101 protein-coding genes, 4 tRNA genes and 2 pseudogenes (1 of these 107 running past the window's edge) are annotated in these 115,343 nt (G+C 48.8%); 63 read left to right on the top strand and 44 right to left on the bottom strand.

Annotated elements, in window-relative coordinates; all coding sequences use genetic code 11:
* Window positions 1-681, top strand: partial view of a GNAT family N-acetyltransferase gene (locus ACXAG2_RS15565; protein ID WP_474868412.1) — the 3' portion only. It extends 399 nt beyond the left edge of the window; the window shows 681 of its 1,080 coding nt (coding positions 400-1,080); the start codon falls outside the window, past its left edge; it ends in the stop codon at window positions 679-681.
* A gap of 11 nt (window positions 682-692) precedes the next feature.
* Here ACXAG2_RS15565 and ACXAG2_RS15560 read toward each other — a convergent pair whose 3' ends face one another.
* From ACXAG2_RS15560 to ACXAG2_RS15520, 9 genes are all read right to left on the bottom strand, one after another.
* Entirely contained in the window at window positions 693-1,811 is a 1,119-nt protein-coding gene (locus ACXAG2_RS15560) for a glycosyltransferase (RefSeq protein ID WP_474868410.1), read from the bottom strand.
* Window positions 1,812-1,814: 3 nt separating this feature from the next.
* Window positions 1,815-2,858 (bottom strand): glycosyltransferase family 4 protein, encoded by a 1,044-nt coding sequence (locus ACXAG2_RS15555; RefSeq protein ID WP_474868408.1) that lies wholly within the window; start codon window positions 2,856-2,858, stop codon window positions 1,815-1,817.
* Between the two features lie 2 nt (window positions 2,859-2,860).
* A complete protein-coding gene (locus ACXAG2_RS15550; protein ID WP_474868406.1) occupies window positions 2,861-3,844 on the bottom strand; it encodes a polysaccharide deacetylase family protein in 984 nt (327 codons plus the stop codon).
* A 1-nt stretch (window position 3,845) separates the two neighbouring features.
* Window positions 3,846-5,021, bottom strand: a complete 1,176-nt coding sequence (locus tag ACXAG2_RS15545) for a hypothetical protein (RefSeq protein WP_474868403.1) — start codon at window positions 5,019-5,021, stop codon at window positions 3,846-3,848.
* On the bottom strand, window positions 5,021-6,196 hold the full coding sequence (locus tag ACXAG2_RS15540) for a glycosyltransferase family 2 protein (protein ID WP_474868400.1): 1,176 nt from the start codon (window positions 6,194-6,196) through the stop codon (window positions 5,021-5,023). The genes ACXAG2_RS15545 and ACXAG2_RS15540 overlap by 1 nt, the downstream gene beginning before the upstream one ends.
* An 11-nt stretch (window positions 6,197-6,207) precedes the next feature.
* Entirely contained in the window at window positions 6,208-6,708 is a 501-nt protein-coding gene (locus tag ACXAG2_RS15535) for a serine O-acetyltransferase (protein ID WP_474868397.1), read from the bottom strand.
* An 82-nt stretch (window positions 6,709-6,790) separates the two neighbouring features.
* Window positions 6,791-9,400, bottom strand: a complete 2,610-nt coding sequence (locus ACXAG2_RS15530) for a tetratricopeptide repeat protein (protein WP_474868395.1) — start codon at window positions 9,398-9,400, stop codon at window positions 6,791-6,793.
* Window positions 9,401-9,551: 151 nt separating this feature from the next.
* Complete coding sequence (gene pepA, locus ACXAG2_RS15525; RefSeq protein ID WP_474868393.1) at window positions 9,552-10,307, bottom strand: flocculation-associated PEP-CTERM protein PepA; 756 nt, start codon at window positions 10,305-10,307, stop codon at window positions 9,552-9,554.
* 154 nt (window positions 10,308-10,461) lie between these two features.
* A complete protein-coding gene (locus ACXAG2_RS15520) occupies window positions 10,462-11,322 on the bottom strand; it encodes a ThiF family adenylyltransferase (protein WP_474868390.1) in 861 nt (286 codons plus the stop codon).
* Between the two features lie 121 nt (window positions 11,323-11,443).
* On the opposite strand from ACXAG2_RS15520, the gene ACXAG2_RS15515 reads away from it, so the two are divergent.
* Complete coding sequence (locus ACXAG2_RS15515) at window positions 11,444-12,229, top strand: S1 family peptidase (protein ID WP_474868388.1); 786 nt, start codon at window positions 11,444-11,446, stop codon at window positions 12,227-12,229.
* A gap of 134 nt (window positions 12,230-12,363) precedes the next feature.
* Window positions 12,364-13,380, top strand: coding sequence for an NAD-dependent epimerase (locus ACXAG2_RS15510; RefSeq protein ID WP_474868385.1), 1,017 nt, complete (start codon window positions 12,364-12,366; stop codon window positions 13,378-13,380).
* A gap of 23 nt (window positions 13,381-13,403) precedes the next feature.
* Here ACXAG2_RS15510 and ACXAG2_RS15505 read toward each other — a convergent pair whose 3' ends face one another.
* The 4 genes from ACXAG2_RS15505 to ACXAG2_RS15490 all read right to left on the bottom strand — a co-directional run bounded on the left by ACXAG2_RS15505 (window position 13,404) and on the right by ACXAG2_RS15490 (window position 19,701).
* The gene (locus ACXAG2_RS15505; RefSeq protein WP_474868383.1) at window positions 13,404-14,270 is read right to left on the bottom strand and encodes a PEP-CTERM/exosortase system-associated acyltransferase; all 867 of its coding nucleotides are present in this window, start codon (window positions 14,268-14,270) and stop codon (window positions 13,404-13,406) included.
* 348 nt (window positions 14,271-14,618) lie between these two features.
* Window positions 14,619-16,793, bottom strand: coding sequence for a malate synthase G (locus tag ACXAG2_RS15500; protein WP_474868380.1), 2,175 nt, complete (start codon window positions 16,791-16,793; stop codon window positions 14,619-14,621).
* A gap of 111 nt (window positions 16,794-16,904) precedes the next feature.
* Window positions 16,905-17,852 (bottom strand): LysR family transcriptional regulator, encoded by a 948-nt coding sequence (locus ACXAG2_RS15495; RefSeq protein WP_474868378.1) that lies wholly within the window; start codon window positions 17,850-17,852, stop codon window positions 16,905-16,907.
* Window positions 17,853-18,105: 253 nt separating this feature from the next.
* Complete coding sequence (locus ACXAG2_RS15490) at window positions 18,106-19,701, bottom strand: isocitrate lyase (protein ID WP_474868375.1); 1,596 nt, start codon at window positions 19,699-19,701, stop codon at window positions 18,106-18,108.
* Window positions 19,702-19,964: 263 nt separating this feature from the next.
* Between ACXAG2_RS15490 and ACXAG2_RS15485 the strand changes: the two genes are divergently transcribed.
* The gene (locus ACXAG2_RS15485; RefSeq protein ID WP_474868373.1) at window positions 19,965-20,924 is read left to right on the top strand and encodes a chemotaxis protein CheV; all 960 of its coding nucleotides are present in this window, start codon (window positions 19,965-19,967) and stop codon (window positions 20,922-20,924) included.
* Window positions 20,925-21,042: 118 nt separating this feature from the next.
* Window positions 21,043-22,386 carry an alkaline phosphatase gene (locus ACXAG2_RS15480; RefSeq protein WP_474868371.1) on the top strand — a complete coding sequence of 448 codons (1,344 nt, stop codon included), beginning with the start codon at window positions 21,043-21,045 and terminating at the stop codon, window positions 22,384-22,386.
* 139 nt (window positions 22,387-22,525) lie between these two features.
* Here ACXAG2_RS15480 and ACXAG2_RS15475 read toward each other — a convergent pair whose 3' ends face one another.
* The 9 genes from ACXAG2_RS15475 to ACXAG2_RS15435 form a co-directional block, all read right to left on the bottom strand.
* Window positions 22,526-23,230, bottom strand: a complete 705-nt coding sequence (locus ACXAG2_RS15475; protein ID WP_119502038.1) for a VC0807 family protein — start codon at window positions 23,228-23,230, stop codon at window positions 22,526-22,528.
* Window positions 23,231-23,277: 47 nt separating this feature from the next.
* Window positions 23,278-23,817: a rhomboid family intramembrane serine protease gene (locus tag ACXAG2_RS15470; protein ID WP_474868370.1), complete on the bottom strand. Its 540-nt coding sequence runs from the start codon at window positions 23,815-23,817 to the stop codon at window positions 23,278-23,280.
* Between the two features lie 4 nt (window positions 23,818-23,821).
* On the bottom strand, window positions 23,822-24,985 hold the full coding sequence (locus ACXAG2_RS15465) for a glutathionylspermidine synthase family protein (protein WP_474868368.1): 1,164 nt from the start codon (window positions 24,983-24,985) through the stop codon (window positions 23,822-23,824).
* Window positions 24,986-24,989: 4 nt separating this feature from the next.
* On the bottom strand, window positions 24,990-25,601 hold the full coding sequence (locus tag ACXAG2_RS15460) for a DUF1190 family protein (RefSeq protein ID WP_474842647.1): 612 nt from the start codon (window positions 25,599-25,601) through the stop codon (window positions 24,990-24,992).
* 13 nt (window positions 25,602-25,614) lie between these two features.
* Window positions 25,615-26,031: a DUF350 domain-containing protein gene (locus tag ACXAG2_RS15455; RefSeq protein WP_474868365.1), complete on the bottom strand. Its 417-nt coding sequence runs from the start codon at window positions 26,029-26,031 to the stop codon at window positions 25,615-25,617.
* Between the two features lie 18 nt (window positions 26,032-26,049).
* Window positions 26,050-26,706: a YjfK family protein gene (locus ACXAG2_RS15450; RefSeq protein WP_474868363.1), complete on the bottom strand. Its 657-nt coding sequence runs from the start codon at window positions 26,704-26,706 to the stop codon at window positions 26,050-26,052.
* 3 nt (window positions 26,707-26,709) lie between these two features.
* Window positions 26,710-27,762, bottom strand: coding sequence for a potassium channel family protein (locus tag ACXAG2_RS15445; RefSeq protein WP_474842642.1), 1,053 nt, complete (start codon window positions 27,760-27,762; stop codon window positions 26,710-26,712).
* 113 nt (window positions 27,763-27,875) lie between these two features.
* Window positions 27,876-28,556 (bottom strand): PspA/IM30 family protein, encoded by a 681-nt coding sequence (locus tag ACXAG2_RS15440; RefSeq protein ID WP_474868361.1) that lies wholly within the window; start codon window positions 28,554-28,556, stop codon window positions 27,876-27,878.
* A gap of 17 nt (window positions 28,557-28,573) precedes the next feature.
* Complete coding sequence (locus tag ACXAG2_RS15435; RefSeq protein ID WP_119502032.1) at window positions 28,574-28,963, bottom strand: DUF2170 family protein; 390 nt, start codon at window positions 28,961-28,963, stop codon at window positions 28,574-28,576.
* A gap of 185 nt (window positions 28,964-29,148) precedes the next feature.
* Between ACXAG2_RS15435 and ACXAG2_RS15430 the strand changes: the two genes are divergently transcribed.
* From ACXAG2_RS15430 to secF, 6 genes are all read left to right on the top strand, one after another.
* Window positions 29,149-29,406 carry a DUF6471 domain-containing protein gene (locus ACXAG2_RS15430; protein ID WP_119502031.1) on the top strand — a complete coding sequence of 86 codons (258 nt, stop codon included), beginning with the start codon at window positions 29,149-29,151 and terminating at the stop codon, window positions 29,404-29,406.
* A gap of 239 nt (window positions 29,407-29,645) precedes the next feature.
* Window positions 29,646-30,695, top strand: coding sequence for a tRNA preQ1(34) S-adenosylmethionine ribosyltransferase-isomerase QueA (gene queA / locus ACXAG2_RS15425; RefSeq protein WP_474842637.1), 1,050 nt, complete (start codon window positions 29,646-29,648; stop codon window positions 30,693-30,695).
* A gap of 139 nt (window positions 30,696-30,834) precedes the next feature.
* A complete protein-coding gene (gene tgt / locus ACXAG2_RS15420) occupies window positions 30,835-31,947 on the top strand; it encodes a tRNA guanosine(34) transglycosylase Tgt (RefSeq protein ID WP_474868358.1) in 1,113 nt (370 codons plus the stop codon).
* A 24-nt stretch (window positions 31,948-31,971) separates the two neighbouring features.
* Complete coding sequence (yajC, locus tag ACXAG2_RS15415) at window positions 31,972-32,310, top strand: preprotein translocase subunit YajC (protein WP_119502028.1); 339 nt, start codon at window positions 31,972-31,974, stop codon at window positions 32,308-32,310.
* Window positions 32,311-32,363: 53 nt separating this feature from the next.
* The gene (gene secD / locus ACXAG2_RS15410; protein ID WP_474868355.1) at window positions 32,364-34,208 is read left to right on the top strand and encodes a protein translocase subunit SecD; all 1,845 of its coding nucleotides are present in this window, start codon (window positions 32,364-32,366) and stop codon (window positions 34,206-34,208) included.
* 12 nt (window positions 34,209-34,220) lie between these two features.
* Window positions 34,221-35,162 carry a protein translocase subunit SecF gene (gene secF / locus ACXAG2_RS15405; RefSeq protein ID WP_119502026.1) on the top strand — a complete coding sequence of 314 codons (942 nt, stop codon included), beginning with the start codon at window positions 34,221-34,223 and terminating at the stop codon, window positions 35,160-35,162.
* A gap of 224 nt (window positions 35,163-35,386) precedes the next feature.
* Here secF and suhB read toward each other — a convergent pair whose 3' ends face one another.
* Window positions 35,387-36,163 (bottom strand): inositol-1-monophosphatase, encoded by a 777-nt coding sequence (suhB, locus tag ACXAG2_RS15400; protein WP_119502025.1) that lies wholly within the window; start codon window positions 36,161-36,163, stop codon window positions 35,387-35,389.
* A 206-nt stretch (window positions 36,164-36,369) separates the two neighbouring features.
* Here suhB and trmJ point away from each other — a divergent pair, with 206 nt between their 5' ends.
* The 12 genes from trmJ (at window position 36,370) to ndk (ending at window position 46,574) form a co-directional block, all read left to right on the top strand.
* On the top strand, window positions 36,370-37,083 hold the full coding sequence (trmJ, locus tag ACXAG2_RS15395) for a tRNA (cytosine(32)/uridine(32)-2'-O)-methyltransferase TrmJ (RefSeq protein WP_474868352.1): 714 nt from the start codon (window positions 36,370-36,372) through the stop codon (window positions 37,081-37,083).
* Between the two features lie 10 nt (window positions 37,084-37,093).
* On the top strand, window positions 37,094-37,915 hold the full coding sequence (gene cysE, locus ACXAG2_RS15390; RefSeq protein WP_474847874.1) for a serine O-acetyltransferase: 822 nt from the start codon (window positions 37,094-37,096) through the stop codon (window positions 37,913-37,915).
* Window positions 37,916-38,017: 102 nt separating this feature from the next.
* Complete coding sequence (iscR, locus tag ACXAG2_RS15385; protein WP_119502022.1) at window positions 38,018-38,506, top strand: Fe-S cluster assembly transcriptional regulator IscR; 489 nt, start codon at window positions 38,018-38,020, stop codon at window positions 38,504-38,506.
* Complete coding sequence (locus tag ACXAG2_RS15380; RefSeq protein WP_474868349.1) at window positions 38,503-39,669, top strand: IscS subfamily cysteine desulfurase; 1,167 nt, start codon at window positions 38,503-38,505, stop codon at window positions 39,667-39,669. Before iscR ends, ACXAG2_RS15380 begins: the two co-directional genes overlap by 4 nt.
* Before the next feature lie 292 nt (window positions 39,670-39,961).
* Window positions 39,962-41,398, top strand: a complete 1,437-nt coding sequence (gene sufB / locus ACXAG2_RS15375; protein WP_303573030.1) for a Fe-S cluster assembly protein SufB — start codon at window positions 39,962-39,964, stop codon at window positions 41,396-41,398.
* A gap of 2 nt (window positions 41,399-41,400) precedes the next feature.
* Complete coding sequence (sufC, locus tag ACXAG2_RS15370; protein WP_070125705.1) at window positions 41,401-42,162, top strand: Fe-S cluster assembly ATPase SufC; 762 nt, start codon at window positions 41,401-41,403, stop codon at window positions 42,160-42,162.
* Window positions 42,159-43,418 (top strand): Fe-S cluster assembly protein SufD, encoded by a 1,260-nt coding sequence (sufD, locus tag ACXAG2_RS15365; RefSeq protein ID WP_474868346.1) that lies wholly within the window; start codon window positions 42,159-42,161, stop codon window positions 43,416-43,418. Before sufC ends, sufD begins: the two co-directional genes overlap by 4 nt.
* Window positions 43,415-44,632 (top strand): aminotransferase class V-fold PLP-dependent enzyme, encoded by a 1,218-nt coding sequence (locus ACXAG2_RS15360; protein WP_474868344.1) that lies wholly within the window; start codon window positions 43,415-43,417, stop codon window positions 44,630-44,632. The genes sufD and ACXAG2_RS15360 overlap by 4 nt, the downstream gene beginning before the upstream one ends.
* Before the next feature lie 12 nt (window positions 44,633-44,644).
* Window positions 44,645-45,001, top strand: a complete 357-nt coding sequence (locus tag ACXAG2_RS15355) for a HesB/IscA family protein (protein ID WP_474868342.1) — start codon at window positions 44,645-44,647, stop codon at window positions 44,999-45,001.
* 24 nt (window positions 45,002-45,025) lie between these two features.
* Window positions 45,026-45,547, top strand: coding sequence for a putative Fe-S cluster assembly protein SufT (gene sufT / locus ACXAG2_RS15350; RefSeq protein WP_474868554.1), 522 nt, complete (start codon window positions 45,026-45,028; stop codon window positions 45,545-45,547).
* Between the two features lie 21 nt (window positions 45,548-45,568).
* Window positions 45,569-45,982 (top strand): SufE family protein, encoded by a 414-nt coding sequence (locus ACXAG2_RS15345; protein WP_474868551.1) that lies wholly within the window; start codon window positions 45,569-45,571, stop codon window positions 45,980-45,982.
* Window positions 45,983-46,142: 160 nt separating this feature from the next.
* On the top strand, window positions 46,143-46,574 hold the full coding sequence (ndk, locus tag ACXAG2_RS15340) for a nucleoside-diphosphate kinase (RefSeq protein WP_070125710.1): 432 nt from the start codon (window positions 46,143-46,145) through the stop codon (window positions 46,572-46,574).
* Between the two features lie 116 nt (window positions 46,575-46,690).
* Here the strand turns inward: ndk and ACXAG2_RS15335 are convergent, their stop codons facing one another.
* Window positions 46,691-48,826: a M3 family metallopeptidase gene (locus ACXAG2_RS15335; RefSeq protein ID WP_474868339.1), complete on the bottom strand. Its 2,136-nt coding sequence runs from the start codon at window positions 48,824-48,826 to the stop codon at window positions 46,691-46,693.
* A 443-nt stretch (window positions 48,827-49,269) separates the two neighbouring features.
* Here ACXAG2_RS15335 and rlmN point away from each other — a divergent pair, with 443 nt between their 5' ends.
* The 8 genes from rlmN to der all read left to right on the top strand — a co-directional run bounded on the left by rlmN (window position 49,270) and on the right by der (window position 58,599).
* A complete protein-coding gene (gene rlmN, locus ACXAG2_RS15330; protein ID WP_474868337.1) occupies window positions 49,270-50,388 on the top strand; it encodes a dual-specificity RNA methyltransferase RlmN in 1,119 nt (372 codons plus the stop codon).
* A 26-nt stretch (window positions 50,389-50,414) separates the two neighbouring features.
* Window positions 50,415-51,509: a type IV pilus biogenesis/stability protein PilW gene (gene pilW, locus ACXAG2_RS15325; protein WP_474868334.1), complete on the top strand. Its 1,095-nt coding sequence runs from the start codon at window positions 50,415-50,417 to the stop codon at window positions 51,507-51,509.
* Between the two features lie 17 nt (window positions 51,510-51,526).
* On the top strand, window positions 51,527-52,528 hold the full coding sequence (locus tag ACXAG2_RS15320; protein WP_474868331.1) for a RodZ domain-containing protein: 1,002 nt from the start codon (window positions 51,527-51,529) through the stop codon (window positions 52,526-52,528).
* A 2-nt stretch (window positions 52,529-52,530) separates the two neighbouring features.
* The gene (gene ispG / locus ACXAG2_RS15315; RefSeq protein WP_474868329.1) at window positions 52,531-53,652 is read left to right on the top strand and encodes a flavodoxin-dependent (E)-4-hydroxy-3-methylbut-2-enyl-diphosphate synthase; all 1,122 of its coding nucleotides are present in this window, start codon (window positions 52,531-52,533) and stop codon (window positions 53,650-53,652) included.
* A gap of 133 nt (window positions 53,653-53,785) precedes the next feature.
* The gene (gene hisS, locus ACXAG2_RS15310) at window positions 53,786-55,057 is read left to right on the top strand and encodes a histidine--tRNA ligase (RefSeq protein WP_474868326.1); all 1,272 of its coding nucleotides are present in this window, start codon (window positions 53,786-53,788) and stop codon (window positions 55,055-55,057) included.
* Window positions 55,058-55,108: 51 nt separating this feature from the next.
* A complete protein-coding gene (locus tag ACXAG2_RS15305) occupies window positions 55,109-55,729 on the top strand; it encodes a YfgM family protein (protein WP_474842604.1) in 621 nt (206 codons plus the stop codon).
* Window positions 55,730-55,749: 20 nt separating this feature from the next.
* The gene (gene bamB, locus ACXAG2_RS15300; protein ID WP_474868323.1) at window positions 55,750-57,006 is read left to right on the top strand and encodes an outer membrane protein assembly factor BamB; all 1,257 of its coding nucleotides are present in this window, start codon (window positions 55,750-55,752) and stop codon (window positions 57,004-57,006) included.
* 147 nt (window positions 57,007-57,153) lie between these two features.
* A complete protein-coding gene (gene der / locus ACXAG2_RS15295) occupies window positions 57,154-58,599 on the top strand; it encodes a ribosome biogenesis GTPase Der (protein WP_474842603.1) in 1,446 nt (481 codons plus the stop codon).
* A 9-nt stretch (window positions 58,600-58,608) separates the two neighbouring features.
* On the opposite strand, the gene ACXAG2_RS15290 is transcribed toward der, so the two are convergent.
* Window positions 58,609-59,715, bottom strand: a complete 1,107-nt coding sequence (locus ACXAG2_RS15290) for a hypothetical protein (protein WP_474868322.1) — start codon at window positions 59,713-59,715, stop codon at window positions 58,609-58,611.
* Window positions 59,716-59,789: 74 nt separating this feature from the next.
* The gene (xseA, locus tag ACXAG2_RS15285; RefSeq protein ID WP_474868319.1) at window positions 59,790-61,145 is read right to left on the bottom strand and encodes an exodeoxyribonuclease VII large subunit; all 1,356 of its coding nucleotides are present in this window, start codon (window positions 61,143-61,145) and stop codon (window positions 59,790-59,792) included.
* Between the two features lie 103 nt (window positions 61,146-61,248).
* On the opposite strand from xseA, the gene guaB reads away from it, so the two are divergent.
* From guaB to ACXAG2_RS15270, 3 genes are all read left to right on the top strand, one after another.
* Window positions 61,249-62,718 (top strand): IMP dehydrogenase, encoded by a 1,470-nt coding sequence (gene guaB / locus ACXAG2_RS15280; protein ID WP_474868316.1) that lies wholly within the window; start codon window positions 61,249-61,251, stop codon window positions 62,716-62,718.
* 72 nt (window positions 62,719-62,790) lie between these two features.
* Entirely contained in the window at window positions 62,791-64,368 is a 1,578-nt protein-coding gene (gene guaA, locus ACXAG2_RS15275; RefSeq protein ID WP_474842595.1) for a glutamine-hydrolyzing GMP synthase, read from the top strand.
* A gap of 236 nt (window positions 64,369-64,604) precedes the next feature.
* The gene (locus ACXAG2_RS15270; RefSeq protein WP_474868314.1) at window positions 64,605-65,330 is read left to right on the top strand and encodes a PEP-CTERM sorting domain-containing protein; all 726 of its coding nucleotides are present in this window, start codon (window positions 64,605-64,607) and stop codon (window positions 65,328-65,330) included.
* Between the two features lie 51 nt (window positions 65,331-65,381).
* On the opposite strand, the gene ACXAG2_RS15265 is transcribed toward ACXAG2_RS15270, so the two are convergent.
* Both ACXAG2_RS15265 and katG read right to left on the bottom strand, forming a co-directional pair.
* Complete coding sequence (locus ACXAG2_RS15265) at window positions 65,382-66,428, bottom strand: NAD(P)-dependent alcohol dehydrogenase (protein WP_474868312.1); 1,047 nt, start codon at window positions 66,426-66,428, stop codon at window positions 65,382-65,384.
* Window positions 66,429-66,655: 227 nt separating this feature from the next.
* On the bottom strand, window positions 66,656-68,896 hold the full coding sequence (gene katG / locus ACXAG2_RS15260) for a catalase/peroxidase HPI (RefSeq protein WP_474868310.1): 2,241 nt from the start codon (window positions 68,894-68,896) through the stop codon (window positions 66,656-66,658).
* Window positions 68,897-69,160: 264 nt separating this feature from the next.
* Here katG and ACXAG2_RS15255 point away from each other — a divergent pair, with 264 nt between their 5' ends.
* The 3 genes from ACXAG2_RS15255 (at window position 69,161) to ACXAG2_RS15245 (ending at window position 72,986) form a co-directional block, all read left to right on the top strand.
* Window positions 69,161-70,183 carry a zinc-binding alcohol dehydrogenase family protein gene (locus ACXAG2_RS15255; protein WP_474868308.1) on the top strand — a complete coding sequence of 341 codons (1,023 nt, stop codon included), beginning with the start codon at window positions 69,161-69,163 and terminating at the stop codon, window positions 70,181-70,183.
* Between the two features lie 253 nt (window positions 70,184-70,436).
* Window positions 70,437-72,014 (top strand): methyl-accepting chemotaxis protein, encoded by a 1,578-nt coding sequence (locus tag ACXAG2_RS15250; RefSeq protein ID WP_474868306.1) that lies wholly within the window; start codon window positions 70,437-70,439, stop codon window positions 72,012-72,014.
* A gap of 60 nt (window positions 72,015-72,074) precedes the next feature.
* On the top strand, window positions 72,075-72,986 hold the full coding sequence (locus ACXAG2_RS15245) for a histone deacetylase family protein (RefSeq protein WP_474868303.1): 912 nt from the start codon (window positions 72,075-72,077) through the stop codon (window positions 72,984-72,986).
* 6 nt (window positions 72,987-72,992) lie between these two features.
* Here the strand turns inward: ACXAG2_RS15245 and ACXAG2_RS15240 are convergent, their stop codons facing one another.
* The 4 genes from ACXAG2_RS15240 to tsaA form a co-directional block, all read right to left on the bottom strand.
* Window positions 72,993-73,916: a phospholipase A gene (locus ACXAG2_RS15240; RefSeq protein WP_474868301.1), complete on the bottom strand. Its 924-nt coding sequence runs from the start codon at window positions 73,914-73,916 to the stop codon at window positions 72,993-72,995.
* A gap of 11 nt (window positions 73,917-73,927) precedes the next feature.
* Window positions 73,928-74,767: an MBL fold metallo-hydrolase gene (locus tag ACXAG2_RS15235; RefSeq protein WP_474868299.1), complete on the bottom strand. Its 840-nt coding sequence runs from the start codon at window positions 74,765-74,767 to the stop codon at window positions 73,928-73,930.
* Window positions 74,768-74,836: 69 nt separating this feature from the next.
* On the bottom strand, window positions 74,837-76,531 hold the full coding sequence (locus tag ACXAG2_RS15230; RefSeq protein WP_474868296.1) for a proline--tRNA ligase: 1,695 nt from the start codon (window positions 76,529-76,531) through the stop codon (window positions 74,837-74,839).
* Between the two features lie 94 nt (window positions 76,532-76,625).
* Entirely contained in the window at window positions 76,626-77,351 is a 726-nt protein-coding gene (gene tsaA, locus ACXAG2_RS15225; protein ID WP_474868294.1) for a tRNA (N6-threonylcarbamoyladenosine(37)-N6)-methyltransferase TrmO, read from the bottom strand.
* A gap of 329 nt (window positions 77,352-77,680) precedes the next feature.
* On the opposite strand from tsaA, the gene ACXAG2_RS15220 reads away from it, so the two are divergent.
* The 4 genes from ACXAG2_RS15220 to ACXAG2_RS15205 are packed head-to-tail and all read left to right on the top strand — an operon-like array spanning window position 77,681 to window position 82,189.
* Window positions 77,681-78,607, top strand: coding sequence for an ABC transporter ATP-binding protein (locus ACXAG2_RS15220; protein ID WP_474868292.1), 927 nt, complete (start codon window positions 77,681-77,683; stop codon window positions 78,605-78,607).
* The gene (locus ACXAG2_RS15215) at window positions 78,607-79,338 is read left to right on the top strand and encodes an ABC transporter permease subunit (protein WP_119501991.1); all 732 of its coding nucleotides are present in this window, start codon (window positions 78,607-78,609) and stop codon (window positions 79,336-79,338) included. Before ACXAG2_RS15220 ends, ACXAG2_RS15215 begins: the two co-directional genes overlap by 1 nt.
* Before the next feature lie 2 nt (window positions 79,339-79,340).
* Window positions 79,341-81,200, top strand: coding sequence for a GldG family protein (locus ACXAG2_RS15210; RefSeq protein ID WP_474868290.1), 1,860 nt, complete (start codon window positions 79,341-79,343; stop codon window positions 81,198-81,200).
* Window positions 81,197-82,189: a DUF4340 domain-containing protein gene (locus ACXAG2_RS15205; RefSeq protein WP_474868287.1), complete on the top strand. Its 993-nt coding sequence runs from the start codon at window positions 81,197-81,199 to the stop codon at window positions 82,187-82,189. Before ACXAG2_RS15210 ends, ACXAG2_RS15205 begins: the two co-directional genes overlap by 4 nt.
* A gap of 13 nt (window positions 82,190-82,202) precedes the next feature.
* Here ACXAG2_RS15205 and ACXAG2_RS15200 read toward each other — a convergent pair whose 3' ends face one another.
* Window positions 82,203-82,757 carry a DUF1415 domain-containing protein gene (locus ACXAG2_RS15200; RefSeq protein ID WP_474868285.1) on the bottom strand — a complete coding sequence of 185 codons (555 nt, stop codon included), beginning with the start codon at window positions 82,755-82,757 and terminating at the stop codon, window positions 82,203-82,205.
* On the bottom strand, window positions 82,754-83,608 hold the full coding sequence (gene folD, locus ACXAG2_RS15195; RefSeq protein ID WP_119501988.1) for a bifunctional methylenetetrahydrofolate dehydrogenase/methenyltetrahydrofolate cyclohydrolase FolD: 855 nt from the start codon (window positions 83,606-83,608) through the stop codon (window positions 82,754-82,756). The genes ACXAG2_RS15200 and folD overlap by 4 nt, the downstream gene beginning before the upstream one ends.
* A 232-nt stretch (window positions 83,609-83,840) precedes the next feature.
* Here folD and ACXAG2_RS15190 point away from each other — a divergent pair.
* From ACXAG2_RS15190 to clpX, 7 genes are all read left to right on the top strand, one after another.
* A tRNA-Pro gene (locus tag ACXAG2_RS15190) sits at window positions 83,841-83,917 on the top strand.
* A gap of 24 nt (window positions 83,918-83,941) precedes the next feature.
* A tRNA-Arg gene (locus tag ACXAG2_RS15185) sits at window positions 83,942-84,018 on the top strand.
* A 78-nt stretch (window positions 84,019-84,096) separates the two neighbouring features.
* A tRNA-His gene (locus tag ACXAG2_RS15180) sits at window positions 84,097-84,172 on the top strand.
* A 92-nt stretch (window positions 84,173-84,264) separates the two neighbouring features.
* Window positions 84,265-84,341, top strand: a tRNA-Pro gene (locus ACXAG2_RS15175).
* A gap of 276 nt (window positions 84,342-84,617) precedes the next feature.
* Entirely contained in the window at window positions 84,618-85,922 is a 1,305-nt protein-coding gene (gene tig, locus ACXAG2_RS15170; protein ID WP_119501987.1) for a trigger factor, read from the top strand.
* A 98-nt stretch (window positions 85,923-86,020) separates the two neighbouring features.
* On the top strand, window positions 86,021-86,647 hold the full coding sequence (gene clpP / locus ACXAG2_RS15165; RefSeq protein ID WP_119501986.1) for an ATP-dependent Clp endopeptidase proteolytic subunit ClpP: 627 nt from the start codon (window positions 86,021-86,023) through the stop codon (window positions 86,645-86,647).
* 74 nt (window positions 86,648-86,721) lie between these two features.
* Window positions 86,722-87,996: an ATP-dependent protease ATP-binding subunit ClpX gene (clpX, locus tag ACXAG2_RS15160; RefSeq protein ID WP_303573064.1), complete on the top strand. Its 1,275-nt coding sequence runs from the start codon at window positions 86,722-86,724 to the stop codon at window positions 87,994-87,996.
* A 106-nt stretch (window positions 87,997-88,102) separates the two neighbouring features.
* Here the strand turns inward: clpX and ACXAG2_RS15155 are convergent, their stop codons facing one another.
* Complete coding sequence (locus ACXAG2_RS15155) at window positions 88,103-88,618, bottom strand: prepilin-type N-terminal cleavage/methylation domain-containing protein (RefSeq protein WP_474868282.1); 516 nt, start codon at window positions 88,616-88,618, stop codon at window positions 88,103-88,105.
* Between the two features lie 302 nt (window positions 88,619-88,920).
* On the opposite strand from ACXAG2_RS15155, the gene lon reads away from it, so the two are divergent.
* From lon to ACXAG2_RS15135, 4 genes are all read left to right on the top strand, one after another.
* The gene (gene lon, locus ACXAG2_RS15150; RefSeq protein WP_474868280.1) at window positions 88,921-91,275 is read left to right on the top strand and encodes an endopeptidase La; all 2,355 of its coding nucleotides are present in this window, start codon (window positions 88,921-88,923) and stop codon (window positions 91,273-91,275) included.
* Window positions 91,276-91,587: 312 nt separating this feature from the next.
* A complete protein-coding gene (hupB, locus tag ACXAG2_RS15145) occupies window positions 91,588-91,860 on the top strand; it encodes a nucleoid-associated protein HU-beta (protein WP_119501982.1) in 273 nt (90 codons plus the stop codon).
* A gap of 235 nt (window positions 91,861-92,095) precedes the next feature.
* The gene (gene ppiD, locus ACXAG2_RS15140; protein WP_474868278.1) at window positions 92,096-93,988 is read left to right on the top strand and encodes a peptidylprolyl isomerase; all 1,893 of its coding nucleotides are present in this window, start codon (window positions 92,096-92,098) and stop codon (window positions 93,986-93,988) included.
* An 81-nt stretch (window positions 93,989-94,069) separates the two neighbouring features.
* The gene (locus ACXAG2_RS15135; RefSeq protein ID WP_474868276.1) at window positions 94,070-95,056 is read left to right on the top strand and encodes a glycosyltransferase family 4 protein; all 987 of its coding nucleotides are present in this window, start codon (window positions 94,070-94,072) and stop codon (window positions 95,054-95,056) included.
* Window positions 95,057-95,130: 74 nt separating this feature from the next.
* Here ACXAG2_RS15135 and ACXAG2_RS15130 read toward each other — a convergent pair whose 3' ends face one another.
* The gene (locus ACXAG2_RS15130) at window positions 95,131-95,307 is read right to left on the bottom strand and encodes a hypothetical protein (protein ID WP_474868275.1); all 177 of its coding nucleotides are present in this window, start codon (window positions 95,305-95,307) and stop codon (window positions 95,131-95,133) included.
* A 219-nt stretch (window positions 95,308-95,526) separates the two neighbouring features.
* On the opposite strand from ACXAG2_RS15130, the gene ACXAG2_RS15125 reads away from it, so the two are divergent.
* From ACXAG2_RS15125 to ACXAG2_RS15110, 4 genes are all read left to right on the top strand, one after another.
* A complete protein-coding gene (locus tag ACXAG2_RS15125; RefSeq protein WP_474868274.1) occupies window positions 95,527-95,841 on the top strand; it encodes a hypothetical protein in 315 nt (104 codons plus the stop codon).
* Between the two features lie 119 nt (window positions 95,842-95,960).
* Window positions 95,961-96,434 (top strand): MarR family winged helix-turn-helix transcriptional regulator, encoded by a 474-nt coding sequence (locus ACXAG2_RS15120; RefSeq protein ID WP_474868271.1) that lies wholly within the window; start codon window positions 95,961-95,963, stop codon window positions 96,432-96,434.
* Between the two features lie 13 nt (window positions 96,435-96,447).
* Window positions 96,448-97,500, top strand: a complete 1,053-nt coding sequence (locus ACXAG2_RS15115) for an HlyD family secretion protein (protein WP_474868269.1) — start codon at window positions 96,448-96,450, stop codon at window positions 97,498-97,500.
* Window positions 97,501-99,021: a DHA2 family efflux MFS transporter permease subunit gene (locus tag ACXAG2_RS15110; protein WP_474868267.1), complete on the top strand. Its 1,521-nt coding sequence runs from the start codon at window positions 97,501-97,503 to the stop codon at window positions 99,019-99,021.
* Window positions 99,022-99,086: 65 nt separating this feature from the next.
* On the opposite strand, the gene ACXAG2_RS15105 is transcribed toward ACXAG2_RS15110, so the two are convergent.
* The 5 genes from ACXAG2_RS15105 to ACXAG2_RS15085 form a co-directional block, all read right to left on the bottom strand.
* Window positions 99,087-100,295 carry a M56 family metallopeptidase gene (locus ACXAG2_RS15105; RefSeq protein ID WP_474868265.1) on the bottom strand — a complete coding sequence of 403 codons (1,209 nt, stop codon included), beginning with the start codon at window positions 100,293-100,295 and terminating at the stop codon, window positions 99,087-99,089.
* The gene (locus ACXAG2_RS15100; protein WP_303573072.1) at window positions 100,288-100,683 is read right to left on the bottom strand and encodes a BlaI/MecI/CopY family transcriptional regulator; all 396 of its coding nucleotides are present in this window, start codon (window positions 100,681-100,683) and stop codon (window positions 100,288-100,290) included. The genes ACXAG2_RS15105 and ACXAG2_RS15100 overlap by 8 nt, the downstream gene beginning before the upstream one ends.
* A gap of 205 nt (window positions 100,684-100,888) precedes the next feature.
* Entirely contained in the window at window positions 100,889-102,607 is a 1,719-nt protein-coding gene (gene olsF, locus ACXAG2_RS15095) for a bifunctional ornithine lipid synthase OlsF (RefSeq protein WP_474842546.1), read from the bottom strand.
* A 127-nt stretch (window positions 102,608-102,734) separates the two neighbouring features.
* On the bottom strand, window positions 102,735-103,535 hold the full coding sequence (locus ACXAG2_RS15090) for a UDP-2,3-diacylglucosamine diphosphatase (protein WP_474868262.1): 801 nt from the start codon (window positions 103,533-103,535) through the stop codon (window positions 102,735-102,737).
* A 168-nt stretch (window positions 103,536-103,703) separates the two neighbouring features.
* Window positions 103,704-103,892 (bottom strand): hypothetical protein, encoded by a 189-nt coding sequence (locus ACXAG2_RS15085; protein WP_474868260.1) that lies wholly within the window; start codon window positions 103,890-103,892, stop codon window positions 103,704-103,706.
* Window positions 103,893-104,275: 383 nt separating this feature from the next.
* On the opposite strand from ACXAG2_RS15085, the gene ACXAG2_RS15080 reads away from it, so the two are divergent.
* On the top strand, window positions 104,276-105,514 hold the full coding sequence (locus ACXAG2_RS15080) for an alpha/beta hydrolase-fold protein (RefSeq protein ID WP_474868257.1): 1,239 nt from the start codon (window positions 104,276-104,278) through the stop codon (window positions 105,512-105,514).
* 81 nt (window positions 105,515-105,595) lie between these two features.
* Here the strand turns inward: ACXAG2_RS15080 and rpsT are convergent, their stop codons facing one another.
* On the bottom strand, window positions 105,596-105,856 hold the full coding sequence (gene rpsT / locus ACXAG2_RS15075; protein WP_119501969.1) for a 30S ribosomal protein S20: 261 nt from the start codon (window positions 105,854-105,856) through the stop codon (window positions 105,596-105,598).
* Between the two features lie 309 nt (window positions 105,857-106,165).
* On the opposite strand from rpsT, the gene murJ reads away from it, so the two are divergent.
* The 6 genes from murJ (at window position 106,166) to ispH (ending at window position 113,554) form a co-directional block, all read left to right on the top strand.
* Window positions 106,166-107,725 carry a murein biosynthesis integral membrane protein MurJ gene (murJ, locus tag ACXAG2_RS15070; protein WP_474868255.1) on the top strand — a complete coding sequence of 520 codons (1,560 nt, stop codon included), beginning with the start codon at window positions 106,166-106,168 and terminating at the stop codon, window positions 107,723-107,725.
* A 90-nt stretch (window positions 107,726-107,815) separates the two neighbouring features.
* Window positions 107,816-108,748: a bifunctional riboflavin kinase/FAD synthetase gene (gene ribF / locus ACXAG2_RS15065; RefSeq protein ID WP_474868252.1), complete on the top strand. Its 933-nt coding sequence runs from the start codon at window positions 107,816-107,818 to the stop codon at window positions 108,746-108,748.
* Between the two features lie 54 nt (window positions 108,749-108,802).
* Window positions 108,803-111,622 carry an isoleucine--tRNA ligase gene (gene ileS, locus ACXAG2_RS15060; protein WP_474868249.1) on the top strand — a complete coding sequence of 940 codons (2,820 nt, stop codon included), beginning with the start codon at window positions 108,803-108,805 and terminating at the stop codon, window positions 111,620-111,622.
* Window positions 111,615-112,133: a signal peptidase II gene (lspA, locus tag ACXAG2_RS15055; protein WP_474868246.1), complete on the top strand. Its 519-nt coding sequence runs from the start codon at window positions 111,615-111,617 to the stop codon at window positions 112,131-112,133. The genes ileS and lspA overlap by 8 nt, the downstream gene beginning before the upstream one ends.
* A 14-nt stretch (window positions 112,134-112,147) precedes the next feature.
* Window positions 112,148-112,594, top strand: a complete 447-nt coding sequence (gene fkpB, locus ACXAG2_RS15050) for an FKBP-type peptidyl-prolyl cis-trans isomerase (protein ID WP_349587971.1) — start codon at window positions 112,148-112,150, stop codon at window positions 112,592-112,594.
* A gap of 18 nt (window positions 112,595-112,612) precedes the next feature.
* Window positions 112,613-113,554 carry a 4-hydroxy-3-methylbut-2-enyl diphosphate reductase gene (ispH, locus tag ACXAG2_RS15045; protein WP_474868243.1) on the top strand — a complete coding sequence of 314 codons (942 nt, stop codon included), beginning with the start codon at window positions 112,613-112,615 and terminating at the stop codon, window positions 113,552-113,554.
* Window positions 113,555-113,871: 317 nt separating this feature from the next.
* Here the strand turns inward: ispH and ACXAG2_RS15040 are convergent.
* Window positions 113,872-114,918: pseudogene (locus ACXAG2_RS15040) on the bottom strand (IS110 family RNA-guided transposase).
* A 202-nt stretch (window positions 114,919-115,120) separates the two neighbouring features.
* A pseudogene (locus tag ACXAG2_RS15035) lies at window positions 115,121-115,343 on the bottom strand (IS110 family transposase); the annotation flags it as partial.

The following is a 115,343-nucleotide window of genomic DNA, read 5'->3' as shown; positions in this document are numbered from 1 at the left end:
GCTTTGTTGTTGCGGTTAGCCGACGAAGCTTATCCGCCGTCCCTGGTTGATAATACAGTGGCCCAGAAACGTTACTTCATGAACCTTGAAGATGACGGTTTAGCGGGAACAAAGCTCAGAAAGAAGGCAAAGCGCTACTATAACCTGTTTACCCGCTTAGGTGGTCAGCTGCATATATGCAGCGATCCGGCGTCGCTGGATGCGTTCTATTCTGTGCTCACAGATTTACACCGGTTGCGCTGGGAAGGGGAGCAGCAAAACACCATTTTTGATGAAGTGTATTTCAACCGCTTTCATCAGTCTCTGGCCGGCCAATTGTTGAAGCAGGGTACTTTACTGCTGGCTTATGCCGAAGTCGGCGGAAAGCCTGTGAGTGCATTTTACGGCATGAAGTCCGGTGATTCTGTTTACTTTTATCAGGGCGGTATTGATAGCGGATTCAGCCCGAATATATCTCCCGGCACCCTTATTCATTATTTAATGGCAGAATATGCCGCAGGGCAGGGGATGAAGGGATATGACTTTCTTAGCAGCGGTGTGAAACAAAGCTATAAACAGTCGCTGACAGAGTTTTCTGAACCCGTTTACAGTATGACTGCTTATGCATCAGGATGGCAGAAGCTGGTAATAAAGGCTTTGGCATTCGCCTCCGGCGTTGCCCGTAAAGCCGGATTGCGTTAACGCAATCCAACTCACCGTATTGAAAGCGCGCTGAGGAAGCCCTGCGCGCAATTTTCCCATGTGTACTCTGACACAGAATGACGCAAGGCAGCGTTATCCCAGTCTTTCTCCAGCGCTTTTTGCATAGCATCAGCCAGCGTTGAAGCATTGAGCTCCTGCACCAGGATGCCGTTTTCTCCGTCACGGACAATTTCAGGGATCCCGCCTACTGCGGTGGCAACAGGTGGCACGCCTGCCGCCAGGGATTCCATGATGACATTAGGCACCCCTTCACGGTAACTTGGCAATACAAGGGCTCTCGCGTTCGCCAGAAGAGCCGGAATATCGTCGTGCAGAACAGCACCATGAAAAGTAACAATATCATCAAGGTTATTGCTGCTGATTTGTGCTTTAAGCTTATCGCTCTCGGGCCCTTTACCCACAATATCAAGGGTAAAATCAAGACCTCTGGCTTTCAGGAGAGCTGCGGCACCGGCCAGTTCATACACCCCTTTTGTCGTCAGCAGGTTGCCTATAAACAGGAACGACTTACTGTGGGTTGAGGCATCACTCAAGGTGAATTTATCGAAGCTGACGCCGTTGTAAACCACGTTGCAGCGGGTAGACGCCGTAGCCAGAGGAACGATTTTCCCGGCAAGATCGCGACTGACCGTTATCACTTCATCTGCACGGTCAAATGCACGCAGCATCTGTTTTTGTCTGGCAGAGTGCCGGAAGTGATAATTGATATCTGTGCCCACGCAATGAATGGCGACTTTGCGATTTCCCCATTTTTTGAACAGGCTGGCAATCACGCCTTCAGGATATGCCCAACTGGCAACAATGTGTTTTGCCTTTAAGAGTTTTACGAGGGGAAATACACATAAGAGCATCGACAGGAATAAGGTCAATGCATAGGTACGGCGGCCAAAGCCAGGCAGAAAGAAAAAGGGAAACAAAGTGGCCTCTGAATTTTTCAGATTTCTTTTCAGAAGCTGTCTGAACCACACCGGAGCTGGTACCGGCGTGAGTACATCCACATCGCAGTGCTTTCTTAACGCTGATACGATTTGCTTATTGTAAGCGGCCCGCGCCGGCTCCCAGGGAAGAGGGTACAGGTTGGTAAAATAAACAATGTGTTCTTTCTGCATGGATTAACTGACTGCGTTCAAATAAGTTCGGGATACCTGCTCAATCGAATAGGATTCTTCCACGAGTTGTTTTCCGTTTCTGGCGAGCATTTGCCATTGTTCAGGACTGGAGGCCATGGTTTTCATGACTTCGCTGAGAGCGGCGGTGTCGTCTTTACTGAAAAGGCAAAAATGATAGCGTTTGTCGAGGTTCGGTATTTCACCTACCGGCGTTGAAATGGCAGGCTTTCCTCTTGCCAGCGCTTCAATAAGGGCCATCGGAAGCCCTTCAGTGGTTGAATTGATCACCAGACAATCCACATGCCGGTATATCTCATCTTCATCAAGAACATTTCCATGCAGCACAACACGATGTTGTAAATTGTGTTTTGCCACAGCAGCTTCCACCGCCGGCCTTTCCGGTCCGTCACCAAATAAATGTAATTCAGATTGCGGTATATCAGCCTGTGCAAATGCGTTGACCACTTTATCAATTTGCTTCAGGGGAACCATCCGGGCAACGCAAGCAAACTTAAACGGTGTAGCAGGTGCGGTAATGTCGCCCTTGCTTAACAACACGCCATTAGGAATAACGTCTGTTCTGGCCGGTTCCCAGTTGTAGCGCTGTTTAACACTTTGTTTAACCTTTTCTGAAACAGCAAAGTCTCTGTTTATATAAAGTGCCCCCAGCCAGTGACTGAGGCGCATGCCCTTTTGATCGGGGGAGTCTTCACCGTGATGCGTGTACAGAACTTTTTTACCCATAAGAAAAGGGAAAATTGGCATAAAAGCGCGGATTACTGCTGGCGAGTGAATGTGTATCACATCGAAGCCTTTTAAGATACGAATCGATCTGACCAGTCTGCGAATGAGGCCTTCAGTATTATTAATTACGCGGATGCCACGGCTCTCGAGTACTGACTGAAAAGGTTCTTCAGGTTTACCGAAGCTTAAAGCCGCCACTTTATAACCATTAGCGTGTTGACACGTTAATAAGTTAACGGCGCATTTTTCCGCACCGCCAACCTGAAGGCTGCTCACGCAATGAAGGATTCTGGGGTTTGTCATGGCTATATCCGCTTTGCGTAGGTCAGCATTTTCTTAAGTGCTTCGTCATCCATCATATATTCGATGGGGAAACGACAGAGGTCATAGCGGTTTTTTGCCAGATTTACATTGACGCCGGGATGAAAGTTGAAGGCAATTTCATACCCGTTATCTTTTAGCGCCTCAATTACGCAATCGTTGTAGGTGTTCTTGCTGCCAACGGGATAACTGAATGCCTTTACCGGTTTTCCCAGTTTCTCTTCCAGAATTGCTTTGGAGTGGCTGAGCTCAAACAGCATCTGATCGTCACTGAGTTTGGCGAGTATGTCATGACTGTGAGAATGGGCTCCGATATCCATACCATTATTACTTAACGTAATGACATCGTCCCAGGACATAAACTCTGCATCCGGATAGGGGGACGGCATACCGACAAAATCTTCCAGCTCTTTAATTTGTTCGCCAATAGGGGCAGCGCAGCGCTTAATCTGATTCAGAATTAACCGGATAAAGATTTGAGGATTAGTTTTGAATTCAACCGTCTCTTCCCAGCCGGGTAGTTTGATTTTCTGAATATGTGAGCGCTGAATAAGATACGCGACTTTATCCCACCAGGGGAGTTCGTTATTTTCAATGAGTCCGGTGGCAATAAAGAATACGGCAGGAATATTCAGCGACTTCAGAATAGGGTAAGCCAGCACAAAATTATCTTTGTAGCCGTCGTCGAATGTAACCAGTAAGTAACGTTTGTCCGGTTTCGGACTGGTTGATATTAACTGGTTTAATTCCGCCAGGCTGATGATTGTGAAACACTCCTGCAAAAAACTCAGGTGTTTATGCAGGTTCTCAGCGGAGCAGGAGTATACATTCGGATCGAGTTTGCTGGTCGTCATATCGCCGATACGGTGTAAGTTAAGTACATATACACCGTCCGGCAGGTGTTTCCAGCGAAAAGCTGAAACACCTATCATAGACTCAAGCTTGGATTGTATCCGTTTCGCGAGCACGTTAAATCCTTTTAAATGCAGGCTTCTTCAATATAAAGTCACGGTAGTCGTTCGGGTCGCCTTTCTTCCCGGCTTCCGCCGCTTTAGCAATATTATACATTTCACGGGCGCTGACATAGTGCAGCTTATATTTTTCACCGTCATTATACTTTTCATTCAGGTGACGGTGCATTATTTCAACCGGTTCGCCCAGCAGGGCGCCCATGTCTGTGTCCTGGGCTCCGTGGGTATGGATCTTAATGAAAATCCATTCAGGACGGCCTTCAACGTGGATATGCTTATCCACCCAGTTATCTACTCTGCCAGGAGTCGGACGACAGTTGTCCCTGATATCCGCACGTTCAATTTTAGGTAAAATACCGAACTTGAAGGCTTCTTTGTTAAAGCCCATCGGGCCTTGCATGATAAGCAGATCGCCCCAGGCCTCACCACCGGTCTTCATCAGCTTTCCGGAATTATAAGACTTAGGCTTAGCCGGATCGTCCTTCGCGTAGTGGAAGCAGTTGGTCAGTGCGGGCTGTGTAGCGTCCGGCGACGGGAAAGTCATATCCACATAACAGCCGGTTTCTTTCAGTACAATGAGTTCATCATTCACACCACACCAGTGACCATGGGGATGAGAGTTATCCAGCGCCCAGTTGCCATGAATAAATGCATAGACAGGTTTGCCGGTTACCGGATCGGTTGCCAGTGCGCCATGTTTCTCATGCAGCGTTTGCGCGAAGTTTGATAACACGGTGCGCAGGTTGTCACTGGTATCATCTTCATGGTGAAGGTGAATTTCGATTTCACCAAATCCGCGGGCACATAAGTCTGAAAGCTTGTTCAGATGCTCTTCCCGGTATTCTTCTTCCGGAAAGAAGAAAGAGTGTTTAGGGTGATAACCATCGGCGTCGGTAAATTTGGACGCCATAACAGGGTAGTCCTGCATCCAGCGGTCAACCCTGGCACGCTCCAGCTCTATGTTATCTTTATTCAGCCATTGCGGTTCGTAATGGTCTACGAAACAAAACATCACGTGGGTTGTGCCTTTGACCTCCGGCTTAGAAGAGAAGAATGCATTTTTCCAGTATCCCAGAATCCAGGTCTGCATATCTTTTTGATAAATCAGCGCGGTACCTAAACCGGCAGCAATTAATATCAGAACAATGAGAGCGAGAACAATATAGGTGATCATTAGCGTGCCGTACTTTTCCAGGTTGCAGACTGTTTAGAAGTTAAAAATCGGATGAAACCCTGGCCGAGGGAAATATTCATAGAAACAAAAAAGGTGACCAGTTTAATTATGCTGGCTAACTTGCCTTTCTTATCATCATTTAATGTCAGGCCATAATAATAAGTAAAATAAAAAAGTACCTGGCCGGCAAACAGCGCACCGTACAGAGGACTTGTGAATGCCAGCAGCGCACCGCTTACCAATGCGACGAGCATAAAATGCGGCACAAACCAGCGTAAGATTTTGTGACTGATATAACTGAAGCACCGGCTGCCGGCTAACGGGCTCAGTGCCCAGGTCAGGCGCATCATCGCCTGGTAATTGCCTGCGCCTATTCTGATGCGACGTCCGGCCTCTTCTTCGAGGTTAGGCGCAATCTCTTCCGTGGCCCGTGCTTCAGGGTTATAGGTCAGTTTATAGCCTTGTCTGGCGATACCCATAAACACGCAGAAATCATCAATGATAGTATTTTCCGGTAACGGCTCATACAGTGCTGTACGGATAGCATAAATAGCGCCATTCGCTCCCAGCATGGCATTAATACGGGACTCATGAAACTTCAGTACCTGCTCGTATTGCCAGTATAAACTGTCTTTATTTTTTCCGGAAAAGGCATCTACAAGTTCCAGTTCTCCGCATACACCGCCAACTTGCTCCTCACGGAAGTCCGCGACCAGCTTTCTGACAGCATCGGACTGAAAAAACGTATTCGCATCAGAGAAAACTGTGACAGGTGTCGATACCCGTGTCATCAAATCGTTCAGCACATTGATTTTTCCACGGTTCTGCTCAAATACTACGGTTTCCAGACAGGGAGCAGAGAATGATGTCAGAATATCATTGGTGCCGTCTGTGCTGCCGTCCGAACCTATGAGGATCTGTAGCTTGTCCGTCGGGTAATCCAGTTCCAGAAGGTTCTCAATACGCGCCTTTATGCACTTCTCTTCGTTAAATGCAGCGATGACGATAGTGACGTCAGGTAGATCGGCTTCACGCTTTCTGCGGCCCTGTTTACTAAGCACAAAGCGGGTGTCTTTAATTGCCTGATGAAAACTGCTGACAGCAAGTAATATCACAGGATAAATCAGGTAGGTGTAAAGAATGGCGACTACACTTAGCCAGAAAATGAATTCCATGGTTGTACTCATCAACGGGGCTTCGCAGGAATGCCCAGCGCAGTGCAGCCGGAAGGGATGTCTTTAACCACCACAGCATTAGCGCCAATTTTCACATTATCGCCGATGGTTACCCCACCGATAATTTTTGCGCCGGTACCGATGAATACGTCGTTGCCGATAACCGGTGACTGACCTTTTTCATCGCCAATCACTACGCCACTTTCGATAACAACACGGTCACCGGTTTTGACCTTGCTGTTAATGACTACACCCACGGGGTGCATGATGACAAGGCCACGGCCAAACTCAGCTTTCACGCCAATGACACAGCCGTTGATCCACTTATTCAACATTTGAAGCAACAGACCTGCAGGACTTAAAATACCGAGGCGACAGCGGTGAGACATTCTGAACAGCAGTGTTGCACTGGTACCGTCGGTTAACAGTAACCGGGGCAATGATAAATGCGCACCGTCATCAGCAAACACTGCCTGTTTGTATCGCAGATCACTTTTTACTTTCTCAAACACTAACTTTAAAACCTTTACTGTAACAACAGAAATAACGTTCGCCGGCACGAAGCTTACCCGCCGGCGCATTTAATACAATGATTTACTTCGATTTGATCGCTTCTTCGATACGTTTTTTTGTATCCAGAAGTGATTTATTACTGGGCCGTAAGTTCAGTGCCTTCATTATCCATTGATAGGCATCGCTATATCGCTTCTCTTCATAGAGTAACCAGGCGATATTGTTCATGGCCTGCCAGTTCTTAGGTTGGGCACTGACAAGTTGCTCATAGAAGCTGATTGCTGCCTGCTTATCTGTTTTAGCCAGCTCACTGACGTACAATAAGTCTGATTCGTCATAATCCGATGAGAACTCAGAAGCTTTCTTCAGCACTTCAAGGGCTTCTTTTTCTTGCCCATTACTCTTAAGCGCTTTGTACAATGACTGCGCAGACTTTGGTGTTTTAAGCTTATTAAATGCTTCCTGTAAGGCTGGAATGGCGGCAGAAAAGTCTTCATTGCCTGCTTGTGCCTGGCCCATGATCTCCATCGCTCTGGCGCTGTTAGCAAACTCCGGCGGTAATCCTGCAATAATAGCCATGGCTTCGTCATAACGCTTCTCATTCACCAGAATATGGCTTTTCAGTAACTGTAACTGAGGCGCCTCAGCCACACCTTCAGGCATATTTTTTATTGCCCTTAATGCGGCCTTGCTACCTTCAGCCTGCATCATGGCTTCCGCATAGGCTTCAAAAACCTGAATGGTCGCAAAACCGGACTTTATGGAGTTTCGCAGTACATCCAGAGCAGCCAGAGGCTGACCCATCGACATATAAGACTGGGAGAGCAAAAAATCCACCTTGGGTTGTTCACCGAAACCAAAAATAGAACTGCGGGACAGTGATACCACTTCCTTGTAGTCCTGTTTAAGGAAAGCCGCAAACAATGTGCTGAATGCACTGGTTTTGCTATTTTGCGCTAAAATATTGTCAATCGTTTTGAAGGTCGCTTTTTTATCAGGCAGTGCCTGAGCAGACACATAGGCGCCGGTTAAAGCAATCTGATCATTCGGCTGTTCTTTCAGTACCCGGCTGTAGGCTTTCAGGGCTGCTTCTGCCTCACCATTTCTGAATGCTTTTTCTGCAAAATACTTTGCCGCTTCAATGTTAGCAGGTTCAATAGTACGCACTTTAGTATACAAGGCCTCAAGTGCATCTGTGTTACCGGTATATGATTCAAATTGGGCAGAAATCAGATAGTTTTCGGCATTGTCCGGCTCGGCTTCAATCCATTCATTGATAATTGAACGGGCTTCTTCTTCATCCCCGTTAGTAGCCTTCATGGCGACCAGGAACAACTTAGATTGCGTGCTGTTACCTTCCGCTGCATCTTTTACGATTTGTTGCGATGACGTTTCCAGTAAATCTTCGCCGTCACTGTCACCCACCGACAGCTTCAGCAGGCCGAGTTGCTGTTGCTGCACCGGATTTTGAAAAGCATCATTTTTGACATTGGAAAGGATTTCGGCGGCTTTATTTCTTTCACCGGAGAAAATCAGCGCTGAAGCCGCTTTTGTTGCCAGTCGGGTATTGCTGGTAACAAGTGACGGATACTTCTTATATAAAGAATAACTGTCCAGCGTATCACCGGCAGATAATTTTGCTGCAATATACATTTGCAGGCCCGGATGATTGGGGGGGAATTTATCGACGACCTTTTCCAGGTAGGAAAGTGCCTGCTCGTAGTTCCCGATCTGGAAATGTGAGATCCCTGCGATATACACGGATGTCATATTCACCATATTCTGGTTCAGTGAAATATCTATGTGTCTGGCGGCACTTTCAAAATCGTGCTCAGACAGGGCAATAATTGCCATTTGCTGATTCGCCAGCGGTTGGTCAGCAGATAATGAAAGCACTTTCTCTACATAAGTTTGTGCCTTTTTGAACTCTTTCGCTTTTATGTAAGCTTCTGCAATATTCAGATTAAGCTGGGCAAAGAAAGGCTTAAGTGCCAGCAAAGCTTCGTAGTTCTCAGCTGCTTCTTTAAACTGACCTGATGCCTGGAGAATTTCCGCAGTCAGTGACCGGATCATCCAGTCATCCGGGTATTTTTCTGATAGTGCCGATAAGACAGCTATGTCGCCGGGGTTATCCGAAAGCAAGTACCCGTTGATTATTAAAGCATAGTCGTCAATTTTGCTTTTTATTGCCGGCGTTGCGTTTTCTTTAGCCAACTCCCCGGCGACTTTCAGGTGCTCTTCAACCTGTTCCTGCGACCTGGAACGACCCGATATTACGGCAGCAATCAGTTCGGCAGAAATTCGCTGCCCGTTGTTCAGTTGCCCCTTAAACTCTTCAAAGGTAACCTCGAAAATGTCCAGATCAGCCATGGAATAGAGGGATAAAAAATACTCATCCGCAAAATCGTTAATATCACCGCGTTGGGTGAGTACCTTGTCGAAGGTCGTAATTGCGCTGGCCATATCACCAATATCGAAATAGACCTTAGCTAATTCAATACGGGGGCGGACATCAGTGGGGGATTGCTGTACGGCGGCTTTTAAATGAACAATAGCTTGCTTGTAATTGTCTTCACTAAGTGCATCTTCTGCTTTATTTAATCGTTCTTCTACAGTCATTTGAGAACAGGCGGTGGTGAGCAGCGTTGCGGTGACAAAAGCGGCAATTCGGGTTCGTTTCAATATATCCATACTATACAGCACATCCGGGATTTAAAAATGAGTGAATACTTTACGGGGTATCGTCTGAAAAGAAAAGTATGCAAACGTATCAGGGGTTTTTAAATTGAAGACACAAAAAAAGGCGACAATCGTCGCCTTTTTTAAGAGTGTAAAAATAATCTTATTTGTTTTTACGACGTGCAGTTGCACCCAGACCCATCAGGCCAAGAGCAAGAACAGCTACAGTTGAAGGCTCTGGAACTGATACAGGTGCTGCTGTAAATACTGCAGAAACGTCACCAGTAATCTCTTCCAGGTTATCCAAACTGTCGTAATCGCCGTTTACTGTCAGGTACGAGTAGAATGGAACAGGAGTTACAAAGTAGTCCAGGCCATCTGCTTCCAAAGTGAAATCAGTGAAATCGAAGTTATAGTTACCGGTACCAGCTGCGAAATCGTAATTTCCATATGCGTTAGTAACATCTCCAGCAGTAGCCAGCAATAAATCGTCGCTAGAATTGATTGTTGTACCAAGTAATAAGTCATCTGACTCAGTATCACGATTTACGTCAAGATAAAGAGACAGGCTTGCAGAATTCGCCGCAAAAGACGTACCTGAAGTGCTGGTACCGCTAGCTGTCAGAATCGCATAGATACGATAGCCAAAGTTAAGGTAGCTGTCTGTACCGTCTACTAGACCAGTACCTTCATCAGAGAAAAGAGAAGTCATTGATGCAAATGCACCAGTGCTAAAATTACCTGAGCCATCAAAAACCAATTCTTCAACGTAACCACCGTTGAACTTATCAGCTTCTACTACGGTACCGCCATAAGGGGTCGCGTCAATTTCAAAATCCATGAACTCAGCTGAGCTTGTGAAAGAAGCTAACAAACCAGCAGTCAATGCGAAAGATTTTACAACTTTATTAAATTTCATAACCATCTCCATATTAAATTCGTTCGGCTGTTAGGCCTCGCTGATATTAAAGCATTTGGTGTGCCAACTTTTTATCTATATGAATTTGTTGGTTTTTTTATTTTTATTGCCTGCTTGTAAAAACTGCGTGTAAAAATCCCTGACACAAATTTTGTTATTTTCCGCTAACTACTTTCTCAGCGATCTTGAACTTCAATTTTTGTAGCCAGCCACGGTTACCAAACGGACACCAAGTCTTACTGAGCTTATTCTTGTAAGCATCGAAATGCAGGCCATAAGGTGCACACAATACTTTGCCTCTTCCCAGCAGAATCTTCAGCGCATAGGTCTCTGCAATACCAGCACATAAGTTTACCGCCATGGCTGTTGAGGGGCCCCGCTGCTCGTGGAAATCTACAGCATCCTGATCAACAAGATAGTTACGCTGGAGCATCGCCGGTGATAAGCCAATCAGAAACTGGATTAATTGTCTTTCTTCTGTTTGCTTGTCATTAAAGCGGAAGTATTCTTCATAGGTCATTCTTCCGGGCATAAAGCAAAGCAGGGCTGCGCCCATGCCAAGCGGTGCCGCTGTCACAACGGGTATACCTTTCTCATAGCAACGGCTGAAAACCAGTTTCCTGGCAGTCAGGGCGAAGAAATCGAGACTATCTATATAAAGGTCGACGCCATCAAGAAATTGATCCACATTCGTTTCATCGATTCCGGCAGGAAAGCTGCCAATCTCTATTTCCGGATTAATATCCTTCAACATAGCAGACATGACTTCAATCTTGTCCTGATCCTTTGTCGACACAAAAGCGCCGGACTGGCGGTTAATATTGTGTATATCGAACTGGTCAAAATCAGAGATGTTAATTTTTCCGACACCCAGTCTGGCAAGTGTCAGACTATGCAGTCCGCCAACACCGCCACAACCTGCAATTGCCACCCGTTTTGTGCGCAGTGAAGCTTGTTCATCATGCGTTACCCAGCCAATATTTCTGGAAAACGCCACATCATAGTTAAAATCCATACGCTATCCGGTTATCCTGCGCGAAGCAGTTTGTCATGAACCTTTATAGGGTAAGCTAATATCATGACATGTAAAATGCTATCATCAGAAAAAAGCCGGATTACCTGATAGGGACATTAGAATGAAAATAATAAGAGTGCTGTTCGTCAGCATGACAATTGTGCTGACTTCACTTCCTGTTTGTCATACTGCTTTTGCAGAAGCATTACCTGAGGTTGTAAAAAAGGTGAAGCCTTCCGTGGTAGGTGTGGGCTTTTATGCGCCGCTGGCCACCGTCAGCCATCAATTAAAAGGGACTGGTTTCGTTGTCGGAAATGGAAAATATGTAGTGACCAACCATCATGTGATCACAGCATTTCCTACAGAAGAAAATGTAAAATTTAACCAGGTCGTGTTCGTACCAGAAGGCCGTAAGATGGGAATTGCGCGGGTAAAACAAGTTTATAAAGATGATGAGCATGATCTGGCCATTCTGGAAATGGCCCATGAATTACCACCTGTCAGTCTGCTTTCAGCAACAGATGTGGTTGAAGATGGTACTGCAATCGCAATGACCGGTTTTCCCATTGGCGCCGTATTAGGATTGTATCCGGCCACACACAGAGGCATTGTTGCCGCGTATACGCCTAACGTGATCTCGGCTTCGAACAGTGCGCAACTGTCGCAAGCTTATCTGGACAGCTTACGCAACCCTTTCATGGTATATCAACTTGATATTACCGCTTACCCCGGCAACAGCGGCAGCCCTGTGTATGAAGCGGCTACCGGAGAGGTGTTAGGGGTAATCAATAAAGTGTTCGTTAAGAAAACAAAAGAGTCGGCAATTACTTCGCCCAGCGGTATCACTTATGCCATTCCGGTTAAGCATGTTTACGCACTGGCTGAGAAGCACGGGATAACGTTGTAAGCAAAGGCGCTTATTTTTATTAAGAAGTAAAAAGCGGAGTCATTCTTGCTTGTGGTCATGGTGACAAGTAGTCGCTTTAGAAGTTTGATTGAGTATCTTGCTCAACATGCAGCATTTATTTCAGGGAGAACGATATGAAAGTGTTAGTAACAGGAGCCGCTGGCTTTATCGGATCATTTGTTGCCGCGCAATTAACGGAGCGTGGCGATGAAGTCGTAGGTATCGATAATCTGAATGATTATTATGATGTGTCATTAAAAGAAGCCCGGCTTGAAAGGGTATCGTCCTTACCTTCCGGCCATCTTTTTACGTTTATTAAAATGGGCGTTGAAGATCGTGCTGCGATGGAGGCCCTCTTTGCAGAACACAAATTTGATAAGGTGGTTCACTTAGCTGCCCAGGCAGGAGTGCGTTATTCGCTGGAAAATCCTCATGCTTATATTGATGCGAATATTGTCGGCTTTATGAATGTGCTCGAAGGTTGCAGACATAATCAGGTTGAACACCTGGTTTACGCTTCATCCAGCTCTGTTTACGGTGCCAATGAAAGCATGCCTTTCGCCGTCGAAGATAACGTGGATCATCCGGTATCTCTGTATGCAGCCAGTAAAAAAGCCAATGAGCTGATGGCCCACACCTACAGTCATTTGTACGGGTTGCCGACCACAGGACTGCGGTTCTTTACCGTTTATGGTCCCTGGGGACGTCCTGATATGGCGCTGTTCCTGTTTACCAAAGCGATTCTGGAAGACAAACCTATTAAAGTGTTTAACTACGGCAACCACCGCCGAGACTTTACTTACATCGATGATATTGTGGAAGGTGTCATCGCCACGCTGGACAACGACGCAAAAACGGATGAATCCTGGTCGGGTAAGTCACCAAATCCGGGCTCAAGTAAAGCACCGTGGAAAGTTTATAATATTGGCGCTCAGACGCCGGTCCACCTGCTGACTTATATCGAAACTCTCGAGAAGGCGTTAGGAAAGGAAGCAGAAAAAGAAATGCTGCCAATGCAAAAAGGTGATGTGCCAGATACCTACGCTGATGTAGAAGCGCTGGTTAAAGATACCGGTTATCGTCCGTCTACCGACATTGATACCGGTATTGCAAAATTTGTGGAATGGTACAGAGGGTTCTACAACGTATAACCCGTGAGCGCAGCGGCAGGGGATCAGTCTTTGATAAACTGCCGCAAATATTCTTCACGTTCTTCCGGCATCGCCGGAATTTGTTCTCGTAAACTGAGCCGGATCTCATTAAGCATAGATGCAAAACCCGGCTTCAGACTCCCCTCAAGTAACGGGCGGTTAATGTAATAAGGGGCCCGTTTGCCGTGATAGTCCACTACCGGTCCTATCTGCTGAAATTTAATGCCTACATAACCCATACTTCTTGCAAGACGGGGCTCCATCATGACATAGGCATGTTTCACGCCGAACTCCAGCGCCGAGGCGGCGGCAGCAAAATATAAACCTACTGCGATAAAAGGAAAACAGCGTAATTCCGTTTCCGAGTAGGTCACAGGGTTAATAGCACCGGTTGCGGAACCGTCAAAGTCATCTGAACGACGCCGGCGGAAGTATTTGGGCACGGCAAGCCTGGATATTTCGCACACCTCGTGGCGTTTAAAATTATCCGGACTCAAATCGTTCCGGGTGATAGAGGAGCGGCAATACTTTTCAATGGGTAATAGCTGAGCATCCTGTAATGGTCTGACTGCACGCACAGTGCCGGCCATTTGCTGAGTGCCGATATGGCGAATCATGCAGTGTCTTGAGTAAGCATCAAATTCGTCAGTTTCCAGACCTGACTCTTTCACCGGCTCAAACGCAAGCTCGTCACAATAGACGTTATGCCTGATTTTGTAGACAGACTCTCTCAGAGCATCATCCACTGCCAGAACGGGTTCCAGATACGTACTGAAGTGTGAGGAAATATAGTTAGCTTCCCTGAGCTGCTGATAGCCGGAAAACATCTTTCCTACGCTGGTACGGCGGAACTTCTTATTGATTGTGTCAAATATCGAACGCTTAGCCATAATGGTTTTAACTTCTCACTGCTGCTGACGTCACAATACACCAATGATAGTGCAACGTGACAGCTTAAAAGTGCTGTGTTAGATATCGCTATTGATACTATAGAACAAATTTTGATAGTTGAGCGTTTATCATAAGAAAATCCTTAACAGCCAGCAGAGGCAGGGGATACAGAGGAATAAAGCGTTGCCGGGTAGCTGTTTGACACCGGTAAACAGATATCTGACTGTATACGTGCCGCGCCGTAAGTTGCTCCTGAGTCCGTTTCGCTGGTTCAATGCTTCAGGCAGGACGCACAAAGAAAAAGCCACGGTTGTGGCTTTTTCTGTTCAGGAAATGAAAGTAAAAATTTACTTTGCCGCCAGCGCGGCTTTCATGTCTTTTCTGCGCTGATGAAGCAAGGGCTCTGTGTAACCGTTTGGCTGACTTACGCCATCGAAAATCAGTTCCTTCGCAGCTTTGAAACCAATGGCGTTGTCGATATTCGGTGACATCGGGATGTAATCGCTGTCGCCGGCATTCTGTTCATCAACCAGCACTGCCATGCGGGTAAGGGATTCGTTAACCTGCTCCGGCGTAATGATGTTATGTACCAGCCAGTTGGCCAGGTGCTGGGAAGAAATCCTCAAGGTCGCGCGGTCCTCCATCAGACCAACATTATTGATGTCAGGCACTTTTGAACAACCAATCCCCTGATGAACCCAGCGCACCACGTATCCGAGAATGCCCTGTACGTTATTATCTACTTCACGCTGAATAGCTTCTGCAGACAAAGACGAGTCTTCAGGCATCAGAGGGATCGTAAGAATATCCGCAATACCGGTATAGTGCTGTTCTTGCATACCGGACTGCAGGGCGAATACATCGACCTCATGGTAATGCAGGCTGTGCAACGTGGCAGCCGTGGGAGAGGGGACCCAGGCGGTATTGGCACCGGCCTTCGGATGGCCTATTTTCGCTTCCATCATATTTGCCATCTGATCCGGAATAGGCCACATGCCTTTACCAATCTGTGCGCGGCCGGAAAGCTGACAAGCTAGGCCCGTTTGCACATTGGCTTTTTCATAGGCAGCAATCCAGGGCATGGTTTTCAATGCGCCTTTAGCTGCGAATGGTCCTGCCTGCATAGAGGTGTGGATCTCATCACCCGTGCGGTCGAGGAAGCCGGTGTTGATAAAAGCAACACGTGATGAGGCTGCGCCGATACAGGCTTTCAGATTGATACTGGTGCGGCGCTCTTCATCCATAATACCCATTTTCAGCGTATCCTGGTCGAGGCCCAGCATGGCTTCAACACGGCTGAACAGGCTGTCAGCGAAGGCGACTTCCTCAGGACCATGCATTTTAGGTTTAACAATATAAATGCTGCCTTCACGGGAGTTACGGAATTTACCATTGCCCAGTAAATCATGTTTAGCAATGAGGGATGTGATCACACCGTCCATCAATCCTTCAAAGACCGGTTCACCGTCCAGTAAAATCGCGTCATTTCGCATTAGGTGACCAACATTGCGCACAAACATGAGGCTGCGGCCGGCCAGTGAAAGTCTGCCTGCGCCATCTGCTGTGGTGTATTCACGGTCAGACTGCATAGCACGGACAATCTTTTTGCCGCCTTTTTCCATGGTCAGCGACAGATCACCTTTCATTAGACCTAACCAGTTTGAATACACCAGTGTTTTATCTTCAGCGTCTACGGCAGCTACAGAATCTTCGCAGTCCATGATCGTTGTCAGCGCTGCTTCAACCAGCACATCTTTCACCCCTGCTGGATCGGCTTTACCCACCGGGCTTGCGGCATCAATCTGAATTTCAAAATGCAAACCGTTATGAACAAACAGCAGTGCATCCGGCGCATCTGCATTGCCTCTGAAGCCAAGGAACTGTTCGCTGGTTTGCAGTGTGGTATGGCCGCTTTTCAGGGAAACGGTAAGGGTGCCGTCTGTGATACCATAACCGGTGACATCTTTATGGGATGCATCAGCAAGCGGCAGCAGGGTGTCCAGTAATCGTTTTGCTTCTGCGATTACTTTAGCGCCCCGTACAGGATTATAGGTTGTTCCGGCTTCTGCACCGCCGTCATCGCTGATCACGTCTGTGCCATACAGCGCGTCATACAGACTTCCCCAGCGGGCATTCGCGGCGTTCAGTGCGTAGCGGGCATTATTGATAGGCACAACCAGTTGCGGGCCCGCCATGGTGGCAATCTCTGCATCTACATTGGACGTCGTGGCAGTGACATTGTCCGGCTCATTCTCCAGATATCCGATTTCCCGCAGAAAGTTCAGATAGTCGTCGCCGGAAGCGGGCTTGCCGCTTTTGTGATAAGCGTCAATTAAGGTTTGGAAATGATCCCGCTTATCCAGCAGAGCCTGATTAAGCGGAGTGAGGTCTGCAAGCAGGGATTCGAAATTCGCCCAGAAAGTGTCTTTATCGACATTAGCGCCGGGCATTGCCTGTTCATTGATGAATGTGTCCAGAACCTCAGCAACCTGAAGTCGTCCGTGTTGAATATACCCTTTCATAATGACCTCTACTCTTTAATGAGTTGTTAGTGTAGAGGTTTCCGGACACTATTTTTAATTTATGGTTTGTATTGCTGTCATAATATTGGTGAATGTTCGCTGGCAGACGATTTACAAATTACTCATCTCAGATGCCAGCTCACCAATTAAACGGCGCAGCCAGATATGGCCTGCATCATGGTGCAGCAAGGCACTCCACGCCATTTTCAACGCAATTGGCGGAATATCGAAAGGAGGATCTTTCACTACAACTTCCGGATCGTCTTTAAACAGTCGCGCCGCTTTGCCCGGTAATGTGGCTACCAGATTTTGAGTTTTAGCTATTTGCAGTGCTGCGTGATAGTGGCGGGTAAACACTCTGATCGCCCGCTGTTTTCCCAGTTTAGTTAATTCAGCATCGACCCAGCCAAGTTTTTGCACTTCATTGGGATCAATACCTACGCCCACACCGAAGCCGGTTTTACTTACCCATATATGCTGGGCGCTTAAATAACTGTCCAGATCCCATTTCTGGTTTACCAGCGGATGGGATGCGCTGAGCACACAGCTGAAACTGTCATACCAGATGACTTTCTGGTGAAAGGAAAGAGGCAGTTCGTCGAAGCGGTTTATCGCCATGTCGACTTTACCCTGTTCCACATCGTGAAATGTCACGTCACTCGGCGTGATTAAATCCAGGGTGATGTTCGGGGCAATGTTGCCCAAACGGCCGACCAGCTCAAGCAATAAAGTGCTTTCCGCATAATCACTGGTCATGATCCGGAATGTACGGTTGCTGGTAGCCGGGTCAAAATCGGTTTCCGGCTGAATGGAGCTTTCCAGTTTACTGAGTACATCGCGGATGACCGGCTGGAGCTCAAGGGCACGTTTAGTCGGTGTCATGCCTTCGCTGGTTCTCACCAGCAACGGATCTTTGAATAAATCTCTTAACCGCTTTAAACCGTTACTCATGGCCGGCTGGGTGATGCTGAGCTGATTAGCGGCGCGGGTAACACTGCCTTCTCTGAGCAAAACATCCAGATAAACCAGAAGATTCAAATCTACTTTGGCTATATTCATGCTCTCAATGCTCCAAATTAGGAATATTATCTGTTGCTATTATAAGCGTCTGGTCCTGATAAGTAAGATAGACTCTTAGTCGCAGATTGTTACTGCTTTATTCGCCTGTTGTACTGATACTTTCGACCTGGTTTGACAGCCAGTGTACCCCGGATTTCAAACGGGTGTTTTTATTTTTGTGGCTGTGAAATGAATAAAACCGGTGAATATAAAAAAGGCTCCCGAAGGAGCCAGAGGTTAGGAACCTGTGAGTTTATACATCAAACTGGTTCATGGTGTTGTCGTCGCCTGAAGCTTTCAGTGCGCCTTCACCGGAGAAGTACTCTTTATGGGTGTCACCCAGGTCAGAACCGGCCATTGCCTGGTGCTTAACGCACGCCAGACCCTGACGAATTTCTTTACGCTGAACACCTTTAACGTAAGCCAGCATGCCCTCGTCGCCGAAGTAACCCTGCGCCAGGTTGTCAGTAGACAGTGCCGCAGTGTGGTAAGTAGGCAGTGTGATCAGGTGGTGGAAGATACCTGCTTCACGTGACGCATCACGCTGGAAGGTCTGGATCTTCGCATCAGCAGATGCGGCCAGTTCGCTGTCGTCATATTCTGCAGACATCAGTTTCGCACGGTCGTAACCAGATACGTCTTTGCCTTCTTCCTGCCATGCATCAAATACCTGCTGACGGAAGTTCAGTGTCCAGTTGAAAGACGGTGAGTTGTTGTAAACCAGTTTCGCATTCGGGATAACTTCACGAATCGCGTCAACCATGTCACCAATCTGACGAACGTGAGGCTTCTCTGTTTCAATCCACAGCAGGTCTGCACCATGTTGGAGAGAAGTGATACAGTCAAGAACAACACGGTCGAAACCAGTATTCGCTTTGAACTTGAACAGTCCATTAGGCAGACGAACAGGCTTAACCAGTTTGCCGTCTTGCTTAATTACCAGGTCGCCGTCAGACAGGTCATCTGCACCGGAAATTTCAGTGGTGTCCAAAAATGCGTTGTACTGAGAAGCCAGGTCGCCGGGTGCGGTAGATACGGGGATTTTCTGCGTCAGGCCGGCGCCTAATGAGTCGGTACGGGCAACAATTACACCGTCGTCTACACCCAGCTCTAAGAATGCATAACGAACAGCGTTGATTTTCGCCAGGAAGTCTTCATGAGGAACAGTAACTTTACCGTCCTGGTGACCACACTGCTTAGCATCAGATACCTGGTTTTCAATCTGGATACAGCAGGCACCCGCTTCAATCATTTTCTTCGCTAACAGGTAAGTGGCTTCTTCGTTACCGAAACCGGCGTCGATGTCCGCAATGATAGGCACCACGTGGGTTTCGAAATTGTCGATTTGCGCCTGAATTGCTGCAACATCACCACCGTTTGCTTTCGCTGCGTCCAGCTGTTTGAATAAATCACCCAGTTCACGTGCATCAGCCTGACGCAGAAAAGTGTAAAGCTCTTCAATCAGCATAGGAACGGTGGTTTTTTCATGCATAGACTGGTCAGGCAGAGGGCCGAACTCAGAACGCAGGGCTGCAACCATCCAGCCGGAGAGGTACAGATAACGTTTGTTGGTCGTGCCGTGGTGTTTCTTAACAGCCAACATTTTTTGTTGACCTACGAAGCCGTGCCAGCAACCTAAAGATTGGGTATAGCTTGCACTGTCGGCATCATACTCTTCCATATCTTTGCGCATGATAGCGGCAGTGTACTTCGCAATGTCCAGACCAGTTTTGAAACGGTTCTGTGCTTTCATGCGTGCGGCGTACTCTGGGTTAATACCTTCCCAGCTTCCTTTCTGCGCGGCTTTAAGCGTAGCAATAGTATCGATATCTTGCTGATATTGCGACATAGAGGTCTCTCCCGAATTAACTCAAATATGTTGTTTAGGCGATTACGCTGCACTGCGCTCTCGTTAGCTCACATTCATCCTAGTGCCGCAATTCGAATAACGTAAATATATAATTGTCATTCCCATCATAACACCTGTGAATGAGTGTTGTTGGGCTTCCAGAAAGGTTACGGCGTTGGTTTCATTTTTTGAGTCTAATTGCTTAAAGCATTATCTTTATTTTCCCCCTATCATTACTCTAATTAAAATAATTCGGGGGGAGTATGAGCAGTATTCTTAGTACCGTCGATCAACGGACTAATCTGGTGGGGGAGAACCGCCTCGAACTACTGATGTTCAGGTTGGGGACCCGTCATGCGTTTGCCATTAACGTGTTTAAGGTTAAAGAAGTCATCGGTGTTCCGAAGATGAATACTATGCCGGGAGCTCACGGCAATTTGTGTGGTGTGACACTTTACAGAGGGAATCCGATTCCTGTCATTGATCTGCGCAGCGCCATTCGTATGAAAAATAGTGGCGATACGAATTACGCTAATAACGTCATCATCACAGAATATAACCGCTCCGTTCAGGGATTTCTGATTGGTGATGTATTAAGCATCGTTAATACATCCTGGCAAAATATTCAGCCGCCGCCGCTGACTATCGGTAAATCAAATTACCTTACTGCCATCAGTCAGATTGAAATCGACGGCAAGAACGAACTGGTAGAAATCATTGATGTAGAAAAAGTGCTGGCTGAGATCATCGACTACGACATTTCTATTTCTGACGGCGTGCTTGATGAGCAGGTTGTCAGTGCTATGCAAGGCCGTCAGGTGCTGATTGTGGATGATTCCGCTACTGCACGTAAACAAATCAAAGATACGCTTGCCCAGATAGGATTGTCCTGCCTTGAATGCCACAATGGCGCAGAAGCCCTGGCCTTACTCAAATCGTGGGCAGATGAAGGAAAGCGGCCGTCTGACCTTATCTTATTAATGTTTACTGATGCTGAGATGCCGGAAATGGACGGATACCGCTTAACTGCAGAAGTGCGCGGTGATGAGAGAATGAGTGATTTATTTGTTGCCCTGAACACGTCCTTAAGTGGCAGCTTTAATGAGGCCATGGTGGAAAAGGTTGGTTGCAACCGGTTTATCTCTAAATTTCAGCCGGATATGTTAGTTGACGTGGCGCAGCAACGCATGCGCGAACTCCTGACCAGTCAGTCAACGGCTTAGCGTTAAATCGATGAAATTACAGCCTTTCGTGAATTTTTGATGACTCACGGCTTTGGGTTTGGCGCTTGTCCTGATGTGATTTACACTTAGCCACAGTTTTTTTCCTGTGGATACGACGATGCTAAAAAAAATAAGCGTGTGCTCTCTGGTAGGGCTCACCCTGGCGCAAGGCTGCGCGCAACTCGATAATGCCGGTCATGCGGCACAGAGTTCATCAGCACAGCAACAGCCCCGAAATATCATCATGGTAGTGGCCGACGGCATGGGGCCGGCTTACACCACGGCTTACCGCAACTTTGCTGATAACCCTGAAACACCTGACATCGAAGATGTCGTGTTTGACCACATGCTTACCGGCAACGCCTCTACGCATCCGGCGCCGGTTTCCGGGTATGTTACCGACTCTGCGGCTGCGGCTACAGCGTTGGCGACAGGCGTAAAATCGTATAATGGTGCTATTGGGGTGGATGCCAACAAGCAACCTGTTGAGTCGGTTCTGCAAAGAGCAAAGCAGCTCGGTCTGCGCACCGGTGTTGCGGTTACATCGCAAATCAATCATGCAACGCCCGCTTCTTATCTGGCGCACAATGAAAGTCGTAAGAATTACAACGCCATCGCTGACAGCTTTTTTGATGACCGTATTAATGACGGATTTGTCGCCGATGTGATGCTGGGGGGCGGTACCTCTTATTTCGCCCGTGATGACAGAGATCTCACCGCTTTATTTGCAGATAACGGCTATCAATATGTTGATGGCTATGACCAGTTAGCTACATTGCCTGCCGGCACTGACGTGCTGGGACTATTTGCACCGGTGGGATTGCCGGCTGCGCTGGATGACAGTAACCCGCACCGCCTGTCTTTTCTGACTAAAAATGCGATTAAGCATCTTGAGGATCCGGAGGGATTTTTCCTTCTGGTAGAAGCGAGTCAGGTTGACTGGGCAGGGCATGCCAATGACATCGGTTCTGCGATGGCGGAAATGGATGATCTGGCAGTTACCATGGAATACCTGCAAAACTATGTAGAAACACACCCTGATACACTGGTTGTGCTTACCGCTGATCACAGTACCGGCGGTTTGACAATTGGCGCAGACGGTATTTACGAGTGGCATCCTGAGTACCTGCGTAACATGAAGGCTTCGGTTTCATCCATTGCTGTCAACATGGTCAGTGAAGCCTCTCCGGCTGCGTATGCTGAAGCGCAGCTGGGATTCACTTTTGAAGACGATGACAGTTCACTGGTAGACAGTATCGCGGCACTGCCTGACTTTGAGGCCCGTGAAACAGCGTTGAAAGCATTCCTTGATAAGAAGACGAATACCGGCTGGACCACTGGTGGCCACACTGGTGTCGATGTGGAAGTTTTTGCATTCGGTGCCGGAGCAGACGCTTTTGCCGGTCAGTTAGATAACACTGACATTGCAAAGCAATTCTTTCGTTTCCTGAACAACCGCTGAGCTGAATGACAGGCGTACTGTGATAATTTTCACAGTACGCTTTGATTCATTTATCGGCTTATGCGAAACACGCCTGCCACCCCGGCAAGGCAAAAAAATAGCCGCAAATTGCGGCTATTTTTTTCATCATTGTATAAATCTACTGATTCAGAAAGTTGTCCAGGTCTTCACCGGTAATTTTGCCAATCTGAGAAAACAGATACCACAATGCAGTCACCAGCAAAATCATGCTCGGGATTACGATAACCGGATAGCTCAGCATCGTCATCCGGCCCAGTTCTTCGGTGTAGGCAGTGGTGCCGGGTTCACTGACCAGAATCATTTTCGCCAGCACATAATTTAATACTGAGGAAAGAAAAAAGGAGCTGGCAACAATGTAAGAGCTGATAGCAATTTTACGTTTGAATTCTGCCTGTTTTCCTTTCTCATCCAGCGCGCGGTTTAAATTTTCCCAGTTAATGATCTGGTCGTTAAGGATGAGCATTTTAACCAGTGGCTTTTTACCAAACTGAGTCACCAGAACTGCAATACCGATAAGCGCCGGAATGGTGGCTTCTTTAATTGCAATATATTCGGCGGGCAGTTTCAATAAACTGATACCGCCGGTAAGGATAACGCTGACAATCCCGAGAACGGAAAAACCATTCACTTTACCGGACTGCTTTAAATCCCAGATGCCGTAAACAATTGGAAAGGCGAGGGCAGCAACGATGCTCCAGGCCGGCCCCAGGTATTCGTCTCCGCTGCCGTAAGACATGATTAAAACAGGGATAACAATGTTGAACGCAAGGTTGCCGAAGAAGCCCTGGTTTTGCTGATTTTTGGTTTCTGTGGTGCCGGACATATTTATTTCGTTGTACTACGGATTGAAGGCCAGTATACGGGAATCAATTACTTCACCCAAGCCCGTGCTGCGATGAGACCGCCAATAAATCCGAATAAATGATACTCGAAAGAAATAAATGCCTTTGTTGGCAGAATGCCAAACAACATACCGCCATACATAATGGCAACCAGCACAGAAATCACCAGGTAAGGGACTTTTCTGCTCATGAAGCCTGCCAGCAATAAAAAGCCAAAGTAACCATATACCATGCCACTGGCACCGATATGGATTGCTGAGCGGCCGAATATCCATACGCCGAGACCGCCGGTGAGAAGAATGGTCAGGGTAGTCAGCCAGAATGTGCGGTTTCCCCACTGCATTGTTAACCACATAAACAGCATCAGGGGCACAAGATTCGTGATCAGATGGCTGGCAGATCCGTGTAAAAACGGCGCAGTAAAAATATAGGGCAGGTAAGGCAGTGCTCTGGGAATAATACCAAATTGATTCAGGCTGTTTCCGGTGAGGAGGTTCAGTGCTTCAATGATAATGAGTACGCCGGCAATAATGGCAAGAAAGCGAAGCTGCTTTTTAAGTTGTGGCATAGGTTTACGCAATAATGTGTGGCAGATAACGGGATAAATCCTGAGTGATCTCACTGCTGTCTTCCCGTACAGACAAACCGGCAGGCATATCGTCTACCAGCCAGCTACCGATCAGTGTGTAATTTTCAGCAAACCGGGGCAGGGCAGTAAACGCCTGGATCACAACGCCTTCCTCTCCATACGGACCGTCGGAGAGTTTGGTTTGCTTACCATTTTCAATCAGGCTGATATTTGCCCCTTCTCTTGAGAACAGCGGTTTTTGAATCCATTTGCCGGTTTCTAGGCCCGGCGCATTTTCGGGGAAGTAGGCAGGCAACAGATTGGGATGGCCAGGAAACATTTCCCATAAAAGGGGTAACAGAGCCTTATTGGACAAAATGGCTTTCCATGGCGGTTCTATCCAGTTTGTACCGGCACCTGACAAGGCATCACCGAAACTTTCCCTCAGCATGAATTCCCAGGGATAGAGCTTGAAGCATTCAGTGACGGGATTATCTTTTAAATCCGTAAACGCGCCGGTATCTGCAAGGCCTATGTCTTCAATGTATAGAAACTCTGATTGCAGACCTGCTGCCTGAGCACAATCCTGCAAATATTGTACGGTACCTCTGTCTTCATCGGTGTCCCGGCAACAGGCGAAATGCATGTGACGGATGCGGTAGTAAGCTGCGATTTCTTCAAACCGGTGAACTAACTTTTCCTGTAAGGAATTAAACTGATCGGCGTGTCGGGGTAAATTTCCCCGGTCTACCTGCTGTTCAAGCCATAACCATTGCCAGAAGCCGGATTCATACAAGGACGTGGGCGTGTCTGCATTGTTTTCCAGCAGCTTAGCCGGACTTTTACCGTCATAGACTAAATCCAGCCGGGAATAGAGTGAGGGGGCGTTGTCCTGCCAGGACCGGAGAATGAATTCACGGTGAAGGGCGGGGATTTGAAAGCGGTCCAGCCACTCTTCGTCACGGATGACCTTATCTACTGCTGCCAGACACATCTGATGCAATTCAGCGGTAGGGTCTTCTATATCCTGCTCAATTTGTTTCAGTGAAAACTGATAATAAGCAGATTCATCCCAATACGGCTCGCCGTACATGGTGTGGAAATGAAAGCCGTACTCAGCGGCCTGCTGTTTCCAGTCAGGCCGCTCTCTGAGCGGAATACGAAGCACGGGATCAGCTGCCCCAGCTTCCGGAACGGCTGCTGCTACCCCAGCTTGATTTGGCTCTCACAGAGCTGCCGAAACCACCGCGGCTGACAGTACGGGTAACGGTGGGCTTGGGTTTATAAACAGACGGACTGACTTTGTAATTACGCTTGCGGATGTCACCGTCAAACACATAGCCATCTGCAGTCACCCATTTTGAGCGGAACGGCGAATACGGGGAATAAGAGGTATAAATGGGTTGTGAATAGTAAGGGCGGGGGGAGAGCAACTGGCTGACCATAAACCCTGCCATGAACGGCATGAAGAAACTGCCACCTGAATTATTAACTTCACGGCACTGATTCGGACCGAATTCATACTCGCAGTCATATTCAGAATTAAAACGGGGACTGGTACGGGACGCTTCATCGAGGGCAGTCTGGTAAGCTGCATCACAGCGTTCTGCCGCGTCAGGATAATCCGTTTTACAATCTTCCAGCGAGGTATAAATCTGTGCATCCTGACGGTCGTCTGCACAACCGGTTGCCATTATACCGGCAATCCCTACGGCCAGAGGCTTTAGTGCAAACCCTTTGCGCATTTTGCGCAAATCTATGTAACGACTTCTTTTCCGGGTCATATCTGTCTCCGAATCAGTATGTCATACAAGCAGCGTTCAGCAGACCCACTGCCACTGACATGGCAGCAAGCATGATCCCTGCGGAAACTTCATTGTTGTTAATGCGTTCTGCGATTTTCGGCATAAAGGTAAAGCGCAGCAGTGCAAATGCAAATGACTGGGCGACGATGGCAATCACGCCCCACAGCGCGAAATCCACAATGGATACAGCATTAGAAGCTGCACCTGAAAGGGCGATAGCGAAGCCAATCAACGCGCCGCCAAAACCGGTGGCCGCAGCTACATTCTGTTCCTCTTTGACCAGTTTCCATTCGTCATGCGGGGTGACCATGGCGTATACGATTTTAAATACAAACAAAAAGGCGACAGCGATAGCAAAGTATAAGGCGAAATTATCCAGCCCTGCTAATGATTGAATGATAGTGTCCATTAGGTATGTATCCTTTTATTAACCGTTAATAGTAATGTCGGCGGGCTCAATATCGAACCCTGTGCTTATCACCAGACAGCGGTCTGCATTGTGACCTACAATTTTTTCTTCACCGGCTACCAGCAGCGACTCTGTGCGTCCGTTATCAAGGGGACGTTCATAAAGCATCATAAACTGGTCAGTTGTACTGACATCACCATCTTCTTCATAGGTGGTTTCAGTAACAGCAACCGGCGGTGATATTTCACCGACAGCGTCCCATACACGGTGATAATCGTGTCCGTTAAGCGTGTAAACGGGCCTTGAAATCACAGAACTTAATGCTTCTTTCCACTGGGCTTCATTGCCGATGGTTTTAGTTTCGTAAAAGTACCACAGCTTAACGTCGGTAATATGGTTTTCTGTGAGACCACCATCTGTGACAACTTGCAGGAAGCCGTCATCGTCAGTGTAATAACGCAGCAAAGTTCCACCACTGTCCAGCGGGGCTTCTCCCACCGCCTGAATCAGTTGGGAACGGGCCGCGCCTTCGATGGTAAGTTGCGGTTCCAGCAGCTTAAGTTTCAGATCATCCAGTTCAAATGAACCGCCCAGATATAATCCCATGATTTCAGGAGATTTGGGTTTTGCTTTTTCTGTGTCTTTCTTACTTCTGCCAAACAATTTGCCAAACATTGATTACGCTCCTAATGTTTGCCAGTTAATATCGTTCAACCGGCTGCCGGCGATGTAAAACACTTTGTCACCGCCACAAATGGTATGTGAGAAATCAGGGTTGAGAACCATATTTTTATACACGCCGCCGGGGGCGTAGCCAATAAGAATGGCGTTATATTCACGTTTAAAATTATTAAACACATGCTCTACGGCAAGAGACTGGATATCCGCCGGCACCTGGGCTGAAAATTGTGCCTGACCGTCGTCAACGCTGATTAAATCGTGATGCAGCATACTGGAACCGGGATCAAAAGCTGCTTTCGCCAGCATTTCAACGGCCACTGACGGTGTACACTCAACTTTTGGACAATGCATCTGCAGCAGGGGAACCAGCGTATCGTCAGTAAAGTACGCGACTTTGTGGGCATCCGGATTGCGGTTAGTGCAATAAAGGGCTGTGGTTAACGTCACGTCATCCTGCGGATTGTCCATGAGAATGGTTCTTGCGGTGGCGACGCAGGCCTTGTCCATATCTTCATCGCGGTTAAATGAATCAACTTTCACAAATTCAATTTTGTCCGGCATGGGGTTGTGAATATCTGCTTTTACACACAGCACGATTTCCGGCTTATCCGGCAGGGCTTCCCGCTCTTTAAGCAGTAAATCCAGCAACAGCAGAGTTTTGTTTTCATTCCAGCCGATAACCAGAATGTGATTTTCAACATGTAATGGTTTCATTCCTAACAGTCCTCTTTGCCAGTGATGGCTCACCCATGCCGCAATGCGGCCCACTACCATCGCGAAAATACTCAATCCCACCGGAATTACATACAGCGATACGATAATTTTACCTGCCGGTGTGACCGGTGACAGATCGCCATAACCGACAGTTGAGGCGGTAACAGCCATCCAGTAAAAAAAGTCTGCATGGCTGGTCAGCGCTTCTTCTCCCGCAGCAGACAGCATCAACCATGCGAGTAAGCCGTAGATAAAAGTGATGGTGACAATGGTGTACCAGCGGGATTCGGAAAAATACCGCAGCATGAGTTTACGAATGTGGGTCCATGAAGCCATGGTGTATGGATGCGTCCCTGATGATTATTTCTGAGCTAAGCAGTATGACGTAAAAGCAATTTCCGGTGCAAGTCACAAAAAGTAAGGGGGCGTGTCAGCCCCCTTAGCATTAATTACTTACCCAGAATCCGGCTCAGTTCATCATCTGCAGATGATTTTCCGCCTTTGATACCTGCCTCAGACAGGCGTTTTTCCAGATCGCTGCTGGACTCTTCAGCCGCCAGCTCTTCGGCAGCCTGCAACTCAGCGGTGCGAAGTTTTTGCTTTTCCTGAATCCGCGATAAAGATTCGGTCGCAGTCTTCATTTTACTGTTCGCACCCATATGGCGTGAAGATACAGCTACCTGTGCTTTTTGCACACTTTCAGTCGCCTTTACCATATCTACCTGCTGTTCCAGGCGGCGCAGGTTTGCTTTGGCCTGCTGAATATTTTGAGCCAGTTGCTTCTCGGATTGTTTGAACTGGTCAAGGTATTGCTGTTCCTGTTCCTGCTCAGCTTTCAAATCAGACACTTTTTGTGCACAATCCAGTGCCAGTTGACGGTCTGTATCAACCGCCTTGCGGGCATGGGCTTCGTATTCAGCGATAGAAGCACTGAAGCTGTCTACCTTCTGTTGCGATAATTTGCATTTCGCGAGGATTTGCGTGCGGGCATGATCAGATTTACGTAACTCTTCTTTTGCTTCACGGATCTCCTGCTCAAGAATTCTGATTGCCTGACTGTCGGCTACGGCTTGCGCAGCTTCAGTGGCACCACCTTTCACAGCTGTTACTAATTTTTTCCAAACAGACATTCGCTTCTCCTGTCAGGTTATTTTAAATGCGTTTCGTAGGCATCTAAGAAAGACGCTACGTTTTGAAACAAGGTTTCAACTTCGATCACGATACTTTCAGGCTTTGACTGGGCACTCAGTGCGCCAAAAGCTGTGTAGTATTCATCACCACCAATGGTGGAAATACCTACTGTCGTCAGCGGAAATACCATGTGCGTTGACAGAATCTCGTGATCCAAAGCCGGCTTGTCTTTTACATCGGAAGCCGGGAATAACAGACTTTCCACCAGGATCTGCTCGCCACTCAATGCCAGCCAGGCATCAATGCCATCCTGATTAGCAATAAGAAGACAGCCTTCTTCACGGGTGATGACAAAGTCGTCGTGTTCTTGCAAGAGGGATTCAAGCTTTTCCAGATCCCACGTCATAACGTCTCTCCTTTACGATTGAAGCGAAAATGTCGACAACACTGTAAACGACTTTTAAAGTGCACGACAACATTCACGGGGTTCAGTGTAGACAGGTTGGGGCAAAGTAGTCAATAATCAATACCTCTTTTATGTGTAAAAAAGTGTGTTTTTGTAAAGTATAACTCACAAATGGTGGTTTTCTGATGGCGAAAAATAATTGGCGGCAAGCAGTGGCAAGGCTCGTAAAGTCAGAAATGTCGGTGAGAGGTGTTAAATATCAGGCACTTAGTGACCGGTTAGCCGAAATTGGGGTGGAGCAGAGTGCAGATAACCTGCGAAACAAAGTGAATAAAGGTATTATGGGGGCTGATTTGTTTTTGCAGATCATGATGGTGTTAAATGCCCGGCCACTTGCTATGCAGGCCGTCGGTGACATTCTTAACGATATGGATGATGACTGAGACGTCCACCAGGGTAATCAGGAATTAAGGTAATCCTGTGAAACAGATAAAAAAAACCCGGTAAAGCTACCGGGTCAGAATAGGATCTGTTTGGGAGAACATCATCACTATCTGTACGTATCTTAAGCGTTTAAGTCCGCGCTGTATAATGTTTATGCGTATTTCGGTATATATATAGTTATCTAAAAATATACGTGCGTATATTTACGAGTTTTAATTTACTGATTTTGAAGTGAAAAATGAAGTTATCTGATTTTAGTTTCGAGCTGCCAGAGCATTTAATTGCCAAATATCCTACAGAAAAACGTCGTGCCAGCCGTCTTCTGTGCCTGGATGGAAATACCGGTTCAGTTAAACATCAGCAGTTCGCTGAGATGCTGTCTCTGGTAGATGAAGGTGACTTGCTGGTATTCAACAATACCCGGGTAATTCCCGCGCGGCTGAGAGGTAGAAAAGCCTCCGGCGGCCAGGTGGAAGTGCTGGTAGAGCGGATCTTAGATAATAATCAGGTACTGGCCCACGTGCGTGCCAGTAAGGCGCCCAAACCCGGTACTCAATTGTTGCTGGAAGAAAAGGTGCACGTCACCGTGACGGGCAGGGAAGGCGCGCTATTTCTCATTCATTTTGATGATGCGGCTTCAGTACTTTCTCAACTTGAGCAATATGGCCATATGCCGCTGCCTCCTTACATTGACCGTGCTGATGAAAGCAGTGATAAAGAGCGTTACCAGACTGTTTATAATCAGAAGCCGGGCGCAGTGGCTGCACCGACAGCCGGATTACATTTTGACGACGACATGCTGACCGCCCTGCGGGCTAAAGGTGTGAATCTGGCGTTCGTCACCTTGCACGTCGGGGCCGGCACATTTCAGCCGGTACGTGTTGATAATATTCAGGAACACGTTATGCACTCGGAGTATGCCGAAGTGCCGCAGAATGTGACAGATGCCGTAGTGGCCACCAAAGCTGCAGGTAAACGGGTTATTGCCGTGGGTACTACTTCGGTACGTTCGCTGGAGTCGGCTGCAAAAGCCGCCGGTGATGATCTGATCCGGCCTTTCTTTGATGATACTGATATTTTCATCTATCCGGGTTTCAATTTTAAAGTCGTGGATGCCATGTTTACGAACTTTCACTTGCCGGAGTCCACACTGATGATGTTGATCAGTGCATTTGCCGGCAGAGAACATGTCATGAAAGCCTATCAGGATGCCATTGCAAATGAATACCGTTTCTTCAGTTACGGCGACAGCATGTTCATTGAAAAAGCGCAAAGCCAGCCGGCATAAACAGCAGGGTTGCGTTTAATTTCAGGGTTACCGCGCTGCAGAGCATGATCTGTACGCTGAAACTGGTATAATCGCCGCCAAATTTTTTATTTACGCCAGCTGCGCATCGCCCGCTGGTGATTTCGGGATACAGTTTTTAATGCAATTTGAACTACTTAAAACCGATGGCAAAGCCAGACGCGGCCGTCTGGTATTCGACAGAGGCGTGGTAGAAACACCGGCTTTTATGCCTGTAGGCACCTATGGCACTGTAAAAGGGATGACCCCTGAAGAGCTGAAGGACAGCGGCGCGCACATTTGCTTGGGCAATACTTTCCACCTGATGTTGCGTCCGGGCACCGGTATCATAAAGCAACATGGTGATCTTCACGATTTTATGCACTGGGATAAGCCAATCCTTACTGACTCCGGTGGTTTCCAGGTGTTCAGTCTTGGCGACCTGCGCAAGATCACCGAAGAAGGCGTGACCTTCCGTTCACCGATCAATGGTGAAAAAATCTTGCTGACACCTGAAAAATCCATGGAAGTGCAGCGGGATCTCGGCTCTGATATCGTCATGATCTTTGATGAATGTACTCCTTATCCGGCAACGGAACAGGAAGCGCGGATCTCTATGGAGCTTTCTTTGCGCTGGGCCAAACGCAGTAAAGAAGCCCACGGCGATAATCCGTCGGCATTGTTTGGTATTGTGCAGGGCGGTATGTATGAAGGTCTTCGTGACGTATCGCTGGCCGGCCTTGAAGAGATTGGCTTTGATGGTTACGCCATTGGCGGTTTGTCTGTGGGTGAGCCCAAAGAGGACATGATCCGCATTATTGAACACACGGCACCTAAAATTCCGCAGGACAAGCCCCGTTATCTGATGGGTGTGGGTAAACCGGAAGATTTAGTGGAATCCGTTCGTCGCGGCATTGATATGTTTGACTGCGTAATGCCAACACGGAACGCCCGCAACGGTCATCTGTTTGTCACTGGAGGTGTGGTAAAAATCCGCAACGCCAAACATCGCAACGATACGTCACCACTGGACGAAAACTGCGATTGTTACACTTGTAAAAACTATTCACGCTCATATCTCCATCATCTGGACAAATGTAATGAGATCCTGGGCGCCCGTCTGAATACGATTCACAATCTGCGGTATTACCAGCGGGTCATGCAAGGTTTGCGTGATGCCATTGACGCAGATGATTTAGACGGATTCGTAAAAGAATTTTACGCACAAAAAGGTTTGCCGGTTCCGGCACTATAACAACATTTAAAAAATGAGGAAATTATGAGCTTGTTTATTTCTAACGCTTACGCGCAATCCGCCGGTGGTCAACCACAGGGTGGCGGTTTCGAAATGCTCATTATGCTGGGTGTATTCGGTCTTATCTTCTACTTCCTGCTTTACCGCCCGCAAGCCAAGCGTGTTAAAGAGCATAAAAATCTGGTCTCTTCACTGGGCAAAGGAGATGAAATTCTCACCCAGGGTGGTTTGGTCGGACGCATCACTAAGGTATCTGAAGAAAAAGACTTTATTGAAATTGCGTTAAACGATGAAACCAATATCGTCATCCAGAAAACCTCTGTTTCTGCAGTGCTGCCAAAAGGCACGATGAAATCGATTTAAGCTATGCTGCCAGAGCCGGGATTTTCCCGGCTCTCTGGTAAAAGGAAGTTCCTGTGTTAAATAAAAACTCGATCTGGAAAGTGCTGGTGGTCATTCTAATTATTGGCCTCTGTGCATTATATGCACTTCCCAACATTTACGGTGAAGATAACGCCGTGCAGATTTCTGCCGGACGCGATGCCAAAGTTGATGAACAACTGGTTACCCGCGTTCAGGACGCACTGAAAGGCAACAATATCAGTGTTAAGAAAACCGAATTCGAAAACGAGCAAATTCTGGTTCGCCTGAATAGCAGTGATGCTCAGCTTCGCGCCCGTGAATTACTGGAAAAAGAACTGGGTACAGATTATTACGTCGCTATGAACCTGGCGCCGGATACGCCGGAGTGGCTGGAAAACCTTGGTGGTTCTCCCATGAAGCTGGGTCTGGATTTGCGTGGCGGTGTTCACTTTCTGATGGAAGTGGATATGAGCGAGGCAATCAAGAAATCTCTGGAAGATGCAGAAAACGGTTTCAGAACCTCTCTGCGTGAAGAAGGGCTGCGTTACCGTACCGTGTCTCAGCATGATGATTATCTGGATATCACGTTCCGTGATCAGGAGACGCTGGAAAAAGCAGAGTTCTTCCTGCGCAACCAGAACCGTGATCTGAGCTTTGAAGAAGTGGAGGGTATGAAATTACGCGCCGCTTTCTCTGAGGCGAAATTATCTGAAATCCGTGACAACGCAGTAAAACAAAACATCACCATCATCCGCAACCGTGTAAACCAGTTAGGTGTTGCTGAGCCTGTTGTACAGAAACAGGGTGCAGACCGTATTGTGGTGCAGTTGCCGGGTATTCAGGATACTGCAAGGGCAAAAGAAATTTTGAATGCCACTGCAACGCTGGAATTCCGCATGGTGGACTTAGACCACGATGTTGCTGATGCTGTTAATGGCCGTGTGCCGGCAGGGTCTCAACTGATTAACGATCAGAGTGGCCGTCCTCAGCTACTGGAAAAACGCATCATGCTTACCGGTAACCACATCACTGACGCAAACAGCGGCGTTGATGAATACGGTATCCCGCAGGTAAACATCTCGCTGGATTCCGAGGGTGGCAACAAGATGTCCCGTTCTACCCGCAGTAATATCGGCAAGCCTATGGCGACGGTTTTCATCGAGTACAAGTCTACCGGTGAACGTAATGACGCCGGTAAACTGATTTTCGAAAAGCATGAAGAAGTGATCAGTATCGCAACGATTCGTGCGCAGTTGGGCAGCAGCTTCCGTATTACCGGTCTGGACTCTCCGAAAGAAGCCCGTGACCTGTCTTTACTGCTGCGTGCCGGTGCACTGATTGCTCCCATTCAAATTGTTGAAGAACGTACCGTTGGCCCGAGCCTGGGCGCAGAAAACATCGCAATGGGTATGCAGGCCATCGTTTGGGGTCTGGCAGCAGTTCTGATTTTCATGATTGTTTACTACAAAGCGTTCGGCCTGATTGCCAATGTGGCTCTGGTGAGCAACCTGGTGATCATCATCGGTGTGATGTCTATGATCCCCGGCGCGACCCTGACCTTACCGGGCATGGCGGGTATTGTATTGACCGTTGGTATGGCGGTAGACGCCAACGTACTGATTTTCGAGCGTATTCGTGAAGAACTGCGTGACGGACGCAGTCCTCAGCAAGCCATTCACATGGGCTATGACAGCGCGTTTTCTACCATCCTCGATGCAAACGTGACTACCTTTATTGCCGGTATGATCCTGTTTGCTGTGGGTACAGGTCCGATTAAAGGCTTCTCCATCACGCTGATGATTGGTATTGCGACGTCCATGTTCACCGCGATTCTGGTAACCCGTGTGATCACCAATGCAATCTGGGGCGGCCGCCGCGTCACTTCGCTGCCGATATAAGGAACCGTTACTATGCAATTTTTATCTTTGAACCATACGGTTAACTTTATGCGGTTGCGTGTGGCAACCATGATCCTGTCAACTGTGCTTATCCTCGGCTCACTGGTGTCGCTGGGCATGAATAGTCTGAACTGGGGTCTGGACTTCACAGGCGGAACACTCATTGAAGTGGGTTATGAAGAATCCGCTGATCTTGAGAAGATCCGTTCTGAGCTGGCCGGAGCAGATTTTGCTGATGCCGTTGTACAAAACTTCGGTAGCAGTCAGGATGTGCTTATCCGTATCGCGCCCCGGGATGGTGTAAAAGCCTCTGCCATTGGCGACCAGGTACTTGCTGCGCTGCGTGCTGACGGTGAAACCGTAGACATGCGTCGTATTGAGTTCGTTGGCCCCCAGGTGGGTGATGAACTGACAGAGCAGGGCGGTCTCGCCATGCTGGTGGCACTGCTGTGTATTCTTGTGTACGTTGCTATGCGGTTCGAATGGCGCTTTGCGCTGGGTTCTGTGGCTGCGCTGGTACACGACGTTATTCTTACCCTGGGTTTGTTTTCTGTATTGCAAATCGAATTTGATTTGACTGTACTGGCCGCCGTGCTGGCGGTTATCGGTTACTCGCTGAACGATACCATCGTTGTGTGCGACCGTATCCGTGAAAACTTCCGCAAGATTCGTAAGGGTGAGCCTACAGAGATTGTAAATATCTCTCTGTCGCAAACCTTGAATCGTACCATCATTACTTCACTGACCACGGTGCTGGTACTGGTTGCGCTTTTCTATAAAGGCGGTGCGCTTATTCACGGTTTCGCAACAGCGCTGCTGTTTGGTGTTGCGGTAGGTACGTACTCTTCAATCTACATTGCCAGCTCTGTTGCGCTGGCACTGGGGATCAGTAAAGAAGATCTGATGCCTCCGCAGGTAGAGAAAGAAGGTGCCGATATGGACCCGCTTCCGTAAACAAATACGGGAGTACGATATTGAAGAAGGTCGCTTTGTAAGCGGCCTTTTTTATGACCTGTTTGCCGGTATTTAATGACGGTTTATATGGTGGAATTTGAACAGCCGTTATAAGTTACAGAATCTTTTCAGGGCAGCAATAACAAAAAAGGCCAGCGGGTTTGCGCTGGCCTTTGAAAGCATTTTAACTTCCGTGGAAGTGTGCTTCCTGATTCAGGTGCTGCTTATTTCAGATGCTTTACGAGGCCCTGAACCACTTTCGGGCTGCCGGCTACGATTTCACCCTTATAAAGCGGGTCGTTGTTACCTTTAAAATCAGTTACCAGGCCGCCTGCTTCACGCACCAGCAGTTCACCTGCTGCAATGTCCCATGCTTTAATGCCACGTTCCCAGTAACCGTCGACACGGCCGGCTGCAACGTAAGCCAGATCCAGCGCTGCACTGCCAGCGCGGCGGATATCGCCACATTCGTGGAAGATTTTGTTCAGGCCGAGGGCATACTCACCAAATTGTGCTTTGTTTTTAAACGGCAGGGCTGTAGCCAGTACAGTTTCAGTGAGATCGCGGGGTTTGGTTACACGGATACGGTAGCCGTTCAACTGGGCACCCTGACCACGGCTGGCGGTGAAAATTTCACTGCGGATTGGATCAAAAACAACAGCCTGGTCAAGACGACCTTTGTGCAGAAGAGCTATGGAAACACAGAAATGGGGGATACCTTTTACAAAGTTGGTGGTTCCGTCCAATGGATCAATAACCCACTGAAAATCTGAATCCTTACCGTGGGTTTCGCCACTTTCTTCACCCAGAAAGCTGTGGTCCGGGTAAGACTGCTGAATTTTGTTAATAATCGCCTTTTCGGCTTCTTTGTCGATTTGCGTTACGTAGTCATTGGCGCCTTTCACTTCTTTCGTCAGGTCAGCACGATTCTCAAAACCGCGCACAATGATTGTTCCGGCAACACGCGCAGCGCGCACCGCAATATTCAGCATAGGATGCATAAGTAAACCACCAATTGTAAAAGATCATAGTAAACGTTGTACGGAAATTGACCATACACGTTGAAAGCGCGCGAAGTTTAACAGAGCCGCTAAAATATGCAATGGCCGGCGGCGAAAAAACGGCCTCTGCAGGGCGGGGTAAATAGCCATCCAGAAAGCTATTGTGCTATTATCCGCCACCCGCAAAACAGGTGAAGGTAACACGCATGCTCGACAACATCCGGATAGTACTGGTTAATACATCCCACACAGGCAATATTGGTTCAACCGCAAGGGCGATGAAAACCATGGGCCTGAGTAACCTGTATCTGGTTGATCCTGTGAGTGCGCCGGATGGCCACGCCAGTGCGTTAGCTGCCGGCGCCGGTGATGTGCTGGCAAAAGCGAAAACTGTTGCCACGCTTCAGGAAGCGGTTGCTGACTGCGGACTGGTCGTCGGGACTTCTGCACGTTCAAGAACTCACTCCTGGCCAATGCTGGAACCCCGCAGCTGCGGTCGTAAACTGATTGAAGAAGTACCGGATTATCCGGTGGCACTGGTATTTGGCCGTGAAAATAACGGTCTGACGAATGAAGAGCTGCAGCAATGCCATTTCCATGTGTGCATTCCCGCCAATCCGGAATACAGCTCACTGAATCTTGCCGCCGCAGTACAGACATTATGCTATGAAGTGCGCATGGCGTGGCTGGAGAAAGATGCGTTCCCGCCCACTGAAAATGACTACCCATTAAACGAAGATCTGGAACGTTTTTACCAGCACCTCGAACAAACCCTTACCTGTACAAACTTTATTGTTAAGAACCATCCGGGCATGGTGATGACCAAATTACGCCGTCTGTTCAACCGTGCCCGTCCGGAAAGTCAGGAACTGAACATTCTGCGCGGCATTTTGTCGTCCATCGACAAAGCCGTAAAGTGAGGGTTGTACCGTGTTTCCGCGAATAAAAGAAGATATAAAAGGCGTCTTTCACCGTGACCCTGCGGCAAGGAATACCTTTGAAGTACTGACCAATTACCCGGGCCTGCATGCCATCTGGTTGCACAGGATCAGTCATAAGCTGTGGAAGCACGACTTAAAATGGCTTGCACGCACGTTGTCTACGTTCAGCCGCTGGTTAACGGGTATCGAAATTCACCCGGGCGCCACACTTGGCAGACGAGTTTTCATCGACCATGGCATGGGGGTTGTCATTGGTGAAACGGCGGTTATTGGTGATGACGTCACTTTGTATCATGGTGTAACGCTGGGTGGTACAAGCTGGAAGGCCGGAAAACGTCATCCTACCCTGGAGAAAAACGTGGTCGTCGGTGCCGGTGCGAAAGTGCTTGGCCCCATCGTGATTGCTGAAGGGGCAAAAATCGGCTCTAACTCGGTTGTTGTCAAGGATACACCGGCCGGAGCAACGGTGGTGGGCATTCCCGGACGCATCGTTAAAACCCAAAAAACTGCATCAGATGATCCGCAAGTTACCCGTCGCCACCAGATTGCGGAGAAATACGGTTTCGATGCCTACGCCGTTTCTACTGACAATCCGGACCCGGTTGCAAATGCCATGGGCGTTATGCTTGAGCATATTCACCAGATGGACAATAAGGTGGAAGAACTCTGCGGCGTTATCCGCGCAATGGGCGGTGATGTGTGTACTGACAATCTGCATGCCATTAAAGCTGAAGACTTCGCTGATACGGGGATTGATCCTGTGGTGCCTCAACAGGGTGAAGTGCAGGACGATTTTGACCCGAAAATCTGATTAAGCTGATAGATAATACCTGACTAATTTACCAGGTTAAATACTTGACCATTTTAGTCAAGAATGTAACAATTCCCGCCTGAAAAAGGCTGGGAGAAAGTCATGAAATTAACGTCAAAAGGGCGCTACGCCGTTACAGCTATGCTGGATGTTGCGTTGCATTCAACCCGCGGTCCCGTGCCGCTGGCTGACATTTCCGAGCGTCAGGAAATTTCCTTATCATATTTAGAGCAACTGTTCTCCAGACTTCGTAAAGAGAAGCTGGTCGACAGTGTACGTGGTCCTGGCGGCGGTTATCTGCTGGGCCGCGATGCCATGCGAATTGCTGTGGGTGAAGTCATCCGCGCCGTTGATGAATCCGTTGATGCTACCCGCTGTCAGGGACAGGCGGATTGTCAGGGCGGTGAACGTTGCCTGACGCACAGCCTCTGGCAGGATCTGAGCGACCGTATCAGCGTGTTCCTGGATTCCATTACGTTGGGTGAACTGATGTCTCAGCGTGAAGTGCAGGAAGTGGCCGGGCGCCAGGATAAGCAAACATCCATCATTAAACCTCTGGAAGACATCAAGGTTAGCATTCAGTTGTCATGACTCAAGCCCGTACACAACCCGTTTATTTAGATTATGCCGCCACCACACCGGTTGATCCCCGTGTGGCAGAGAAAATGATGGCGTGCTTAACCATGGACGGAAACTTTGGAAATCCGGCCTCCCGTACGTATCGCTACGGCTGGATTGCTGAAGAAGCAGTAGATATCGCCCGTAATCAGATTGCAGATGTATTCAACTGCGATCCCAGAGAAATTGTTTTTACCTCTGGAGCCACTGAGTCCAACAACCTGGCGATAAAAGGTGCTGCTGAAGCTAATTTTAGCAAGGGTAAGCATATCATTACCGTTAATACTGAACATAAAGCCGTGCTGGATACCTGCGATGCACTGGCTGAAAGAGGCTTTGAGGTTACGGTTCTGGCTGTGGACAGCGATGGTCTCATTACCCCTAAACAGATTGCCGGCGCTATGCGGGACGATACCGTTCTGGTGAGCGTGATGCATGCGAACAACGAAATCGGTGTGATTCAGGATATCGCCGCCATCGGTAAGCTATGTCGCGAAAGAGACATACTGTTTCATGTGGATGCTGCACAATCTGCCGGAAAACTGCCGCTCGATCTCAGTGAACTTGATATTGATTTGTTGTCAGTGTCAGCCCACAAAATTTATGGTCCGAAAGGTATTGGCGCGTTGTATGTGCGTCGTCGCCCTAAAGCGAAAATCTCTGCTCAAATTCACGGCGGAGGCCACGAGCGGGGCATGCGTTCCGGCACGCTGCCTGTTCACCAGATAGTTGGAATGGGTGAAGCCTTTGCCCTGGCTGAGGCCGGAATGGCTGAAGAAAGTCAGCGGATACGTGGTTTACGTGACCAGCTCTGGCAGGGCATCAGCCAATTAGACAACGTCTATCTTAATGGTCACGCAGAACAGCGCTTGCCGGGAAATCTGAATGTCAGCTTTGGTGGTGTAGATGGCGAAAGCTTAATGATGGCACTGAATGATGTTGCCGTATCATCAGGTTCTGCATGTACATCTGCCAGCCTTGAGCCGTCTTATGTTCTGGCTGCGCTGGGCATGAGTGCGGAGCTGGCGCACAGCGGAATTCGCTTTACGGTTGGACGTTATACCACACAGGCTGACATTGAATACGTGGTCAGCAAGGTAAGCAGTGTAGTTAACACACTTCGCAGCGCGCAGTAGTAAGCACAAACAACCGGGCGGTTGACCATATCACAACCGCGTAAACATTGAACTGACGGCCTGTTTCGGGCATGATGCGCACGCTTTTTCCGGCGCGGCATCAGCGGTCTGTCAGCGTATAGCGCCCGGAGCAATTCTTGAGTGGATTACTCAGGTATTATACAATTTAACCGATTTATCGCGCTGGTCCGGCTGACAAACAATGTTTTGTTTTCAGTGATGCAAAGCAAGACCGACATGGCTTTGTAATGAAATGGACCCGCAATTTCAGGCAAACAGGTGAGATCCAATAATGAGTGAACAGATCGATCAGGCACTATCGCGTAAGTACGATGCCGGTTTCTATTCTGAAATCGAATCGGAAACCTTCGAAAGTGGACTGGACGAATCCGTTATCCGACGCATTTCAGAAATGAAAGGTGAGCCGGAGTGGATGCTTGAATGGCGTTTAAAAGCCTACAACGCATGGCTGCAAATGGAAGAACCGGAGTGGGCCCATGTGGAGTATCCTAAAGTGGACTTCCAGGCTATTTCTTACTATTCCGCACCGAAGAGTATGAAGGACAAACCTAAGTCGTTAGACGAGGTTGACCCTGAACTGCTGCGTACCTACGAAAAACTGGGTATTCCTTTGCACGAGCAGGAAATGCTGGCGGGTGTTGCGGTTGATGCGGTTTTCGACTCCGTTTCCGTTGTGACCACATTCCGCGAAAAGCTGGAAGAAGCCGGGGTTATTTTCTGCCCGATTTCTGAGGCTGTTCACAAATATCCTGAGCTCATTAAGAAATACCTTGGCTCTGTGGTGCCGCGTACAGATAACTTCTATGCTGCACTGAATGGTGCGGTATTCACCGATGGTTCATTCGTATTTATTCCAAAAGGCGTTCGTTGCCCGATGGAACTGTCTACCTATTTCCGTATTAATGAACAAAATACCGGTCAGTTCGAGCGCACCCTGATTGTTGCCGAGGAAGGCAGCTATGTGTCTTACTTAGAAGGCTGTACCGCTCCTCAGCGCGACGAAAACCAGCTGCACGCCGCAGTGGTTGAACTGGTTGCCATGGACGATGCACAAATCAAATATTCCACGGTACAGAACTGGTACCCGGGCGACGAAGACGGTAAAGGCGGTATTTATAACTTCGTAACCAAACGCGGTATTTGTCACACCAATGCCAAGATTTCCTGGACTCAGGTTGAAACCGGTTCTTCAGTTACCTGGAAGTATCCTTCCTGTGTACTTAAAGGTGATAACAGCGTGGGCGAATTCTACTCAGTAGCGCTGACCCGTGGACGCCAGCAGGCCGATACCGGTACGAAAATGATTCACCTGGGTAAGAATACCCGCTCCACCATTATCTCGAAAGGGATCTCCGCAGGTAAGAGCAATAATGCGTACCGTGGACTGGTGCAGATGGGCCCCCGTGCAGACGGTGCCCGTAACTTTACCGAATGTGACTCGCTGTTAATCGGCGATCAGTGCGGTGCACACACATTCCCGTATATTGAAAGCAGAAACCCTACCGCCATCGTAGAGCACGAAGCGACAACGTCGAAAGTGAGCGATGAGCAGTTATTTTTATGCCAGCAACGTGGTCTGGACGCGGAAAAAGCCGTGTCGATGATCGTTAACGGTTTCTGTAAAGAAGTATTCAAAGAGCTACCAATGGAATTTGCCGTTGAAGCTGGCAAGCTGCTCGAAATTAGTCTTGAAGGTTCAGTGGGGTAATAATGCTAAAAATTTCTAATCTACATGCCAGCGTCGAAGAAAAGACCATCATTAAAGGTCTGGATCTGGAGATTGGTCCGGGTGAAGTACACGCTATCATGGGCCCTAACGGTGCGGGTAAATCCACGCTGGGCTATGTACTGTCTGGCCGTGACGGCTACGAAGTGTCTGACGGTACGGTAGAACTGAACGGTAAAGACTTACTGGATTTAGACGTAGAAGAGCGTGCCCGTGAAGGTCTGTTCCTGGCATTCCAGTATCCGGTAGAAATTCCGGGTGTTTCTAACATGGAATTCATGAAGGAATCGGTGAATGCGATGCGCGAACAGCGTGGTGAAGAGCCACTGACTGCAGCAGAATTCCTCAAGAAAGCCAAAGAAGCGTGCAAGCAGGTTCAACTGCCGCTGGATTTCCTTAAGCGTGGCGTAAACGAAGGCTTCTCCGGTGGTGAGAAAAAGCGTAACGAAATCATGCAAATGATTCTGCTTGAACCGTCGCTGTGTATTCTTGACGAATCAGACTCCGGTCTGGACGTTGACGCGTTGCAGGTTGTCGCTGACGGCGTAAACAGCCAGCGCAACGACAAGCGCAGCTTTATCGTGGTAACCCACTATCAGCGCCTGCTTGACTACATCAAACCGGACTTCGTACACATTCTGGCCGACGGCAAAATCGTCAAGAGCGGCGATGCGTCACTGGCGCTGGAAGTTGAGAAAAATGGTTACGCTTTCTTAGGTAAAAAATACGAGGAGAGTGAAGCATGAGCCAATGGCTGGAACAAGTCATTGACAACGCTCAGGATGTTTCTGACTTCCTTTCTTCACAACGTAAAAAGTCACTGGCAGCGCTGCAGGAGCAGGGCTGGCCGGGTAAGCGTGCCGAGCAATGGCGTTTTACCCCGCTGACCAGCGTTGAGAAACGTAAAGCAATTAAAGCGAAGGTGACAGAAGAACCTGCTGTGCCGCAGATTGATAAGCTGGATACTATCGATCTGGTATTCGCTGACGGCAAGCTGGTGACTGACATCAGTGAACTGTCATTGCCTAAAGGCCTGAAAATCAAGTCACTAAAAAAAGCCGGTGATGACGAACAGGCAGCTATCAAAAGTATTTTTGCGAAGATTAAACCTGCCCGTCACACCTTCGGACTGGTAAATGACGCCGTGTCTAAACAAGGCGTGTTCATCGATGTTGCTGCAGGGGCAAAAATCAAACCGGTTGTGCGGGTTTTGAACCTCAGCACTCAGGCAGGCGATGCCCATACCCGCGTACTGGTGCGTTTGGGTGAAGCGGCCAAGTTGACTGTTATTGAACATGGTGAAGGCACGGCTGACAGCCTGACAACGGCATTTGCTGAATACAGCATTGCAGATCATGCCCAGCTGGAACATTATCGTTTTGCCCTGTTTACCGGTAAAGCGAAACAAATCGGTGGCAGTCACTTTAAGCTCGGTGAAGAAGCCAGCCTGAACAGCACACTGGTAGGTTACGGCAGTGAATTAAGCCGACTTGATATCGACGTTTGGCATGCCGGTGAGCACGCTAATGCGAAAATGAACGCCATTTATCTGCTGGCGGAAGGTGAACTGTTCGACCTGCATACTACTCTGGAGCACGCTGTTCCGAATGGTACATCAGAAGAAAATGCCCGCGGTATCGTAGGTGACGGTGCCCGCGCTGTATTTAACGGTCGTATCCATATTCACCGCGATGCCCAGAAAACACTGGCAGAGCTGAATAACCGAAACCTGTTACTTTCGCGCCGTTCGCTGATTAACACCAAGCCTGAGCTTGAAATTTATGCGGATGATGTGAAATGTGCTCACGGCGCTACGGTTGCAGAAATCGATGATACGGCACTGTATTACATGCTGAGCCGCGGTATTCCCCGCAGTAAGGCGCTGGTCATGCTGAATTTCGGCTTTATTCAGGAACTGGTTACCCAAATTCCGAAAGAAGCCATTGCTGACTGGCTGCTGCCCAAACTCAGCGAACGTTTTGCCTCTATGGAGGTAAAATGAGTCTGGACGTACAGGCCCTGAGGGCGCAATTTCCGATCCTCAGCCGCAAGGTGAATGGCAAACCGCTGGTTTATCTGGATAATGCAGCAACCACACAGAAGCCGCAGGCAGTGCTGGATGCCATTATGGATTTCTACACCACCACGAATGCCAATGTGCACCGTGGTGCTCATGCGCTATCTGATGAAGCCACGCGACGGTTTGAAAAAGCCCGAGACGATGTGGCCGCGTTTATTAACGCGAATGACCGTAAGGAAGTGATCTGGACAGCCGGTACTACCGAAGCCATTAATCTGGTTGCGAAAGGCCTGGGTCAGTTGCTGAAAGCCGGTGATGAAGTTGTGGTGACTGAAATGGAACACCACGCGAACCTCGTGACCTGGCAGCAAGCCTGTAAAGTGTCCGGTGCAACATTAAAAGTTGCGCCCATCTTTGATTCCGGTGAGCTGGACACAGACGCCTTTACTGCGCTGCTGAACACCAATACCCGTCTGGTAGCTTTTCCCCATGTCTCTAATGCGTTGGGTACGCTGAATCCGGTGAAACTGCTCACGGCGAAAGCGAAAGAGCACGGGGCGCTGGTGTTAGTCGATGGCGCTCAGGGCATTGCTCATGGCGGCGTGGATGTGCAGGATATTGGCTGCGACTTCTATGCCTTTTCCGGCCACAAGCTATTTGGCCCTACCGGCACTGGTGTGCTGTGGGGACGGGCAAACGTATTGCAGGACTGGCCCGTATGGCTAACCGGCGGTGAAATGATTGCCGATGTGACCTATCAGGATGCGACCTGGGGCGAACTGCCTAACCGTCTTGAAGCCGGAACGCCGAATATTGCCGGTGCTGTAGGTCTCGCCGCTGCGGTTAACTGGTTCTCAGCGTTGGATACCCATGCAGTACAGGCCCATGAAAAGGCATTGCTTGCCAGTGCTCATGAGCAGGCTGACGCCTTTGAAGGCATGCGAATTGTTGGTACTGCACCGGCTAAAATGGGTGTAATGAGCTTTATTCTTGCCGGCATTCACCCGGCTGATGTGGGTTACATTCTTGATCAGCAGGGCGTTGCTATCCGTACCGGTGATAACTGTGCGCAGCCGTTGATGAAGAAGTTTAATATTCCCGGCACGGCCCGCGCGTCATTTTCTATTTATAACACCCTTGATGAAGTGGACGTTTTGTTCAGTGCGCTTCGCAAGGCTCATATGATGCTTGCTTGATAAGGAGGCAACATGTCCGTAGAAACGTTTGTACCCTCTACTACCGTTATTTCTCTGACCGACAGTGCGGTAAGGCACTTTGAGAAAAAAGTCGCATCCAGACCAGGCAGCGTTATCCGCCTGTCTACTAAAGTAAGCGGCTGTACCGGCTACGCTTATGTGCTGGATCTGGCCGATGCGCCTGAAGCAGATGACGAACTGGTTTCTGCCAGCAATGCCCTCACGGTGGCAGTAGCCAAAGATGCGGTGAAGTTTGTCAGAAATACCGAAATTGATTACGTTCAGGAAGGGATCAATGGCGTAATTAAGTACAACAATCCTAATGTCGTGGACGAATGTGGCTGCGGCGAAAGCTTCAATATCGGTTAATACGTTTTGGCTAAAGCACAAAAAATGGTAGTCACGGAACGTGACTGCAAAGCACGCCTTGTTCCGGCCGGGCAAATTTCTACCATTCCCGGCGGGGAGTTCGTCTCTATCACTCAGGAACTGGGTGGCAATTACACCATCACCTGGCGTGGTAATATGTATCGTATCGACGGGACTGATGCTGATGCCATTGGCCGTAAACCGATGGTACTGAATTTTGATGCACCGGCAGACGGCAATATCGATGAGCAACAGGTGTGGGACGCGCTGGAAACGATTTATGATCCGGAAATACCGATTAATCTGGTGTCTCTTGGGCTGATATATAAAGTGTCTGTTGACCAGAATAAAAAATCTGTTGCTGTAGACATGACCCTGACTGCCCCGGGCTGCGGCATGGGACCGGTTCTGGTAGGCGACGTGGAATATCGCATCGGTATGGTGCCCCACGTAGACTCAGTGCAGGTTGAACTGGTGTTTGATCCTCCCTGGTCCCGCGATAAAATGAGCGAAGAAGCACAGCTCGAAGCCGGTTTGTTTTTCTAAGAAAAGGTTTTCAACATGACAATGTCACTCCCCGGTAGCCAGGAAATTATTGATGATCTGGCCTTTTTTGATGACTGGGAACAACGTTATCAGTACATTATCGACCTGGGTAAATCTATCCCCGGGTTGACGGACGATGAGAAAACGCCGGATAAACTGGTTAAAGGCTGCCAGAGCAGCGTGTGGCTTGAGTCACGGGTTGAAAATGGTCTGGTTAAATTTTCTGTAGACAGCGATGCAGTCATTGTTCAGGGATTACTGGCGCTGGTTATGGCGGCGTACAATAACAAAACGCCCCGTCAGATCCTGGATTTTGATGTTGATGCGTACTTTGCAGAACTGGATCTTGAACGCCATATTACCCCCACACGGGGTAACGGCTTAAGAGCTATTGTTGCGAAAATTCAGGCACTGGCCAAACGTTCAGTTAACTGATTTTCTGAGCGTATTGTCATAAAATCGTCATCACTGTATGACTACACTTTCCGGCTGCGTCAAATGGCAGGGAAGTGATTGACGATTCCCTCTGGTCAACTGGTCTGGAATTGCCTATAATTCGCGGCCAAAATTTTAATGATTCATTGGAGACAGAAGAATGGCTCTTGAGCGTACATTTTCTATTATCAAGCCTGATGCGGTAGCTAAAAACGTAATCGGTGCAATTTACAACCGTTTTGAAACTGCTGGTCTGCGCATCGTTGCATCTAAAATGCTGCACCTGAGCAAAGAACAGGCTGAAGGTTTCTACGCAGAACACAAAGAGCGTCCTTTCTTCGGCGCGCTGGTAGACTTCATGACTTCTGGTCCGGTAATGGTTCAGGTACTTGAAGGCGAAAATGCGGTTGTTAAAAACCGTGAAATCATGGGCGCGACTAACCCGGCTGATGCAGCTGCGGGTACTCTGCGTTCTGATTACGCTGCGTCTATCGACGAAAACGCGGTACACGGTTCTGATGCACCGGAATCTGCTGCACGTGAAATTGCATACTTCTTCTCTGACGAAGAAATTTGCCCGCGCACCCGTTAATTTTTAACGATTGCGTAAAAAAGGAGAGCCCCGGCTCTCCTTTTTTGTGTCTGCAACACAGTGTCTGAGAAGCAGGCACAACAAAGTTTATCGCTGTGCCTGTTTCATGCCGTTGCTTAGTCGGTTAAACCGCGACGTTTCATCAGCGCATCTACTGTAGGCTCCTGACCACGGAACTCAACGTAGTTCTCCATCAAATCTTCACTATTGCCTTTAGACAGAATTTCCTTGCGGAACAGATCGCCGTTTTCACGGGTCAGGCCACCATTTTCTGCCATATGGGCAAAGGCATCTGCTGCAAGCACTTCTGTCCACAGGTAAGCATAGTAACCGGCTGAATAGCCACCGGCGAAGGTGTGACTGAAATAGGCGGATTTGTAGCGGGGAGGCACCGGCGCATAATCAATGCCGTGCTTCTCCAGAGCTGCTTTTTCAAAAGCTGCCACATCTTTGACTTCCTCATCCGCGCCAATCATGTGCCATTCCATATCCAGCAGAGCGGCTGCCAGATATTCCACTGTGTTGAAGCCCTGGTTGAAGCTGACAGCTTTCATTACTTTATCCAGCAGAGCCTGAGGAATGGGTTCCCCGGTTTTGTAATGTTTGGCGTAGTTTGCCAGTACTGCAGGATCGATAGCCCAGTCTTCATTAAACTGAGACGGGAATTCAACGAAGTCACGGGCCGTGTTCGTGCCGGCCAGGCTGGGATATTTTACCAGCGAGAACAGACCGTGATCTGCGTGACCGAATTCATGGAACAGGGTAGTGGTTTCGTCGAAAGACAGTAAAGTGGGTTCACCAGGCGCCGGCTTAACAATATTAAGCTCATTGTAGACAACAGGCTTAGTGCCATTCATGAATGACTGGGTAACGAATTCACTCATCCATGCACCACCGCTCTTGCCTTCACGGGCGTAAGGATCGAAATAGAATAAGCCAATGTTAGATCCATCTTCGTTGAAGACTTCAAACAGACGGGCGTCTTCAACATACACAGGTAAATCAGTACGCTCTTTAAAGGTAATGCCGTACAGCTTTTCCATCGCAAAGAACAGGCCGTTTTCCAGCACAGAGTTCAACTCGAAGTAAGGTTTAACTTCACTGTCGTCCAGATCGTATTTTGCCTTACGGACTTTCTCAGCATAATACGCCCAGTCCCACGGCTGTACATCACCTGTTACGCCATCAGCGTGCATGACTTCTTCAATGGCAGCCGCTTCTTCTTTGGCTTTTTCCACTGCCTGCGGTGCCAGGTCGTCCAGGATCTTAAAGACATTTTCAGGTTTCTTCGCCATCTGGTTTTCAATGGCATAGGAGGCCCAGTTAGGGTAACCCAGTAATGCTGCTTTCTCAGCACGCAGGTGTGTCAGTTCCAGAATAATCGGGCCGTTGACATCCATCGCACGGTTCGCTGATTTTTCCCAGATTTTCTTGCGCAGTTCACGGTTTTCCAGGCTGGTCAGAATGGGTTGACGGGTGGTGTTAACCAGGCTGATCATATAGCCTTCTTTATCCGCACCTTCTGCCGCTGACCTCAGGCTCGCTTTGTCGCTGTCAGAAAGACCGGCCAGTTCAGATTCATCAGTAACGATGATCGTGTCGTTTTTAAATGATGCCAGAATATTCTGCGAGAACTGAGTTTGCAGCTTTGTGATCTGCTCATTTATGCCACGTACCTTCGCTTTCTGCTCTTCAGTCAGGTTGGCACCGGCGCGGACAAACTGCTCGTAGGTTTTTTCCGTCAGACGCTTGTCTTCTTTATTCAGGCTGTCTTTATTTTCATAAACGGTTTTTACCCGTTCAAACAATTTGCTGTTCAGATGAATGCTGTCACTGTGCGCAGTGAGGCGCGGTGACATTTCAGCTTCAATACGCTGAATTTCTTTATCAGAAATGATACTGGATAAGTTAAAGAAAATGGTAGCAACGCGGGTCAGCAACTCACCGCTTTTTTCCATTGCCAGAATGGTATTTTCAAACGTGGCCGGAGCTTCATTACCTGCAATGGCATCTATCTCAGCAGTATGCTCTTCCATACCAAGTTCAAAAGCGGGTTCATAATTCGCAGTCTCGATTTTATCGAAATCCGGCGCCTGATAGTCCAGCGTACTGGGCTTTAACAGCACGTTTTCAGCTTGCACAGTTTTCTCCTCAGCAGATGCTGTGGCAGAGTGGGATTCTTCTTTGGCAGGGCTGCAGGCGGTCAGTGCCAGTGCGGCAGCTATCGCTGTTGCCATTAGTGACTTTCGCATTAGGTTCTCCATTGATGTCCCGGTTTGTTTTCCGGGTTATTGTTGTAACCGGTGAGAGGCTTCATAGAGGAACACAGGTTCCTTTGAAAACCGGCTTCATTCCTACTCTAGCAACACCGGCGTGAGCGGACAATATTAGCAGTCCCGCTGAACTGCATGTTTATCGTGAAAACTCAGATTTCACCGCTTTCTAAGCCGGTTTCCCTATGATAGAATGCGCGGCTAAAATTTGTGCAGTCAATGCAGTGCCGGTAAAGCGAATTTTCACTGTTACCGCCCGTTCCTGCGGGCCCTTTCAGGCGGTTTCTTCCGCCGTCACCGGCAAGCTCTCACGGAAGACATTTATTCGCACCCCGCACGGCATGTATCTGTGTATTTTACGGGGCCGGACTGCTGCACGTTATGAATATGATTAAGACAGAATTCGGGGTCATCGACGACTTATGGCAAAGACAAACCTTTTAAATCTGAACCGCGCAGCTTTGCGGGAATTTTTCGCTGACATTGGCGAGAAGCCTTTCCGTGCTGACCAGGTGATGAAATGGATTTATCAGCAAGGTGTCAGCGATTTTAATGAGATGAGTAATCTTAATAAAAACCTGCGGGCTAAATTGCTGGAAAATGCAGAAGTTGTTGCGCCTGAAATTGCTTACTACCAGGAAGCCAGCGACGGTACAATTAAGTTCGCTCTGGCGCTGGAAGGCGGACAGGAAGTCGAGTCTGTGTGGATCCCTGAAGCAGAACGGGCCACCCTTTGCGTATCCTCGCAGGTTGGCTGTGCGCTGGAATGTACGTTCTGTTCCACGGCGCAGCAAGGTTTCAACCGTAATCTGTCTGTCAGCGAAATTATCGGTCAGGTATGGCGTGTGGCAACCTTCCTGGGCCTGTCGAAAGATACATCTAAGCGACCCATTACCAATGTGGTAATGATGGGCATGGGTGAGCCATTGCTGAATCTTAAGAATGTTGTACCTGCTATGGATTTAATGCTGGATGACTTTGGTTTTGGTCTGTCAAAACGTCGTGTCACACTGAGTACTTCAGGTGTTGTTCCTGCGCTGGATATGCTGGGCGATCAGATTGACGTAGCGCTGGCTATTTCTCTGCACGCTCCGACAGATGAACTTCGCAATGAAATCGTTCCTATCAATAAGAAATACAATATTGAGACGTTTCTTGCCGGTGTACGCCGTTATCTCAGTAAGTCCCGCGCGAATCAGGGCAAGGTAACCGTAGAATACGTTATGCTGTCGAACATAAATGACAGTACCGACCAGGCGCACCAACTTGCAAAAGTGCTGAAAGAAACACCGTGCAAAATTAACCTTATCCCGTTTAATCCGTATCCGGGTTCACCTTACCTGTGCTCAAGCAATTCCCGTATTGACCGTTTTGCCAAAGTACTGATGAGCTATGGCCTGACAGTGGTTGTGCGGAAAACCCGTGGTGACGATATTGATGCTGCATGTGGTCAGTTAGTAGGCGATGTGGTCGACCGTACGAAACGAATGTTAAAGAAACAGGTGAAAGGTGAAGCGATTTCAGTAAAAATGGCGCAGTAAGGAATTAATTAAGAGGTAGGAGCTTCATGCGATTAGGCGTACTTGCTCTCGTTATTGCACTGACAGGATGTGTAAGCCAGAACCAGCAAAACGGGTATTCTGGCGATGATTTTGATATGGAACAGGCCGCAAAGACCCGAATTTCTCTGGGCCTGACTTACCTTAAAAACGGCAATTACCAGCAAGCCAAAGTGAATCTGGACAAAGCGCTGGAATTCGCTCCCAGGTATGCTGACGCGCATTATTCGCTGGCATACTATTACCAGACCGTGGAAGAGTGGGGCAGAGCTGAACAGTCTTACGAGAATGCTCTGGATCTGGCGCCCCGCAATGCCGAAATTGCCAATAGCTACGGTGCTTTTCTTTGTCAGCAGAAAAAATATGACAAAGCTAATGACTTTTACAGCAAAGCACTGAATAACCTGCAATATGCAAATTCAGCGCAAACCTACGAAAATATGGCTATCTGTGCTGCTGACCAGGGCAAGCGTGAAGAAGCCATCGGCTATCTTACAAATGCGCTGAACCATCAGCCCGGCCGTTCCAAAAGCCTCTTCATGCTGACTCAACTTTACGTTGAAACCGGACAATGGGACGAGGCTGAATCTGTTATGCGCCGGTACGAGCGCGTTTCCCGTGTGAGCCCCGAATCTGTGACACTGGCTATCGCTATTGCTGAAGGGAAAGGGGATGCTGAGACCGCGCAGGGATACGGTGAAATGCTGGTCACTATGTATCCTCAGAGTGAGGAAGCAAAAGCTTACCGGGAAAGTATTATCCGCAAAGCCAATGCCTCTGCGCAAATAGTGCGCCGGGTCAAACCGAAGGCAGAGGTTCAGGCTAAAGCGCAAAAGGTGGTCAGCCCCGAAAGCGCTCCGGTCAGCAAAGAGCCTGCTCCGGTACAAAATACAGCTGCTTCTGGACAGAATGAACCGCAATCTGACTTACCGGTACTGGAAGATCCTCAAACCCGCTATCATGAAGTGAAACCGGGCGAAAACTTGTATCGCATTTCGCTGAAATACAACATTAAAATGTCGCGCTTACAGGCCTGGAACAAACTCGCCGATCCCGGTGATATCGAGGTAGGTATGCGTTTACGTCTTTCGCCCGAAAAATAACACCCACAAGGTATTCAATGAGCACAAACGAAAACCAGGTTGATGAACAGAACACGGCTCCCACTCCCGGCGAAATGTTGCGGGATGCGCGGGAAAAAGCCGGATTAAGTCAGCAACAAATGGCTGATAAACTGTTTCTGAAACTGAAAAATGTCGTGGATATCGAAAATGATCATCTGGACGAGGCAATGTCGGCAACGTTCCAGAAAGGCTATGTCCGCATGTATGCCAGACAACTGGGCATTCAGGAAGCGCCGGTCATCGACAGTTTTAACCGGCTGCACACTGTCACCAGACCGCCGGCGCGTTTACAGAGTTTTTCAAAGCGCGTAGCAAAGCAGGCCCATGACGATCGCTGGATGATGGTTACCTGGATCATGCTGCTGTTACTGGTGGTGGCACTGGTTGCCTGGTGGTATCAGCAGTCTGACGGTTTGACGTTTTCTGACCCCACCGCAGAAAAAGAAGGTGTAACAACCCGCTCAGCATCGCCGCAAGCAGCAGACCTTGCTGTGAGCGAATCTGCACAGCCGTCACTTTCAGCCGCTGAGGAAGCTTCAGACACGGCAATTGAATCTGATGCTGCGGAGACGAACCCTGAGGATACAACGCCTTTGCAGATTGACATTGAGCCTGAAGGTGACCAACCTGAAGCTGACGTATCAGATGCAGCAGAAAGCGCACCGGAGCAGAGCAGCACCGATATGACCGGCGTTGATGATGCCTCCCCAGCCGGTGACAGTATAGAAACCACTGATATTACCGGCGCGGCTACTGTGGAACTGGTATTTACCTTTGCCGAAGATTGCTGGATTAATATCGAAGATGCCACTGGCGAAGCTATCGCTTATGGCGTGAAAGCCTCCGGACGGGTGATGCCTGTGAGTGGCCAGCCGCCGTTTAAAGTAACTTTAGGTGCACCTGATGGTGTGAGTATTACCTATGACGATGAAGCCGTTGATATTTCCGCGTTTCAGGTTGGCAGAATCGCCCGCTTCACGTTACCAATGCAGGACTAATCATGTTTACTGAAAGCCCCGTCAAACGTCGTAAATCTACGCGCATTAATGTGGGAAGCGTACCCGTCGGTGATGGTGCACCCATTGCTGTACAGTCTATGACCAATACGCCGACAACGGATGTCGATGCTACTGTGGCTCAAATCAAACGTATCGTCGCGGTGGGCGGTGAAATCGTGCGGGTCTCTGTACCTACGATGGAAGCGGCAGAAGCGTTTAAAGCTATCCGTGCACAAGTCTCAGTGCCTTTGGTGGCAGATATCCATTTTGATTACCGCATTGCCCTGAAAGTGGCGGAATACGGTGTAGATTGCCTGCGTATTAACCCCGGCAACATTGGCAACATGGAGCGGGTTAAATCTGTGGTGGACTGCGCCAGAGACAAAAATATTCCTATCCGTATCGGTGTGAACGGTGGTTCACTGGAGCGGGACCTGCAGGAAAAGTACGGTGAGCCTACCCCTGAAGCGCTGGTTGAGTCAGCCATGCGCCACGTTGATATTCTGGACAAGCTTAATTTCGACCAGTTTAAGGTCAGTGTGAAAGCCTCCGATGTATTCCTGGCTGTCGGTGCATACCGCTTGCTGGCTCAGCAAATTGATCAGCCGCTGCATCTGGGTATCACAGAAGCCGGCGGACAACGTGCCGGTGCCGTGAAAAGTGCGGTAGGTCTGGGTATGTTACTTGCTGAAGGTATCGGAGATACCCTGCGCGTTTCTCTGGCCGCTGACCCGGTTGAAGAAATCAAAGTCGGTTTTGATATCCTTAAGTCGCTGCGTATACGCTCAAGAGGCATCAATTTTATTGCCTGTCCGAGTTGCTCCCGTCAGGAGTTTGATGTCATCGGTACGGTGAACGCACTGGAACAGCGTGTAGAAGATATTTTAACGCCCATGGATGTGTCCATTATCGGTTGTGTTGTTAACGGACCCGGCGAGGCTGAGGTGTCTGATTTAGGTCTGACCGGCGCGCGCAATATGAGCGGTTTCTACGAAGACGGTAAACGTCAGCGTGAGCGTCTGGCTAACCATGACCTGGTGGATCAGCTCGAGCGTCGTATCCGTGCAAAAGCGTCCCGTCTGGATGAAGCAAACAAGATTCCGGTCTCGGTAAAAGAATCGTAAAACCTGTAGGGCGAAGTGCGGCACAATGAGATAACAAATGCGCCGCTCCGCCGTCAGGGAAGTAACATTGTTGTTTAATACTAAAGCCCCTATAATGCGGGGCTTTTAAGTTTCAGGTAAATGAGAATTTCAGGTGGCTAAGACAATTCAGGCAATCCGTGGAATGAACGACTGCCTGCCGGAAGTGTCCGGTACGTGGCAGCGAGTGGAGTCCACCCTGCGTCAGGTGGTAGCCAGTTACGGTTATCAGGAAATCCGTACTCCTATTGTAGAGAGTACCGATTTATTCAAACGCTCTATCGGTGAAGTGACTGATATCGTTGAAAAAGAAATGTATACCTTCGAAGACAGAAACGGCGACAGCCTGACACTGCGTCCCGAAGGCACGGCGAGCACAGTTCGCGCCGGTAATGAACATGGTTTGCTATATAACCAGCAGCAACGTTTGTGGTACATGGGACCCATGTTCCGTCACGAGCGTCCGCAAAAGGGCCGTTACCGTCAGTTTCACCAGTTTGGTGTAGAGACCTATGGCCTCGACGGACCGGATATCGATGTTGAAGTGATCCTGCTGAGTGCCCGCATCTGGAAAGCATTTGGCATCAGTGATCAGGTGACCCTGCAAATTAACTCGCTGGGCTCTAATGAGGCCCGTCGTCTGTACCGTGAAGCGTTGACTGAGTATCTGCGGGCACGTGCTGACCAGCTCGATGAAGACTCTCTCCGCCGTCTTGAAACCAACCCTCTGCGTGTGCTGGACAGTAAAAATCCCGATGTGCAGGCGGCGATTCAGGATGCGCCATCACTGCTTGATCACCTGGACGAAGAATCCAAAACACATTTTTCAAATTTATGTGAACGATTATCGCAGGCGGGCATCCAATACGAGGTTAATCCACGACTGGTACGCGGGCTCGACTACTACAACCGCACTGTTTTTGAGTGGGTAACAGACAGTCTGGGCGCTCAGGGTACAGTGTGTGCCGGTGGCCGTTATGATGGTCTGGTTGAGCAGTTGGGTGGCAAAGCCACGCCTGCAGTGGGTTTTGCTATGGGTATGGAGCGGCTGGTATTGCTGTTAACTACCTTGCAGGCCACTGAGCAGGATAATATTGCAGCCGATGTGTATGTTACCTCAATGGGGGCTGATACCTATGCCCTCGAAGTGGCTGAGCTGCTGCGGGACAGTTGTCCTTCCATGCGGGTAATGATGCATTGCGGTGGCGGCAACTTTAAGAAGCAGTTGAAGCGTGCTGATAAGACCGGCGCAGGTTATGCTGTGTTACTTGGCAGCGAAGAAGCTGAGAATAAAGTAGCGACAGTGAAACCGCTGCGTTCTGACGGTGAACAAAAGACGGTAGCGCTGGCTGAACTGGCCGGTATGTTGTCAGAGTTAGTGGATTAAGTGCTGCCGGCGGGCAGCCGGCAGGAAGAAGTCGATTTAGAGGTTAAGTACATGGAACATTTCGCCACAGAAGAACAACAAGTCGAAGCGATTAAAAAGTTTTGGAAAGACAATGGCGCGGCCATTGTGATTGGTGCTGTATTAGGTCTGGGTGGCCTGTGGGGCTGGCGTTATTATTCTGATGCCCAGCGCACAGCAAAAGAACAGGCCTCTGCGGACTATCAGGTGGCAGTTGAATCTATTGAAGCTGATGGCAACGCCGGCAAACTGGACAGTTTTCTGGGCAAAACAGAAAGTAGTGGATATGCCACTATCGGTGGTCTGGTTGCTGCGCAACAAGCCGTAAGCAACAACGATTATGATGCGGCTGTGAAAGCACTCACAGCAGTAAAAGACCAGGCAGAGGATGCGCACCTGGCAACCATTGCTTCACTGCGTCTTGCCCGTATTCAACTGGAACAGGGTAATGGCGATGCCGCGCTGTCTACGCTTAAAGCGGTTAATGACAGTGCGTTTGATGGAAACGTGAAAGAAATCGAAGGCGATGTCTATGTGGCGCAGGAAAAATATGACGCGGCACGCATGGCTTACACTGAAGCGTTAGAAGCCGCCAGCGGTAATGTTCTGCTGGAAATGAAGCTGGACAATCTGCCAGTTCTGGCAAGCGAATAACTATAACAGAGGTATCGGATTTGTTAACGAAAACGTGTGGCCGTACAGGCCGGATTACACGGGCTGCGGGACTGGCGCTGGCGCTGTCAGTATCGCTGTCAGGATGTACAACTATTTCAGACTGGTTTGTCGATGACGAAGAGTTAGAAATCCGCAGACTCGCGCCACTGGACGCACAGTTTGTACCCACAGTGAACTGGGAAGCAGAAGTGGGTGAGGGAATCGACAGCTATTTCTCACACCTGCGCCCTGTGTATGCCAATGAGAAATTATATGTTGCCGACCGTCATGGCACGGTAGCGGCACTGGATCCTGAAAGTGGTGAAACACTATGGGAACAGAACTTTGCTATCTTCAAAGATGAGGGCATGTTCTCGTCTGTAAGGAATCTTTGGAAAAGCGGTGCATCTGCCAAAATCGGCGGGTTGTCTGTTGACGGAAGCCGTGTTTTTGTTGGTACTGAAGATGGCGTACTGATGTCACTGAATGCGGAAACCGGCGAGGTAAACTGGACGCAAACCGTTAATGGTGAAATTCTTGCTTCACCGGTTACCGGCGACAATCTGGTTATCGTTAACACAGGCTCAGGTATTCTTTATGCGCTGGACGTTGAAACCGGTGAGCAGGTCTGGGAACAGGTTGGTGATGTACCGCCATTGACCCTTCGTGGTATTTCTACGCCTGCTGTCAGTAACGGTGGTGTGATTCTGGGTACGCCTACGGGTAAGATTCAGGTGAATATTCTGGATTCCGGACTGATTGCCTGGGAAACACCGATCACTGCGCCCAGCGGTGCGACTGAACTTGAACGTATCGTTGATGTGGATTCTGCGCCCTTAATGTATGGCGGCACTATTTACGCTATTTCATATAACGGTACGCTGGCAGCGGTTGAGTTACGTTCAGGGCGGGTTATCTGGAAGCGTGAATATGCCTCCTACCGTAATGTGACGATGGACGGTAATACCCTGTACGTAGTTGATAACAACTCTCACGTGTATGCACTGGACCGTCGTAACGGTGTTGAACTGTGGTCGCAGAGCGGCTTGAAAAAGCGCGTACTGACGGCCGCTGAGCCAGCCGGTGACTATCTGGTTGTGGGTGACAAGTGGGGCCTGCTGCACTGGATCAACAAAGAAGACGGAAAAATTGTCGCCCGGTACGACCTGGGCGGTGACGATGAAGATGAATCAGTATTCGCTGCACCTGTTTATACCGGTAACGCGGTCATTGCAGTTACCCGTGAAGGTGATGTTGCTTCGTTTTCTGTCCCTTAAGTATTACGCCATCCAATCTCTTTTTCGCGCCGTTCCGGTTTAGCTGACGGCGCCTGCTAATATAGGGTATAATCGCCCGATTCATTCAGTAGCCGCGACTTCCGCGGCTACTGCATTTTTAAACCAGTTTATTTTAGGACTTCAAGCATGTTGCCTGTTGTTGCCCTCGTGGGTCGCCCGAATGTGGGTAAATCTACATTGTTTAACCGATTAACCAACACCCGTGATGCACTGGTTGCAGACTTTCCCGGTTTGACCCGGGACCGGAAATACGGGCAGGCGACCTGGGAGCAAAAGCAATTCATTGTTGTAGATACCGGCGGTATCACCGGCGATGAAGAAGGGATTGATGCAGAAATGGCGCATCAGTCGCTGCGTGCTATTGATGAAGCTGACGTGGTTCTGTTCCTCGTTGATGCCCGTGCAGGCTTGTTACCTGCGGATATCGGCATTGCAGAACACTTACGTAAAGTGAACAAGAAGCTGTTTGTCGTTGCCAACAAAGTCGACGGCATCGACGGCGACAGTGAAAGTGCTGACTTCTATACCCTTGGTCTTGGCACCATCCACCAGATTGCTGCCGCTCACGGCCGGGGCGTTTCTCTGTTACTGGAGCAGGCTCTGACACCTCTGGCTGAAGAATTTCCGGACATGCAGGTGCAGCCAAAAGAGGTTCATGAAGAACTGGACGCTGAGCAGCAGTTAGAAAGGCTGAAGAACCTCCCGGTTAAACTGGCGATTGTAGGCAAACCCAATGTGGGTAAATCCACGCTGACCAACCGTATTCTCGGTGAAGATCGTGTGGTTGTGTTCGATATGCCGGGTACCACCCGTGACAGTGTTTACATTCCTCTTGAGCGTGACGGGCGGGAGTATATCCTCATTGATACAGCCGGTGTGCGCCGCCGTAAGCGCGTTGCTGATGCAGTAGAAAAATTCTCTATTGTTAAAACACTGCAGGCTATTGAAGAGGCCAACGTTGTATTAATGGTGATTGATGCCCGGGAAGGGATTGCGGATCAGGATCTCAGCTTACTGGGTTACATTCTGAATTCCGGCCGTTCTCTGGTGGTCGCAGTGAACAAATGGGACGGTCTCAGTACAGACATTAAAGATGATATCAAGCGGGAGCTTGACCGTCGTCTCGGCTTTATTGATTTTGCCCGTTTGCATTTTATATCGGCTCTGCACGGCTCCGGTGTGGGTAATTTGTTTGAGTCAGTGATTGAGGCGTATGACAGTGCTACCCAGCGTGTGGGGACGGCTATGCTTACCCAAATCATGGAAATGGCTCAGGCAGAGCACCAGCCTCCAATGGTTCGTGGTCGTCGTGTGAAAATGAAATACGCCCACGCCGGTGGTTATAACCCGCCTGTTATCGTGATCCACGGCAATCAGGTCGACGATCTGCCGGGTTCTTATAAACGTTATCTGATGAACTATTACCGCAAGTCACTAAAAGTGATGGGAACGCCTATTAAAATAGAGTTCCGTGAAGGGGCGAACCCGTTCGAAGGTAAGAAGAATCAGCTTACGCTGGCGCAGCAACGCAAACGTAAGCGTATGATGGCATTCCACAAAAGCAAAAAGTAAGCCCCGCTCTTATTGCGCTGATGACATACCTCTGATGGTTTTCATCAGCGCGGATTCACCCGGTACTTCAATGACCGGCAGCGCCGCTGACACCAGATTATCAGCTATTCTGGGTGGAAATGTGGTGGATAATGTCACCAGCTTATCTTTCATTTCAAAAACATAAGTCGTCGCGAATAATGGCTCACCGAGTTCATTTTCTGCATGCACGGCCATACGGTAACCATTAAAGCGTTGTGAAGCCGAATTTACCGTGAAAGCTGATACCGGGCTGTCTGTGATCAGCGTAAGTCCCTGTGCAGCCGACATCTGTGTCGCTTCTTTCAGATTTTCTTCCAGTGCTGCCTGCAGCCTTTGGGATTCAGGCATGGATAAGTCCATCAACACCGGTCCGACAGTAATATCTATCAGTGCGTCATCAAACTCAGGGTGGCTGTAACGGCTGATAATGCCTTTAAACGGATCGGGATAATGCTGGGTATCCTGAAGGATAAATTCGCCGATGGATTGAGGCAGGACAAGCTCTGAATTGTAGTCGCTGGCACCCAGCGCGGTGAAAAGGTATTCAGCAGAGAAAACAGATTTTCGTAACGACGCCAGCCACCAGGTATCCAGTATTTCTGATGCAAGTTCAGTAACAGGCTTTTCTGTTTTCGAGTAAGTCTCAAATCGTTGAGAGTCTATTTCCACGCCACGCCATTGTACGGTGAATTCTGTAAAATAATGCGGCGTGGTGTTTGCCGGCCACAAGCCTGCTGTAGCAGAGTGAAGTGAGACGCCGTCATTATCGTTATCAGCAACCTGTGCTGACAACGATGCTATCAGGATCTCATAGTCAGCGGCATCTGACTCTGTCAGTACATCATCAAACCAGTTCTTTTCTTTGAGAATAGCGGCAAATTCATTCCCTGCAATAGCATCTTCCATACAACGGTCAGTGGCATTGACCTGTTGACAGCGTGCACTCATGGTATCGCCCGGCCAGGTGGAAAACAGTGCTACAGGAGCCGCAACATGATATTTGGGTAAAAACGAAGACGCGGGCGCGGGTTTTTCTGGCACTTGCTGACAACCGGTTATCAAAACCAGTGGCAACAGACTGCAAACCTTATTCACAAAGATTCCTGATATCGGGAAGGATTAGGGGAGGGCTAGTGTGACCTAACCCCGGCCCGTGCTCAAGTGTCTTTTCACAGACTTTTCTTCACAGTAGTCACCTTACTGATAATTTCGCCACTGGCAAGGCGGGTGGTGATTTCATCCCCCTCACTGACTTCCGTTGATGACAGTACTGGCTTATCGTCAGCAAAAGTGATGCTGTAGCCACGTGTGAGTGTTTGCAGCGGGCTCACTGAATTCAGTAATTGTGCCTGACCCTGCAATTGCCTGTTTTTACTTTCAAGCAGGCGCTGCACCGATTTTTTCAGCGCGCTGTCGAGCTGACTGCAACGGTCTTGCAGGCGGACCACCCGGTTTGCGGGATTTTGTCTGTCCAGCCTGCGCAGCAAATTATTCAGCCTGGTGGCATAACCTGCAATCCGTGACTCCATAGCATGGCTCAGGGCCAGTGCTGCGCGATCCAGAGACTGCGACTGACTTTGCAAGCGTCGCTCCGGATGCACCGCTTTCAGGCGCTGCTGTAATACGGCGAGCTGGTGTTGCTGTTGTCTGAACTGTTGCTGCCATGCACGGTTAAGCGCTGTCGCTTTTTGCTGAACAAACGCCAGGCGTTCGCTTTGATCGCGGCTTAACAGTTCGGCACCTGCAGACGGGGTAGGGGCACGCACGTCTGCCACAAAGTCGGCAATGGTCACATCGACTTCATGACCCACCGCACTCACCAGCGGCACCGGCGATGCAGAAATACAATGGGCCAGCGCCTCATCATTAAAGCACCATAAGTCTTCCAGCGAGCCGCCACCACGGGTGAGCAGTATGACATCGACCTCATCGCGATGGTACGCGGTTTCCAGCGCACGGATAATTTGCGCAGAGGCCTGTTCGCCCTGCACCAGCGTTGGATACACGATGACTTCTGTTGCCGGGCTTCGTCGTTTCAATACCGTAAGTACATCGTGCAAAGCGGCACCGGCGGAGGAGGTGACCACACCGATTTTATTAATTACCTGAGGGACAGGGCGCTTGGCATCGGCATCGAACAGGCCGTCGCGCTGTAATTTCAGTTTCAGGGCCTCAAAGGCTTGTTTCAGCGCGCCGTCACCGTCAGCTTCAAGATGTTCAATAACCAGTTGATAGTCGCCCCGTGGCTCATACAAGCCCACAGAAGCGCGCACTAACACTTTGTCGCCTTCCTTCGGGCGCTGTTTTACATAGCGGTTTGACCCCTTGAACATGGCCGCCCGTACCTGGGCTTTGTTATCTTTGAGGGTGAAATACCAGTGTCCCGAGGAGGCCGCGACGAAATTAGAGATTTCTGCAGACAACCAGACAAGGCCGATTTCGCCTTCCAGTACGGTCCTTGCCAGCCTGTTAAGCTTGGTCACAGTGAGAATTTGACGGGATGTAGAAGGGGAATTAAACAGCATAAATAAAAAATCATCAGGTTTAGGACAATTAGAGTTTACCTGATTTAGAAAAAACACTACAATTGCGCCGCAATTAACTCTCCACTTATTCAGGTGTTATTGCATGCTCAGAATCATTCAAGAAGCTCTTACTTTTGATGATGTACTGCTGGTACCGGGGCATTCTACTGTCCTTCCTCATACAGCAAACCTCCATACTAAACTGACTCGCAGCGTGTCGCTGAATATCCCTATGGTATCTGCATCCATGGATACTGTTACGGAAGCGCGTCTTGCGATTGCCCTTGCCCAGGAAGGCGGCATCGGCTTTATTCACAAAAACATGGAGCCGGCAGAGCAGGCAAATCACGTACGTGAAGTGAAAAAATACGAAAGCGGTGTGGTTTCAGACCCTGTAACCGTAGAACAGACCACGGCTATCGGCGAAGTACTCGCGATGAGCAAGAAACTGGGTTATTCCGGTTTCCCTGTGACTGATAAAGATAACAACCTCATCGGTATCGTCACCGGACGTGACATGCGCTTCCAGAACCGTCTTGATTTACCGGTTAGCCAGGTGATGACTCCGAAAGACAAGCTGGTAACAGTAAAAGAAGGTGCAGACTCTAAAGAAGTACTGGATCTGATGCACGCGAACCGTATCGAAAAAATTCTGGTCGTTGACGATGCCTTCAAACTGACCGGTCTTATTACCGTTAAAGATTTCCAGAAAGCGGAAAGCAAGCCAAACGCCTGTAAAGACTCATTGGGTCGTCTGCGCGTTGGAGCGGCTGTTGGCGTAGGTGCCGGTACTGACGAGCGTATTGCTGGTCTGGTTGAGGCAGGCGTTGACGTACTGCTTATCGATACCTCACACGGTCACTCACAGGGCGTAATCGATCAGGTTGCCCGTATTCGTGGTGCGTATCCTGACTTACAAATCATTGCAGGTAACGTGGCAACTGCAGCGGGTGCGAAAGCACTGGCAGATGCCGGTGTTGATGGCGTAAAAGTGGGCATTGGCCCGGGGTCAATCTGTACTACCCGTATTGTTACCGGCTGTGGTGTTCCTCAGATTACGGCTATTTCAGATGCGGTTGAGGCACTTGAAGGCACTGGTATTCCTGTTATCGCTGATGGCGGTATCCGTTTCTCTGGTGACATCGCAAAAGCGCTGGCAGCGGGTGCAAGCTGCGTAATGGTTGGCAGCATGCTGGCCGGTACCGAAGAAGCGCCGGGTGAAGTCGAACTGTATCAGGGCCGTTACTACAAATCTTACCGTGGAATGGGCTCGCTGGGCGCGATGAATCAGCGTCACGGTTCTTCTGACCGTTACTTCCAGGCATCAGATAATGCTGAGAAGCTGGTACCGGAAGGTATCGAAGGCCGCGTAGCATATAAAGGCCCAATTGCGACCATCATCCATCAGCAAATGGGCGGCCTGCGCTCAGCCATGGGTTTAACCGGCTGTGAAGATATTCCTACGCTGAACACCAAAGCACAGTTTGTGCGCGTAACGTCAGCGGGCATGGGCGAGTCTCACGTACACGATGTGAGCATCACCAAAGAAGCGCCAAACTACCGTTTGGGCTAATCGCCGCTAAACTAGTATTTTGTCAGGCTGGTATTTCTACCAGCCTTTCTGTTTTATTTAACGGGTAAAAACATGACTACCAATATTCATAGCCAGCGAATACTTATTCTGGACTTCGGTTCCCAGTACACGCAACTGATCGCACGTCGCGTACGTGAAATCGGTGTTTACTGTGAGCTGTGGGCGTGGGACGTGACCGAAGAACAAATTCGCGGATTCAACCCGGACGGTATCATCCTGTCCGGCGGCCCGGAGTCTGTGACTGAACTGAACTCACCCCGCGCCCCGGAATATGTGTTTGAAGCCGGTGTTCCGGTGCTGGGTGTCTGTTACGGCATGCAGACCATGGCAGAACAGCTGGGCGGTAGCGTACAGGGTTCTAATAAACGTGAATTCGGTTATGCGCAGGTTGAAGTATTAAAAGCCACCGATCTGCTGGCGCAGATTGAAGACCATATCGGTGAAAACGGTAATGCGCTGCTGGACGTGTGGATGAGCCACGGCGATAAAGTAGCGACGATTCCGGAAGGATTCGAAACCATCGCACAGACACCTTCATGTCCTCATGCTGCTATGTATAACGAAGAAAAGCGTTTCTATGGTGTACAGTTTCACCCGGAAGTGACCCATACCCGTCAGGGCCAACGCTTACTAACGCACTTTGTCATGGACATCTGTGGCTGTGAAAAACTGTGGACGCCAGGCGCGATTATCGAAGACGCCATTGCCCGTATTAAAGAAAAAGTGGGCGATGACGAAGTGATCCTCGGCCTGTCAGGCGGTGTGGATTCATCTGTAGTTGCCATGCTGATCCACCGTGCCATCGGGGACAAGCTGACATGTGTGTTCGTAGACAACGGTCTGTTGCGCTTAAACGAAGGTCAGCAGGTAATGGATATGTTCGGAGACCACTTTGGACTGAACATCATCAAGGTGGATGCTGAAGATCGCTTCCTGGCGAGACTGGCGGACGAAGCCGATCCCGAGAAGAAGCGTAAAATCATCGGTAACGAGTTTGTTGCCGTGTTCGATGAAGAAGCGTCTAAGCTTACCAACGCCAAATGGCTGGCGCAGGGCACCATTTACCCTGACGTCATTGAGTCTGCGGGTTCTGCTACCGGTAAAGCCCACGTTATCAAATCCCACCACAACGTCGGCGGCCTGCCTGAAGACATGAAGATGGGGCTGGTTGAGCCGCTGCGTGAACTGTTTAAAGACGAAGTACGTAAGATTGGTCTTGAACTCGGCCTGCCGTACGACATGCTGTATCGTCACCCGTTTCCTGGCCCTGGTCTGGGCGTGCGTGTACTGGGCGAAATCAAGAAAGAATACTGTGACCTGCTGCGTCGTGCCGATGCCATCTTTATTGAAGAACTGCATAACGCCGACCTTTACCACAAAGTCAGTCAGGCATTCACCGTATTCCTGCCGGTACGTTCTGTTGGCGTAATGGGTGATGCCCGTAAATACGACTGGGTTGTATCGCTGCGTGCGGTTGAAACCATCGACTTCATGACTGCACACTGGGCGCACCTGCCGTACGATTTCTTAGGTAAGGTGTCTAACCGTATCATCAACGAAATCGACGGTATTTCCCGCGTGGTTTACGATATCTCCGGTAAGCCGCCTGCTACTATTGAGTGGGAATAAGTTCTCTCATTAGTCTCAATAACAGCGTTCAAGTAAAGCCCTGCAAATGCAGGGCTTTTTTGTTCTTAAATTTAGGGCTCTCGTCTCTAAATTATCAATTATCGCATTTTTAACTGTCAGTTTATTTTGCAACTAAATATTAACAATGATCTATCTAACTGAAATTTCAAAGGTATTTTTTTGGCTCGAATCTTGTTAGGGAAAAGTGAGGTTTTGATTAATACAGGAAGTGGAAAATGAAACTAAATATACAAAAATCACTATTATTACTTGCTTTGATTTTAGGACATACATCAGTATCAATTGCGTCTGTTCTTTATTTTGAAGATGACACTATTGCCACATCGTCTGTACCTGGCGCACTAACATTATCCGGTGTGGATGGTCAAACGACAACTGTAACGTCGGTGACAGACTTCAATACTCAGCTTGCGTCACAAAGCTGGGATCTGGTAATCCTTGGCGAACAGAATAACAATATTTTCAGCAGTATCTCAGGTCTTGATACTTACCTGGGTAACGGGGGCTCTATACTAGGTACAACCTGGCTTGATAATTCAGGTTTATCTGCATTATTGGGAGCTTCGGGTCGTTCAGGTACAAACGGGACAAATATTGCGATTGACTCACACCCCATTTTTGCGGGTCTGTCTTCACCGCTTATGCTGGCAAACCCGGGCTGGGGTATTTTTTCCAGTAGCTGGATAGCATCGTCATCATCTCAATGTCTGGGGACGTTGGGTTCAGGTTGTGCAGTTGTTGAGGGAAATAGTGGCAATTCATTACTGTTAAGTGGCTTGTTCGATACTTATGATGTATCTGATGGTAATATTCTCCTCTCCAATAGTATCAACTACTTGTTAAATGGAGCGACAGGTCCGGTAAGTGTTTCTGAGCCCGGCACTCTGGTATTGATTACATTGGCTATGGCTGGTTTCTTTACCCGAAGAAAGCGTAGCTAAACAGAAAAGCCCGCATTTTGCGGGCTTTGTTATTTTTGACTGTCCGAAGGTTTACACTTCCAGACTCGCCATATCAATCACGTAACGGTGGGCTACGTCACCTTTTGCCAGGCTTGCGAATGCATCATTCACTTCATCAGCTTTAATCATCACACATTCAGGGTGAATGTTGTGCTCAGCACAGAAATCCAGTACTTCCTGAGTTTCCCTGATACCGCCAATCAGAGAGCCTGCTACGCGGCGGCGGCCCATTACTAACGGCATGGTCATAAAATCTTCCATGGGGCCAACCTGACCAACAATAGCCAGCGTACCGTCAATGTCGAGAAGTGGCATATAAACATCTACATCATGTTTAACCGGCACCGTGTCGATGATTAAATCAAATGATGAACCAGCTTCCTGCATTGCGCTCTCGTCAGTAGAAGCCAGAATTCCACTCGCGCCCAGCGCTTTTGCCTGCTCTTCCTTAGAATTTGAACGGCTGAGAACGGTCACTTCTGCGCCCATGGCCACAGCCAGTTTAACCGCCATATGACCCAGACCACCCAGGCCAATTACGCCAACGCGGCTGCCTTCTTTAACGCCCCAGGTACGCAGAGGAGAAAAGGTGGTGATACCAGCACAGAGAATAGGTGCAGTACGGGCCAGATCTAATGATTCCGGTACATTCAGAATGAATTCTTCGCGCACGACAATATGCTTTGAGTAACCGCCCTGGGTAATTTCACCGCTGATACGGTCCGGTGCGCCGTAAGTGGGCGTCATACCATTGCGACAAAATTGCTCTTCACCGTGGTCACACTGGTCGCAGGACTGACAGCTGTCGACCATACAGCCTACAGCTACGTGCTGGCCCACTTTGTAGTTTTTAACGTCTGCGCCAACTTCTATGACTTTACCGACGATTTCGTGTCCCGGGACTAACGGATAAGGCTGGTCGCCCCAGTCGCCGTTTACGGTGTGAAGATCAGAGTGGCAAACGCCGCTATAAAGAATTTCGATGGCCACGTCATTGTCGCGCAGATTCCGTCTTTCGAAATGATAAGGAACCATGTGGGCGTCTGACGAGTGAGCCGCATATCCAATTGTTTTCATAACTAGAGCCTCATTTGTCGTTACATGCTCAGGCATATCCTGATAACGGAAATTTTAAATAAAAACACCCGGGCTGTGCATGCCAGATGCTCTCTAATGATTGCCTGATTGTGCAGATTGCCGGAGGTTTTACGGGAAGACCTGCTGACAGGTTCATTCATAAGCGGGGAAATAAAAATGCCCCCTTAGCGGGGGCATGGTTTAACGAGGTATAAAGAGGGCAGGGATTAACTACGTTTCAGATCAAAGCGATCGTTGCGCATTACTTTTACCCAGGCATCTACGAAGTCGGTAACAAACTTCTCTTTCGCATCTCCAGAGCCGTACACTTCGGCAATGGCCCGTAACTCAGTGTTAGAACCGAAAATCAGATCAACCGGTGTGGCAGTCCATTTCTGTTCGCCTGAAGTACGGTCTGTACCTACATAAATGGCTGCATCATCTTCTGACTTTTTCCATTCTGTAGACATATCCAGCAGATTAACGAAGAAATCGTTTGTCAGCTGACCAGGGTTGCCTGTCAGTACACCATGGGCTGAACCGTCAGCGTTTGCGTTCATGGCACGCATTCCGCCCAGCAGGACTGTCATTTCAGGCACACTCAGTGACAGCATGTCTGCCTTGTCGACCATCATCACAGCCGGTGAGCGGTAGTTACTTTCAGCCCAGTAGTTACGGAAAGCATCAGCAGTCGGTTCCAGTACCGCGAACGAATCAACATCTGTCATTTCCTGTGTGGCATCCATACGACCCGGAATGAACGGAACGGTCACGTCAACACCAGCGTCTTTCGCTGCCTGTTCAACACCTGCAGCACCTGCCAGTACAATCATGTCGGCCAGAGAAATTTTGACCTTCTTCGATTTCTTATTGAAACCGGCCTGAATGTCTTTCAGTTTGCCCAGCACTTTTTGTACTTCTGCCGGATTATTAATTGCCCAGTCCTTTTGCGGAGCAAGAGCAATACGGGCACCGTTTACACCACCGCGCATATCCGTATCACGATAGCTTGCTGCAGCGGCCCAGGCGACACGCACTAATTCCTGTACAGACAGACCTGACTTCAGAATGTCCTTCTTCAGTTGCTTAGCTTGTTTGTCTGAAACAAGCTTGTGGTCAACTTCAGGAATTGGATCCTGCCAGATAAGGTCGTCAGCCGGGATTTCAGCACCCAGATAACGGGCTTTCGGTCCGAGATCACGGTGGTTCAGTTTGAACCAGGCTCTACCGAAGGCCAGTTCAAAGTCTTCCGGATTCTGCTGGAAGCGTTTGGCAATCTTACGGAACTCAGGATCTTCTTTCAGCGCAAGGTCAGTGGTAAACATGATAGGAGCGTGACGTTTACCCTGAACGTGGGCGTCAGGAACCATGTTCGCCGCGGATTCTGCAGTAGGGATCCACTGAATAGCGCCGGCAGGGCTCTTTGTTTGTTTCCATTCGAAACCAAACAGGTTATCCAGATAATTTGTTGTCCACTGCGTCGGCGTAACCGTCCAGGCACCTTCCAGTCCGCTGGTCATCGTGTCTTCTGCATTACCTTTGCCACAGCTGTTTTTCCAGCCAAAGCCCTGGTCTTCCAGATCACCGGCAGCAGGTTCTTTACCCAAACAGTCTGCTTTTTTGGCCCCGTGAGCTTTACCAAAAGTGTGACCACCCGCGATAAGCGCTACGATTTCTTCATCATTCATCGCCATGCGGCCGAAAGACATCCGGATGTCGTGAGCAGCTGCAATCGGATCAGGCTTGCCGTGAGGTCCAACCGGATTAACGTAAATCAGACCCATTTCTACCGCAGCCAGAGGACCTTTCAGGTTACCTTTCTCATCCCGGCGCTGATCGGTAAGCATTTCTTCTTCCGGGCCCCAGTAAACATGATCCGGTTCCCAGTCGTCCACACGTCCGCCGGCGAAACCATAAGTTTTAAAGCCCATGTCTTCCAGTGCCACGTTACCGGTAAGGGCCATTAAATCGCCCCAGGAAATATTACGGCCATATTTTTGTTTGATTGGCCACAGTAAACGACGTGCTTTATCCAAGTTAGCGTTATCCGGCCAGCTGTTCAGCGGGTCGAAACGTTGCTGACCACCACCGGCACCGCCGCGTCCGTCAACAGTCCGGTAAGTACCGGCTGCGTGCCATGCCATACGGATAAAGAACGGACCGTAATGACCATAGTCTGCAGGCCACCAGGGTTGTGAAGAGGTAAGCACTTCGCGGATATCGGCTTTAACGGCATTTAAATCCAGTGATTCAAACGCTTTTGCGTAATTAAAGTTTTCGCCGTAAGGGTTCGATGCAACACCGTGGGCACGTAACTGGGACAGGTCCAGTTGTTCCGGCCACCAGAATTTGTTGCCTTTCGGGGCTTCGCCCACTACTTTCGCATTTTGATCCATAGTGGCAGAGTACGCATTTGGCGATAATGCCATGGCGATAGCTGCAACAACGGGTAAGAGTTTCATTTTCATGTGTTTATCCTTATTGAATAGTTTCTGGTCACACTTCAGGCCATAAGAATATGATTCAGATTTGTGATAAGAGAAAATTGGATAAACCGATTACTTCAATCTGTTTTTATCATTTGTGAATTAACAATTTATTAACTTTAATTAAGAGCCATGTTATCCCGTTATTGAGCAACTGCGACGATTTTCCTCTGGCGTCTGCGTGTCAGGAAGCGTTATCGTGTGGCACATTCATGTAGAGCAGTTTGCTGAACAAAGGGATAAAACATGCGCGCATATGGTTATAAGCAGGCGTCTGAAACGCTGACTGAAAACGCCATTCAGGCAATCAATATGGCAACTCCTGTGCCGGCGGGAAGAGACCTGCTGGTGAGAGTGCTTGCCGTTTCAGTGAATCCGGTAGATACCAAAATACGTCGTAGCGTGTCTCCTCCGGCTGATGAGATAAAAATCCTCGGATGGGACGCGGTGGGTATCGTTGAATCCACAGGCAGCGATGCGTCGTTATTCAAAAAAGGCGATAAGGTATTTTATGCCGGAGATATTTCCCGTAGCGGTACCAATGCGGAATATCAGCTGGTGGATGAGCGTATTGTTGCGCTGGCACCCGAAGGGCTGTCTGATGTTGAATCTGCGGCCATGCCACTGACTTCCCTGACGGCGTGGGAGCTGTTGTTCGATCGTCTTGAAGTTGCCAGGGGTGAAGAAAGCAAAGATAAAGTGCTGCTTGTCACCGGTGCTGCCGGTGGTGTGGGTTCTATTCTTATTCAGCTTGCCCGTAAACTTACCGGTCTGACTGTTGTTGCCACGGCATCCAGACCGGAAACGAAGGAATGGGTGAGTAAAATGGGCGCACATCATGTACTCGACCATTCACAACCTCTGGCTCCGCAGTACGAAGCATTGTCATTAGAGGGTGTTGACTATGTCGCCAGCCTCACGCATACGCAGTCACATATTGCCGCGCTGGCTGATTTAATGAAGCCGCAAAGCAAGTTCGGTCTGATTGACGATCCGGGTCCGCTGGATATCGGTCTGTTAAAGCGCAAGAGTATTTCGCTTCACTGGGAGTTCATGTACACCCGCTCTCTGTTCAATACCAGTGACATGCTTAAACAACATGAAATCCTCAGCGATGTGAGCAAAATGCTTACTGCGGGGGAGCTTCAAACCACACTCGGCCAGCATTTGGGCCCGGTCAATGCCGCTAATCTGTTCAGAGCTCACCAGATCCTTGAAAGTGGTTCAGCCACCGGCAAACTGGTACTGGCACCGTTCGAAACCGAATAACCCTGAGATTCAGTCACTTCCGGCGGCGAATTGTTCCGGTTCGCCGCTACCTTCCGTATAAATGCACATACTGACTTTCCTTTTTTCATACTCCCTCAACTGACATTCGCAACCTGCTGTCATGTTGCTGTCATAAAAACATCATCTAATACTTTCGTCTAAATGATTCAGTATTACATTTACCCGAAAAGCGTTTTACCAGGTTCCCATTTTGAAATATTCCAGTATCAGCCGGCTTGTCATGACACCCGTGATGGCAGCTCTTATTATTTTAGTGATGCTTAACTCTGCATCACTGTATAAATCTTTTGCCTTACTCAACCATTTTGATGAACTGGAAAACAGTCTGGTTCAGTCAGAGCGTGATGTAACAGCTATTCTGAATACCTTTAAAACGCAGGTACAGGAATGGAAAAACACGTTGCTGCGTGGTTATGACGATGACAACAGGGAAAAGTACTGGCAGCGGTTTCAGCAACGGGAAGCTGACGTGCAGGAGGGGTTCCGCAAGTTATTAACGAATCAGGCGATAAGCGCGGAAGCCAGAAGCACTATCGGTGAATTTCTGGATGCCCATAATCATATGGCAGAAAAGTACCGTGAAGGCTTCGGCGCGTTTGTGGCAGCGGGTTACGATGCTAAAGTGGCAGACGCCTACGTGAAAGGCATTGACCGCAAACCTGCTGAATTACTTGAAGCGGTGGCAACAAACATCGCCGGGCAGTCTTTCAATGCTTTTGAAAACCTGAGAACAGATACCCGCCGCACATTATGGATGATCCTGATCGCTGCACTGGTGTTATCGGCACTGACTACCTGGTATGTGGTTCAACGTTTACGTAAACAGGTCATTAAACCGGTTAAGCAAATCGCGGCCTGCATTGCTGCTCTGGCAAAAAGCCGGTATGACTACAAGCTTGATTACCGCAGCGGGCACGAACTGGGCTCGCTGGCGGATTCTGCACGCTCGTTACAGGATAAGTTGCGGGGCTCAGTTGAACAACTCAAGCAGGCTGAGTCTCAGGTTGCTCACGCTGTTATTACGCTGAGTGATGTGAGTCAGGCTATTCTGGCCAGTGCAGAAGAACAGCACCAGACCAGTCAGTCGCTGGACAGCAGTACCGATAAACTGAAAGAAATTGTACAGAGTCTGGTTGCCATTACCGACCAGGTGGCCGTCGCCACTAACAGCTCTGAAACCAATGTAGCCGCCTGTTACGCCACTTTTTCAAAAGCTAATGACGGCTTCAGGCAACTTGCAGAGACAGTCAATCAGTCCAGTGACATTGTTGATGCCTTGCAATCCCGCAGTAATAACATCCTCAAAGTCGTTAATGTTATCAATGAAATTGCCGACCAGACCAACTTGCTGGCTCTGAATGCGGCTATTGAAGCGGCCAGAGCAGGGGAGCATGGCAGAGGGTTTGCCGTGGTTGCCGACGAAGTGCGGGCTCTGGCAGCCAAAACCCAGCAGTCAACGCGGGAAATCAACGGCATTCTTTCAAGCTTTGAGTCTGAAGCGCAGGGTGCGGTAGTGGCCATGCAATCCGGTAAATCGCTGGCAGATGTGAATGCCAGAGAAGCGACCGCGGCGCTGGAAACACTGAATCTGGTGGTGAAAGATATACAGGAAACCGCCAGCGTTGTCGTTGTACTGAATGAAGCCGCCGATGAACAGGAAGCGGTGCTTAAACAGGTTGAACAGGTTATCAATAACTCTGTGACATCGTCAGAAAAGTATCATGCCCTGTCACGCAGAAACGACATTTCCGATGCCGTGAGAGAAATGGAAGGAAATGTGAAGCAGGTGGTGATGTCACTGACGCATTAACCGGACTACAACAAAGCGGCCGGCTCATGTTAACGTATAAGAAAACGCAGTCAGCCGCTTATGAATTTGCCCTATCCTCCGTTAGTTTTTCATTCTGTTTACAGTCAGCTTGATCTGCCGGTCAGACACCGCTTTCCCATCGAAAAATATCAGGGGATCCATGATGCGCTGGTATCCCGCGGCGTGCCACCCGGCCATTTCACAACCCCTGAAGCGCTGACTGCCGCTGATCTGACGGCAATTTACCAGCAAGACTATGTCAGCGCACTTTGCGGCGGCACCCTTGATCACCAGGCCATGCGCAGAATAGGTTTCCCCTGGTCAGAGCAATTAATCCGCCGTTCCCTCACCGCTGTCAGCGGGACCTGTCTGACAGCCGCACTGGCACAGGAAAACGGACTGGCGCTTAATCTTACCGGTGGTTACCACCACGCTTTTGCAGATTCCGGTTCGGGATTTTGCTTATTTAACGATTTGTATCTGGCAGCGAAGAGGGCACAGGCCCGTGATGATTGCGATACGGTAATGATCATAGATCTTGATGTGCATCAGGGGGACGGTACAGCCAAACTGGCTGAGCATGACGACTCGGTGTTTACCGTATCAGTGCACGGTGAGAAGAACTTTCCTCACCGCAAACAAACTTCAGACATTGATATCGGGCTGGCGAAAGGCTCCGGGGACGATGAGTACCTGACGACGCTTGATGAAACGCTGCACTTAGCGTTTCGACAGTGTTCACCTGACTTCGTTATTTACGATGCCGGCGTCGACGTGCACATCAATGATGATTTAGGGCACCTGCACATCACCACACCGGGTGTTCTGGCCAGAGATAAAATGGTGCTGGATATGTGTAAGCAAAAAGGGCTGCCGGTAGCTTGTGTGATCGGTGGTGGCTATCAGCGTGATATCGCTGCGCTGGTAGATGTACACCTGCAACTGTTCAGAGCGGCAGGTGTCATCCGGTAAAATCACCTACAGGAAGGTTAGCTGGAAGCCCAGACCTATGCGTTCCTGGCTGCGGTTGTAGTCAATCAGTGAGTCGCCGTAACCGTTAAAGTATTGCAGCAGCAATTCGTACCGGTTTGAAAGGGGATAAGTCAGGTTCAGCTGAATACTGCCTCTGTTGTGTCCGAAATTCAGGTTATTGCGTAACAGGGCCAGCACCTTGAAGTTGCCAAGACGGGTGCCGTAACCCAATTCCATGCGGCCGTAATAATCATTGATATCCGGGTTATCGTCGCCGGCAGGATCGTTTTCGTCCACTTTGGTGTCTTCGGGTATGCGATACCAGGTTTTCAGGTAATACACGTCATCAAAATCACTGAACAGTACCGAGGCAAAAATCCTGTTCCAGCTGCGGGAGCGCTCGCCACTTTGTCCGTTCGACATATGATTAAAACCTACCTGAAAGGCGTTAAAGTCGTATCCCAGCAGGGTAATGTCGGCTTCCTGCTGATAAAACACTTCAGGCTGATAATTGGTTTCCCGAAAGGGTTTCGATACCTCGCTGTTATACAGTTGCCAGAAGGACGTCAGGGTGAATCCGAAATACATTCCATCGGCCGTGTCGCCCCGCAGATACAGGGGCAGTTTTACACTTAACTGAAACTTGGCTTCGCTGTTATCAACATTTTCAGGAGTGAGATCCTGATTACCGGCGGAGTTCGGGTTGGTCACATAGGTAACAGGTAAAAGGTAGTTGGTCTGGTACTGTGTGATGGCAAAGTAATTATCCAGTGCCCGGTGGTCGGCTTCGAAACGTGAACTGAGCATACCCGGAGCATCTTTCTGCGCATCGGTGGATGATTTATCCGCTTCCTCCTGCGCATACGCACCTTTGCATAATACTGCTGTCAGTAACAGAGCGGGCAGAGCTGAGTAACGGCAAATTTTCATCGTATAATCCTTTACAGATCGAGAGTCTGGCCTTCTGCCGCCGCAAATAAACCTAATGGCGACTCCGCTATTTCAATGTATTCCTGACAGTGAGCAACCACCTTGTCAATGTCATCATCAGTACGGTCCGGGTCGTGGCTGTACAATGCCAGTTGTTTAACATTAGATGCCATCGCCAGTTTCACCGCTTCCTCAGCCACAGAGTGTCCCCAGCCAGATTTAGCCGGCATATCTGACAGCATATACTGCGCGTCGTGGATAACCAGGTCAGCATCGCGGGCAAAGTCAACGAAACTGAGAAAATCCGTTTCTTTTTTATAGGGAGGGTAGAGCTCGTTATCAGTGAGATAGGCTAACTTTTTACCGTTTTCAGTAATCGTATAAGCACTGCCTTTTCCCGGGTGGTTCATAGGCAGCCTGGAAATTGTCGCATTGCCTAAACGCCAGCTGTCAATCTCTTCCGGAATGGGGGTTACCGTCACATCAGAAGCCAGCGCACTGGCCGGTACGGGAAAGACGGAACCTTGCATCTGGGTAAGGATCCGGTCGTGCTCGGGCAGGGTAGTCATGCCGGGAATGATTTTAATTTCGCGATCTTTCTGGTAAATCGGGGCGAAGAAGGGGAAACCCTGAATGTGGTCCCAGTGATTATGAGTAAGCAGGATATGAACAGGCGTTGTTTTCTTTATAAGCTCGTTGCCCAGCGCCCTGATCCCTGTGCCGGCATCCAGAATGATATCTGTACCGTCTGACAACTGAACATGAACACAGGCCGTATTACCACCATAACGCACGAAATCAGCGCCCGGCGTGGGAATAGACCCTCTGACACCATAAAAGGTAACTCGCATGCCTTCTCCTGCAGCATTGCCGCCGGGCCGTCAGCAGCCCGGCAATTTCCGTGTTAATCTCTGTCTGTTTTACAGACCGGCAATAAATTCACCGGCGTTATCTATAGAGAGTAAGGTTTTTTCGCCGGTGCTGCGATTTTTATATTCTACCTGCCGGTTATCCAGATTGCGCTCGCCCACAACGATGCTGTGGGGAATACCTACCAGTTCCATATCGTTAAACATGACGCCCGGGCGTTCTTTGCGGTCGTCAAATAACACTTCAATGCCGGCGGCAGTCAATGTTTCGTACAACGACTCTGCAACGTCTTTGATGCGCTGAGACTTATGCATATTCATCGGGATAAGCGCCACTTTAAACGGTGCAACCGGGTCAGGCCAGATGATACCGTTTTCGTCGTGGTTCTGCTCAATGGCTGCTGCCACAATGCGTGACACACCAATGCCATAGCAACCCATAGTCAGAATTTGATGCTTACCGGTTTCACCGAGCACACCACAGTTCATGGCTTTAGAATATTTATCGCCTAGCTGGAAGATGTGACCTACTTCGATACCGCGTTTGATTTCGATTGTGCCTTTTCCGCAGGGTGACGGATCGCCTGCAACCACATCGCGGATATCAGCGCTTTCGATATCACCGGTCCAGTTTCCATTAATGATGAATTTACCATTTTCACCTGCGCCGCAAACAAAGTCTGCTGCTGCCGCTGCGCTGTGGTCAACAATAACGTCTAAACCTGATGCCAGCGGATTCGCGTACAACGGGAAGCAACCAAAAATGTCTTTAGCCTGTTCTTCTGTGGCAATGACCAGCGGTGATGCAATCTGTGGCAGTTTCTCTGCTTTGATATCGTTTAAAGTGTGTTCGTCACGTAAGACCAGCGCCACCCACTTTTCCGGAGCATCTTCTTCAGACTGACCTTTAACCAGCACGACTTTTAATGCGGTATTTTGCTCTTTCAGAAAGTTTTCTGCGCTGATCCCTTTTGGCTTGTCGATAACTTCTGCCTCAGCACCTGACGGCACGGCTTTCGTTGCTGGTGCAACAGCCTGAGCCATTTCCACATTGGCTGCATAGTCAGATTCTGTCGAAAACGCGATGTCATCTTCACCGGACGCTGCCAGCACGTGGAACTCGTGAGAGACCGCGCCACCAATTGAACCTGAGTCGGCAATAACAGCTCGGAAATCCAGCCCCAGGCGGGTAAAGATATTGCTGTAAGCCTGATACATTTTATCGTAAGTTTCCTGCAGCGACGCTTCATCCATATGGAAGCTGTATGCATCCTTCATGGTGAATTCACGGCCGCGCATAATGCCGAAACGGGGACGAACTTCGTCCCGGAATTTTGTCTGGATTTGATACAGGTTCAGCGGTAATTGTTTGTAACTGCTGATTTCGTTACGCACCAGTGCGGTAATCACTTCTTCGTGAGTCGGGCCTAAAACAAAGTCGCGCTGATGGCGATCTTTGATGCGCAGCAGCTCAGGACCATATTCTTCCCAGCGACCCGATTCTTCCCACAAGTCAGCAGGCTGAACCACTGGCATCAACACTTCCACTGCACCGGCCTTATTCATTTCATCACGCACCACATCTGCGATTTTGTTCAACACACGCAGACCGCTCGGCAGCCAGGTATACAAACCGGCAGCCAGTTTGCGGATCATGCCTGCCCGCAGCATGAGCTGATGACTGATAACTTCAGCATCGGCAGGTGTTTCTTTTTGCGTGGACAACAAATATTGGCTCGTGCGCATTACGGTGGTTCATCCTATAGAGAAAAATAAAAACGGCGCCATTCTAGCAGTATAGAAAAGGCCGCAAAAGTCGTTTTTCCGGTTAAGTTTTCTGTTATCCGGCAGGTAGTGGCGTGAGTGATAAAACCACCACGTCACCATTGATCATTTGCCAGCTGATATCCACGTCGTACAGACTCACTTTATAGACTTTGTCATCATCATTCAGTTTATGCCGGTAAGCGGGGCGGGGATCCTGGCTGAGTATATCCTGCGTCAGCGGTATGATATCCGGCCACCTGGCGGAAAGCGCGTGGCATTGTCTGTCTGCTTCTGCTGTAAAAATGACATTGCGGCGGGGAATGGGGGAGCTTGAGGTGAGGGTATCGTCTGCCTCATTCACGGCGTCGGCGTAAGGAACATACGGCTTAATATCAATGACCGGTGTGCCATCAAGTAAATCAACGCCGGACACATTCAGCACAACACGGTCGCCATCCACTGACAGACCTTCATTTTTAACCACTGACATACCAATGCTGTTTGGCCGGTGCGTACTGCGACTGGCAAATACGCCCAGTGTGGCATTACCGCCCAGACGTGGTGCTTTGACTGCGGGTTTCCAGCCTCTGGCAGCGGTTTCATGGAAATAGAACAATAACCAGACATGACTGAACGCCTCTATGCCTTTAAAGGCCTGCGGGTTGGCATAGTCAGTCTGCATGACAATCTGACCTTTAGCTCCGGCAAGGTTCGGCTGGCGGGGAATAGCAAATTTTTGCCTGAACGGTGTGTGAATAATGCCAACAGGTTCAATAGTGGCAGATTCAGGAAAGCTCACGACCTGGTTACCTGAAATAAATGGTTGATTGTCATAATTATCTCATAAATTACCGCTAAGGTATGCTCCGTTGTTTACCACCACAAGCCTGACTGGGCAGCTTGCGGTCTCCCTGGATCCCAGTTCCTTTAACCCCGTTGCGTGCAACGGGGTTTCTTTTTTCCCGGGTTTAGCAATCAGGCAGTGAATGGTGTTGCTGAATATGTCAAACTACGGCACCGGAACGGTGACCTGAGATGAAGACACTGCAAAGTGTTTCCCTTCGCGGGTGCCGGATACGATTTACCACCGCTTTTTCCTTTATTACCAGCAGTAGCAGACGGAACGCTATGATAGTTGTAGAAAATCTGACCCGACGGTTCAATCAGCTTGTCGCTGTCGATAACCTGTCCTTCACCATAAAAGCCGGAGAGATTGTGGGATTTCTGGGGCCAAATGGCGCCGGTAAGTCCACTACCATGAAAATGCTTACCGGTTTTCTGGACCCTTCATCAGGTAAAATCAAAATAGACGGCGCGGATATGCCCGGCAAAGCGAAAGCATTGCAGGAGCGTATTGGCTATCTGCCTGAAGGCGCGCCGCTTTATGGTGAGATGACAGTGTTTCAGTTTTTACATTTCGTGGCCGGTGTACGGGGACTGAAAGGTAAGCATCGTCAGAAGCGTCTCAAACATGTTATAGAGCAGGTGGAGCTGGGAGACGTGCTGAACAGGCAGATAGATAAATTGTCAAAAGGGTTCCGCCATCGCATTGGTCTGGCCCAGGCAATCATGCATGATCCGGATATTCTTATTCTGGATGAACCCACAGACGGACTGGATCCGAATCAGAAACATCAGGTAAGGGAACTTATCAAGGCGTTGTCGAAAGACAAAATCGTTATCATTTCCACCCACATCCTGGAAGAAGTCAGCGCTGTGTGTAACCGCGCCATGATCATTTCTCAGGGCAAATTGTTGTTTGACGGAACACCGCAGGAATTGCAATACCGTTCCCGCTATCACCAGGCCATCACACTGCATTTCAGTTATGCCGCCGATATTTCCGGGCTGGCGGAAATTGATGGTGTTGATGAAATGGTGGTTAACCGCGAAACCGGCGATGTCACGCTGTTCCCTGAAGATGGCAAGTTGCTGATGACGCCGGTCACCGAACATGTCAGTCATTACCGGCTGCCGGTGGACAAATTTACCATTGAAACCGGTCGCCTGGATGATGTATTCCGTGAAATTACTACCGGGGAGCGTGTGCAGTAATGAGAAGTTTAACCATTGCACGACGGGAGTTCGGCAGCTTTTTTGCTACACCTGTGGCGTATGTTTATCTGGTAATGTTCCTGGTGCTGAGCAGCGTGTTTACCTTCTTTATGGGAGATTTCTACGCCAGAGGACAGGCTGATTTACTGCCATTTTTTAATTTTCATCCCTGGCTCTATTTGTTTCTGGTACCAGCCATTGCCATGCGTAGCTGGGCTGAAGAAAGAAAATCCGGCACCATTGAATTACTAATGACATTGCCGGTGTCAGAAACGCAGGCTGTAGCCGGCAAGTTTCTGGCCTGCTGGGGAATTCTCGGACTGGCTCTGTTGATGACCACGCCCTTGTGGTTAACAGTTAATTATCTCGGCTCACCGGATAACGGAATCATCGTTGCCGCTTATACCGGCAGCTGGTTGATGGCCGGCGCTTTTCTTGCCATCAGTCAGTGTATGTCTGCGTTAACACATAATCAGGTTATTGCCTTTGTTATGTCTGTGCTGGTGTGTTTTCTCTTTCTTGTCAGCGGTTCGGAAATCGTGGTCGATGTTTTTAAAAACTGGGCACCTAATTTCGTGGTGGATACCGTTGCTTCTTTCAGTTTCCTCACGCATTTTGAAGCTATGTCAAAAGGTGTGCTGGCTGCGAATGATGTGGTGTATTTTCTGCTGGTCATCTTTGTGTGGCTGACCGCAAACGCCGTGATTACTGAACAGAACAAGGCAGGGTGATCATGATGAAGAAAAAATGGTTGTCTGTATTAAGTCTTGGCCTGCTGGCAGTGCTGTTTGTATTGCTGGTTTTTATTAACAATCAATTGTTAAGCAAATATCGCATTGATTTGACAGAAGACAAGGTGTTCTCGTTGTCAGAGGGAACCCGTAATGTGCTCACCAGTCTGGATGAGCCGGTCACGTTGTACTTCTTCTACTCCGATTCGGCGACGACGGGTATGACAAAAATGCGTAACTATGCCGCCAGAGTAGAAAGTTTGTTGCGTGAATATGCACAGGCGTCCGGCGGTAAAGTTCAACTGCAAATCGTTGACCCTGTACCTTTTTCGGAAAACGAAGATAAAGCCAATCAGTTCGGTCTCACAGGAGCGGCACTGGGTAATGTGGGAGAACAGATTTACTTTGGTCTTGCCGGCACGAATTTGCTGGATGATCAGTTCACCATCCCGTTCTTTGATCCTAAGAACGAGCAGTTTCTTGAATATGAAATCAGTAAACTGATTTATCGCCTGAGTAATCCGGATACGCTGACGCTGGCGCTGGTCACTGATTTACCTGTTGCCGGCGGACAAGATCCTCTGACCGGGCGATACACCGGTCCCATGGTTTTTTATCAGCAACTGGCGCAGCTGTATAACATTCGTATTGTGAACAGTACTGCTGATGGATTACCGGAAGATACCGATGTGGTATTGCTGGCGCATCCGCAAGCGCTGTCAGACGGCCTGCTGTATGCCATAGATCAGTTTGCCATGCACAATGGCCGGATCCTGGCCTTTATTGACCCTCATTATGAAGGAAATGCGCTTTCTTCGTTGCAACAAGTGGGTGCCAACGCGTCTTCGTTTCCGTTGCTGAAGGCCTGGGGAATTAAGGCGGATTTAACCAATATTGTCCTTGATGCTCAACTGGCTTTTGATTTGCGAAATGAAAACGGTGCGATAGTGAAGCATTTTGGCATTCTCGGGCTCACCGCAGCTCAGCTCGATCGTAATGATGTGATCACTGCCAATCTGGACTCAGTAAACGGCGCATCCTTCGGTGCCCTGGAAACGGTGAAAAAAGCCGGCTTGTCTATGCATACGCTAATACGTTCTTCCGTTAACTCAGGTCTGACCAATGCAGATAACTATGCCCAGACCCTTAACCCGGTAGCGTTGCACCGTGGATTCGGCGGAAACACAGAAACCTACACCGTTGCCGCCCGTTACCGTGGTAAAGCCCGCTCGTACTTCAGTGCACCGAAAGATCCGGCTAAAGCGGCGACCTATGAAGGGCAGACTGATAATCTGAATCTGGTGCTGGTGGCAGACGCAGATATGCTTTCAGACCGTTACTGGGTGCAACAAACGGCGTTCTTCGGAGATACGGTATTTACGCCGTTTGCGAATAACGGTGACTTTATTGTCAATGCAATTGAAAACCTCACCGGCAGCGATGCGCTTATCAGTATCCGCTCCCGCGGCACCTATGTGCGCCCCTTTGAAAGGGTAAAGGCCCTGGAGACGGCGGCGGAAGGTAAATACCGCGAGCAGGAAGAACAGTTGCAGGAAGAGCTGATCCAGACGGAGCAGAAATTACGTGAGCTTCAGGGACAACAGGGGCAGGGCGGTACCATTGTCTTTACCGGTCAACAGCAGGAGGCAATAGATAAGTACATTGCCCGCAGAGTTGAAATTCGCCGTGAACTTCGCGAAGTGCGCTATCAGCTTGACCGCGAGATAGACCGTCTTGGCGATAAACTGAAAATAGTGAATATAGCCCTGGCACCTGCTGTGCTGACGGGCTTGTTATGGTTACTGGCGTTTATCTTCAAACGCAGAGCAGGAAAAGCATACCGGACAGAAACACAGTCATGAATTTACGCGTTCTTATATTATCGGGGTTAGTTGCTGCCAGTGCCGGTGTTGCCGGCTGGTTACAAAGTCATTCTGACCGCATTACCCGGGAAGCATCCGCAGAACATGAATTGCAAAGCGAGCTGGCGACAGCGGCAAAAGATATTCAGCGGATCAAAATTGAAACCCACGAAGGGGTGGTATTTGCTGCCGTGAAAGATACTGACAGGTGGATTGCAACTCACCTCGACACCATTATGACCTTTCCGGTGGACATGAAAAAGCTGGCGAAATTTGCTAATGCCCTGAACAGTCTGGAAGTGCTGGAGCCTAAAACATCACAGCCGGAATTTTATCACCGTCTGGGCGTTGAAAGTGTCAGAGATAGTGATGCCCGCTCTTTGCTGATTGAGATTGGCGGCGAAAAGGAAGCGTTTTCGTTGCTCGTGGGTAGGACGGCCAGTGGCAACCGTGGCACATATGTGCGGCAGCCTGAAGCGTCTACCAGCCTGCTGGTAAACAAAACTTTGCCGTTACCGGAAAAGCGCAGCGACTGGTTAAGCCGTGAGATTTTCGCTTTTAACAGTTCAGATATCAGTGCTGTGGATGTTGAAATTGAAGGGCAGCCCCTGCTGACGTTAAACCGTGAAGGAGAGACCGCTGATGGCTGGCAGATTGCAGGCAATGATGAGGCTACTGCCGCACTGAGATATCCAACCATAGTAGGTCAGACAGTTGATAAGATGCTGCGCTTCGACTTTGATGGTGTCAAACCCTTCCTGCAGCATAAGTGGAGTGAGGTATCACCGATCAGTCAGGTTATCTTTTCTCTGGAAGATGGCACTGAAGTCATGGCTTATCTTTCAGCACCGGACCCGCGCGGACGTTTTCAATTGTGGATTGATACCCCGGACTCACCACGCTGGATATCCGAATGGGTATTTGAGCTTTCCGAATATCAGGCCCGTGATTTTCTGCCCAGGCTGGAAAATTTGACATCCGCTATCTGAAATTCCGGACGCTTCAGCCCTGACCCTGACGCAGTGATGCCAGCAACTGTGCAAGATGCTGGCTGCCAAGGCTTGCCGCTTTACGCATATTACGCTCGTAAATTGCGGATGATTCGTCCTTGTTCTTCATGGCCTCTTCAATATCCTTTTCACGGATAATGTGCAGCACCGGCCAGGGACTCCGGTTCGTGTAATGGCTGGCATCACCCGGGTCTTCTCCTTCGAAAAGATAATCAGGATGAAAGCTGGCCAGCTGAAACTCGCCGCTGAAACCGGATGCGTCCAGCAGGCGCTCCGCCATACCGAGAATGTCGAGATAATCGTCGAAATCATTGCCACAGCGATAGAAAATAACCAGTGTCGTAGCTATTTCCGGTGACTCACGCAACGTCTGGCAAGCCTGATAAACGGTTTCAAGGATGTCTGCAGGATTACCGGAATCATCCACTTCGTAGCGGATCAGGTCCGGTGTGAAAACGGGTTTGGCGAAAGGGCAGAAGTTGTAACCTATCACTACTTTTTCTACCCAGTCGCGGGTGGCGGCAGCCACCCTCTGATTGTCTGTCATGAATGGTACTTAACGTACGCTTCCAGCGTGTTTTCAATCAGGCTGGCAACAGTCATAGGGCCTACGCCGCCCGGTACCGGCGTGATCCAACCCGCGCGGGTCTTCGCGTTTTCGAAATCAACATCGCCAACCAGAGAACCGTCATTCACCCGGTTGATACCCACATCAATCACAATCGCACCGGGTTTAATCCAGTCACCGGGAATGAAGTTGGGTTTACCCACTGCTACAACCAGCAAGTCTGCACGGCTGACGTGGGCTTTTAAATCCTGTGTAAACTTGTGGCAGGTTGTCACAGTGCAGCCGGCAAGCAGTAATTCCAGACTCATAGGACGACCAACGATATTACTGGCACCCACAATAACCGCGTCCAGGCCTTTTACAGGACGTTTTGTGGCAGCAATCATGGTCATAATACCTTTAGGCGTACAAGGACGCAGAGCAGGGATACGTTGCGCCAGGCGACCAATATTGTAAGGGTGGAAGCCGTCAACATCTTTGTGCGGCTCAATACGTTCCAGTACACGTTCAGCATTGAGACCGGCAGGTAGCGGCAATTGCACAAGAATACCGTCGATTTCAGGATCCTGATTGAGTTGATCTACCACAGCCAGTAATTCTTCTTCACTGGTGCTTGCCGGTAAATCAAAAGAACGGGAAACAAACCCGACTTCTTCACAGGCTTTACGTTTATTAGACACATATACTTGTGAGGCAGCATCACTGCCTACCAGTACAACGGCCAGACCGGGGCAACGCTTTCCGGCTTCTTTTAAAGATTCAACGTAGCTTGCTACGTCCTGGCGAACTTGTTTGGCAATGACTTTGCCATCAATCAGGTGGGCACTCATGAATGTGTTCTTCTCATTTCATTACGTTAACCCTTATATTGTTTCACAACTTACAACACCTTGCCAAAGTGAAAATGCGCTTAAAAGAACAGCGGATTGGTCAAAAAAACAGACGATTGCGCGTAATCTGAGCGGTCAGAATTTTTATTGAAAAAAGTGTTTGACGGGATGGGATGTTGGCTATAGTATTCGCACCCCGTAACGGCAGGGAACATTAACTGCCTTACACAGTCGGTGAGTGGCGCAGTTTGGTAGCGCACTTGGTTTGGGTCCAAGGGGTCGCAGGTTCAAATCCTGTCTCACCGACCACTATTGCAAGCTTCGATTCGTCGGGCGTCCGTAGCTCAGCTGGATAGAGCAACGGCCTTCTAAGCCGTGGGTCGCAGGTTCGAATCCTGCCGGACGCGCCATCGGTGAGTTCGCAGGAAATACTGACAAGATGTCAGTATTCAGGTAGACTTAAGAAGCTTGTAATTGCACTCTCTGTGGTGGGCGTAGCTCAGTTGGTAGAGCCCCGGATTGTGATTCCGGTTGTCGTGGGTTCAAGTCCCATCGTCCACCCCACTTTCCCCTCAGGGAATGTGAGTGCAACATATCTTTAGCCGGTTAAGCCGGTGTCTTTTGAAGCATTTCTCACGTCTTCGAAATACTCAGTTCGGTGAGTGGCGCAGTTTGGTAGCGCACTTGGTTTGGGTCCAAGGGGTCGCAGGTTCAAATCCTGTCTCACCGACCATTATTTATTCCCGATAATATCCTTAATTGTCATTACCTGATGATAAATGTTCCGTTATCTCCGGTTTTTCCTGTTATTTGTTGATAATCCCTCTCGACTCTGTAAAAACCTGCTTGTATACTACCGCGTCTTTTTTTAACCAATGTGTTTAAACAATGGTTTAACACTGTTGAATAACACTCCCTCTAAACCCGGTGTAACGCGCCGATATATGGCAAGGACGGGAAGGGGATTCAAACAAAGCGTCACTTTAAGACGCACAGTTGAGGTAACATAATGCAAGTTTCAGTCGAGACGACCCAGGGTTTAGAACGCCGTCTTACTATTACCGTTCCAGCAGATTCTGTTGATTCTGCGGTTAAAGCGCGTCTTCAACAATTATCAAAAACGCAACGCATCAACGGTTTCCGTCCTGGTAAAGTACCAGTAAGCGTAATCCAGAAACGTTTTGGCGCTGCTGTGCGTCAGGAAGTTGCTGGTGACGTAATGCAGCAAAACTTCTATCAGGCAATCGTTCAGGAAAAAATTAACCCTGCCGGCATGCCTTCTTTTGAACTGGTTAAAGATGAAAATGGCCAGGATTTAGAGTTCGTTGCGGCATTTGAAGTGTATCCTGAAGTTGAAGTTCAGGGCGTTGCAGACATCGAAATTGAGAAGCCAGTGGTTGAAATTTCCGACGCTGACCTCGATAACATGATGGAGACGCTGCAAAAGCAACACGCTACGTGGAAAGAAGTTAAGCGTAAAGCGAAGAAAGACGACCGTGTAGTTATCGATTTTGTTGGTAAAATTGACGGCGAAGAATTTGAAGGCGGTAAAGCAGAAGACTTTACCCTTGAGCTTGGCCAGGGTCGCATGATCCCTGGCTTCGAAGAGCCGCTGGTAGGTGCTAAGAAAGACGAGGAAGTGACTGTAGAAGTGACTTTCCCTGAAGACTACCATGCAGAGAACCTGAAAGGTAAAGCTGCAGTATTTGACGTTACCGTTAAGAAAGTAGAAGGTAAGCAATTGCCGGACGTTGACGACGAATTTGCTAAGCTGTTCGGGGTTGAAGAAGGCGGCGTTGACGCCCTGAAAGCGGAAGTGCGTAAAAACATGGAACGCGAACTGACTCAAACGCTGAAAACAACCGTAAAAGAAGATGTTATTTCTAAGCTGATCGAAAAGAATGAATTCGACGTGCCAAAAGCACTGATCGATCAGGAAGTAAATGCACTGCGTGAACAGGCAAAACAACGTTTCAGTCAGCAAGCTGGTGGCCAGAACATGCCAGAACTGCCTGCAGAACTGTTCACTGACAATGCAATCCGTCGCGTACGCATCGGTTTACTGCTGGGTGAAATCATCAAGCAGAACGAACTGAAAGCAGACGACGAAAAAGTAATGCAATTAATTGAAACATCAGCGTCAGCTTATGAAGATCCTCAGGAAGTTGTGGACTATTATAAAGCTAACGAAGAACTGATGAACCAGATGCGCAATGTTGCACTGGAAGAGCAGGCCATCGACTGGGTATTAGAAAATGCTAAAACTCAGGAAGTGACCAAAGCTTTTGACGAGGTTATGAACAAACAGGCGTAATTTATTACCCTCTGATTGACTTAACCTGTCAGCAACTGCTTAAATGCTCGGAACCTTCCGGGCATTTTTGTTTTTAACGCTAAGAAATCAAGGTAGATATGATAAACCCATTTGAACCACAAGATGCATTGGTGCCTATGGTCGTCGAGCAGACGTCTAAAGGTGAACGTTCCTACGACATTTATTCCCGTCTGCTAAAAGAAAATGTGATTTTCTTAGTGGGTCAGGTTGAAGACCACATGGCGAACCTCATCGTCGCGCAAATGCTTTTCCTTGAAGCTGAAAATCCGGAAAAAGATATTTATCTTTATATCAACTCTCCGGGTGGTTCTGTGACGGCAGGCATGGCAATTTACGACACCATGAATTTCATTAAGCCTGACGTAAGCACGGTTTGTATTGGTCAGGCGGCCAGCATGGGCGCTTTCCTGTTATCAGGCGGTACCAAAGGGAAACGTTTCTGTTTACCTAACTCACGGGTAATGATTCACCAGCCGCTGGGCGGATTCCAGGGACAGGCGTCGGATTTTGAAATTCACGCGAAAGAAATTCTTTCTATTAAAGAGAAAATGAATCGTCTGATGGCCGAACATACCGGCCAGGATTACGAAAAAGTTGCAAGGGATACAGACCGGGATAACTTCCTGAGTGCAGCAGAAGCCAGGGATTATGGCCTAATCGATCAGATTTTAACAAATCGATCTGACGCAGCCGCCACTAAGTAGTATAGTTATAGTAATCCTGAACTCGTGTACCCGCACGATTTTCGTTTGTTCAGGAAAGGCAGAGGCAAAGAGTAATGAGTGACAAGCAGAACGGTGACGGTGATAATAAGCTTTTGTACTGTTCCTTTTGTGGCAAAAGCCAACATGAAGTCAGAAAGCTGATCGCGGGACCGTCCGTTTTTATTTGCGATGAGTGCGTTGAATTATGCAACGACATTATTCGTGAAGAGATTAAGGAAATTGCACCAAAGCAAAAGCAGGATGCACTTCCTAAACCACAAGAAATTCATGCACACCTTGATGACTATGTCATTGGTCAGGAACACGCAAAGAAAGTGCTGTCGGTAGCGGTGTATAACCACTACAAGCGCCTGCGAAATGGTGATGTGCACGAGGGTGTTGAGCTGGGTAAGAGTAATATCCTGCTGATTGGCCCTACTGGTAGCGGTAAAACGTTACTGGCTGAAACCCTGGCCCGTTTACTGGATGTGCCGTTTACCATGGCCGATGCCACCACCCTGACCGAAGCCGGTTACGTGGGTGAGGACGTTGAAAACATCATTCAGAAGCTGTTGCAGAAGTGCGATTACGATGTAGAAAAAGCCCAGCGCGGTATTGTCTACATTGATGAAATCGACAAGATTTCCCGTAAGTCTGATAATCCTTCTATTACACGTGATGTGTCAGGTGAAGGTGTTCAGCAGGCGCTGCTTAAACTGATTGAAGGCACGGTTGCATCAGTACCGCCACAGGGTGGACGTAAGCATCCTCAGCAGGAGTTCCTGCAGGTAGACACGTCTAAAATCTTGTTTATCTGTGGTGGTGCGTTTGCCGGTCTGGATAAAGTGATTGAGCAGCGTGCAAATAAAGATACCGGAATCGGTTTCGGTGCGTCGGTGAAGTCTAAAGAAAGCAAGCAGGAACTCAGCGATCTGTTCAAGCGGGTAGAGCCGGAAGATTTAGTGAAGTACGGATTGATTCCGGAGTTCATTGGTCGTCTGCCGGTAGTGACCAGCCTGGAAGAATTGAACGAAGAAGCGCTGATCCAGATCCTTCGTGAGCCTAAGAACGCCATTACCAAACAGTACGGTGCGCTCTTTGCCATGGAAGAAACTGAACTGGAATTCCGTGACGATGCATTGCACGCCATCGCAAGAAAGGCGATGCAACGTAAAACCGGTGCCCGTGGCCTGCGTTCTATCGTTGAAGCAGTGTTGCTCGATACCATGTACGATTTACCTTCAATGGAAAACGTATGCAAAGTGGTTATCGACGAGTCTGTGATTAAAGGCGAATCTAAACCTATTCTGATGTACAAGAACGAAGAGAAGAAAGCGGTCTCTGAGTGATTGTCATGTAAGATAATGAAAAAGGTCCTTCGGGACCTTTTTTGTTATCTGTCACCGGGTCATCCGGCATCCGGTTAGCCGCAATTACCGTGAAATGGCAGGGCTGTTACAAGGTGTCATCGATGGTGACTTCACCGGTCAGTGAACTGTAATAGACGGAAAGCGCCGGTTGTGCCTGCAAAATAAAGGTGCAGGTACCGTCTGCATAGGTGGCCTGGTAGTCCGCCGAGGTATCTTCTGCAACCGTGGGGCTGCCGCTGGCAAGCAAGGCATTCCATAACGATGTGCAATCCCAGGCGTTGTCCGTTACCGGGCTGGCTTCATACGGCGTATAGCTCTGTGCAGGCCAGCCATACTGATTAAAATCAATGACGTTTTGTCCGTTGCCGAACACATCCAGATTATCCACCGGCCCCGTGTGACCACCGGCACGCCACTTTAAACGGGCCAGATTAATAGCAGAAGCAAAGGCCGCTCCCACACCCTGAACACTGGCCGCCTGAGCGTCATCCTGAAGATCGATGAAACGGGGCGCTGCGGTGACTGCCAGTACGCCGAGAATAACAATAACAATAACCAGCTCAATGAGCGTGAATCCGGAATTTGATGGAGATGATGTCATAACAAGTTTCACTGCAATCTTGATATCTTTGAAGAATAAGATTTTAACTGTATTTTTTCCAGTTTCTTGAGCATAACAGGTTTATTTTATTGGGAATAGTTATCATTTGTAATAAGCAGTAACCTGCCTTCGTCGTATATTTGTACAGTCGTTTGACTTTGCTTTGCTCTCCGGCACAAAAAGGTTGCACCATCATTAAAAATCGATAATGGTAAAAGTAACAAGGTTTAACACAGGATTGATTGAACTTTGCCTGTGCATCCCCATATCAATTCACATTATGAACAATACAGAGAACACGTATGACAGTTGAGCGTGAAGATCGCATTGAGATCCCCGTACTTGCCTTACGGGACGTAGTCGTTTATCCCCATATGGTCATACCGCTATTTGTTGGCAGGGAAAAGTCCATCCGTTGTCTTGAAGCAGCGATGGAAAATGATAAACAAATCTTTTTAGTTGCACAGAAGGACGCCAGTGTTGATGAGCCTGAATCTGATGACATTTTTCAGGTGGGCACATTAGCCACTATTTTACAGTTATTAAAACTGCCTGACGGCACAGTGAAAGTGCTGGTCGAAGGTAATGTTCGTGGTGAAATTCATCAGTACGAGCAGGCTGAGCCATTCTTCGTGGCGCAAGTAAGCCGTGTTGAAGATGAGCTACTGTCTGACAATGAGCAGGAAGTACTTATCCGCTCTGCGGTATCCCAGTTCGAGGGATACGTAAAACTGAATAAGAAGATCCCGCCGGAAGTGTTAACCTCGCTTAACGGCATTGATGACGCTGCCCGTCTCGCCGATACCATGGCTGCTCACATGCCGCTTAAATTGGCTGAGAAGCAGAAGGTATTGGAAATGAAAGGCGTGAACGAGCGTCTTGAGTACCTGATGGCGCTGATGGAAGGCGAAATTGATTTGCTGCAGGTCGAAAAGAAAATTCGTACCCGCGTGAAAAAGCAGATGGAAAAAAGCCAGCGCGAGTATTATCTGAATGAACAGATGAAAGCCATTCAGAAAGAACTGGGTGAACTGGATGATGCACCGGACGAGTTTGAGGCGCTGAGCAAAAAGATTGAAGAAGCGAAGATGCCTAAAGATGCCGAAGATAAGGCACGGGCTGAGTTGCAGAAACTGAAAATGATGTCTCCCATGTCGGCAGAAGCCACCGTGGTACGCAGTTATATTGAATGGCTGACCAATGTTCCCTGGCATAAGCGCAGTGCAGTGAAGAAAGATTTGTCACTGGCCGAGAAAGTACTGGATGCAGATCACTATGGTCTGGAGAAAGTAAAAGAGCGCATTGTTGAATATCTGGCGGTACAGAAACGGGTTAAAAAGCTGAAAGGTCCAATCCTTTGCTTAGTCGGTCCTCCGGGGGTGGGTAAAACCTCGTTGGGTCAGTCTATTGCCAAAGCCACCGGGCGTAAGTACGTGCGTATGGCATTAGGCGGAGTACGTGACGAAGCAGAAATTCGTGGTCACCGTCGTACTTACATCGGTTCATTACCGGGCAAACTGATTCAGAAAATGGCCAAAGTAGGGGTGAAGAACCCGCTCTTCCTGCTTGATGAAATCGACAAAATGTCTTCTGATATGCGTGGTGACCCGTCATCGGCGCTGCTCGAGGTATTAGACCCTGAACAAAACAGCAGCTTCAGCGACCATTACCTTGAAGTCGACTACGACCTGTCCGATGTGATGTTCGTAGCGACCTCAAACAGCATGAATATTCCCGGGCCATTGCTCGACCGGATGGAAGTGATTCGTCTGTCGGGCTACACCGAAGATGAGAAGCTGAATATTGCAACACGTCATCTTATTTCCAAACAGACGGAACGTAACGGCCTTAAAGCCAAAGAGCTGGATATCACAGAGTCCGCCATCATCGGTATGATTCGCTACTATACCCGCGAAGCGGGTGTACGAAGCCTGGAAAGAGAAATTTCTAAAGTTTGCCGTAAAGCAGTAAAAGATATTCTGCTGAGTAAGAGTAAAGACAAAGTCGTTGTGACGCAGGATAACCTGAAAGACTATCTGGGCGTGCAGCGTTTTGATTATGGTAAAGCGGATAAAGAAAACCAGATAGGGCAGGTGACCGGCCTTGCATGGACTCAGGTAGGCGGAGACTTGCTGACTATCGAAACCACTGCGGTACCCGGTAAAGGCAAGATGACCTCCACCGGTTCTCTGGGTGACGTGATGCAGGAGTCCATTCAGGCGGCGATGACTGTAGTAAGAAGCCGTGCTGAAAAACTACGCATCAACGAAGACTTCTATGAAAAGCGTGATATTCACGTGCACGTGCCCGAAGGTGCCACGCCAAAAGATGGTCCGAGCGCCGGTATTGCAATGTGCACCGCACTGGTATCCACGCTCACAGGTAATCCGGTGAAATGTGATGTTGCCATGACCGGTGAAATTACCCTTCGCGGAGAAGTGCTGGCAATCGGCGGATTAAAAGAGAAGCTGCTGGCTGCACACCGTGGCGGTATTAAAACTGTCGTCATTCCACACGAGAATGAACGTGATTTGGAAGAAATTCCTGAAAACGTGAAAGCGGACTTGTCTATCCATCCGGTTAAATGGATTGATGAAGTACTCGATATTGCTCTGCAGGAGCCTGTTGAGTCTTTTAAAGTTGTCGCTAATAAGTAACGGTAGAAATTGGCTGCATACCAGTAAATTCGCGGGATGTAGCCTTTTTTTGAACTGTTTGCTCAAAAAACACCCATTACAGCCCCAAATTAACCTTTTTTTTTAAATTTAGGGCTTTCAACTGTCAGAAGTTGTGTTACCTTTACTACGTACTCGCTTGAAGCCTTGTCTCTAAAGGGATTGCAGCGATTCATTAAACGTTAATTAATTGTAACACTTAGCTTGATTGTCGAAATCAAGCTTGTTATAACGTTCTGAAGACATCACTGTTTTCGGACAAGAGTATAATAACAATCGAAGGGGATCATAATTGTGAACAAGTCTCAACTCATCGACCAAATCGCTGCTGGTGCAGATATCTCTAAAGCTGCTGCAGGCCGTGCATTGGATGCATTCACTGATGCAGTTACCGCAGCGCTTAAAGAAGGTGATCAGGTTGCACTGGTAGGTTTCGGTACGTTTGCGGTTCGCGAACGCTCAGCGCGTAGTGGCCGTAACCCACAAACTGGTGAGACTATTCAAATCGCAGCTGCTAAAGTTCCTTCTTTCAAAGCTGGTAAAGCTCTGAAAGACGCTTGTAACTAAGCAGAAAAAGATTCGATAAAAGGCGATGGTCAGTACCATCGCCTTTTTTATTTCTCCTGCCCGCATTTTCCGCTGTCACCCAACTCTATCTATTGGAATTCAACGGATTTCCTGCAAATTGACTGACGGGATTATCGCCTTTGGCACGGGGAATCGATATAATCTGCCATATTTTTCCGGTGAGTGTTGAACAAAGCCGGAGCGAAGCAGTAAGCAACGGAGTTGAAAGTAAGTCATGTTAGAGAGAATCCGAGAAGGCTCGCAAGGCCCGTGGGCAATGATTATCATTGGTCTGGTCGTGCTGAGCTTTGTTTTTGCCGGTGTAGGGAGTTACCTGAACAGTTCCGGTGAAACTGTCGCCGCCACTGTAAATGGCGAAGAAATTGGTCTGAATGAGCTGGAGCGTGCTTATCAGTCACAGCGCAGCCGTATGGAATCACAATACGGTGAGAGCGTATCAGCGCTGTTTGCTGATGAAGGTTACATGCAGCAATTCCGTCGTGGTGTGCTGGATAGTTTGATCGACGAAAAGTTGGTTGAGCAAAAAGCACGCGAATTAGGATTGCGTGTGGGTGACGATCAAATCCGTGACACTATTCGAAAATTACCCGAGTTTCAGCTCGGTGGACAGTTTAGCAATGACCGCTATCTGGCCTTATTACGTCAAAATGGCTACCAGCCGTCAGATTTCCGCGATTTCCTGCGCACTCAATTAACCCGTGAACAGTTGACACGTGCTCTTGGCGTGTCTGATTTTGCATTGCCGGGCGAAGCCCGCCGGGTATATGACTTACAGGCTCAAACCCGTGATGCCCGATATGTCATTGTTGATGCGGCACCTTTTGCTGACGAAGTAGAAATTTCAGATGAAGATATTCAGGGTTATTATGACGCCAACATTACAGCGTTTGATACTGAAGAAAAAGTCAGCGTGGCCTATGTCAAACTGTCAGTAGATGACTTAAAAGGCGACGTGACTGTTTCTGAAGACGATGTGTCTGCATGGTACGAAGAAAATAAAGACCAGTATCGTGATGAAGAACAACGTCGTGTCTCTCATATTTTAATTGAAACCGGTGATGATGAAGCGGCAGCAAAAGAGAAAGCAGAAGCATTGCTGGCAGAAATCAAAGGTGGTGCCGACTTTGCAACTCTCGCAGAAGAAAATTCTGATGATAGTTTCTCTGCTGAAAATGGCGGTGACCTTGATTATATCACGCCGGGCATGATGGACGACGCTTTCGACTCAGCAGTATTCTCACTTAAGAATGTGGGTGATGTGACAGATGTCGTGAAAACAGAGTTTGGCTTCCATATCATCAAACTGACCGATCTGAAGCCTGAAACCATTAAGCCTTTCAGTGATGTTGCCGGTGAAATCCGTGAAAACCTCATCACTGAAAAAGCCACTGATCGTTTCTATGAACTTCAGTCCCGTATGGCAGAAGTAGCTTTTGAAGTACCGGACACTCTGGATGAAGTTGCGGCGATTGCTGATACATCTATTGAAACTACCGAGCTTTTTACCCGTAACAATGTACCTGCAGAAATCGATAATCCTCAGGTGGTTAATGACGTATTCTCTCCTGAATTAATCGAAGAGCAGGTGAACAGCGATCTCATCGAACTGGATGCCAGCACGGTAATGGTAGTGCGTGTTAACGAACACGAAGCACAACGTACCAAGTCGCTGGAAGAAGTGAAAGAGTCTGTTACAGCGTCTCTGCGCAATGAAAAAGCGCAGCAAGCAGCAAGGGAATGGGCGGAATCACAACTGGCTCAACTTGAAAGTGGCAACGATATAACTGACTCTCTGTCAGTCCGCTCGCTGGACTGGGAAACCGCAGAGAACGTGAATCGTGGTGATCAGCAATTACCACGTAACCTGCTTGACGTTCTGTTTACTTTGGCGCCTGTTGAAGGTAAATCCCGTCGTGTCACTTTATTAGGCAGCGGAGATGTGGCGCTAATTGAGTTGACGGCAGTACACGCCCCGGAAGCTGCTAATGACGCAACTATTTCTGCAATACGTGAGCGTCTTGCACAGGCGAACAGCCAGTCTACCTATGCAGCTTTTGTTAAAGCGCTGCGTGATGAGGCTGATGTTACCCTTGGTACGGCCCGTTAAACGACATTTGCTGAATCACAGAAGGTGCGCATTGCGCACCTTTTTTTTGCCACCGGCAGAACCGGTATATAAGGACTTTTAATGCGTATTCTTCACGCCTATGCAACGCGACTTCCGTTACCGGCTAAAAAGTACGGTGGCACGGAAAGGGTTATCTGGTCACTGGCTCAGGCTCAGATGAGGCAAGGTCATGAAGTCAAATTCCTGGCCCGCAATGCCGGTGAACTGGCCTCACAGACATTGAAATTTGACCGTGATAAGCCGGTCAGTGAGCAAATCACAGACTGGCCTGATGTGGTGCATTTTCACTGGCCTTACGAAGGTGAGCTGGATAAACCGTTCCTGTGCACCGAGCATGGTAATGCAGGGGAAGCCAGAACTTATCCGCAGAATACGGTTTTCCTTTCGGAGAAACATGCGTCTAATCACCATGCCAGCTGTTACGTTTATAACGGACTGGACTGGCGGGATTATGGTGAGCCTCATACCGATAAGCCGGATAATTATTTTCATTTTCTCGGCAAGGCCCGCTCTGCACTGAAAAACCTGGACGGTGCTGTCCGCATTGCCGGCAACGTCAATGAGAAGCTGGCTGTGCTGGGGGGAAACCGGTTTAACTTCGGCAGAAATCCGTATTTCGATTTTCACCTTCACACCCGTTTCAAGGGTATGGTGGGCGGAGAGGAAAAGCACAGGTTAATCCGGCGCTCAAAAGGACTTATTTTTCCCGTACGCTGGCATGAGCCTTTCGGGCTGGCGATCACAGAAAGTTTGTTCCTGGGAACACCGGTATTTTCTACACCCTACGGCTCATTGCCTGAACTTATCAACAATGCTGATGTAGGTTTTTTGTCGTCAAGCTACAAAGAGCTTGAGCAGGCTGTTGCTCAGGCAGACAGTTTTTCCCGGCAGGCCTGCCACGAATATGCACGTGATGTGTTTAATGCTGAAGTGATGGAACAGCGTTATTACAAGCTTTACGAAGAGGTGATTAACGGTCACGTGCTGAATGATGCACAACCTCACGCCACGGGGAATGTATCAGAAATTCTCCCAATGACGGATTAACCTCCTCTGCCAGCCTGCGGAACAGAATTTTAAAGTTCCGCTTATTCCCGTTTTTCCGGACAGCTACATCCTTATCAGACCCTGTGTGTTAAAAACATCATCAGGGTATAAAACGCCGCGATGACCGCAGACAGCACCAGAATATAAATAAATCCCTGTTTACCCTGAGCGAGTGTCCATTTATTAGCTTTCAGATAGGCAAACCAGAGCAGGCTGAGTAGAAGAGGGAGCAGTACAATTATCTTTATCACGGGTAATCTTTTCCTTGTGTGTTGCAATTATGATGCGGAAAAACGTCACTATTTTCCAGTCATTACTCTTATATCTACATTAACTACTGATTTTATTAACAAATGTGTAATGGCCTGCCAATTGCTTACATCTCTTATAAGCAGAAGTACAAGTTCAGTAACCGGCTTAACGTCTGACCCGGTAATCAGACAGAAAATAAGTTGCAATGGAGGCAGTTAATGTTCAGTTTTAAAGCGTTGTGTGCGGGAGTCGTCGTTACCTTGACTGCAGGTCCTGTACTGGCCGCTGACAGAGCACAAAATATCACACTGGATGATTACAGTTTTCCCGTTACTGAAGTGTCAGCGCTGACACCGGCTGAACCGGCTGCTGATGAGATTTTGCAACCCGGCATGATCCTCGGTTATGACGTATACCGGACAGGTAAAGTTGTCGGCAGAGATCCGCTGACCGGTACCGTATCAATCGCCATTGCCGGTCAAACCGTTCGTATTCGCCCGGATACCAGAGAAATTGTTGATATAGCCGGTTAATTTTACCTCCCCTGATATCCATCCTGCTTTTCCCGTTATTCGTCCGTAACTCCGTGTCCGGCTGTTGATGATTAGTAATTGAAGCATATAATAAGTATTGCTTACTAATTGAGGTTGGTATGGAAAATTCCACATCCAGTAAAACCCCCTGTTACTACGATACCCGGCATGGCCCGGTAGAAGGTTTTTTACTGGCTGATATCACAAGGCGCATGCGTGGCGCTTTTCAGGACAGGTTAGATGGCAGTGATCTCACCCTTTCACAGGCGAGAGCACTGAAACTGATAGCCATGAATCCCGGTGTACAGCAAAAAGCGCTTGCGCAGATGCTTGAAATCCAGCCAATGACTATTGCAAAGCTGCTGGACAATCTCGAGTTACGGGGGCTGGTTCGCCGGGATAAGGACCCTGCAGACCGCCGTGCTCACCTGATTAACCTGACCGCAGATGCAGAACCCGTCTTAAAAACCATCAAAGTGACAATTGAAGCATTGCGCGAGGAAATGCTGCAGGACCTCAGTGAGCAACAACGGGCACAGTTTGTCGATGTGCTGACGCTCATTCGTGAACGTCTTATATCAATGTCTTTCTGATACGGAGAATTAAATGTCAGAAGAATCCACAAAAGCTGCGCCGTCTTCACGCAGCAAAAGATTTTTATTTATGGTCGTTGTCCCGGTACTGGCATGTCTTGCCGGTGGTGCGGCATGGTTACATGGCGGGCGACTGGTTGAAACGGATAATGCTTATGTTAAAGCCGATCTAATCCAAATCAGTCCTCAGGTCAGCGGTAATATTATTCACGTCAATGTGCGTGAAAATCAGCAAGTCAAAAAAGGCGATATTCTTTTTGAAATTGACGCTGAACCCTATCAGGTAGCCATGGAGAAGGCTGTTGCGAATATGGCACAAGTCAGAACAGAACTGTCTGCCCTGAAAGCCTCTTACGTTGAGAAGCAAACGGAACTGAAACTGGCAGAAAGTAAGCTGGCCTATGCGCAAAAAGAGGAAGTTCGTCAGGATAACCTGTTGAAAAAGCGCTATGTGTCGGATGCAGATTTTGACGCAGCCCATCAAAATGTGGCCATTGCCAGACTTAACGTACTGGCGGTAAAAGATGATCTTAAACAAATCGCAGAGTCTCTCGGAGGCAGCGATACACTGCCGGTAGAGCAGCACCCTGATTATCTGGCAGCAAAAGCGACGCTGGCGGAAGCACTGCTTGATTACAAACATACACAGATACTGGCACCGCAGGACGGGGTAGTGCGTATACCGCCTAAAACCGGGCAGTATTTTGCTGCCGGCAGTCAGGCCTTGTCGATGGTCATGAACCGGCAAATGTGGATTGAGGCAAATTATACTGAAACCGATCTGACCTGGGTCAAGCCCGGTCAGCAAGTGACCATCAACGTCGATACTTATCCGGATCATCAGTGGCACGGAGTCGTAGAGAGTTTGAGTCCGGCAACCAGCGCGGAATTTTCAGTGCTGCCAGCACAAAACGGGACCGGGAACTGGGTGAAGATCGCCCAGCGTTTGCCTGTGCGCATCCGGCTTGATGATGAGCCTGATTTGCCGTTATTAAGAGCAGGGCTCAGTGTGATTACGGAAATTGACACGCAGCATCAGCGTTCAGTATTAGGGCTGACACTGTAGATGTCTGCACAGCCGGATACGTCATCATCATCTGCTAACCGCGTCATGATCACCTTATCGGTGATGCTGGCGACTATCATGCAGGCGCTGGATACAACTATCGCTAATGTGGCCTTGCCCCATATGCAGGGAAGTATGAGTGCCACGCAGGATCAGATAAGCTGGGTGCTGACCAGCTACATTGTTGCCGCAGCGATTTTCATACCGCTTACCGGATTGCTTAGTGCCAGATTTGGCCGCCGCCGCTTGTTCATGTGGTCAGTAGTCGGATTCACTGTGGCATCCATGCTTTGCGGCGCAGCGCAGAACTTAAATCAGATAGTGATCTTCCGGTTGCTGCAGGGGATATTCGGCGCCAGCCTGGTGCCGTTATCCCAATCTGTACTGCTGGATACCTGGCCGAAAGAAAAACATGGACAGGCGATGGCCATGTGGGGCGTGGGCGTTATGCTCGGCCCTATTCTCGGGCCTACCCTTGGCGGACTACTGACAGAATATTATGACTGGCGCTGGGTGTTTTACATTAACCTGCCATTCGGTATCCTCGCCTGGTTTGGCCTTATGCGATTTGTCCCGGAAACTGAGCTGGATCCTGACAGACGTTTTGATCTCACAGGTTTTGCCATGCTGGCGCTGGCCATTGGCGCGTTACAAATGATGCTGGACAGAGGAGAGTCTCAGGACTGGTTTGCCAGCAGAGAAATCGTTATCGAAGCGGCACTGGCAGCGCTGGGTATGTATCTCTTTATTGTGCATATATTCACTCACCGTAAACCTTTTATCGAACCGGCCATGTTCCGCGACAGAAATTTCTCGGTGGGGCTGCTGTTTATCTTTATCGTCGGTATTATTTTGCTGGCCACCATGGCGCTGTTGCCACCGTTTATGCAAAACCTCATGGGCTATCCGGTGGTGGACGTAGGCTACCTGCTTGCTCCGAGAGGAATAGGCACCATGATTTCAATGATTCTGGTGGGGCGCCTTTCAGGTAAAGTCGATGTGCGGCTGATGATATTTACCGGACTCATGCTGATGAGTTACTCATTGTGGGCGATGACCCTGTTTACTGCGGATGTCAGTGCCCATGAAATTATCCGTACCGGTGTTATTCAGGGGCTGGGCCTGGGATTTGTTTTTGTGCCCCTCTCAACCGCCAGTTTCGCCACACTGGCGGCCTCGTACCGTAATGAAGGTACAGCATTGTTCAGTTTGTTACGCAACATTGGCAGCAGCATCGGCATCTCTGTGGTGATGACCTATCTGGCTCAGTCTGCACAGCGGAATCATGCAGTATTTGCAGAATTTATGTCGCTGGATAATGCCGGCTTTAAGGAAAGTGTGGCTCACGGAATTTATGCGACGTCGGGTACAGGGTTGAGCAGCCTCAATACACTGGTCACTACTCAGGCAACCACGCTGGCATACCTGCAGGATTTTCGCCTGATGATGTGGATCACTCTGGCATCGGTTCCGCTTTTGTTGCTTATGCGTCCTGCAACTGCGCCGGCCAAAGCAGCATAACCAGTTAATATAACAAAGCCGGGGCAACGGTTTGCCCCGGCTTTGAGCATTCCATTCATAAAACGTTACCGCGTTACGCTGATTTTCTCCATTTCATCTGCGTTTGATGCACGGGTGTTATCAAGACGGAAATCCAGTTGAACCAGTATACCTGTCTGGCGCATGGCTTTACCGCCCTGAACCCGTGGCTTATATTCCCACTGAGACAGGGCAGCTCTGGCACTCTCGTCAAAAACGCCATCAGGAAAGGCATCCACAATTTCAATATTCTCTGTAGTGCCGGTGGCAGAAATATCAAACTTCAATATTACCGAGCCTTCCTGATTGTTTGCGGCGGCTTCAGCCGGGTAGACAGGGTCAATTCGCATAACGGGCTGCGCAAGATTAACCTGTTCTGCTTTCACCGGCGTACCGGCGAGCTTTGCCAGCGCAGTGTTTGCTGTAAAAATACTGATAGCAAGGCAGGTGGCCAGAGTAATTGTTTTATTGCCCGTGGTGGTTTTTTGCATCTGTGTAAGGCGTGTAAGCATGGTTTTCTTTTCTCCGTAAGCGGGGTACAAGGTGTTATTGCCGGTAGTATGCTCAGCACACTGCACAAGTGCTTTTGCATAATGAATTTTGTCTGCCTGAGATTTGTGTCTCAGCACTGCTGCGTCGCATGAAACTTCCTGGCAGGTGCGGAAAGCTGACAGCGCTGCCCAGATCAGAGGGTTGAACCAGAACAGGCTCAGTAATATCAGCGCTAAAGCATTCCACAGGTGGTCGCCCCGGCGCAGATGGGTTTGTTCGTGCTCGATGATCATTGATTGCTGTCTTTCCGTGAACGCGCTGTGGAAAAACGCAGGCATGATCATCTGCGGACGGAGTATCCCGAACAGCAGTGGCGTTGAAACGGCGGGACTGACCAGGTAGTGTCTTGAATGCAGACTTGCTGTACAGTGTTTGTTTGCGATGTGCCTGGCCAGAGCCACGTAGCGAAAAACAACACTGGCAGCAATCAGGAATGCGCCGGCAGCCCATATGAACAGAAAGGTGTTGCCAGCAGGGCTGGCGATTAAAGAGCCGGTTCCGGTTACATAGCGGCTTACCGGACCAGCCGGTAAGCTCACTGCTGAAGCAGGCAGGTTATGGGCAATGAGCACCACGGGTACCAGCAGCCAGAGCTGATACGCCTGGCCGGCGCCTAAAGCAGGAATAAGAAAGCGCACGGTTAACATCAGAAAAATAAGCGCAACAGACAGTACAACCTGCTGTTGCAGCAACCAGTCAGTCATTGTTCTTCTCCCACTTTTCAATCAGTGCTTTCAGTTCATCCACATCCTGTCTGGAAAGACTGTTCTGGTTGGCAAAGCCGGCAACCATAGGCGCAATCTTGCCTTTGAACATCCGGCTGACAAAATTGGCCGTTTCTTTTTTGGTGTAATCTTCACGGGCGATGAGCGGAGTGTACAAATATTGCCGCTGCAATTTCTCAAAGCTGATAACCTGCTTTTTCACCAGCCGGCTAAGCAAGGTTTTGATGGTTTTCTCATGCCATGCTTTGCGGGAATTTAAACGCGCAATAATGTCTGCTGATGTCGCCGGGTAGCCATCCCATAATGCATCCAGCACGTCAAATTCAGCGTTTGAAATATCGGGCTTCTGGTTTTTATCTTCTGACATTGTTATGTCTCTTATGGATTACGCTTGTAGTCTTAATTTAAGATTACACATGTAATCAATGTGTGCAAGTTTATTTTTCAATCAGCGCTTAATTAAACGGAAAAACACCAGTGACATGCATCAATGCAGAAAGGGTAGTGGATAATGAAAAGCCCTGATGAACAGGGCTTTTACAGGCAGGGCATGGTTTTATTGTAGTAACTTGTCAGGCTGATTTCGCCAGTGAAGCATCCTCAAGATAGCGCTTACGCTTTTTGTCAGTGAGGCTGTCAGTATCGACGACGACAAGCCCGTCTATACAGTCGTTAAAGTCCGGGTCCACGTTGAAATCAAGAAACGCAACGCCGCCGGCTTTAGTGATCTCAGAATATTGCTTATACAGCGTTGGTACATTGACACCCATATTCGCCAGCAAGTGTTTCAGTTGGGTAAATTCGGCTTTGTAGTCTTCACCCGGGAAGATGTCCTGCACTTCCGGTGATACCTGATAGGGTAGCCGTGATGAAGCACTGCCGAATTTTGCCGGAAAGTGGGTACGGTAAAACTGCACCAGCAAATCTTTGGCAGGTTGCGGATAAGCGTTGCTTATTGATACTGCTCCGAACAGATACCGGTATTTCGGATAACGGCTCAGAAATGCACCAATACCAATCCATAAATAATCCAGACTTCGTTTACCCCAGTACTGAGGCTGCACAAAACTCCGGCCCAGCTCCAGACCTTCTTTGAACAGAGCGTCGTTGTCATTGCCATAATTGAACAGGGTAGCTGAATACAGGCCGGTGGGATGGCCTTCTTCGGTCAATACGGATGCGTCGCCGAAGCGGTAGGCGCCGGCAATCTCAAGATCGTTTTCATCCCACAGGACAAGGTGGTAGTAGTGGGAGTCATACTGGTCAATATCACGGCGGCGGTTAGTACCTTCGCCCACCGCGCGAAAAGCGATTTCTCTCAGCCGGCCAATTTCCCGCATAATGGGCGAATAGCCCTGATGCTGATACAGGTAAATATGTTTGCCGTCTGCAGTATGACCCAGGTGCTCACATTGTTTAATGGCACGGGTCAGTTCTTTGCGGTCTTCCGGCGTGGCGATGGGAGCCTGAGTGGGCAGTACGCCCTTGCGGTTACCACCGATGCGGTATAAATGACGTTTAAACAGCTTAACCTGCTCTTTCAGAGGCAGGGTGAGCTGGCTGTATGCTTCGTAAGGAACTACCTCGCCAATGCGCATGGGTAAGTGCTTTTTGCGCTGCTTAAACATCTCTTTGACCAGCAGCACAGTTGCCAGAGGTTTGTAAATCATAGACACGCCGTAAAACAACGGCGAGTTTTTAGCGTCAATGTAAACCGGCAGCACTGGTGATTTGGTTTGTCTGGCGATACGAAGGAAACCTGTATGCCAGCGGGTATCACGTACCCCTTGCGGACGAAGCCTGGAAACCTCTCCGGCCGGAAAAATCAGTACAGCCCCGTCACCGTGTAAATGCTTATGTATGGCTTCAAGGTGCTGTTTAGGTGTGCCGCCCTGCATGTTATTAACCGGCAGCAGCATGTTGTGCAAAGGTTCAACGGCCATCAGCATCTGATTGGCGACTACTTTTAAGTCGTGGCGTACTTCACTGACCAGTTTAATTAATGCAAGACCGTCGAGGGTACCAATCGGGTGGTTGGCAATAATGACAACTTTGCCTTCGGTGGGGATACGCTCTTTTTCCACATCGCGGGTAGAGTAGCTTATATTAAAGTACTCGAGCACCTGTTCAACGAAGTCTATATCCACGTAGTGAGGATAGGTTTCACTGAACTCGGTCATTTCCCGCTCATGCAGCAGGTGGCGAAGTACAAAAGACAGCGATTTAAATAGCCAGGGTTTATCCGCAACCTGCGGATAATGCCGGGTCAGTACATCATCAACAGTAAACATATTTTATCCCATTGTTTTGAGCGAACGATATCAACTGAGTGTGACGCTTTTTACACAGTTTCATGGCATTTCCGTGACAGAGTGCTTCACCTGCTGGCAGCGTTGCCGGTTAGTTATTATTTGTTTACTAAGCTGCTTTCGTTGCTTTTGAGCGTGGCTTGAACTCGGTAACAGACGCCCGTGCCTGCATATGATCAATCCAGCTGATAAGCGCCAGATTTCCCTGTAAATCTTCGCCAAGGGCTGAGCAGTTTTCTATCCAGTCGCCATCATTGATGTAATGGATACCATTCTCCATGGTGCTTTCCGGGTGGTGAATGTGGCCGCAAATCACACCATCAAGCCCCATCTTTCTCGCCCTGCCGCAGCAGGCTTCTCGGTAACGGCTGATGGCTTCGTTAGCCCCTTTGATATGCTTTTTGATGTAGCCTGCCAGAGACCAGTAGTGGTTGTTGCGCCACTGACGGAAGCGGTTAAACCAGCGGTTGAGGAACAGAAGCAGGTCGTAGCCTTTATCACCAATCCAGGCGTGGAATTTTCCCAGGGTCACATCAGCATCGAACTGATCGCCATGAAGGATAAGATACTTTTTGCCCTGCAGGGTGGTATGAACATATTCTCTGCGGATCTCAATTTCGCCAAAATCCATTCCGGAGTAAGACTGTAACGGCTCGTCATGATTGCCGGGCAGATACACCACTTTGGTCCCTTCACGGCTCATTTTCATAAATGTATGAAGCACCTGATTGTGCGCCTCAGGCCAGCGAAATTGCCGCGACATCTCCCACATATCGACGATATCGCCAACCAGATAGAGGGTGTCGACGGTGACATTGTTAAGAAAGTCGAGAAGGTATTCAGCCTTGCAATCTTTATTGCCAAGGTGAATGTCAGATAACCACAGTGTGCGGTAGTGAGTGCGTTTCATAGCCGGTCCCAAAGCAGTAACTTTGGAAGGACATCTTAGGATGGTTAATTGACAGTCAGGTGACGGCAGGTTTACAGGTTAGTGAAGGTTGTCTGACAGTATCGTGACAACGGCTGTATGCGGAGAGTAAGAACTGGCCGCATCCGCTGACGCAGCCAGTTTTGCGATTTATCCGGCCATAAGGGGGGGAATATCTGCCAGCAGCAGTTCTGCACTCTGATATCGTGTGTTGCCTACTTTGCAGTACCCGCCGAATGCATAAAGCGCTTTCAGCTTGCGCTCTACCTGCGGTGTGAGTTCGTCTGCAGACAATTCGTGGGTCTCAATCCCTTTGTTATCATGTACCTGGATTTTCATCGTTGTAATCTCACCTTTGATTGTACAAATGTGTTAACTGCACCGGGTTCTTAGCAGGAACTTCCGCCTGTGACACTCAGCATTAAGCTCTTAACACTAACAACCTTAGCAAAATTTCTACCAGCTCAGCTTACTGCTGTTATCACCAGCGAAAGTTCGCCAAAAGTCGCCGAAATGCACGTAATAGTGCGGTCAGGTTCAGCACTGTACCTGACACTAACAAATGAAAATGACGTTTGCGTTGCTACCAGGCAACACACTTTTGTGTAGTTTTTTCGCAGCGGCGGGAATTGCCTCTCGTCAATTTTGCATTATTACCTGTACCTCAGTTACAGTACCACGGTGTCCCGCTCCTATTAAGTAAAGCTATTTAAAACAGGAAAATGCTGCACAACGGGACTTTGCAGAAACAGGATTTACCGGATAAAGGATTATTAATGCAGAACTTGTTTTTTATTTTATTGGCATTGCTCATTACGGGCTATTCGCAATTCTCCTGCGCAGCTGTTCGTGGCAGTAATGAAACGGTGTTGATTGATTCCAAAATTCTCGGTGAAACGAGAGAGCTTCTTGTCCATCTCCCTAACAATTACAGGCTTTATGAAAATAAGCAATATCCTGTGCTGTTTCTTCTGGACGGACAGAGAAATTTAAATCATGTAGCCGGCACACTGGATTTACTGAACCAGTCAAATATGGCGCAAGAGATGATAATCATAGCCATTATGAATACCCACAGAACAAGGGATTTTACACCTACAAGAAATCCTGATTATGACGAGTGGGGAAATTCCGGGGGAGCGGATGATTTCCTTTCATTTATTGGTCAGGAGCTTATTCCTCATGTAGATGAAAATTTCCGCACAAATGGATTACGGATTTTGTCCGGGCATTCGTTAGGCGGGCTACTGACCGTTTATGCTCTTCAGACGAGGCCTGCACTTTTTCAGGCATACTTTGCATTCAGTCCCAGTTTATGGTGGCATGATGAGGTGATTTTCAAGCAAGCACGGGACTTTTATCAGAACACTCCTGAATTGAACAAATACCTTTACGTAAATCTGGGAAGTGAAGACGGACAAATGCAAAGTGCTTTTGAACGCTTTACGTCTTTACTGGGTGAGCGTGTGCCGGATGGTTTTTTCTATAACATGGACTTAGATACTTCTGAAACACACAACACCATCGCGCTTGCCGGACATGCTCTCGCACTGAAGCACTTTAATAATCTACTTTTGCCGGCTCCTGACGTACTGGAAAAGGGAGAGAAGGCGGTTTTGCAATTCTACGCAGATCAGTCAGAGCGGTATAGCTTCAACGCAAAGCCAGTTTATAAAGCAATTAATTATTTGGGTTATAAAGCGTTGGGTGAAAAGGATTTTAAGAACGCGATTACACTATTTCAGAATAACGTCAGGACTTTTCCCGAAATGGCTGATGCTTATGACAGTTTAGCTGATGGCTACCAGGCAAATGGTGAAATCGACAAAGCATTGAAGATGCGTACGCTGGCTGTGGAAAAAAGTATATCTGAAAATGTGGAGGCAGGTGCGTATAAAACCCGCAGAGCAAACCTGTTGAAACTGATGAGGGAGGGGAAGACTGATACTCAGGGACGGTAGTCAGTGATAAAACATAGCCGGGTAAAATTGCAGACATAAAAAAAGCGCCTTAAGGCGCTTTTTACTTCTCGTCAGCTTGTCTTACAGCGCTTTGATTTGCGCAGACAGACGGCTCTTATGACGAGCAGCTTTGTTCTTGTGAATCAAACCTTTGGTTGCCATTCTGTCAAGTACCGGAGTAGCAGCGGCCAGTGCAGCTTGTGCACCTTCTTTATCACCTGCAGCGATAGCGGCAACTACTTTCTTGATGCTTGTACGAGTCATGGAGCGACGGCTGGCATTATGCTGACGACGCTTTTCGGCTTGAATTGCACGTTTCTTAGCAGACTTAATGTTAGCCAAGGTGTAACTCCCAAAATAAATACATGTCTAAAAAATAGGGCGTGGATTATGCTCATCCGGCGACCAAATGTCAAACTATTTTGCCCGACACCTCAGGAAAAATAGTTTTGAGATTGCGCAATAAAAGGCATCCCCCGTGAGATGCGCGGATTATAGCAGGGCAAAATGGGGAATTCATCTGTCTGTCATGTTTTTTTCATCTTTAATTCAACACACTGTTACGGTACAGAATTTTTCTCTGCGGAGATTTCGTCAAACCCCCGCTTCCGCTATAGTGACGGTCTGAATTTTTCAGTTAGCAGGGCGCGTGTGTCAGGAAAGTTATTGAAGTCGGGGATCATTGTCAGTGTGATGACATTCATCTCCCGCATACTCGGGTTAGTCAGGGATGTGGTTGTAGCGAAACTCATGGGAGACGGCGCGGCAGCTGACGTATTCTTCTTCGCAAACAAAATTCCCAACTTCCTGCGACGCCTGTTTGCTGAAGGGGCGTTTGCCCAGGCATTTATTCCTGTGCTCACTGAAGTGCACCATCAGGACGACAAGGCAGAACTGCGGGCTTTTATTGCGAGGGTCTCCGGTACGCTGGGTGCGATTGTTTTTGTGGTAGCCATATTGGGTGTTCTTGCTTCCCCGGTACTCACAGCCATTTTTGGTACAGGCTGGTTCATCGCCTGGTGGCAGGGAGAGGAAGCCGGTGAAAAATTTGAGCTCGCTTCTGTCATGCTTAAAATCACCTTTCCTTATCTTGCCTTTATCACATTAACCGGATTGGCAGGGGCGATTTTAAATACGTTAAACCGCTTTGCCGTGGCCGCTTTTACGCCGGTATTACTGAATATTTGTATCATATTATGCGCCTGGTTCGTGGCACCGGCTTTATCCCAGCCGGCTTTTGCGCTGGCATGGGGCGTCTTTATTGGCGGTATCGTTCAGCTTCTATTCCAACTGCCGTTTCTGTACCGGGCCGGATTACTGGTAAAGCCAAAATGGGGCTGGCATGATCCCGGTGTGGTGAAAGTACGCACATTAATGATCCCCGCACTGTTTGGTGTGTCGGTAGGGCAGATCAATCTGCTGTTCGACACTCTCATTGCCAGTTTTCTTGTTACCGGCTCAATCAGCTGGCTTTATTATTCAGACCGGTTGCTGGAGTTTCCACTCGGTTTGTTCGGTATTGCCATCGCAACGGTCATTCTGCCGACTTTGTCGCGCAATCATGTGGCGAACGACCCCAAAGCATTCAGTGGCAACATGGACTGGGGCGTACGTATGGTGTCGTTACTGGGTATTCCTGCTGCTGTGGGTCTGGCATTTATGGCTGAGCCGATTATGACAGTTATTTTCCAGCGTGGTGCTTTCACTGCTGAAACGGCCCGTATGGCATCCTATTCGCTGGTGGCCTATGCCTTCGGACTAGTGAGTTTTATGTGGGTAAAGGTGCTCGCGCCCGGGTTCTTTTCACGCCAGGATACCAAAACACCAGTAAAATTCGGGATCTGGTGCATGATTGCCAATATGGTGTTTAACCTGATTTTCGCTATTCCTTACGGCTACATTGGCCTCGCTATCGCGACCTCTTTGTCAGCCACACTGAATGCCGGTCTGCTTTACACAACACTGCATAATAACGGTGTGTACAGGGCCAGCAGAGAAACGCTGTTTTTCCTTATTAAGGTGGTGATTGCCAGCACTCTGATGGCGGGTGTCATTGTGTATTTTGATCAGGGTGACGCATTTTATGCGCTGGATTTAACTGCACAAATTTACCATGTGACTCTCACTATTGGCTCCGCTGTAGCTGTTTTCCTCTTCGTTTTGCTTGTTTCAGGTGTCCGCAAACGACACTTTCGGGCATTTGGCGGATAAACTATGCGCAACGATTGGTATTACGGTGCGGGTCGTTTATAATCGCGAGCTTTGTCATTCAGTCTCAGGCTTACAGGAACCCGGCAGCAAGTGGAATTAATTCGCGGTCTTCATAATTTGCGCCCCGATCATAGCGGGTGCGTGCTGACTATTGGCAAGTTTGACGGTGTTCACCGGGGCCATCAGGCAGTACTGGCAAATGTACATGAAAAAACCCGTGAACTCGGCTTGCCTTCTACCGTTATGGTTTTTGAGCCTCAGCCCGAAGAGCTGTTCAGTCCCGATACAGCTCCTGCGCGCCTGAGTACCTTACGGGAAAAATATCAGTTACTGAAAGCACAGGATGTTGACCGTTTATTGTGTGTCCGCTTTGACGAGTATTTTGCCAGTCAGTCTGCAGACACCTTTATCGAAGAGTTGCTGGTTGAGCGTCTCGGCGTGAAATTCCTGGTGGTAGGCGATGACTTCCGTTTTGGCCGTGGTCGCCGCGGTGACTTTTCCATGTTGCAGCGGGCAGGGCAGAGCATGGGGTTTGAAGTCGCAAGTACCCAGAGCTTTATGGTCGATGATTGCCGCATCAGTTCCACAGCTGTGCGTGAAGTACTGGCTGCCGGTGAATTTGAAAAAGCCGGTAACATGCTGGGGCGGCCATTCGTGATAGATGGTCGAGTGGTTCACGGGGAGAAAAAAGGGCGCACAATCGGGTTCCCGACTGCCAATGTATTACTGAAACGTTCCCGCCCGGCCATTAACGGCGTATTTGCCGTAACCGTGGATGTGAATGACACCCGCTACTATGGCGTGGCCAATGTGGGTTCCCGTCCGACTGTGGCGGGTAAACGCACGCAATTGGAAGTGCATATATTTGGCTATAGCGGTTCGCTGTACGGCGGGCTGATAAAAGTCTATCCGGTAAAGAAATTACGGGATGAAGAAAAATTCGCGTCATTTGACGCATTGAAACAACAGATTCAGCGCGATGCGCAGGCAGCAAGAGCGCTGTTTGGCATTGCCGGCATTTAATTATCAAATTGTTGCGACTTTTCGCAACGGCAGGTGGACGGAAATAACGAGTTTATGAGCGATTACAAACCGACATTGAATTTACCGGAAACGCCTTTTCCTATGCGTGGCAACTTAGCGCAAAGAGAACCGGCGATGCTTAACGATTGGCAGGAAAAAGACCTGTACAAACAAATTCGCGCAGCAAAAGCAGGTAAGAAGCCATTTATTTTGCACGATGGCCCTCCTTATGCGAACGGTGATATTCACATTGGTCACGCTGTAAACAAAATTCTGAAAGACATTATCGTTAAGGCTAAAACCTTATCTGATTTCGATGCGCCTTATGTTCCCGGTTGGGATTGTCACGGTCTGCCCATCGAATTAATGGTTGAAAAGAAAGTCGGTAAGCCGGGCGTAAAAGTCTCTGCGGCTGAGTTTCGTCAGAAGTGCCGCGACTACGCGCAAAAGCAAATCGATGGCCAGATGGCAGATTTTAAACGCCTCGGTGTGTTTGGTGAGTGGGATAATCCCTATAAAACCATGGATTTTAAGTCTGAAGCCGACATCATCCGCGCGCTGGGGAAAATTGCAGACTCCGGACATCTGGAAAAAGGTTTCAAACCGGTTCACTGGTGTACAGACTGTGGTTCAGCGCTGGCAGAAGCAGAAGTTGAATATAAAGATAAGGTCTCGCCAGCTATCGATGTGAAATTCCCGGTAGCGGATGCAGACGCAATTGCTGCTGCATTTGGTGTGTCTGCCGGTGACTTAAAAGCGCATAATGCGTCAGCGGTTATCTGGACCACCACGCCATGGACATTGCCTGCCAACCGCGCGATTAGTTTGCATTCTGAATTGACGTATTCACTGGTTGAACTGGACGGCGGCGACTGGATAATTCTGGCGGAAGATCTGGTTGAAAGCTGTATGACACGTTACAGCGTGGAAAACTTTAAAACAGTGGCAAGCTGCACGGGCCAGTCACTTGAAAAGCTGACCGTTAATCACCCGTTCCTGGATATTACAGTACCGTTCATTTTAGGTGACCACGTTACTACGGACTCCGGTACCGGCCTTGTACACACAGCACCGGCTCACGGTGTGGACGACTTCAATGTTGGTAAGCAATACGACATCGAAGTTTACAACCCTGTTGCAAATAACGGTGTCTATAATGATGAAACGCCGCTGTTTGCCGGTCAGTTCGTGTTCAAAGCAAACAAACCGATCATCGAAAAGCTCGAAGAGAACGGCAACCTGCTGCTGAATATCAATTATGAGCACAGCTATCCCCATTGCTGGCGCCATAAAACGCCAATCATTTTCCGTGCTACGCCTCAGTGGTTTATCAGCATGGATAAAAAAGGCCTGAGAAAAGCGTCTCTGGAACAAATAGAGAAGACAGAGTGGATCCCTGAGTGGGGCCAGAACCGCATTGAGAAAATGGTAGAGGGTCGTCCTGACTGGTGTATTTCACGTCAGCGTACCTGGGGTGTGCCTATCCCCCTCTATGTACATAGTATTTCCGGTGAATTACACCCGGAGACTGCTGCTATCATCGAAACGGTGGCGCAAGCTGTTGAGCAAAAAGGAATACAGGCCTGGTGGGATCTGGACGATGCCGCACTGTTAGGTGCTGAAGCTGAGCAGTATGAAAAGGTGACTGATACGCTGGACGTATGGTTTGACTCAGGTGTAACGCATTATTTTGTTGTTGAACGTCGTGACGATATTCCTGCCAGCGCTGACTTGTACCTTGAAGGTTCTGACCAGCACCGTGGCTGGTTCATGTCGTCCTTAATGACTTCCACGGCTATGTATGGTCACGCTCCTTATAAAGAAGTGCTGACGCACGGTTTCACTGTGGACGCGCAGGGCCGCAAGATGTCCAAGTCCATCGGTAACGTGGTTGCGCCGCAGCAGGTCACGAACAAACTGGGTGCAGACATTCTGCGCTTGTGGGTAGCGTCGACCGATTATCGCGGCGAAATCGCGGTGAGCGATGAAATCCTGAAGCGCGCCGCTGATGCTTACCGGCGGATCCGTAACACTGCCCGTTTCCTGCTGGCTAACCTGAATGGTTTCGACCCGGTTAAAGATGCGGTTGCACCGGATAATATGGTTGCTCTGGATCGCTGGATCGTTGCCCGCACTGAAAAGCTGCAAAATGAAATCATTGAAGCGTACAACAATTACGACATGCTGGTGGTATCACAAAAACTGACTCACTTCTGTTCAATTGAACTGGGCAGTTTTTATCTGGATATCATTAAAGATCGTCAATACACGGCGAAAGGTGATAGTAATGCCCGCCGCTCGTGCCAAACTGCGTTGTACCACATCATCGAAGCGCTGGTTCGCTGGATGGCTCCGGTCACCAGTTTCACTGCTCAGGAAATCTGGGATGCGCTACCCGGTGAGCGCAGTGAATTTGTATTCACTGAAGCCTGGTACGAAGGCCTCGATGGCTTTGCGACAGAAGGCGGCTTCGACGATGCTTACTGGCATAAGGTGATGACAGTGAAAGACGCGGCCAACCAGGCGATGGAGCAGGCGCGTAAGGACGGTCAGTTAGGTGGTTCACTGGAAGCGAATATTAAACTGTTCGCAGATGACGCACTGAAATCTGTACTGGACAAGCTGGAAGATGAACTGCGTTTCGTCCTGATTACTTCCGGTGTTGAGCTGTTGCCGTTAAGCGAAAAAACAGACAGCGCGAAAGCCACAGAGCTGGATGGCCTGTTCATTGAAGTGACGAAAAGCAGCGGTGAAAAATGTGTTCGCTGCTGGCATCACCGTGATGACGTGGGCAGTCACGAAGCGCACCCTGAATTATGCGGACGTTGTGTAACTAACGTCGACGGTGAAGGGGAAAATCGTCAATATGCCTAAACTGTTGACTGATACCGGCCTGCGCTTTTTATGGATAAGTGCTGTCGTGGTGGTACTGGACTTATGGAGCAAGTACGAAGTTATCGGCAAAATGGCATTGTCTGAGTCCATTCAGATATTGCCGTTTTTCAACTTAACTTATGTACGTAACTACGGTGCCGCGTTCAGCTTTTTGCATGATGCCTCAGGTTGGCAACGGTGGTTTTTTACCGCGATTGCAGTAGGGGTGAGTGCCGTTATTCTATGGTGGCTGAAACAGGCCGGAAAAGAGCAGAAGCTGTTACCGGTAGCGTTTTGTTTTATTTTGGGCGGTGCCATAGGTAACGTTTACGACCGGCTGGTTCACGGTTTCGTTATCGACTTTTTAGACTTTTATGTTGGTCAGTCACACTGGCCGGCTTTTAACCTTGCAGACAGCGCCATTTTTATTGGTGCTGCCTTACTGGTGTGGGACATGCTTACCAGTAAAGATGAAAGCAATGCGTCTGACAGCGCCGGTTCAAATTCGTAACAGGAGCACGCAGTATGAGTGATTTTGTGATTAATGCCCAATCTGAAGTGATCATGCACTTCGATTTAAAGCTGGAAGACGGTTCTGCCGCTGACAGTACCCGTCTGAATAAGCCGGCCAAGCTGGTGATGGGCGATGGCAGCCTGACACCTAACTTTGAAGCGTGCCTGCTGGGTTTGAGTAAGGGCGATAAAAAGGCTTTTACGCTGGCCCCTGAAGACGCTTTCGGTCAGCCTAATCCGGATAACATCCATCATATGGATCGCACCCGTTTCAGCCATGATTTAAACCTTGAGGAAGGTATGATCGTGGCGTTTTCACAGCCTGACGGCAGCGAAGTCCCTGGCATTGTCAGAAGTCTTGCCGGTGATTCTGTTACCGTAGATTTCAATCATCCGCTGGCAGGTCAGACGGTGATTTTCGATGTCGAGATAATCGACGTTATTAATTCTGCAGCGTAAGGTTCAGCGGAGCGTTTTATGCAAATACATCTTGCCAACCCCCGTGGCTTCTGTGCGGGTGTAGACCGTGCCATTACTATTGTTGAACGTGCACTGGAAATGTTCAGCCCGCCTATCTATGTACGTCATGAAGTGGTTCATAATAAATTTGTTGTGGACGGGCTGAAAGAGCGTGGCGCACTGTTTGTCGATGAGCTGGATGAAGTGCCTGACGACAGTATCGTTATTTTTTCTGCTCACGGCGTCTCTCAGGCAGTACGAAAAGAAGCAGAGGCCCGCGGACTGAAAGTGTTTGATGCAACCTGTCCGCTGGTAACGAAAGTGCATATGGAAGTGACACGCGCCAGTAAAACCGGCACGGAATGTATTCTTATCGGTCACGCCGGACACCCTGAAGTAGAAGGTACGATGGGGCAGTACAATAATCCGGAAGGTGGTATTTATCTGGTGGAATCCAGCGAAGATGTTGCAAAGCTGGAAGTGAAGGATCCGCAGCATTTGTACTTCTGCAGTCAGACTACGTTATCGGTAGATGACACGGCGGATGTTATCGATGCACTCAGAGACAAATTCCCGGCAATCAGCGGTCCACGCAAAGACGACATTTGTTACGCTACACAAAACCGTCAGGATGCCGTGCGTGAACTGGCGACAGATTGCGAAGTGTTGCTGGTTGTCGGTGCTACGAACAGTTCGAACTCCAACCGTCTTCGTGAACTTGCGGAGAAAATGGGTGCGCAGGCGCATCTTATTGCCGATGAAAACTGTATTCAGAAAGCGTGGCTCGAAGGTGTTGAACATATCGGTGTTACCGCCGGTGCCTCTGCGCCGGAAGTGCTTGTGCAGCGGGTAGTCAATCAGCTTAAGGCATGGGGAGCGCAAAGTGCTTCTGAACGTCCCGGACGTGAAGAAAATGTAGAATTTGCCGTGCCTAAAGAGTTACGTATTAAACACCTATGAGCCCAACTCCGGTCAATAGGTAATAGCAATTCCCTGGCTGCGGGAGCAGGGGCACTAGACATTCATCGGTTAACCTGATGCTGGCACTATTCAAAACGTAATGGCTGATTATTCTCGCCAGTTAGTGGAAGGCTCAGTGCAGGTGCAAGCGATTTAGCACAGGGTATTGTTGCGCAACAGGCGGATGTCTAATCAAAGCGTGGTGGCTGTGGACACCGGTATAGTTCATCACATTGCAGGTTTACTGCCTAAATAAGTGATAAACATGATACTCGCCATTCGACCAGTTAGATTTTCAGCTCATCCGCCTGCGCGACTTACCCTGCTAAAAAGCGTTCACTGTCGAACACCGTTTTATTCTTCAACATATAATACATGCATCGCCCGAGTTTATGGGCCAGGGCCGAGAGAGCTTTTGCTTTACTCATGCGCTTTTGTAACTTAGCGAGATATGCTTGTGCACGCGGGTTGCCTTTCAAGAACAACACCGCAGCTTCCGAGAATGCCCACTTAAGATGTGCATTACCGATTTTATTGCCCTGAGTACCGTATGTTTTGCCTGCTGATTCCGCTTTGCATTTGACCAGCCGTGAATAGGAGGCGAACTTCTGAACACTCTCAAAGCGTTGGATATTGCCAATCTCGTAAAGAATTGTCAGAGCCAGAACCCGTCCGACACCCGGCAATGAACGTAGCAGATGATAGTCACGGCCGTTGTCATTTTTAGTTATCTTCTCTACATAACATTCGATACTGCTAACTTCATGGTCATAAATTTCAATCAGACGCAGATTCATATCCACACTGCGTTGTACCAGTGGATCAGGAAAATAGCCGCGCATAGAATCCCGGCCGGTGGTGTAACTTAAATCTGATTTTTCGGGAAGTGGCAGGTTGTACTAGGCAAGCGCATTCTTAACAAAGGCTTTTAATTCAGCCCTGTGACGCATGGCATGGGTTCGTCTACGCAACAAGTCCCGTATAGCGCGCTTTTCTTTTGGATAAACATACGCCAAAGGAAAATTACCGCCCCGCATGAGCTTGGCAATTTTATATGCATCGATTTTATCATTCTTGGTTTTGCCGCCATGAATAGCCTTCATGTACAAGGCATGGCCAAGAATAAAGTCGATGTTGTGCTGTTCGCAAAAGTCACTGAGCCAATACCAGCAATGCATACATTCTGCGCCGACAACGATATTTCCCAGATAGGGAGAAAGTAGTGTTAAAAGCTGTTCAGGCGAGTCTTTAATCTTCTTGTGAACCAGAATGTCTCCACGCTCATCAAGGATGCAAACGTAGAGCATTCGTGCATGAAGATCGATTCCGCAGTAAAAAGGATGTAAGTTAGTATAAAATTGCATTGAGTCTTCTCCGTTTGGGTTTGGTCGCCTTCCAGCTTAGCCAAGAAATTGGCTAAGCTGGGGAGAAGGCTCAATAAGTATCAATCACATTAAGTCGGTCGCAGGCTCGCTGGGACAGTAACACGTGGGCTCTGTCGCTTCGCTCGGATTTTAGCCCACGTGTTACTGCCCCTTATGTGGGTGTTAGCAACCAAAGGAAGGGTTTTACCACAGGATAATACCGCCACTGGTGAACATGATGAGTTAGCTCATTATCCAGCCGTTCTAACCGCCTGATACGTTCTTCGATGGTTTGCAGCTGTTCCTGCAAAACGATTTGCTGAGCAGGGTGAGATAATATGAGTTCGGTGAGCCAGCGTAGATGTTTCTTCGATCAGTTGGCCGTGCCTTCGTAACGAATATTGTTTCGAAGCAGTAAGGCTTTA

This window comes from Alteromonas sp. ABH4_456, from assembly GCF_056160645.1.
Note: the sequence above shows the minus strand (reverse complement) of the source record. Positions and strands in the feature narration are given on the sequence as shown.

Bases quoted from the DNA above. Each gene is read 5' to 3' on its own strand.
- ACXAG2_RS15560 (WP_474868410.1), bottom strand. From the start codon at position 1,811: ATGCAGAAAGAACACATTGTTTATTTTACCAACCTGTACCCTCTTCCC.
- ACXAG2_RS15555 (WP_474868408.1), bottom strand. From the start codon at position 2,858: ATGACAAACCCCAGAATCCTTCATTGCGTGAGCAGCCTTCAGGTTGGC.
- ACXAG2_RS15545 (WP_474868403.1), bottom strand. From the start codon at position 5,021: ATGATCACCTATATTGTTCTCGCTCTCATTGTTCTGATATTAATTGCT.
- ACXAG2_RS15540 (WP_474868400.1), bottom strand. From the start codon at position 6,196: ATGGAATTCATTTTCTGGCTAAGTGTAGTCGCCATTCTTTACACCTAC.
- ACXAG2_RS15530 (WP_474868395.1), bottom strand. From the start codon at position 9,400: ATGGATATATTGAAACGAACCCGAATTGCCGCTTTTGTCACCGCAACG.
- pepA (WP_474868393.1), bottom strand. From the start codon at position 10,307: ATGAAATTTAATAAAGTTGTAAAATCTTTCGCATTGACTGCTGGTTTG.
- ACXAG2_RS15520 (WP_474868390.1), bottom strand. From the start codon at position 11,322: ATGGATTTTAACTATGATGTGGCGTTTTCCAGAAATATTGGCTGGGTA.
- ACXAG2_RS15515 (WP_474868388.1), top strand. From the start codon at position 11,444: ATGAAAATAATAAGAGTGCTGTTCGTCAGCATGACAATTGTGCTGACT.
- ACXAG2_RS15510 (WP_474868385.1), top strand. From the start codon at position 12,364: ATGAAAGTGTTAGTAACAGGAGCCGCTGGCTTTATCGGATCATTTGTT.
- ACXAG2_RS15505 (WP_474868383.1), bottom strand. From the start codon at position 14,270: ATGGCTAAGCGTTCGATATTTGACACAATCAATAAGAAGTTCCGCCGT.
- ACXAG2_RS15500 (WP_474868380.1), bottom strand. From the start codon at position 16,793: ATGAAAGGGTATATTCAACACGGACGACTTCAGGTTGCTGAGGTTCTG.
- ACXAG2_RS15495 (WP_474868378.1), bottom strand. From the start codon at position 17,852: ATGAATATAGCCAAAGTAGATTTGAATCTTCTGGTTTATCTGGATGTT.
- ACXAG2_RS15490 (WP_474868375.1), bottom strand. From the start codon at position 19,701: ATGTCGCAATATCAGCAAGATATCGATACTATTGCTACGCTTAAAGCC.
- ACXAG2_RS15485 (WP_474868373.1), top strand. From the start codon at position 19,965: ATGAGCAGTATTCTTAGTACCGTCGATCAACGGACTAATCTGGTGGGG.
- ACXAG2_RS15480 (WP_474868371.1), top strand. From the start codon at position 21,043: ATGCTAAAAAAAATAAGCGTGTGCTCTCTGGTAGGGCTCACCCTGGCG.
- ACXAG2_RS15475 (WP_119502038.1), bottom strand. From the start codon at position 23,230: ATGTCCGGCACCACAGAAACCAAAAATCAGCAAAACCAGGGCTTCTTC.
- ACXAG2_RS15470 (WP_474868370.1), bottom strand. From the start codon at position 23,817: ATGCCACAACTTAAAAAGCAGCTTCGCTTTCTTGCCATTATTGCCGGC.
- ACXAG2_RS15460 (WP_474842647.1), bottom strand. From the start codon at position 25,601: ATGACCCGGAAAAGAAGTCGTTACATAGATTTGCGCAAAATGCGCAAA.
- ACXAG2_RS15455 (WP_474868365.1), bottom strand. From the start codon at position 26,031: ATGGACACTATCATTCAATCATTAGCAGGGCTGGATAATTTCGCCTTA.
- ACXAG2_RS15450 (WP_474868363.1), bottom strand. From the start codon at position 26,706: ATGTTTGGCAAATTGTTTGGCAGAAGTAAGAAAGACACAGAAAAAGCA.
- ACXAG2_RS15445 (WP_474842642.1), bottom strand. From the start codon at position 27,762: ATGGCTTCATGGACCCACATTCGTAAACTCATGCTGCGGTATTTTTCC.
- ACXAG2_RS15440 (WP_474868361.1), bottom strand. From the start codon at position 28,556: ATGTCTGTTTGGAAAAAATTAGTAACAGCTGTGAAAGGTGGTGCCACT.
- ACXAG2_RS15435 (WP_119502032.1), bottom strand. From the start codon at position 28,963: ATGACGTGGGATCTGGAAAAGCTTGAATCCCTCTTGCAAGAACACGAC.
- ACXAG2_RS15430 (WP_119502031.1), top strand. From the start codon at position 29,149: ATGGCGAAAAATAATTGGCGGCAAGCAGTGGCAAGGCTCGTAAAGTCA.
- queA (WP_474842637.1), top strand. From the start codon at position 29,646: ATGAAGTTATCTGATTTTAGTTTCGAGCTGCCAGAGCATTTAATTGCC.
- tgt (WP_474868358.1), top strand. From the start codon at position 30,835: ATGCAATTTGAACTACTTAAAACCGATGGCAAAGCCAGACGCGGCCGT.
- yajC (WP_119502028.1), top strand. From the start codon at position 31,972: ATGAGCTTGTTTATTTCTAACGCTTACGCGCAATCCGCCGGTGGTCAA.
- secF (WP_119502026.1), top strand. From the start codon at position 34,221: ATGCAATTTTTATCTTTGAACCATACGGTTAACTTTATGCGGTTGCGT.
- suhB (WP_119502025.1), bottom strand. From the start codon at position 36,163: ATGCATCCTATGCTGAATATTGCGGTGCGCGCTGCGCGTGTTGCCGGA.
- trmJ (WP_474868352.1), top strand. From the start codon at position 36,370: ATGCTCGACAACATCCGGATAGTACTGGTTAATACATCCCACACAGGC.
- iscR (WP_119502022.1), top strand. From the start codon at position 38,018: ATGAAATTAACGTCAAAAGGGCGCTACGCCGTTACAGCTATGCTGGAT.
- ACXAG2_RS15380 (WP_474868349.1), top strand. From the start codon at position 38,503: ATGACTCAAGCCCGTACACAACCCGTTTATTTAGATTATGCCGCCACC.
- sufB (WP_303573030.1), top strand. From the start codon at position 39,962: ATGAGTGAACAGATCGATCAGGCACTATCGCGTAAGTACGATGCCGGT.
- sufC (WP_070125705.1), top strand. From the start codon at position 41,401: ATGCTAAAAATTTCTAATCTACATGCCAGCGTCGAAGAAAAGACCATC.
- sufD (WP_474868346.1), top strand. From the start codon at position 42,159: ATGAGCCAATGGCTGGAACAAGTCATTGACAACGCTCAGGATGTTTCT.
- ACXAG2_RS15360 (WP_474868344.1), top strand. From the start codon at position 43,415: ATGAGTCTGGACGTACAGGCCCTGAGGGCGCAATTTCCGATCCTCAGC.
- ACXAG2_RS15355 (WP_474868342.1), top strand. From the start codon at position 44,645: ATGTCCGTAGAAACGTTTGTACCCTCTACTACCGTTATTTCTCTGACC.
- sufT (WP_474868554.1), top strand. From the start codon at position 45,026: ATGGTAGTCACGGAACGTGACTGCAAAGCACGCCTTGTTCCGGCCGGG.
- ACXAG2_RS15345 (WP_474868551.1), top strand. From the start codon at position 45,569: ATGTCACTCCCCGGTAGCCAGGAAATTATTGATGATCTGGCCTTTTTT.
- ndk (WP_070125710.1), top strand. From the start codon at position 46,143: ATGGCTCTTGAGCGTACATTTTCTATTATCAAGCCTGATGCGGTAGCT.
- ACXAG2_RS15335 (WP_474868339.1), bottom strand. From the start codon at position 48,826: ATGCGAAAGTCACTAATGGCAACAGCGATAGCTGCCGCACTGGCACTG.
- rlmN (WP_474868337.1), top strand. From the start codon at position 49,270: ATGGCAAAGACAAACCTTTTAAATCTGAACCGCGCAGCTTTGCGGGAA.
- pilW (WP_474868334.1), top strand. From the start codon at position 50,415: ATGCGATTAGGCGTACTTGCTCTCGTTATTGCACTGACAGGATGTGTA.
- ACXAG2_RS15320 (WP_474868331.1), top strand. From the start codon at position 51,527: ATGAGCACAAACGAAAACCAGGTTGATGAACAGAACACGGCTCCCACT.
- ispG (WP_474868329.1), top strand. From the start codon at position 52,531: ATGTTTACTGAAAGCCCCGTCAAACGTCGTAAATCTACGCGCATTAAT.
- ACXAG2_RS15305 (WP_474842604.1), top strand. From the start codon at position 55,109: ATGGAACATTTCGCCACAGAAGAACAACAAGTCGAAGCGATTAAAAAG.
- der (WP_474842603.1), top strand. From the start codon at position 57,154: ATGTTGCCTGTTGTTGCCCTCGTGGGTCGCCCGAATGTGGGTAAATCT.
- xseA (WP_474868319.1), bottom strand. From the start codon at position 61,145: ATGCTGTTTAATTCCCCTTCTACATCCCGTCAAATTCTCACTGTGACC.
- guaB (WP_474868316.1), top strand. From the start codon at position 61,249: ATGCTCAGAATCATTCAAGAAGCTCTTACTTTTGATGATGTACTGCTG.
- guaA (WP_474842595.1), top strand. From the start codon at position 62,791: ATGACTACCAATATTCATAGCCAGCGAATACTTATTCTGGACTTCGGT.
- ACXAG2_RS15270 (WP_474868314.1), top strand. From the start codon at position 64,605: ATGAAACTAAATATACAAAAATCACTATTATTACTTGCTTTGATTTTA.
- ACXAG2_RS15265 (WP_474868312.1), bottom strand. From the start codon at position 66,428: ATGAAAACAATTGGATATGCGGCTCACTCGTCAGACGCCCACATGGTT.
- katG (WP_474868310.1), bottom strand. From the start codon at position 68,896: ATGAAAATGAAACTCTTACCCGTTGTTGCAGCTATCGCCATGGCATTA.
- ACXAG2_RS15255 (WP_474868308.1), top strand. From the start codon at position 69,161: ATGCGCGCATATGGTTATAAGCAGGCGTCTGAAACGCTGACTGAAAAC.
- ACXAG2_RS15250 (WP_474868306.1), top strand. From the start codon at position 70,437: ATGGCAGCTCTTATTATTTTAGTGATGCTTAACTCTGCATCACTGTAT.
- ACXAG2_RS15245 (WP_474868303.1), top strand. From the start codon at position 72,075: ATGAATTTGCCCTATCCTCCGTTAGTTTTTCATTCTGTTTACAGTCAG.
- ACXAG2_RS15240 (WP_474868301.1), bottom strand. From the start codon at position 73,916: ATGAAAATTTGCCGTTACTCAGCTCTGCCCGCTCTGTTACTGACAGCA.
- ACXAG2_RS15235 (WP_474868299.1), bottom strand. From the start codon at position 74,767: ATGCGAGTTACCTTTTATGGTGTCAGAGGGTCTATTCCCACGCCGGGC.
- ACXAG2_RS15230 (WP_474868296.1), bottom strand. From the start codon at position 76,531: ATGCGCACGAGCCAATATTTGTTGTCCACGCAAAAAGAAACACCTGCC.
- ACXAG2_RS15220 (WP_474868292.1), top strand. From the start codon at position 77,681: ATGATAGTTGTAGAAAATCTGACCCGACGGTTCAATCAGCTTGTCGCT.
- ACXAG2_RS15215 (WP_119501991.1), top strand. From the start codon at position 78,607: ATGAGAAGTTTAACCATTGCACGACGGGAGTTCGGCAGCTTTTTTGCT.
- ACXAG2_RS15210 (WP_474868290.1), top strand. From the start codon at position 79,341: ATGATGAAGAAAAAATGGTTGTCTGTATTAAGTCTTGGCCTGCTGGCA.
- ACXAG2_RS15205 (WP_474868287.1), top strand. From the start codon at position 81,197: ATGAATTTACGCGTTCTTATATTATCGGGGTTAGTTGCTGCCAGTGCC.
- ACXAG2_RS15200 (WP_474868285.1), bottom strand. From the start codon at position 82,757: ATGACAGACAATCAGAGGGTGGCTGCCGCCACCCGCGACTGGGTAGAA.
- folD (WP_119501988.1), bottom strand. From the start codon at position 83,608: ATGAGTGCCCACCTGATTGATGGCAAAGTCATTGCCAAACAAGTTCGC.
- tig (WP_119501987.1), top strand. From the start codon at position 84,618: ATGCAAGTTTCAGTCGAGACGACCCAGGGTTTAGAACGCCGTCTTACT.
- clpP (WP_119501986.1), top strand. From the start codon at position 86,021: ATGATAAACCCATTTGAACCACAAGATGCATTGGTGCCTATGGTCGTC.
- clpX (WP_303573064.1), top strand. From the start codon at position 86,722: ATGAGTGACAAGCAGAACGGTGACGGTGATAATAAGCTTTTGTACTGT.
- ACXAG2_RS15155 (WP_474868282.1), bottom strand. From the start codon at position 88,618: ATGACATCATCTCCATCAAATTCCGGATTCACGCTCATTGAGCTGGTT.
- lon (WP_474868280.1), top strand. From the start codon at position 88,921: ATGACAGTTGAGCGTGAAGATCGCATTGAGATCCCCGTACTTGCCTTA.
- ppiD (WP_474868278.1), top strand. From the start codon at position 92,096: ATGTTAGAGAGAATCCGAGAAGGCTCGCAAGGCCCGTGGGCAATGATT.
- ACXAG2_RS15135 (WP_474868276.1), top strand. From the start codon at position 94,070: ATGCGTATTCTTCACGCCTATGCAACGCGACTTCCGTTACCGGCTAAA.
- ACXAG2_RS15125 (WP_474868274.1), top strand. From the start codon at position 95,527: ATGTTCAGTTTTAAAGCGTTGTGTGCGGGAGTCGTCGTTACCTTGACT.
- ACXAG2_RS15120 (WP_474868271.1), top strand. From the start codon at position 95,961: ATGGAAAATTCCACATCCAGTAAAACCCCCTGTTACTACGATACCCGG.
- ACXAG2_RS15115 (WP_474868269.1), top strand. From the start codon at position 96,448: ATGTCAGAAGAATCCACAAAAGCTGCGCCGTCTTCACGCAGCAAAAGA.
- ACXAG2_RS15110 (WP_474868267.1), top strand. From the start codon at position 97,501: ATGTCTGCACAGCCGGATACGTCATCATCATCTGCTAACCGCGTCATG.
- ACXAG2_RS15105 (WP_474868265.1), bottom strand. From the start codon at position 100,295: ATGACTGACTGGTTGCTGCAACAGCAGGTTGTACTGTCTGTTGCGCTT.
- ACXAG2_RS15100 (WP_303573072.1), bottom strand. From the start codon at position 100,683: ATGTCAGAAGATAAAAACCAGAAGCCCGATATTTCAAACGCTGAATTT.
- olsF (WP_474842546.1), bottom strand. From the start codon at position 102,607: ATGTTTACTGTTGATGATGTACTGACCCGGCATTATCCGCAGGTTGCG.
- ACXAG2_RS15090 (WP_474868262.1), bottom strand. From the start codon at position 103,535: ATGAAACGCACTCACTACCGCACACTGTGGTTATCTGACATTCACCTT.
- ACXAG2_RS15085 (WP_474868260.1), bottom strand. From the start codon at position 103,892: ATGAAAATCCAGGTACATGATAACAAAGGGATTGAGACCCACGAATTG.
- ACXAG2_RS15080 (WP_474868257.1), top strand. From the start codon at position 104,276: ATGCTGCACAACGGGACTTTGCAGAAACAGGATTTACCGGATAAAGGA.
- ileS (WP_474868249.1), top strand. From the start codon at position 108,803: ATGAGCGATTACAAACCGACATTGAATTTACCGGAAACGCCTTTTCCT.
- lspA (WP_474868246.1), top strand. From the start codon at position 111,615: ATGCCTAAACTGTTGACTGATACCGGCCTGCGCTTTTTATGGATAAGT.
- fkpB (WP_349587971.1), top strand. From the start codon at position 112,148: ATGAGTGATTTTGTGATTAATGCCCAATCTGAAGTGATCATGCACTTC.
- ispH (WP_474868243.1), top strand. From the start codon at position 112,613: ATGCAAATACATCTTGCCAACCCCCGTGGCTTCTGTGCGGGTGTAGAC.